The organism is Nocardioides panacis, assembly GCF_019039255.1.
In the GTDB taxonomy this organism is placed as follows: Bacteria; Actinomycetota; Actinomycetes; order Propionibacteriales; family Nocardioidaceae; genus Nocardioides_B; species Nocardioides_B panacis.
On the sequence record NZ_CP077062.1, the window covers coordinates 1,812,046 to 1,923,511 of the forward strand.

At 72.6% G+C, this 111,466-nt stretch carries 109 protein-coding genes, 11 pseudogenes and 1 riboswitch (2 of these 121 running past the window's edge); of the genes and pseudogenes, 47 read left to right on the forward strand and 73 right to left on the reverse strand.

Translation table 11 applies throughout. From position 1 onward, the window contains the following. A pseudogene (locus KRR39_RS08755) lies at positions 1-1,574 on the forward strand (ATP-binding cassette domain-containing protein); it begins 800 nt to the left of the window's first position. A gap of 127 nt (positions 1,575-1,701) precedes the next feature. On the opposite strand, the gene KRR39_RS08760 reads toward KRR39_RS08755, so the two are convergent. Further along, positions 1,702-3,219, reverse strand: a complete 1,518-nt coding sequence (locus KRR39_RS08760; protein WP_367303717.1) for a putative bifunctional diguanylate cyclase/phosphodiesterase — start codon at positions 3,217-3,219, stop codon at positions 1,702-1,704. Positions 3,220-3,318: 99 nt separating this feature from the next. Between KRR39_RS08760 and KRR39_RS08765 the strand changes: the two genes are divergently transcribed. From KRR39_RS08765 to KRR39_RS08790, 5 genes and pseudogenes are all read left to right on the forward strand, one after another. Then, positions 3,319-3,612: a putative quinol monooxygenase gene (locus KRR39_RS08765; protein ID WP_216941651.1), complete on the forward strand. Its 294-nt coding sequence runs from the start codon at positions 3,319-3,321 to the stop codon at positions 3,610-3,612. A 172-nt stretch (positions 3,613-3,784) separates the two neighbouring features. After that, the gene (locus KRR39_RS08770) at positions 3,785-4,198 is read left to right on the forward strand and encodes a hypothetical protein (protein WP_216941652.1); all 414 of its coding nucleotides are present in this window, start codon (positions 3,785-3,787) and stop codon (positions 4,196-4,198) included. 10 nt (positions 4,199-4,208) lie between these two features. Beyond that, positions 4,209-4,415, forward strand: a complete 207-nt coding sequence (locus tag KRR39_RS08775) for a hypothetical protein (protein ID WP_216941653.1) — start codon at positions 4,209-4,211, stop codon at positions 4,413-4,415. A gap of 79 nt (positions 4,416-4,494) precedes the next feature. Next, a pseudogene (locus KRR39_RS08780) lies at positions 4,495-5,366 on the forward strand (alanine racemase); the annotation flags it as partial. 113 nt (positions 5,367-5,479) lie between these two features. After that, positions 5,480-6,148 carry an HAD family hydrolase gene (locus KRR39_RS08790; RefSeq protein ID WP_216941655.1) on the forward strand — a complete coding sequence of 223 codons (669 nt, stop codon included), beginning with the start codon at positions 5,480-5,482 and terminating at the stop codon, positions 6,146-6,148. Here KRR39_RS08790 and KRR39_RS08795 read toward each other — a convergent pair. Together KRR39_RS08795 and KRR39_RS08800 are read right to left on the reverse strand one after the other, a co-directional pair. Beyond that, on the reverse strand, positions 6,145-6,699 hold the full coding sequence (locus KRR39_RS08795; protein WP_254185617.1) for a GNAT family N-acetyltransferase: 555 nt from the start codon (positions 6,697-6,699) through the stop codon (positions 6,145-6,147). The two genes, KRR39_RS08790 and KRR39_RS08795, sit on opposite strands and share 4 nt — an antisense overlap. Then, entirely contained in the window at positions 6,699-7,124 is a 426-nt protein-coding gene (locus KRR39_RS08800) for an OsmC family protein (protein WP_216941656.1), read from the reverse strand. The genes KRR39_RS08795 and KRR39_RS08800 overlap by 1 nt, the downstream gene beginning before the upstream one ends. A 56-nt stretch (positions 7,125-7,180) precedes the next feature. Between KRR39_RS08800 and malQ the strand changes: the two genes are divergently transcribed. Beyond that, positions 7,181-9,295, forward strand: a complete 2,115-nt coding sequence (gene malQ / locus KRR39_RS08805; RefSeq protein ID WP_254185618.1) for a 4-alpha-glucanotransferase — start codon at positions 7,181-7,183, stop codon at positions 9,293-9,295. Between the two features lie 13 nt (positions 9,296-9,308). After that, positions 9,309-9,920: a flavin reductase family protein gene (locus KRR39_RS08810; RefSeq protein ID WP_216941658.1), complete on the forward strand. Its 612-nt coding sequence runs from the start codon at positions 9,309-9,311 to the stop codon at positions 9,918-9,920. Between the two features lie 5 nt (positions 9,921-9,925). On the opposite strand, the gene KRR39_RS08815 is transcribed toward KRR39_RS08810, so the two are convergent. After that, complete coding sequence (locus KRR39_RS08815) at positions 9,926-10,330, reverse strand: SgcJ/EcaC family oxidoreductase (RefSeq protein WP_216941659.1); 405 nt, start codon at positions 10,328-10,330, stop codon at positions 9,926-9,928. Between the two features lie 195 nt (positions 10,331-10,525). Here KRR39_RS08815 and KRR39_RS08820 point away from each other — a divergent pair, with 195 nt between their 5' ends. Further along, positions 10,526-10,921, forward strand: coding sequence for an HNH endonuclease (locus tag KRR39_RS08820; RefSeq protein ID WP_254185619.1), 396 nt, complete (start codon positions 10,526-10,528; stop codon positions 10,919-10,921). 24 nt (positions 10,922-10,945) lie between these two features. On the opposite strand, the gene KRR39_RS08825 is transcribed toward KRR39_RS08820, so the two are convergent. The 3 genes from KRR39_RS08825 to KRR39_RS08835 form a co-directional block, all read right to left on the reverse strand. After that, on the reverse strand, positions 10,946-11,605 hold the full coding sequence (locus KRR39_RS08825; protein ID WP_216941660.1) for a GAP family protein: 660 nt from the start codon (positions 11,603-11,605) through the stop codon (positions 10,946-10,948). Positions 11,606-11,627: 22 nt separating this feature from the next. Beyond that, on the reverse strand, positions 11,628-12,278 hold the full coding sequence (locus tag KRR39_RS08830) for a DUF1345 domain-containing protein (protein WP_216941661.1): 651 nt from the start codon (positions 12,276-12,278) through the stop codon (positions 11,628-11,630). A gap of 66 nt (positions 12,279-12,344) precedes the next feature. Further along, positions 12,345-12,776, reverse strand: a complete 432-nt coding sequence (locus tag KRR39_RS08835; protein WP_216941662.1) for a DUF4389 domain-containing protein — start codon at positions 12,774-12,776, stop codon at positions 12,345-12,347. 32 nt (positions 12,777-12,808) lie between these two features. Here KRR39_RS08835 and KRR39_RS25600 point away from each other — a divergent pair, with 32 nt between their 5' ends. Further along, complete coding sequence (locus KRR39_RS25600) at positions 12,809-12,943, forward strand: hypothetical protein (protein WP_302053569.1); 135 nt, start codon at positions 12,809-12,811, stop codon at positions 12,941-12,943. A gap of 204 nt (positions 12,944-13,147) precedes the next feature. Here KRR39_RS25600 and KRR39_RS08840 read toward each other — a convergent pair whose 3' ends face one another. Beyond that, entirely contained in the window at positions 13,148-13,939 is a 792-nt protein-coding gene (locus KRR39_RS08840; protein ID WP_216941663.1) for a GAF and ANTAR domain-containing protein, read from the reverse strand. After that, the gene (locus KRR39_RS08845) at positions 13,936-14,565 is read right to left on the reverse strand and encodes a GAF and ANTAR domain-containing protein (RefSeq protein WP_216941664.1); all 630 of its coding nucleotides are present in this window, start codon (positions 14,563-14,565) and stop codon (positions 13,936-13,938) included. Before KRR39_RS08845 ends, KRR39_RS08840 begins: the two co-directional genes overlap by 4 nt. A gap of 229 nt (positions 14,566-14,794) precedes the next feature. Here KRR39_RS08845 and KRR39_RS08850 point away from each other — a divergent pair, with 229 nt between their 5' ends. Beyond that, complete coding sequence (locus KRR39_RS08850) at positions 14,795-15,196, forward strand: ATP-binding protein (RefSeq protein ID WP_216941665.1); 402 nt, start codon at positions 14,795-14,797, stop codon at positions 15,194-15,196. Positions 15,197-15,208: 12 nt separating this feature from the next. On the opposite strand, the gene KRR39_RS08855 is transcribed toward KRR39_RS08850, so the two are convergent. The 4 genes from KRR39_RS08855 to KRR39_RS08870 form a co-directional block, all read right to left on the reverse strand. Further along, positions 15,209-15,889 (reverse strand): hypothetical protein, encoded by a 681-nt coding sequence (locus KRR39_RS08855; protein WP_216941666.1) that lies wholly within the window; start codon positions 15,887-15,889, stop codon positions 15,209-15,211. Between the two features lie 18 nt (positions 15,890-15,907). Continuing rightward, on the reverse strand, positions 15,908-16,486 hold the full coding sequence (locus KRR39_RS08860) for a GNAT family N-acetyltransferase (RefSeq protein WP_216941667.1): 579 nt from the start codon (positions 16,484-16,486) through the stop codon (positions 15,908-15,910). A 10-nt stretch (positions 16,487-16,496) separates the two neighbouring features. Beyond that, positions 16,497-17,240 carry a hypothetical protein gene (locus tag KRR39_RS08865; protein WP_216941668.1) on the reverse strand — a complete coding sequence of 248 codons (744 nt, stop codon included), beginning with the start codon at positions 17,238-17,240 and terminating at the stop codon, positions 16,497-16,499. Positions 17,241-17,580: 340 nt separating this feature from the next. Further along, positions 17,581-18,390, reverse strand: a complete 810-nt coding sequence (locus tag KRR39_RS08870) for a phosphatase PAP2 family protein (protein ID WP_216941669.1) — start codon at positions 18,388-18,390, stop codon at positions 17,581-17,583. Between the two features lie 86 nt (positions 18,391-18,476). Here KRR39_RS08870 and KRR39_RS08875 point away from each other — a divergent pair, with 86 nt between their 5' ends. From KRR39_RS08875 to KRR39_RS08890, 5 genes and pseudogenes are all read left to right on the forward strand, one after another. Then, on the forward strand, positions 18,477-19,346 hold the full coding sequence (locus tag KRR39_RS08875; protein ID WP_216941670.1) for a formate dehydrogenase accessory sulfurtransferase FdhD: 870 nt from the start codon (positions 18,477-18,479) through the stop codon (positions 19,344-19,346). Positions 19,347-19,384: 38 nt separating this feature from the next. Continuing rightward, on the forward strand, positions 19,385-20,581 hold the full coding sequence (locus tag KRR39_RS08880) for an exonuclease SbcCD subunit D (protein WP_216941671.1): 1,197 nt from the start codon (positions 19,385-19,387) through the stop codon (positions 20,579-20,581). Further along, positions 20,581-20,757: pseudogene (locus KRR39_RS26010) on the forward strand (AAA family ATPase); the annotation flags it as partial. The gene KRR39_RS08880 and the pseudogene KRR39_RS26010, both read left to right, overlap by 1 nt. 55 nt (positions 20,758-20,812) lie before the next feature. Beyond that, positions 20,813-23,611, forward strand: a complete 2,799-nt coding sequence (locus tag KRR39_RS08885) for an SbcC/MukB-like Walker B domain-containing protein (RefSeq protein ID WP_254185620.1) — start codon at positions 20,813-20,815, stop codon at positions 23,609-23,611. A gap of 54 nt (positions 23,612-23,665) precedes the next feature. After that, positions 23,666-24,151: a phosphatase domain-containing protein gene (locus KRR39_RS08890; RefSeq protein WP_216941673.1), complete on the forward strand. Its 486-nt coding sequence runs from the start codon at positions 23,666-23,668 to the stop codon at positions 24,149-24,151. 4 nt (positions 24,152-24,155) lie between these two features. On the opposite strand, the gene KRR39_RS08895 is transcribed toward KRR39_RS08890, so the two are convergent. Further along, positions 24,156-25,481 carry an ATP-binding protein gene (locus KRR39_RS08895; protein ID WP_216941674.1) on the reverse strand — a complete coding sequence of 442 codons (1,326 nt, stop codon included), beginning with the start codon at positions 25,479-25,481 and terminating at the stop codon, positions 24,156-24,158. Positions 25,482-25,615: 134 nt separating this feature from the next. Between KRR39_RS08895 and KRR39_RS08900 the strand changes: the two genes are divergently transcribed. After that, positions 25,616-27,139: a TldD/PmbA family protein gene (locus KRR39_RS08900; protein ID WP_216941675.1), complete on the forward strand. Its 1,524-nt coding sequence runs from the start codon at positions 25,616-25,618 to the stop codon at positions 27,137-27,139. Between the two features lie 43 nt (positions 27,140-27,182). After that, complete coding sequence (locus KRR39_RS08905; RefSeq protein WP_216941676.1) at positions 27,183-28,571, forward strand: TldD/PmbA family protein; 1,389 nt, start codon at positions 27,183-27,185, stop codon at positions 28,569-28,571. Between the two features lie 142 nt (positions 28,572-28,713). Here KRR39_RS08905 and KRR39_RS08910 read toward each other — a convergent pair whose 3' ends face one another. The 27 genes and pseudogenes from KRR39_RS08910 to KRR39_RS09030 form a co-directional block, all read right to left on the reverse strand. Continuing rightward, entirely contained in the window at positions 28,714-29,133 is a 420-nt protein-coding gene (locus KRR39_RS08910; RefSeq protein ID WP_216941677.1) for a hypothetical protein, read from the reverse strand. Between the two features lie 64 nt (positions 29,134-29,197). Next, positions 29,198-29,779, reverse strand: a complete 582-nt coding sequence (locus KRR39_RS24610; protein ID WP_254185621.1) for a DUF7586 domain-containing protein — start codon at positions 29,777-29,779, stop codon at positions 29,198-29,200. 70 nt (positions 29,780-29,849) lie between these two features. Further along, positions 29,850-30,542: pseudogene (locus KRR39_RS26015) on the reverse strand (serine hydrolase domain-containing protein); the annotation flags it as partial. Then, positions 30,539-33,431 (reverse strand): annotated as a pseudogene (gcvP, locus tag KRR39_RS08920) (aminomethyl-transferring glycine dehydrogenase). The pseudogenes KRR39_RS26015 and gcvP, both read right to left, overlap by 4 nt. 93 nt (positions 33,432-33,524) lie before the next feature. Then, a riboswitch (glycine riboswitch) is annotated at positions 33,525-33,623 on the reverse strand. A 186-nt stretch (positions 33,624-33,809) separates the two neighbouring features. After that, complete coding sequence (locus KRR39_RS08925) at positions 33,810-34,400, reverse strand: MerR family transcriptional regulator (protein ID WP_216942511.1); 591 nt, start codon at positions 34,398-34,400, stop codon at positions 33,810-33,812. A gap of 244 nt (positions 34,401-34,644) precedes the next feature. Then, positions 34,645-35,113 (reverse strand): annotated as a pseudogene (locus KRR39_RS08930) (bifunctional nuclease family protein). A gap of 45 nt (positions 35,114-35,158) precedes the next feature. Continuing rightward, complete coding sequence (gene ftsR, locus KRR39_RS08935; protein WP_216941679.1) at positions 35,159-35,890, reverse strand: transcriptional regulator FtsR; 732 nt, start codon at positions 35,888-35,890, stop codon at positions 35,159-35,161. 2 nt (positions 35,891-35,892) lie between these two features. Next, positions 35,893-36,432, reverse strand: a complete 540-nt coding sequence (locus tag KRR39_RS08940; RefSeq protein WP_216941680.1) for a zinc-ribbon and FHA domain-containing protein — start codon at positions 36,430-36,432, stop codon at positions 35,893-35,895. A gap of 127 nt (positions 36,433-36,559) precedes the next feature. Further along, entirely contained in the window at positions 36,560-36,946 is a 387-nt protein-coding gene (gene gcvH, locus KRR39_RS08945; protein ID WP_216941681.1) for a glycine cleavage system protein GcvH, read from the reverse strand. A 60-nt stretch (positions 36,947-37,006) separates the two neighbouring features. After that, the gene (locus KRR39_RS08950) at positions 37,007-37,786 is read right to left on the reverse strand and encodes a DUF881 domain-containing protein (protein WP_216941682.1); all 780 of its coding nucleotides are present in this window, start codon (positions 37,784-37,786) and stop codon (positions 37,007-37,009) included. 7 nt (positions 37,787-37,793) lie between these two features. Continuing rightward, entirely contained in the window at positions 37,794-38,126 is a 333-nt protein-coding gene (locus KRR39_RS08955) for a small basic family protein (protein ID WP_216941683.1), read from the reverse strand. Further along, positions 38,123-38,953 carry a DUF881 domain-containing protein gene (locus KRR39_RS08960; RefSeq protein WP_216941684.1) on the reverse strand — a complete coding sequence of 277 codons (831 nt, stop codon included), beginning with the start codon at positions 38,951-38,953 and terminating at the stop codon, positions 38,123-38,125. The genes KRR39_RS08955 and KRR39_RS08960 overlap by 4 nt, the downstream gene beginning before the upstream one ends. A gap of 97 nt (positions 38,954-39,050) precedes the next feature. After that, the gene (gene clsA, locus KRR39_RS08965) at positions 39,051-39,665 is read right to left on the reverse strand and encodes a cardiolipin synthase ClsA (RefSeq protein WP_254185623.1); all 615 of its coding nucleotides are present in this window, start codon (positions 39,663-39,665) and stop codon (positions 39,051-39,053) included. A 148-nt stretch (positions 39,666-39,813) separates the two neighbouring features. Beyond that, positions 39,814-39,975: a hypothetical protein gene (locus KRR39_RS08970; protein WP_216941685.1), complete on the reverse strand. Its 162-nt coding sequence runs from the start codon at positions 39,973-39,975 to the stop codon at positions 39,814-39,816. Positions 39,976-40,101: 126 nt separating this feature from the next. After that, on the reverse strand, positions 40,102-40,326 hold the full coding sequence (locus tag KRR39_RS08975; RefSeq protein WP_216941686.1) for a hypothetical protein: 225 nt from the start codon (positions 40,324-40,326) through the stop codon (positions 40,102-40,104). Positions 40,327-40,544: 218 nt separating this feature from the next. Then, complete coding sequence (locus tag KRR39_RS08980) at positions 40,545-41,207, reverse strand: hypothetical protein (RefSeq protein ID WP_216941687.1); 663 nt, start codon at positions 41,205-41,207, stop codon at positions 40,545-40,547. Beyond that, the gene (locus tag KRR39_RS08985; RefSeq protein ID WP_254185624.1) at positions 41,204-42,154 is read right to left on the reverse strand and encodes an Nramp family divalent metal transporter; all 951 of its coding nucleotides are present in this window, start codon (positions 42,152-42,154) and stop codon (positions 41,204-41,206) included. The genes KRR39_RS08980 and KRR39_RS08985 overlap by 4 nt, the downstream gene beginning before the upstream one ends. A gap of 73 nt (positions 42,155-42,227) precedes the next feature. Continuing rightward, positions 42,228-42,512: pseudogene (locus tag KRR39_RS26020) on the reverse strand (Nramp family divalent metal transporter); the annotation flags it as partial. Between the two features lie 3 nt (positions 42,513-42,515). Then, positions 42,516-44,207: a chaperonin GroEL gene (gene groL / locus KRR39_RS08990; protein ID WP_216941688.1), complete on the reverse strand. Its 1,692-nt coding sequence runs from the start codon at positions 44,205-44,207 to the stop codon at positions 42,516-42,518. Positions 44,208-44,256: 49 nt separating this feature from the next. Further along, positions 44,257-45,282 (reverse strand): NAD(P)-dependent alcohol dehydrogenase, encoded by a 1,026-nt coding sequence (locus tag KRR39_RS08995; protein WP_216941689.1) that lies wholly within the window; start codon positions 45,280-45,282, stop codon positions 44,257-44,259. Continuing rightward, positions 45,279-45,995, reverse strand: coding sequence for an iron-sulfur cluster assembly protein (locus KRR39_RS09000; RefSeq protein ID WP_216941690.1), 717 nt, complete (start codon positions 45,993-45,995; stop codon positions 45,279-45,281). Before KRR39_RS09000 ends, KRR39_RS08995 begins: the two co-directional genes overlap by 4 nt. Further along, positions 45,992-46,852 carry an amidohydrolase family protein gene (locus tag KRR39_RS09005; RefSeq protein ID WP_216943012.1) on the reverse strand — a complete coding sequence of 287 codons (861 nt, stop codon included), beginning with the start codon at positions 46,850-46,852 and terminating at the stop codon, positions 45,992-45,994. The genes KRR39_RS09000 and KRR39_RS09005 overlap by 4 nt, the downstream gene beginning before the upstream one ends. A gap of 239 nt (positions 46,853-47,091) precedes the next feature. Further along, positions 47,092-47,460 (reverse strand): propane 2-monooxygenase effector subunit MimD, encoded by a 369-nt coding sequence (mimD, locus tag KRR39_RS09010; protein WP_216941691.1) that lies wholly within the window; start codon positions 47,458-47,460, stop codon positions 47,092-47,094. Then, positions 47,457-48,629, reverse strand: coding sequence for a ferritin family protein (locus KRR39_RS09015; RefSeq protein ID WP_216941692.1), 1,173 nt, complete (start codon positions 48,627-48,629; stop codon positions 47,457-47,459). Before KRR39_RS09015 ends, mimD begins: the two co-directional genes overlap by 4 nt. A gap of 33 nt (positions 48,630-48,662) precedes the next feature. Beyond that, a complete protein-coding gene (locus KRR39_RS09020; protein WP_216941693.1) occupies positions 48,663-49,700 on the reverse strand; it encodes an NADH:ubiquinone reductase (Na(+)-transporting) subunit F in 1,038 nt (345 codons plus the stop codon). A 104-nt stretch (positions 49,701-49,804) separates the two neighbouring features. Next, on the reverse strand, positions 49,805-51,457 hold the full coding sequence (locus KRR39_RS09025) for a ferritin family protein (RefSeq protein WP_216941694.1): 1,653 nt from the start codon (positions 51,455-51,457) through the stop codon (positions 49,805-49,807). 97 nt (positions 51,458-51,554) lie between these two features. Further along, entirely contained in the window at positions 51,555-51,812 is a 258-nt protein-coding gene (locus tag KRR39_RS09030) for a hypothetical protein (RefSeq protein ID WP_216941695.1), read from the reverse strand. A 186-nt stretch (positions 51,813-51,998) separates the two neighbouring features. Between KRR39_RS09030 and KRR39_RS09035 the strand changes: the two genes are divergently transcribed. The 3 genes from KRR39_RS09035 to KRR39_RS09045 all read left to right on the forward strand — a co-directional run bounded on the left by KRR39_RS09035 (position 51,999) and on the right by KRR39_RS09045 (position 55,413). After that, complete coding sequence (locus tag KRR39_RS09035) at positions 51,999-53,819, forward strand: sigma-54-dependent Fis family transcriptional regulator (protein WP_216941696.1); 1,821 nt, start codon at positions 51,999-52,001, stop codon at positions 53,817-53,819. Positions 53,820-53,926: 107 nt separating this feature from the next. After that, on the forward strand, positions 53,927-54,145 hold the full coding sequence (locus tag KRR39_RS09040; RefSeq protein ID WP_216941697.1) for a hypothetical protein: 219 nt from the start codon (positions 53,927-53,929) through the stop codon (positions 54,143-54,145). Between the two features lie 107 nt (positions 54,146-54,252). Next, on the forward strand, positions 54,253-55,413 hold the full coding sequence (locus tag KRR39_RS09045) for an alpha-hydroxy-acid oxidizing protein (protein WP_216941698.1): 1,161 nt from the start codon (positions 54,253-54,255) through the stop codon (positions 55,411-55,413). Positions 55,414-55,421: 8 nt separating this feature from the next. Here the strand turns inward: KRR39_RS09045 and KRR39_RS09050 are convergent, their stop codons facing one another. Continuing rightward, positions 55,422-55,880, reverse strand: coding sequence for an HIT family protein (locus KRR39_RS09050; protein WP_216941699.1), 459 nt, complete (start codon positions 55,878-55,880; stop codon positions 55,422-55,424). A 52-nt stretch (positions 55,881-55,932) separates the two neighbouring features. On the opposite strand from KRR39_RS09050, the gene KRR39_RS09055 reads away from it, so the two are divergent. The 4 genes and pseudogenes from KRR39_RS09055 (at position 55,933) to KRR39_RS24630 (ending at position 58,857) form a co-directional block, all read left to right on the forward strand. Beyond that, positions 55,933-56,658, forward strand: a complete 726-nt coding sequence (locus tag KRR39_RS09055) for a hypothetical protein (protein WP_216941700.1) — start codon at positions 55,933-55,935, stop codon at positions 56,656-56,658. A gap of 105 nt (positions 56,659-56,763) precedes the next feature. Continuing rightward, positions 56,764-57,324 (forward strand): hypothetical protein, encoded by a 561-nt coding sequence (locus tag KRR39_RS09060; protein WP_216941701.1) that lies wholly within the window; start codon positions 56,764-56,766, stop codon positions 57,322-57,324. 23 nt (positions 57,325-57,347) lie between these two features. Continuing rightward, a pseudogene (locus KRR39_RS26025) lies at positions 57,348-58,142 on the forward strand (FAD-dependent oxidoreductase); the annotation flags it as partial. Between the two features lie 88 nt (positions 58,143-58,230). Then, on the forward strand, positions 58,231-58,857 hold the full coding sequence (locus KRR39_RS24630; RefSeq protein WP_254185626.1) for an aromatic-ring hydroxylase C-terminal domain-containing protein: 627 nt from the start codon (positions 58,231-58,233) through the stop codon (positions 58,855-58,857). Here the strand turns inward: KRR39_RS24630 and KRR39_RS09075 are convergent. From KRR39_RS09075 to KRR39_RS09105, 7 genes and pseudogenes are all read right to left on the reverse strand, one after another. Beyond that, the gene (locus tag KRR39_RS09075) at positions 58,854-59,186 is read right to left on the reverse strand and encodes a cupin domain-containing protein (RefSeq protein WP_216941704.1); all 333 of its coding nucleotides are present in this window, start codon (positions 59,184-59,186) and stop codon (positions 58,854-58,856) included. The genes KRR39_RS24630 and KRR39_RS09075 overlap by 4 nt on opposite strands. Then, complete coding sequence (locus tag KRR39_RS09080) at positions 59,168-59,638, reverse strand: hemerythrin domain-containing protein (protein WP_216941705.1); 471 nt, start codon at positions 59,636-59,638, stop codon at positions 59,168-59,170. Before KRR39_RS09080 ends, KRR39_RS09075 begins: the two co-directional genes overlap by 19 nt. Before the next feature lie 49 nt (positions 59,639-59,687). Next, the gene (gene narI, locus KRR39_RS09085; protein WP_216941706.1) at positions 59,688-60,416 is read right to left on the reverse strand and encodes a respiratory nitrate reductase subunit gamma; all 729 of its coding nucleotides are present in this window, start codon (positions 60,414-60,416) and stop codon (positions 59,688-59,690) included. Beyond that, a complete protein-coding gene (gene narJ / locus KRR39_RS09090; protein WP_216941707.1) occupies positions 60,413-61,108 on the reverse strand; it encodes a nitrate reductase molybdenum cofactor assembly chaperone in 696 nt (231 codons plus the stop codon). The genes narI and narJ overlap by 4 nt, the downstream gene beginning before the upstream one ends. After that, the gene (gene narH, locus KRR39_RS09095; protein WP_216941708.1) at positions 61,105-62,754 is read right to left on the reverse strand and encodes a nitrate reductase subunit beta; all 1,650 of its coding nucleotides are present in this window, start codon (positions 62,752-62,754) and stop codon (positions 61,105-61,107) included. Before narH ends, narJ begins: the two co-directional genes overlap by 4 nt. After that, a pseudogene (locus KRR39_RS09100) lies at positions 62,754-66,453 on the reverse strand (nitrate reductase subunit alpha). Before KRR39_RS09100 ends, narH begins: the two are co-directional and overlap by 1 nt. A 26-nt stretch (positions 66,454-66,479) precedes the next feature. Next, positions 66,480-67,721, reverse strand: coding sequence for an MFS transporter (locus KRR39_RS09105; protein WP_216941709.1), 1,242 nt, complete (start codon positions 67,719-67,721; stop codon positions 66,480-66,482). A gap of 168 nt (positions 67,722-67,889) precedes the next feature. Between KRR39_RS09105 and KRR39_RS09110 the strand changes: the two genes are divergently transcribed. Continuing rightward, positions 67,890-68,516 (forward strand): GNAT family N-acetyltransferase, encoded by a 627-nt coding sequence (locus KRR39_RS09110; RefSeq protein WP_216941710.1) that lies wholly within the window; start codon positions 67,890-67,892, stop codon positions 68,514-68,516. Here the strand turns inward: KRR39_RS09110 and KRR39_RS09115 are convergent. Then, on the reverse strand, positions 68,504-69,445 hold the full coding sequence (locus tag KRR39_RS09115) for an aminoglycoside phosphotransferase family protein (RefSeq protein ID WP_216941711.1): 942 nt from the start codon (positions 69,443-69,445) through the stop codon (positions 68,504-68,506). The genes KRR39_RS09110 and KRR39_RS09115 overlap by 13 nt on opposite strands. 171 nt (positions 69,446-69,616) lie before the next feature. Between KRR39_RS09115 and KRR39_RS09120 the strand changes: the two genes are divergently transcribed. Then, entirely contained in the window at positions 69,617-70,132 is a 516-nt protein-coding gene (locus tag KRR39_RS09120) for a putative immunity protein (RefSeq protein ID WP_216941712.1), read from the forward strand. Positions 70,133-70,167: 35 nt separating this feature from the next. On the opposite strand, the pseudogene KRR39_RS26030 reads toward KRR39_RS09120, so the two are convergent. Together KRR39_RS26030 and KRR39_RS09130 are read right to left on the reverse strand one after the other, a co-directional pair. Beyond that, positions 70,168-70,997 (reverse strand): annotated as a pseudogene (locus KRR39_RS26030) (DUF899 family protein). Positions 70,998-71,056: 59 nt separating this feature from the next. Beyond that, positions 71,057-71,440, reverse strand: coding sequence for an antibiotic biosynthesis monooxygenase family protein (locus tag KRR39_RS09130; RefSeq protein ID WP_216941713.1), 384 nt, complete (start codon positions 71,438-71,440; stop codon positions 71,057-71,059). A gap of 142 nt (positions 71,441-71,582) precedes the next feature. Between KRR39_RS09130 and KRR39_RS09135 the strand changes: the two genes are divergently transcribed. Genes KRR39_RS09135 through KRR39_RS09145 form a run of 3 tightly spaced genes read left to right on the forward strand, consistent with a single transcriptional unit; the run spans position 71,583 to position 73,301 of the window. Continuing rightward, entirely contained in the window at positions 71,583-71,975 is a 393-nt protein-coding gene (locus KRR39_RS09135; protein WP_216941714.1) for a VOC family protein, read from the forward strand. A 52-nt stretch (positions 71,976-72,027) separates the two neighbouring features. Further along, positions 72,028-72,513: a MarR family winged helix-turn-helix transcriptional regulator gene (locus KRR39_RS09140; RefSeq protein ID WP_216941715.1), complete on the forward strand. Its 486-nt coding sequence runs from the start codon at positions 72,028-72,030 to the stop codon at positions 72,511-72,513. Positions 72,514-72,560: 47 nt separating this feature from the next. Next, the gene (locus tag KRR39_RS09145; protein WP_254185629.1) at positions 72,561-73,301 is read left to right on the forward strand and encodes a ZIP family metal transporter; all 741 of its coding nucleotides are present in this window, start codon (positions 72,561-72,563) and stop codon (positions 73,299-73,301) included. Here KRR39_RS09145 and KRR39_RS09150 read toward each other — a convergent pair. The 10 genes from KRR39_RS09150 to KRR39_RS09195 form a co-directional block, all read right to left on the reverse strand. Next, the gene (locus tag KRR39_RS09150) at positions 73,238-74,737 is read right to left on the reverse strand and encodes a putative bifunctional diguanylate cyclase/phosphodiesterase (protein WP_216941717.1); all 1,500 of its coding nucleotides are present in this window, start codon (positions 74,735-74,737) and stop codon (positions 73,238-73,240) included. The two genes, KRR39_RS09145 and KRR39_RS09150, sit on opposite strands and share 64 nt — an antisense overlap. After that, entirely contained in the window at positions 74,707-75,540 is an 834-nt protein-coding gene (locus tag KRR39_RS09155) for a hypothetical protein (RefSeq protein ID WP_216941718.1), read from the reverse strand. The genes KRR39_RS09150 and KRR39_RS09155 overlap by 31 nt, the downstream gene beginning before the upstream one ends. Before the next feature lie 283 nt (positions 75,541-75,823). Further along, a complete protein-coding gene (locus KRR39_RS09160) occupies positions 75,824-76,519 on the reverse strand; it encodes a response regulator (protein WP_216941719.1) in 696 nt (231 codons plus the stop codon). Between the two features lie 142 nt (positions 76,520-76,661). Next, a complete protein-coding gene (locus tag KRR39_RS09165; protein WP_216941720.1) occupies positions 76,662-77,906 on the reverse strand; it encodes an RNA polymerase sigma factor in 1,245 nt (414 codons plus the stop codon). A gap of 823 nt (positions 77,907-78,729) precedes the next feature. Then, on the reverse strand, positions 78,730-79,692 hold the full coding sequence (locus KRR39_RS09170; protein ID WP_216941721.1) for an NAD-dependent epimerase/dehydratase family protein: 963 nt from the start codon (positions 79,690-79,692) through the stop codon (positions 78,730-78,732). A 27-nt stretch (positions 79,693-79,719) separates the two neighbouring features. After that, positions 79,720-80,490: a DinB family protein gene (locus tag KRR39_RS09175; RefSeq protein WP_216941722.1), complete on the reverse strand. Its 771-nt coding sequence runs from the start codon at positions 80,488-80,490 to the stop codon at positions 79,720-79,722. Positions 80,491-80,555: 65 nt separating this feature from the next. Beyond that, the gene (locus tag KRR39_RS09180; protein ID WP_216941723.1) at positions 80,556-80,975 is read right to left on the reverse strand and encodes a hypothetical protein; all 420 of its coding nucleotides are present in this window, start codon (positions 80,973-80,975) and stop codon (positions 80,556-80,558) included. A gap of 51 nt (positions 80,976-81,026) precedes the next feature. After that, entirely contained in the window at positions 81,027-81,839 is an 813-nt protein-coding gene (locus KRR39_RS09185) for an ABC transporter permease (RefSeq protein ID WP_254185630.1), read from the reverse strand. Positions 81,840-81,868: 29 nt separating this feature from the next. After that, the gene (locus tag KRR39_RS09190; protein WP_216941724.1) at positions 81,869-82,804 is read right to left on the reverse strand and encodes an ABC transporter ATP-binding protein; all 936 of its coding nucleotides are present in this window, start codon (positions 82,802-82,804) and stop codon (positions 81,869-81,871) included. Further along, positions 82,804-83,895, reverse strand: a complete 1,092-nt coding sequence (locus KRR39_RS09195) for a LolA family protein (protein WP_216941725.1) — start codon at positions 83,893-83,895, stop codon at positions 82,804-82,806. The genes KRR39_RS09190 and KRR39_RS09195 overlap by 1 nt, the downstream gene beginning before the upstream one ends. 80 nt (positions 83,896-83,975) lie before the next feature. Here KRR39_RS09195 and KRR39_RS09200 point away from each other — a divergent pair, with 80 nt between their 5' ends. Both KRR39_RS09200 and KRR39_RS09205 read left to right on the forward strand, forming a co-directional pair. Next, positions 83,976-84,632, forward strand: a complete 657-nt coding sequence (locus KRR39_RS09200; RefSeq protein WP_216941726.1) for a response regulator transcription factor — start codon at positions 83,976-83,978, stop codon at positions 84,630-84,632. Next, the gene (locus tag KRR39_RS09205; RefSeq protein ID WP_216941727.1) at positions 84,629-85,984 is read left to right on the forward strand and encodes a sensor histidine kinase; all 1,356 of its coding nucleotides are present in this window, start codon (positions 84,629-84,631) and stop codon (positions 85,982-85,984) included. Before KRR39_RS09200 ends, KRR39_RS09205 begins: the two co-directional genes overlap by 4 nt. Positions 85,985-86,002: 18 nt before the next feature. On the opposite strand, the gene KRR39_RS09210 is transcribed toward KRR39_RS09205, so the two are convergent. After that, on the reverse strand, positions 86,003-86,509 hold the full coding sequence (locus KRR39_RS09210) for a DUF1269 domain-containing protein (protein ID WP_216941728.1): 507 nt from the start codon (positions 86,507-86,509) through the stop codon (positions 86,003-86,005). 266 nt (positions 86,510-86,775) lie between these two features. On the opposite strand from KRR39_RS09210, the gene KRR39_RS09215 reads away from it, so the two are divergent. The 3 genes and pseudogenes from KRR39_RS09215 to KRR39_RS24650 all read left to right on the forward strand — a co-directional run bounded on the left by KRR39_RS09215 (position 86,776) and on the right by KRR39_RS24650 (position 88,687). Next, positions 86,776-87,231, forward strand: a complete 456-nt coding sequence (locus KRR39_RS09215; protein ID WP_216941729.1) for a DUF6069 family protein — start codon at positions 86,776-86,778, stop codon at positions 87,229-87,231. A 66-nt stretch (positions 87,232-87,297) separates the two neighbouring features. Further along, positions 87,298-88,014 (forward strand): annotated as a pseudogene (locus KRR39_RS26035) (flavin monoamine oxidase family protein); the annotation flags it as partial. Beyond that, positions 87,899-88,687 carry a flavin monoamine oxidase family protein gene (locus tag KRR39_RS24650; RefSeq protein WP_302053570.1) on the forward strand — a complete coding sequence of 263 codons (789 nt, stop codon included), beginning with the start codon at positions 87,899-87,901 and terminating at the stop codon, positions 88,685-88,687. The pseudogene KRR39_RS26035 and the gene KRR39_RS24650, both read left to right, overlap by 116 nt. 27 nt (positions 88,688-88,714) lie before the next feature. Here KRR39_RS24650 and KRR39_RS09225 read toward each other — a convergent pair whose 3' ends face one another. Beyond that, complete coding sequence (locus tag KRR39_RS09225; RefSeq protein WP_216941731.1) at positions 88,715-90,067, reverse strand: MFS transporter; 1,353 nt, start codon at positions 90,065-90,067, stop codon at positions 88,715-88,717. 73 nt (positions 90,068-90,140) lie between these two features. Further along, positions 90,141-90,896, reverse strand: a complete 756-nt coding sequence (locus KRR39_RS09230; RefSeq protein ID WP_216941732.1) for a GAF and ANTAR domain-containing protein — start codon at positions 90,894-90,896, stop codon at positions 90,141-90,143. Between the two features lie 474 nt (positions 90,897-91,370). On the opposite strand from KRR39_RS09230, the gene KRR39_RS09235 reads away from it, so the two are divergent. The 10 genes from KRR39_RS09235 to KRR39_RS09280 all read left to right on the forward strand — a co-directional run bounded on the left by KRR39_RS09235 (position 91,371) and on the right by KRR39_RS09280 (position 102,656). Further along, entirely contained in the window at positions 91,371-92,138 is a 768-nt protein-coding gene (locus KRR39_RS09235) for a sigma-70 family RNA polymerase sigma factor (RefSeq protein ID WP_254185632.1), read from the forward strand. A gap of 9 nt (positions 92,139-92,147) precedes the next feature. Beyond that, entirely contained in the window at positions 92,148-93,620 is a 1,473-nt protein-coding gene (locus KRR39_RS09240; RefSeq protein ID WP_216941733.1) for a sugar porter family MFS transporter, read from the forward strand. A gap of 38 nt (positions 93,621-93,658) precedes the next feature. After that, entirely contained in the window at positions 93,659-95,194 is a 1,536-nt protein-coding gene (locus tag KRR39_RS09245) for a CYTH and CHAD domain-containing protein (protein ID WP_216941734.1), read from the forward strand. 76 nt (positions 95,195-95,270) lie between these two features. Next, the gene (locus tag KRR39_RS09250) at positions 95,271-96,293 is read left to right on the forward strand and encodes a methylenetetrahydrofolate reductase C-terminal domain-containing protein (protein ID WP_216941735.1); all 1,023 of its coding nucleotides are present in this window, start codon (positions 95,271-95,273) and stop codon (positions 96,291-96,293) included. Positions 96,294-96,335: 42 nt separating this feature from the next. Continuing rightward, entirely contained in the window at positions 96,336-97,106 is a 771-nt protein-coding gene (locus tag KRR39_RS09255) for a class I SAM-dependent methyltransferase (RefSeq protein WP_216941736.1), read from the forward strand. 93 nt (positions 97,107-97,199) lie between these two features. Then, positions 97,200-98,261 (forward strand): glycosyltransferase, encoded by a 1,062-nt coding sequence (locus tag KRR39_RS09260; protein WP_254185633.1) that lies wholly within the window; start codon positions 97,200-97,202, stop codon positions 98,259-98,261. Next, complete coding sequence (locus KRR39_RS09265; protein WP_216941737.1) at positions 98,258-99,331, forward strand: glycosyltransferase; 1,074 nt, start codon at positions 98,258-98,260, stop codon at positions 99,329-99,331. Before KRR39_RS09260 ends, KRR39_RS09265 begins: the two co-directional genes overlap by 4 nt. A 633-nt stretch (positions 99,332-99,964) precedes the next feature. Next, positions 99,965-101,215: a glycosyltransferase family 2 protein gene (locus KRR39_RS09270; RefSeq protein ID WP_216941738.1), complete on the forward strand. Its 1,251-nt coding sequence runs from the start codon at positions 99,965-99,967 to the stop codon at positions 101,213-101,215. 56 nt (positions 101,216-101,271) lie between these two features. Then, entirely contained in the window at positions 101,272-101,955 is a 684-nt protein-coding gene (locus KRR39_RS09275; RefSeq protein WP_216941739.1) for a hypothetical protein, read from the forward strand. Then, a complete protein-coding gene (locus tag KRR39_RS09280; RefSeq protein WP_216941740.1) occupies positions 101,952-102,656 on the forward strand; it encodes an alpha/beta fold hydrolase in 705 nt (234 codons plus the stop codon). Before KRR39_RS09275 ends, KRR39_RS09280 begins: the two co-directional genes overlap by 4 nt. Here KRR39_RS09280 and KRR39_RS09285 read toward each other — a convergent pair. Beyond that, positions 102,644-103,087 (reverse strand): EVE domain-containing protein, encoded by a 444-nt coding sequence (locus KRR39_RS09285; protein ID WP_216941741.1) that lies wholly within the window; start codon positions 103,085-103,087, stop codon positions 102,644-102,646. The genes KRR39_RS09280 and KRR39_RS09285 overlap by 13 nt on opposite strands. Before the next feature lie 277 nt (positions 103,088-103,364). Between KRR39_RS09285 and KRR39_RS09290 the strand changes: the two genes are divergently transcribed. Further along, a complete protein-coding gene (locus KRR39_RS09290) occupies positions 103,365-103,634 on the forward strand; it encodes an STAS domain-containing protein (RefSeq protein WP_216941742.1) in 270 nt (89 codons plus the stop codon). Positions 103,635-103,679: 45 nt separating this feature from the next. Here the strand turns inward: KRR39_RS09290 and KRR39_RS09295 are convergent, their stop codons facing one another. The 7 genes from KRR39_RS09295 to arfA form a co-directional block, all read right to left on the reverse strand. Beyond that, positions 103,680-104,327: a hypothetical protein gene (locus KRR39_RS09295; protein ID WP_216941743.1), complete on the reverse strand. Its 648-nt coding sequence runs from the start codon at positions 104,325-104,327 to the stop codon at positions 103,680-103,682. An 8-nt stretch (positions 104,328-104,335) separates the two neighbouring features. Continuing rightward, entirely contained in the window at positions 104,336-104,866 is a 531-nt protein-coding gene (locus tag KRR39_RS09300; RefSeq protein WP_216941744.1) for a hypothetical protein, read from the reverse strand. Between the two features lie 261 nt (positions 104,867-105,127). Next, positions 105,128-106,597, reverse strand: a complete 1,470-nt coding sequence (locus KRR39_RS09305; RefSeq protein ID WP_216941745.1) for a hypothetical protein — start codon at positions 106,595-106,597, stop codon at positions 105,128-105,130. Next, positions 106,594-107,418 carry a carbohydrate ABC transporter permease gene (locus KRR39_RS09310; RefSeq protein ID WP_216941746.1) on the reverse strand — a complete coding sequence of 275 codons (825 nt, stop codon included), beginning with the start codon at positions 107,416-107,418 and terminating at the stop codon, positions 106,594-106,596. Before KRR39_RS09310 ends, KRR39_RS09305 begins: the two co-directional genes overlap by 4 nt. After that, complete coding sequence (locus KRR39_RS09315) at positions 107,415-108,308, reverse strand: carbohydrate ABC transporter permease (RefSeq protein WP_216941747.1); 894 nt, start codon at positions 108,306-108,308, stop codon at positions 107,415-107,417. The genes KRR39_RS09310 and KRR39_RS09315 overlap by 4 nt, the downstream gene beginning before the upstream one ends. Positions 108,309-108,319: 11 nt before the next feature. Beyond that, positions 108,320-109,666 carry an ABC transporter substrate-binding protein gene (locus KRR39_RS09320; RefSeq protein ID WP_216941748.1) on the reverse strand — a complete coding sequence of 449 codons (1,347 nt, stop codon included), beginning with the start codon at positions 109,664-109,666 and terminating at the stop codon, positions 108,320-108,322. Between the two features lie 35 nt (positions 109,667-109,701). After that, positions 109,702-111,237: an arabinosylfuranosidase ArfA gene (gene arfA, locus KRR39_RS09325; RefSeq protein WP_216941749.1), complete on the reverse strand. Its 1,536-nt coding sequence runs from the start codon at positions 111,235-111,237 to the stop codon at positions 109,702-109,704. Positions 111,238-111,326: 89 nt separating this feature from the next. On the opposite strand from arfA, the gene KRR39_RS09330 reads away from it, so the two are divergent. Next, positions 111,327-111,466, forward strand: the 5' end (the start) of a protein-coding gene (locus KRR39_RS09330; protein ID WP_216941750.1) for a LacI family DNA-binding transcriptional regulator. It continues 874 nt past the right edge of the window; the window shows 140 of its 1,014 coding nt (coding positions 1-140); its start codon is at positions 111,327-111,329; the stop codon falls past the right edge of the window.

The following is a 111,466-nucleotide window of genomic DNA, read 5'->3' on the forward strand; positions in this document are numbered from 1 at the left end:
AGTCGATGCTGTCCAAGGACCCCGAGGCGATGCAGCCGCACGTGCGTCGGTTCGTCGAGCGGGCGGTGACCTTCCAGACCTGCCCGGACTGCGGCGGCACCCGGCTGACCCGGGAGGCGCTGTCGTCGAAGGTGAACGGCAGGAACATCGCCGACCTGTGCGCGATGCAGATCAGCGACCTGGCCGACTGGGTCCGCGACCTCGACGAGCCGTCGGTGGCCCCGCTGCTCGTCGGGCTGCAGCACCTGCTCGACTCGTTCACCGAGATCGGCCTGGGCTACCTGTCGCTGGACCGGCCCGCCGGCACGCTGTCCGGCGGCGAGGCGCAGCGCACCAAGATGATCCGGCACCTCGGCTCCTCGCTGACCGACGTCACCTACGTCTTCGACGAGCCCACGATCGGCCTGCACCCGCACGACATCGAGCGGATGAACCGCCTGCTGCTGCAGCTGCGCGACAAGGGCAACACCGTGCTCGTCGTCGAGCACAAGCCGGAGACGATCGCGATCGCGGACCACGTGATCGACCTGGGTCCCGGAGCGGGCACCGGCGGCGGGACGGTCTGCTACGAGGGCTCCCTGGACGGGCTGCGGGGGAGCGGCACGACCACCGGACGGCACCTCGACGACCGGGCGAGGCTCAAGGAGTCGGTGCGCGCGTCGACGGGGACCCTCGAGGTGCGGGGCGCCTCCACGCACAACCTGCGCGACGTCGACGTCGACCTGCCGCTCGGCGTGCTCTGCGTGCTGACCGGTGTGGCCGGCTCCGGCAAGAGCTCGCTGGTGACCGGCTCGGTCCTGGGCCGCGACGGCGTGGTGTCGGTCGACCAGGGCGCCATCCGCGGGTCGCGGCGCAGCAACCCCGCGACGTACACCGGGCTGCTCGAGCCGATCCGCAAGGCGTTCGCCAAGGCCAACGGCGTCAAGCCGGCGCTGTTCAGCTCCAACTCCGAGGGCGCCTGTTCCACCTGCAACGGTGCCGGCGTGATCTTCACCGAGCTCGGGGTGATGGCCACGGTGGAGTCGCCCTGCGAGGAGTGCGAGGGCCGGCGCTTCCAGGCCTCGGTGCTGGAGTACACGCTGGGCGGCCGGGACATCAGCCAGGTGCTGGCCATGTCGGTCACCGAGGCGGCCGGGTTCTTCGCCGACGGCGACGCGCAGGTGCCGGCCGCCCGCAAGATCCTGGACCGGCTCGCCGACGTCGGGCTGGGCTACCTCAGCCTCGGCCAGCCGCTCACCACGCTGTCCGGCGGCGAGCGGCAGCGGCTCAAGCTGGCCACCCAGATGGCCGAGAAGGGCGACGTCTACGTCCTCGACGAGCCGACGACGGGCCTGCACCTCGCCGACGTGGAGCAGCTGCTCGGGCTGCTCGACCGGCTGGTCGAGTCCGGGAAGTCGGTGATCGTCATCGAGCACCACCAGGCCGTGATGGCGCACGCCGACTGGATCATCGACCTCGGGCCCGGCGCCGGCCACGACGGCGGCCGGATCGTCTTCGAGGGCACGCCCACCGACCTCGTCGCCGCGGCCTCGACGCTCACCGGCCAGCACCTCGCGGCGTACGTCGGCGGCTGAGCGCGCGGACCCGCGGCACCCCTTCCGAGCCCCGCTCACGCCTGGTCACTGTTCGCCGATAAGCGACATTATGTCAACTAGCGGAGACGGAAGCGGGGCAGCCCCTCCCCGGTGTCACGACGGCTGCTCAGCCGAACGGCAGCGCGTACGACGCCGGCGCCGCCTGCTGCCGGAGGTACACCGCGGCGTCCTCGGCCGGCAGCGGCCGCTCGAACAGGTAGCCCTGGCCGATGTCGCAGCCGTTGCGCCGCAGCCGGGTGCGCTGCTCCTCGTCCTCGATGCCTTCGCCGTAGACCTCCATGCCGAGCGCCTGGCCGAGGCCGATGACGCCGCGCAGCAGGTCGTCGGCCTTGCTCTCGTCGACGTCGTCGAGGTAGGACCGGTCGACCTTGAGGATGTCGACGGCCAGCGTCTGCAGGTAGGACAGCGCCGAGCGTCCGGTGCCGAAGTCGTCGAGCGCGACCCGGACGCCGATGTCGTGGAGGCCGTCGAAGCGGGCCCGGGCGGTCTCCACCTGCGGCTCGACGGCGGCCTCGGTGACCTCCAGGACGAGCTGCGAGGTGGGCAGGCCGCTGGTCGCCAGGCACTCCTCCACCATCGTCACGAAGCCGGGGTTGGCGAGGTCCACGCCGGAGACGTTGACGTGCGCGGTGAGCGGGATGCCGAAGGTCGAGGACCACTGCTGGATCTGCGCGCTCGCGGTGGACAGCACCATCCGGCCCAGCTCGGAGATCAGGCCGAACTCCTCGGCGACCGGCACGAACCGGGCCGGCGAGACGTGCCCGTGCACCGGGTGGCTCCACCGCACCAGCGCCTCGAACCCGACGACGGAGCCGTGGGTGAGGTCGACGAGCGGCTGGTAGCAGACCCGCAGGCCCTTCTCGTCGAGCGCCTTGCGGAGGTCCTTGCCGATCGCGAGCGTCTCGTCGGCGACCGCGATCAGCTCGGCGGTGCAGACCTCGATGTGGTTGCGGCCGGCCCGGCGCGCCTCGCGCACGGCCAGGCCGGCGCCGCGCAGCAGGTCGTCGGCGGTCGCCCGCAGGCCCATGGCCTCCCAGGTGACCAGGCCGAGGCTCGTGGAGAGCTGGACCTGGCGCTGGCTGGGCAGGATGAACGGGGTGGAGACGGCCGACACGACCCGGTAGGCGAGGTCGAGGGCCGCGGCGGGGCTGGTCAGGCTCGGGAACAGCACGCCGAGCTGGTGGTCGTTCATGCGGGCCAGCACGCCGAGCGAGCCGACCTCGCGGCCGACGCGGCTCGCGACCATCCGCATCAGGTCGCCGGCCGCCGCGTGCTCGTCCATGTCGACGGCCTCGCTCACGCCCTCGAGGTCGATCAGCAGAACCGCCGGCTGGGCGTCGAACGTCCGGGCGGCGATCGCGTTCGCGCACAGCCGCACGAATCCCGGGTAGGTCACCAGGCCGGTGGCCTCGTCACGGGTGTCCTGAACGACCGGCCGCGGGGCCGGTTGGTTCCGTGACTTCTGTCCCCACCGCATGCACTGACCCCCACGGATCCCACGTTGGTTAGGACCGGGCGGGCGTGCGCCGGTCTGAGGAGAAGAGTACGAAGACTGCGGCCTGTTTTGTCCCGATTCACCGGCAGAGGAACCGCACAGGCAGGCTTGATGGCCCATGTGGGCCATATTGCCCACCTGTGCGTCACCTGTGGGCCGTGCGGCGCCGGTCAGTAGCGTGGCAGCACCCGGTCGGCACCGCCGTCCCCCCACAGAAACGAGCACCCCATGACCGATCTCCGCGTCGTCGCCCTCATCCCCGCGAAGAGCGGTTCGGAGGACGTCCTGCGGGCCGCTCTCACCACCCTGGCCGAGGCCAGCCGGGGCCACGCGGGCTGCACCGGCTACGACCTGTTCGAGTCCGGCGCGGCAGCCGGCACGTTCGTGACCGTCGAGTCCTGGTCCAGCCAGGCCGAGCTCGACGCCCACCTGCAGACCGCCGACGTGGCCGCAGCCCTGGCCGCGGCGGACGCCCACCTGGCCGGGGACGTGGTCATCCACCCGCTCCAGCCGGTCGGCTGAGCCGGGTCGTGCACGAGGTCGCGCTGCCCGGTGACCGGGTGCTCCCCGGGCCGACCCGGTCCTGGACCGGCACCTCGACCTGGCCGCCCCGGTCGGGACGGCGTGGCCGTGGCTGGAGCAGCTCGGCAAGGGCCGCGCCGGGTGGTACCTCCCCCGGAGCGTCGAGCGGTTCGTGCCGCCGGGCCGGCGGGCGAGCCGTCGGGTCGAGGACCGCTGGCTCGGTCTCGCGGTCGGTGACACCGTGCCCGACTGGGGCCCGCTCGACCCGGTCTTCGAGGTGCTGGAGATCGAGCCGCCGCACCATCTCGTGTACTGGTCCGAGCGGCCCCGGCGGCCCCGGCGGCCGGGCAGCCGCGGCGTGCCGCGACCCCCGGTCCGGATGACCTGGGCGCTGGCCCTCTCCCCCGGCGCCCCGGGGCGCTCGCACCTGCACCTGCGGCTCCGGCTCGACCTGGGCAAGCCGGCCGGTCCGGTCGCGACGTACGGCGGCGGGGCGGTCGACCTGCTCACGGTGCGGCTGCTGGAGCGCGGCCTGAACGAGCGGCTCCGCGAGTCCCTCGGCACGGCCCGGGAGACCTCCGGCTAGGTTGGCGGGCGTGAGCAACGTGCCCTTCTCCCGCCGGCACGTGCGGCGCGACCTCGTGGTCGCGCTGCCGGCGGTCGGGATGATCCTGGGGGCCGTGCTCGGCGCCGGCCTCGGGCTGCTGAACCCGGACGCCTCGGCGGTGGGCTTCGCCGGCATCGGCATCGTGGTCGGCCTGGTCCTCGGCAACTTCCTGCGGCTGGTGTTCCGGCGTGAGTGACCCGGGGTCCGCGCTCACCGACCGGCCGACCCCGCACCTGGTGGTCGACGCCGACGTGCTGGTCGGCAACGTGGCCGCGATGGCGTCGTACGCCGCGGCGCGGGGCCTGGTGCTGCGACCGCACGCGAAGACCCACAAGAGCGCCGACGTCGCGCGCCTGCAGCTGGAGGCCGGCGCCGCCGGGCTGACGGTGGCGACGGTCTCGGAGGCGGAGGTGTTCGCCGACGCCGGCTGCCCGGACCTGTTCGTCGCCTACCCGCTCTGGGTGGACGCGGCCCGCGGCGCCCGGGTGCGGGCGCTCGCCGAGCGGGTGACGCTCAGCGTCGGCGTCGACTCCGTCGAGGGTGCTCGCGCGCTGGCCGCGCACGCGCCGGGCACCGCCGTGCTCGTCGAGGTGGACTGCGGGCACCACCGCTCCGGCGTGCCGCCGACGCTCGCCGGGGAGACCGCCGAGGGCGCCGCGCGGGCCGGTCTCGACGTGCGCGGCGTGTTCACCTTCCCCGGCCACAGCTACGCGCCGGGCGCCGCCGGTGCCGTCGCCGCCCAGGAGTCCGACGCGCTGCGTACGGCGGCCGCCTCGCTGTCCCAGCACGGGATCGAGCCCGTCGTCGTCAGCGGCGGGTCGACGCCGAGCGTGGCCGACGCCGACGCCGAGGTGCTCACCGAGCTGCGTCCGGGCGTCTACGTGTTCGGCGACGCGCAGCAGTGGGAGCTGGGCGCCGTCGAGCCCCGCGACGTCGCGCTGACCTGCCTCTCCACCGTGGTCAGCCACGCCGGAGGGCGGGTCGTGCTGGACTCCGGCAGCAAGGTGCTCGGCGCCGACCGCCCCGGGTGGGCCACGGGCTACGGCCGGCTGCTCGACCACCCGGCCGCCCGCATCGGCCTGCTCTCGGAGCACCACGCGGTCGTCGACTGGGGCGACCGCGCGCTCCCCCGCTCGGCAGCCGGGTCCGGGTCGTGCCGAACCACGTCTGCACCGCGGTCAACCTCGCCGACGAGCTGGTCGTCGTCCGCGGCGGCACCACCGCCGACGTCTGGCCCGTCACCGCCCGCGGAGCCAACACGTGACCCGGCCGGACCTGGTGGTCTTCGACTGCGACGGCGTGCTCGTCGACACCGAGCGGCTGACGGTCGGGGTCGAGGCCCGCGTGCTCGGCGAGCTCGGCTGGCCGATCTCGCCGGCCGAGGTGGTGGAACGCTGGATGGGCAAGTCCTCGGCGGCCAACCTCGCCGACGTGGCGGCGCGGCTCGGGCCCGAGGGGGCGCGGGAGTTCGACGAGCGGACCACCGCCGAGCTGCACGCGACCTTCGAGCGCGAGCTGACCGCGATCGACGGCGTGGTGGCCCTGCTCGACCACCTCGACGCACGGGAGGTCGCGACCTGCGTCGCGTCGAGCGGCACGCACGAGCGGATCCGCCGCACGCTCGGCATCACCGGCCTGCACCCGCGCTTCGACGGCCGCATCTACAGCGCCACCGAGGTGCGGCACGGCAAGCCCGCCCCCGACCTGTTCCTGCACGCGGCCGCCGCGATGGGCGTGCCGGCCGTCTCGTGCGCGGTGGTCGAGGACAGCGTGTACGGCGTCCGCGCCGGCGTCGCCGCCGGCATGACGGTCTACGGCTTCGCCGGCGGCCTGTCGAGCGCCGAGGCGCTGGCCGCGGAGGGTGCGATCACCTTCGACCGGATGGCCGACCTCCTCGAGGTGCTCGCCCCGGCGCCGGCCCGGTCCTAGGAGCCCTCCCACTCCGAGCGGAGCACGGCGAAGTCGTCCTCGTCGGTCCACTCGCCCTTGAACAGCTCGTTCTGCACGAGGTGCGCCTCGTGCCGCATGCCGATCTTGGTGAGCACGCGAGCGGACGCGACGTTGCGGGCGTCGATGCGGCCGATCACCCGGCGCAGGCCGAGCAGGTCGAACGCGATGTGCAGCATGTGCCGGGCGCCCTCGGTCGCCAGCCCCTGGCCCGCGAAGTCCGGGTGTAGCACGTAGCCCACCTCGCCGCGCAGGTGGTCGACGCTGCGCAGGATCAGCACGAAGTCCCCGACGAGCCGACCGGTCCGCTTGTCGAGCGCCGCCAGCGTCACGCCCTGGCCGTCGGCCTCCACGACCAGGCCCTGGTGCCGCACGAGCGCGGCCCGGGCGGACTCCTCGTCGCGCGGGAACCAAGGCAGGAACCGGGCCACGTCCTCGCGCCGGTGCAGGTCGAGGAACTCCTCGAAGTCGTCGGGCGTGTAGGTGCGCAGCCGCATCCTCTCGGTCTCGGCGGTGTACCCGGTGAAGTCCATCAGCCGATCCTGCTCTCGACGGGCGTGCCCAGCTCGACGGTCCGGCTGACCGTGCAGAGCCGGTCGTGGCTCTGCTGCACGGCCCGCGGGAGGACGTCGTACGCCGCCCGGCCGGCCTCGTCGTCGGGGAACTCGACGTCGAAGGACAGCACCAGGTTCGTCATCCGGTTGCCCTGCTCGTCGCGGATCTTGTCGCCGTGCACCCGCACGTCGAAACGGGTCGGCTCGGACCGCTTGGCGGTGATCAGGTCCACGTCGATGGCGCCGCAGCCGGCGATCGCGACCAGCAGCAGCTCGACGGGGGTGAACGTCTCGTCGGTGCCGCCCTGGCCGACCGCCAGCCGGCCGCCTCGCGGGTTGGTGGCCTCGTAGCGGCCCTTCTCCAGCCGGGTCATCTCGATGCTGCGCAGGGAGTCGTCGCTCATGCCCGCAGCCTAGGACCGGCAGCCGGCGGCCCGTGCCGATGGGACATGATCGGGGCGTGACCACGATCCCCGCGGACCTGCTCGAGCTCGCCCACGCCTACGGAGTCGCCACCGAGTTCCACGACTGGCGCGGCCGCCGGGTCGACGTACCGGAGCAGACCGTGTCGACCGTGCTCGCCGCGATGGACGTCGACGTCGCGGACCCCGCGCGGGCGCTGGCGGCGCGCGAGGAGGCCCGGTGGGCGCGGATGTTGCCGCCGAGCGTCGTGGTGGTCTCCGGCGAGGCGCGGTCCTTCCGGGTGCACGTCACCGACGGCGACCCGGTCGAGGTGAGCGTCGACCTGGAGGCCGGCGGCCGGCGTGACCTCACCCAGGTCGACCGCTGGGTGCCGCCGCGACGGGTCGGCAACCGCTCGGTGGGCGAGGCGACGTTCGCGGTGCCGACCGACCTGCCGCTCGGCTACCACCGGATCCGGGCCTGTTCCGGGCCGGTCACCGCGGAGGCCGTGCTGATCGTGACGCCGGCCTGGCTGGGGCTGCCCGAGTCGGTCCGGCACCGGCGCTCGTGGGGCCTGGCCGCCCAGCTCTACAGCGTCCGCTCGCGCCAGTCCTGGGGCGTCGGGGACCTCGTCGACCTCACCGACCTGGCCGTCTGGTCCGGCGCCGAGCTCGGCGCGGACTACGTGCTGGTCAACCCGCTGCACGCCGCCGAGCCGGTCGCGCCGCTGGAGCCCTCGCCCTACCTCCCCACCTCGCGCCGGTTCTTCAACCCGCTCTACGTCCGGGTCGAGCGGGTCGTGGAGTACGCCGCGCTGCCGGCCGCCGCCCGCGCGACGGTCGAGGCGCTCGCCGCCGACGTGCACGCCCGTCTCGACGACGTCGACGTGATCGACCGGGACACCGCGTGGACCGCGAAGCGCGCCGCCCTGCAGATCGTGCACGCCGCACCCCGCAGCGCCGGGCGCGAGAAGGACCTGGCCGCGTTCCGGGCCCGGCACGGCCAGGCGCTGCGCGACTTCGCCACCTGGTCGGCGATCGCCCAGGAGCACGGCAACGACTACCGCTCCTGGCCGGCCGAGCTGCAGGACGTGGACTCCCCCGCCGTCGCCGCGTACGCCGCCGCCCACGCACGGGAGATCGCCTTCGAGGCCTGGCTGCAGTGGGTCGTGGACGAGCAGCTCCAGCTCGCCCAGGCGAAGGCCGTCGGTGCCGGCATGGCGCTGGGCACCATGCACGACCTCGCGGTGGGCGTGCACCCCGGCGGCGCGGACGCCTGGCGGCTCCGGTCGACGTACGCCTCCCGCATCCAGGTCGGCGCACCGCCGGACCCGTTCAACCAGATCGGCCAGGACTGGAGCCAGCCGCCGTGGCGCCCGGACCGGCTCGAGGAGCTCGGCTACGCGCCGTTCCGCGACCTGATCGCCGCGGTGCTGCGGCACGCCGGCGGCGTCCGCGTCGACCACATCATCGGGCTGTTCCGGCTCTGGTGGATCCCCGAGGGCCGGCCGCCGTCCGAGGGCACCTACGTGCGCTACGACCACGAGGCGATGATCGGGGTGCTGGCGCTCGAGGCGCTGCGCGCCGGTGCGGTCGTGGTCGGCGAGGACCTCGGCGTGGTCGAGCCGTCCGCCCGTGACTACCTCAGGTCCCGCGGCATCCTCGGTACGTCGATCCTGTGGTTCGAGCGCGACGGGGACGGCGAGCCGCTCGCTGCCGAGCGCTGGCGCGAGCTCTGCCTGGCCTCGGTCACCACGCACGACCTGCCGCCGAGCGCGGGGTACCTGGCCGGCGACCACGTCCGGCTGCGCGACCGGCTCGGGCTGCTCGAGCGCAGCGTCGAGGACGAGCTCGCGGCCGACGACGAGGAGCGCGAGTCGTGGCTGGGCGAGGTGCGCCGCCGCGGGCTGCTGCCGGACGGGGCGGACACCGAGGCGACCGTGGAGGCGCTGCACCGCTACCTCACGCTGACCCCGGCGAAGCTGCTGTGCGTCTCGCTGGCCGACGCCGTCGGCGACCGGCGCACCCAGAACCAGCCGGGCACCACCGACGAGTACCCCAACTGGCGGGTGCCGCTGTCCGGCCCGGACTCGGCCCCCCTGCTGCTGGAGGACGTGCTCACCTCGCAGCGGGCCGCCCGGCTGGCCCGGTCGGTCGCCGTGCCGAGGGACTGACAGGATCGACCCCATGAGCTTCGAGACCCGTACGACGTTCCGCCCCGGCGACGAGCACGTGAACGCCTACAAGCTGATGACCGCGATCGTCGTACCCCGGCCGATCGCGTGGGTCACGACGCTGTCGTCCGAGGGCGTGGTCAACCTGGCTCCGCACTCGTTCTACACCGTGGCGTGCGCGCGCCCGCCGATCGTCCAGTTCACCTCGGTCGGCCGCAAGGACACGCTCCGCAACGCCCTGGAGACCGGCGAGTTCGTGGTGAACCTCGCCTACGGGCCGCTGATGGACGCCGTGAACAACAGCTCGGCCGCCTTCGCCGCCGACCAGAGCGAGCCCGCCCAGCTCGGCATCACGATGGCGCCCAGCGAGGTGGTGCGACCGCCGCGCGTTGCCGACTCCCCCGCTGCCATCGAGTGCCGGCTGCACAGCACCCACGAGCTCGGCGACTCCACGATCGTGCTGGGGGACGTGGTGGCCTTCTCGGTCGCCGACGAGGTCCTCGTCGACGGTCACCCGGAGTTCACCCGGCTCGACCCGCTGGCCCGGCTCGGCAAGGACGAGTGGGGCGTGCACACGCAGGTCAGGTCGCTCACCCGGCCGCGCACGCCCGAGGACATCTCCTAGGCCGCTCAGGCCGCGGGCACGGACCCGTGGAACACCCGCAGCCGCCAGTGCCCGTCCTCCTCGACCGCGAGGCAGGTCAGCCGGATCGGGTCCTCGGCGGCGCTGTCCGGGTCACCCTCCAGGGAGACCGTGCCCAGCGCCGCGAAGGTCACCGCGCCCGGCCGGACGTCCAGCACCGAGACGGTGTCCCAGACCCAGCGGACGAAGCCGCGCTGCCCGAAGACCAGCTCCAGGTAGCCGCTCACCGCCTCGCGACCGAAGCTGACGGCGCCGGTGCCGAGCAGCGCCGCGTCCTGCGTGAACAGCTCCAGCGTCCGGTCCCGGTCCTTGGCGCGTACGGCGTCCTGCAGCTCGACCAGGATCCGACGGACCAGGTCGATCGCCTCGTTCTGACGTGCGGGGCCGCTCACCCCTCGATCATCGCCGACCGCGGGGCGCGCGGTCGAGGGCGTGGTGTCCGCTCCGCGGGGGACGTTCGGCTCTGGCGCGGTCCCGGGCGGGCGCACGTCAGCGCGCGGTGGACCGGCACGGCGGAGCGCAGCGACACGACGCCGGCGGGGCCGGGTCCGGGCCGCTTCGCGGGCGGCTCGGCATAGCCTGCTCCCATGGCGGTGGACCGGAGTCGCAGGGCACGAGGTGCCCGCAAGCGCAAGCGCCGCATGGAGCGCGTGGAGCACGACCTCAGCGACGCGCAGTGGACCGCGATCAAGGAGCTGTGGGGCGGTTGCGCCTACTGCGGGGCGACCGACCGGCCGCTCCAGCGCGACTGCGTGCTGGCGATCTCCCGGGGCGGGCGCTACACCCTCGACAACATCGCGCCGGCGTGCGGCTCCTGCAACGCGAGCAAGTGCAACGACGAGGTGACCGGCTGGCTGCGCCGCAAGCGCCTGGACGAGCGGGCCTTCCTGGTGCGCCAGCACGAGATCAACGGCCGGCTGATGCAGAGGTTCCCGGTCGCGTCCGTGGTGGAGGTCGGGCTTCTGGACTCGCAGGCCCGCTGACGGTCCGGGCCGTACGTCGCCCGGTCACGGCCCGCCCCGGCCCGACAGGCCGTCGGCCACCAGCACGACGCCCACCAGGGCGGTCACGCCCGCGACGAGCGTCGGCCCGGCGCGCACGACGCGGGCCCGCAGCTCGGCGAGCCGCGTCCTCGCCTCACCGGGCCGGAGGGCGTAGTAGGCGTAGATCGACCCGACGCCCGCGGTCGACACGACGGCGAACACCACGAACGCGACGGCCGCGACCAGCCGGGCCGACTGGTGCTGCACCACCACGACCGCGGCCGCGGCGGTCAGCGTCCAGGGCTGCTCCAGCACGCCCAGCACGGCCGCCTCCCAGGGGCCGAGGCCCTCGAGCCGTCCCTCCCACCGCTTCGAGCCGCCGCCGGGGTGCGGGCGGTGCCGGCGCCGCCACTGCCGCACCGCCAGCGCGACCAGCACCAGGCCGAGCGCGACCTCGACGGCGTCCACCACGGTCCCGGCCGTGCCCCGGTGCAGCGGGTCGAACGCGCCGAGCTCGTAGCTGGCCACGAACACCACCGTCAGGGAGACGACCCAGCCGACCAGGAACGTGCCGGCGTTGACCCGGGCCCGGGTCGTCTCCAGCAGCAGCAGGAACACCACCAGGGTGCTGGGCGAGAGGCTCGCCAGCAGACCCAGGAGCAGGACCGGGACGATCAGGGCCATCGCACCGGCTCCGGACCCCGCGTCACAGGATGTTCACCGCCCGCGCGACCACCAGCGTGGCGAGGGTCAACGAGATCAGCGACTCGCCGATCATCATCAGCTTGGCCCAGCGCCTGATCGCCGACACGTCCGTGGGCCCGAACGCGGTCGCGGTGTTGAAGGACAGCGTCAGGTAGTCGGCGAACTGCGGGAACCAGTCGGACGTCGTCATCTCGGGGAGCGTCATCTCCGGGAAGACGAAGGCGGGGCACGCGGTGGAGGGTCTCGTCGCCCTCGCCGCCGCTCCCCCGCCGTCGAGGTCCCAGAACCAGAGCGCGAACGTGATCACGTTGATCAGCCAGACGATGGCGCCGGTGGCGAACAGCTGCTGGGCCGACTCGAAGTGCCGCCCGGACAGGATGCCGGCGACCAGGCGAGCCGCGGACACGGCGTTGACGATCGTGATCAGCCCGATCATCAGCCCCGTGGTCACCCGCAGCCAGGAGCGGTCCCGGTCGATCCGTCCCGGGTCGCCGGCCACCAGCACCACGATGAAGAGCACCAGGAACACCGGGTAGATCCAGTGCGGGGCCACCCGGAACGACCCCGGCAGCAGCTCGTGCAGGGCGCCCGCGGCGAGAGCGGCGGTGACCATCGGCCACCGTCGCTCGGCGCGCCGGCCGGCGGTGCTCATCGGCCCTCCGATCGCCTGGCCTCCTGTCGCCGGTGCCGGCCGGACGCCCGGGACCCGACCCCCGCCCTAGCTGAGGGAGAAGGGCGGGTACCGGTCGGTGACGAGGAGGATCGCGTAGGCCTCGACGCGGAGCCACCAACGTCCGACCCCCACCACGAAGTCGAACAGCCCGCGCGGGTAGCGCCCGGTGAACAGGATCGCGAACCAGGCGACGACGACCGCGAAGAAGGCCCCGATGGACAGGAAGAAGAGCACGATGAAGTGCGGGATCGCCAGCAGCCACTTCACCAGCGGCAGCCAGCGGTTCAGGTCGCGCTCGACGTCGGGGTAGTCCAGCTCGAGGTGCACGCTCTGCTCCTCGACCGTGGACGGGTACTGGTCGGTGAGCAGCACGACGTACGCACCGACCCGGGCACCGAACCGGGCCAGCTCGAGGGCGAAGTCGAACCACCAGCGCGGGTAGCGCTGCCGGAACAGGATCATCAGCAGGGTCGCCATGAACAGGCCGGCGGTGATCCCCCCCGCTCGTCGTGCTGACGGTCTGGCCGTTCTCGGTGTACACCGTCTGGCTCGCACCGGCGGTGAGCACCCCGAGGACGATCGCGATCGGGATGACCAGCACGAGCCGGAAGAAGGTCGTCGCCCGGTTCAGCTGGTCCGGGTAGTCGACCTCGAGCCGCGCGGCGTAGGCGGGCGGAGCCGAAGGCACGCTCATGGGCCCTCCAGACTGCTGGACGTGAGCCCTCGGGCGCCAGAGGACCACCGGACTCCTGGGTTCCAGGCTCGCGGCGGCTCGGCAGGGGCGCAATAGTCCGATCCCCCCCCGGTCCCGGTAGTCAACCGGTGCCTCACGGGTCCGGGGGTGGGCGCTACCTCACCCGGTTCCTCCGACCGGCGGCGAGCACCGTCGCCGGGTCCAGCCGTCGCCGCGCCAGCGCCTCGGCGACGATTCCGAGCTTCTGGTTCGAGCCGCGCGCATAGCCGCGCAGCGCCTCGAAGGCGCTGTTCATGTCAAGGCGACCACTCTCGGCGAGGATGCCCTTGGCCTGCTCGATCACCACCCGCGAGTCGAGGGCGGCGTGCATCTGCTCGGCGAGCAACGACGCCCGGTGCAGCGACCGCTGCTGCAGGATGCCGACGGTCGCCACGTCCGCCAGGGCCTGCGCGACCTCGCGCTGGTCGGGGGTCATCGGCGGCTGCTCGGCACCGAACAGGCTGAGCCCACCGATGTTCTCCCCGCGCAGCCGCATCGGCAGCGACTGGACGGAGCGGAAGCCGGCACCCAGCGCGGCGGGGGCGAACCTCGGCCAGCGCTCGTGCTCCCGGGTCAGGTCGGCCGACGCCACGACCCGGCCGCTGCTGACCGACTCCAGGCACGGGCCCTCGGCGCTCTGCAGCTCGAAGAGCCCGAGGACACGGGCGTCCTCGTTCGAGGAGGCCGTCGGGCTGAGGTTGCCGCGCGCGTCCACCAGCACGATGCCGGCCGCGCTGATGTCGAACAGGCCCATGCAGGACGCGACCAGGAAGTCGAGGAAGCCGTCGATGTCGTAGTCGTCGACCAGCGTGTCGGCCAGGGACACGAACGTCTCGGAGAGCACGCTCTCCCGTGCCCGTCCCGGCGGACCGGTCACCGGGTCCTGCGTCGGTCCACCCTCGGTCATCGTCGTTCCTCTCCGAACCTGTAGGTGCGCGCGACCACGTCGGCAGCCAGCTCGCTCACCGAACGACCGTCACGGTAGGCGGTGGCCCGCAACCGGACCAGCGCCTCGTCGATCGTCACGCCGAGCTGCACCATCACCATGCCGGCCGCCTGGTGCACCGTCAGCGGGTACGACGAGTCCGACTGCTCGGGCGGGAGGTCGTCCCAGTCCAGCATGTGCCGGCCCAACGCGCTGACCGTGGACACCGAGCTGGCCAGCTGCTGCGGGCTCAGACCGCCGGGCTCTCCGCGGTAGAGGTCCATCACGCCCAGGGCGACCGCCCCGACCCGCACGGGGAACGCGAACACCGCCCGCACGCCGACCCGACTGACCTCGTCGAGGAACATCGGCCACCGCGCGGCGACCCCTGCGGCCGGGTCGCGCAGGTCCGAGATGAGAACGGGTGCGCCGGACGCGGCCGCCTCCATGCACGGGCCCTCGCCGAGCGTGAACTGCAGCTCCTCGATGCGCGAGGCCACCGGGTCCGTCGCGTGCAACGTCACCGGGATGCCCGACGCGGTCAGCACCGAGACCCCGCACCCGTCCACGGCCGAGTCGTCGACGCAGGTCCGGCAGAGTGTCTCCACCCGCCCGGGCGAGCGGGGGTCAGCCTGTGCGTGCGGCTCCATGCATCACCCGCCACCTGTCGCACGCAGCCTGGCCTCCGGACGACGGCTCACGTGTGTGCATCACCCGGACTCTAGTCCTCATCACGCGGACAGCGCCGTAGAGCGGGCGAACGGTCCGGTAGCGTTGTCCGCGACGTCGCCGACTCGGCCCTGCGGCGCGTCACTACGGGGGAAGGGTGAGCACGACGTGACGAGCGACCGGTCAGGCACCCGGACCTGGACTGCGGACGTCTCCCACATCGCCGAGGCCCGCCGGTTCGTCGCCGGGCACCTGGCCGCGAACGGTCGCGGGGACCTCGCACCGGACGCCCGGCTGATCGTCAGCGAGCTCGCCACGAACGCCCTGATGCACGCCGGCACCCCCTTCACGGTCACCCTCGACGTCGGGGACGACGCGGTGCTGCTGCGGGTGACCGACGGGTCGGCGCAGCTGCCCGTCGTCGGCGAGCCCGGTCTCGACCAGTCCGGCGGCCGCGGGCTCGGCATCGTCGCGGCCCTGGCCGGCGCGTGGGGCGTCACCTCGGAGCCGGGCGGCGGCAAGTCCGTCTGGGCGTCGATCCCCACAGGCGGAGCCGGCGGACCGGCCTGAGCGTGCCCGGCGTCAGCTGCAGCCGGAGAACAGCGAGCCGTCGAACAGCTCGGGCATCTCCTTGCGCAGCAGGGGATCCGCGACGTCCTTCGCGATGACCGCGGTCCGGGGGTGCACCGGCCGCCCGTCGACGAGGTCGTACGACGTCCGGCTCAGGTCCCACGCCAGGACGACGCCCGGGGGCTCGGACGCGGTGCCGGTGACGACGGCCACGCCGCCGTCCTTCGTGCAGGTCGCGGTCATCGGGGCGGCGCCTCCGTCGGTCGCCACGAACGGCACGACCGGCTGCCCGCCGACGGTCACCTCGGTCAGCCCGTCCGGGCCGCCGGCGCCGAACAGGTGCGGCTGGGAGCCGCCGCGCGGGTGCGGCTTCGCGGAGAGCAGCACGAGGTCCGGGGCGCCGGCACCACGCAGGTGCACCACCGTCGCGCCCTTCGTCACCAGGTCCAGCCCGGCGACGTCGTGGCTCGCCCCGCCCGGTGCCAGGAGCCGGTGCGCGCACGGATCGGACCCCTGGCCGGTGAGCCGGACCGTCTCGAGCGACCCGTTCCCGTCCAGGTCGGCGCGGGCGACCGCCGTACCCTTCCCGGCGCAGGCGTCCGTCGCGGGGGCGCCCGTCGTGCCGCCCTGCTGGCCGCAGCCGGAGACGGCCGCGAGCGCGGCGAGGGCGAGGAGTGTTCCGAGGGCTCTCATACGGGTGCGACGCACCGGCTACGCCCCGGGTTCCGTGCGGGCCAGCAGGCCTGCACGCACGACGGGCCACTCGGCGCGCAGGACCGAGAAGTACGCCGTGTCCGCGACCGTCCCGTCGTGCCGGCGGCGGTGCCCGCGCAGCACGCCCTCGGGCTGCGCCCCCAGCCGCCGGATCGCGCCGGCCGACCGGGTGTTGTCGGCGTCGCAGCGCAGCGCCACCCGCTCGCAGGACCAGGTGTCGAACGCGTGCCCGAGCATCAGCAGCTTGGCGTGCGGGTTGGTGTCGCCGCCCCAGAAGTCCCGGCCGTAGTAGGTGTGCCCGATCTCGACCCGCGGCACGGAGGGCACGTGCTCGTAGAACGACGTGATCCCCCGCAGCCCGCCGTCGCTGCTGGACGTCACCGCGAACCCCAGCGTGGTCGTGTCGTCGAGGAGCGCCTCGATGCTCTGCTGGGCGGTGTCGGGGGTCAGCGGCAGCGGCGAGGTGTGCCAGGCGTACGCCGCGGCGTCCCCGAGCCCGGCCAGGGCGGCGGCGTGCGCGGTCGCCAGCGGCACCAGCGTGACCACCGGTCCGGTGAGGTGCAGGTCGTGTTCCACGTCGTCGACCCTAGGGGGGACCCGGGCCCAGCAGCCAGGTCGCGCCGTACGCCGCCGAGCCGGCCGCCAGCACGCCGAGGACCGCCGCCGCCGTGCGGGGGCCGGCCCAGGACAGCCGCAGCGCCACCGGCATCAGCAGCGGGAACGCCGGCAGCAGGTAGCGCGGCTTCGAGCCGAAGTAGCCCGACGTGGTCAGCGCCAGCGCCAGCAGCACCCCGGCGAACACGAGCAGCGGCGCCGGCTGGCCGTCGCGGACTGACAGGACGAGCAGCCCCAGGAGCACGGCGACGCCGAGCACCAGCAGCACGCCCAGCGGCCACTGCGGCCCGGTGAGCAGCTCCCCGGCCCAGGCCGCGAAGGCCCGGCCGCCGTCGAACCCGTTGCCCCAGCCACGGGCGACCCGGAAGTACCCGTCCGGCTCGCCGACCCGCAGCCCGACCCAGCCCACGTACCCCAGCAGCCCGGCAGGAGCGAGCAGCGCCCCGAGCGGCGGACGGGCGCCGCGTTCCCGCAGCACCTGCGCCACCGCCGCCACGACCACCGCGGCCACCACCGCGGTACCCACCGGGCGGGTCAGGCCGGCGAGGGCGGCCAGCAGTCCCGCCAGCAGCCAGCGGCGTCGCAGGCACGCGTGCAGCGCCCACGCCGCGAGCGCGGTGAACAGCGCCTCGCTGTAGGCCATCGACGTGACGACCCCGACCGGCAGCGCCGCCCAGAGCACGGCGAGCACGACACCCGCGCGGACGCCGTGCACCCGGGCGCCGACGGCGTAGATCCCCCGGCTGCGACGACGGTCGCCAGCCCGCTCACGACGAGTCCCACATCGACGTACGCCAGGCCGGTCAGGGTGCGGCCGGCGCGCTCCAGCAGGGGGTAGAGCGGGAAGAACGCGTAGTCGGACAGCTGCCGTCCGTCCGGGTGCAGCACCGTGTGGCCGTAGCCCGAGCGGGCGATGCCGGCGTACCACTGGGAGTCCCACCGCACGAGCCGCGCGTGCGCGCTGCGACCGTCGTGCGCCGCCGCGAGGGCGAGCACGATCAGGCCGAGCAGCCGGACGGCGACCACCAGCAGCACCGCGGTGACGGCCCCCCCGGCTAGGACGCATCGCGGCGCGGGACCACCGGCGGGACGACGGGCGGGACCACGGGCGGGACCACGGGCGGGACCACGGGCGGCTCGGCCGGCGCCCGGTGCAGCCGCCGGCGCGCCGCGCGGAGCAGCTGGCGGGGGCCACCGCTGAGCACCGTGTCGGGCACCGCGGTGTCGATCGCCGCCGTCAGCTGGAGCACCACCCCGCCGATGATCAGCCCGGCGATCAGGTCCGCGAACCAGTGCCAGTTGAGGGTGAGCGACGTCACCACCATGGTCGCCGAGAGCAGCACCACGACCGACCACATCACCCGACGGGTGGTCACGCTCACCGCCCGGTAGCTGCCGAGGAGGTACACCACCAGGCCGTAGACGAGCACGATGTTGGAGGTGTGCCCCGAGGGGTAGGCCATCCCGCCGACGAAGAACGCCGGGTCGGCCGCACCGGGCTGCCCCCGGCCGAGCAGCACCTTGAGGACCAGCACCAGCAGGTTCAGCGAGAACACCGACGCGGCGACGACCCACACCGGGCGCCAGGTCTCCCGGTAGCGGCAGGCCACGAACGTCGCGACGGCCAGGACCGGCAGGCACACCGCCCGCTGCCCGATCCGGTCCAGCACGTGCAGGAACGGCACCCAGCCGTGCGGCGGCGGAGCCAGGTTGAAGTAGGCGTCCAGCGAGATCAGGGGACCCATCGCCAGCAGCGTGAAGCCGACGAAGACCAGGAAGAGGAAGCCGGCCAGCGCGAGCCCGGAGGAGACCTCGCTGGTCCAGTCGTCGTGGGCCGTCGCCTCGGAGCGACGTCTCCAGCCCATCCCGGTCGCCTCCCCGTGCCTGCGCAAGCCACTGACCGCGGGCCGGTCGGCCGGTCGCGGTTTCCTGCAAATATAGGCTGTTGACCATGAGCTTGAAGCGTCGCCCGGGGCCCAGCACACGCGTCCGTGTGCACGAGGTCACCACTGGCCCGGACGGGGCGGTCCGTCGGCACGAGGACCGCCTCGCGACCGAGGAACCGCTGGAGATCCGGCTGGCCTGGCCGGGCCGGGCGGCCGAGCGGGTCGCGGTGACCATGCGCACCCCGGGCCACGACTTCGAGCTGGCCACCGGCTTTCTGTACGCCGAGGGCGTGCTCGCCTCCTCCGAGGACCTCCGGACCGTCGCCTACTGCACCGACGAGGCCCTCGCCCCCGAGCAGGAGTTCAACGTCGTCACCGTCGAGCTCGGCCGGTTGCCCCGCAAGGCGCCCGCCGAGCGGTTCGCCGGGCTGTCCGCCGCCTCGTCGGCCTGCGGGGTCTGCGGCACCGAGAGCATCGACGACGTCCTCGCGATGTGCGACGTGCGGTCGTCCTCGCGCTGGGACGGCCTGGCGGTGCCGTCCGAGGTGCTCCTCGCCCTGCCGGGCCGGCTCCGCGACGCCCAGCGGGTCTTCGACTCCACCGGTGGCCTGCACGCCGCGGGGCTCTTCGACGAGGCCGGCGCTCCCCTGCTGGTCCGCGAGGACATCGGCCGGCACAACGCGGTGGACAAGGTGGTCGGCGCCCGGGTGCTCGCCGGCCTCTCCCCCGCGGTCCCGATGCTCTGCGTGAGCGGCCGGATCGGCTTCGAGATCGTCCAGAAGGCCGTCGTCGCGGACATCGGCGTGCTGGCCGCGGTGGGCGCGCCCTCCAGCCTCGCGGTGGACCTGGCGACCCGCGCCGGGCTGTGCACCGCCGGGTTCGTGCGCGGCGAGCGGTACGTCGTCTACTCGGCGGCCGACCGGCTGGGCGTGTGAGGGACGGTTCTGTCGGCGGGGCCGACTAGCGTCGAACCATGCGAATCCTGCACACCTCGGACTGGCACCTGGGACGGTCGTTCCACAGTGTCGGGATGCTCGGTGCCCAGGCGACGTACGTCGACCACCTGCTCGCGGTCGTCGAGTCCGAGGGCGTCGACCTCGTGGTGCTCTCGGGCGACGTCTACGACCGGGCCCTGCCGCCCGTCGACGCGGTCGAGCTCGCCGACGACACCTTCGCCCGGCTGGCGTCCTCGCGGGCCCAGGTGGTGGTCTCCAGCGGCAACCACGACTCACCGGCCCGGCTGGGCTTCAACGCGCGGCTCGCCGACGCCGCAGGCGTGCACCTGCGGACCCGCTGGCAGGACGTCGGGACACCGGTGCTCCTCGAGGACGAGCACGGCCCGGTCGCCGTCTACGGCATCCCCTACCTCGAGCCCGACGCGGTCCGCACCGCCTGGGAGCTGCCCACCCGCAGCCACGAGGCCGCGCTGACGGCGGCGATGGCCCGCGTCGACGCCGACCTGGCCTCCCGGCCGGGCGCCCGCTCGGTGGTGCTCGCGCACGCCTTCGTGGCCGGCAGCGCCGAGGCGGCCCCGCGGATGGCGTCCGACAGCGAGCGCGACATCTCGGTCGGCGGCATCCAGATCGCCCCGACGAGCCTGTTCGCCGGGGTGGACTACGCCGCCCTGGGGCACCTGCACGGCCGGCAGACCCTGACCGAGTCGATCCGCTACAGCGGCTCCCCGCTGGCCTACTCCTTCTCCGAGGCGGCCCAGACCAAGGGCTCCTGGCTGGTCGACCTCGGCGCCGAGGGCGTCCGGGCCGCCGAGTTCGTCGAGGCGCCGGTGCCGCGGCGGCTGCGCACCCTCCGCGGCCGGATCGACGACCTGCTCGCGGACCCCCGGCACGCGGACGCGGAGGACGCCTGGCTCCAGGTCACGCTCACCGACGCCCGCCGCCCGCTGCACGCCATGGACCGGCTCGCCGCCCGGTTCCCGCACACGCTGATGATCGGCTTCGAGCCGGAGGGCGCCGTCCGCGCCCGGGGCCCGGTCATGCCGCGCGTGGACGGCCGCAGCGACATCGACGTCGCGCTCGGCTTCGTCGCGGAGGTCCGCGCCCTCGAGGCCACCACCGAGGAGGAGCTGCTGCTCCAGCTCGCCTGCGACTCGTGCCGCATCGACGACGACCGGGACGCCGACTTCCGGCTGGGCCACCAGGACGTGGGCTGATGCGGCTGCACCGGCTGACCGTCACCGCGTTCGGCCCGTTCGCCGGCACCGAGACCGTCGACTTCGACGACCTCAACGACGCCGGGCTGTTCCTGCTGACCGGACCGACCGGCGCCGGCAAGAGCAGCCTGCTCGACGCGGTCTGCTTCGCGCTCTACGGGCAGGTGCCCGGCGTGCGCGGCGTGAAGGCGCTCAAGTCGCAGCACGCCCCGGTCGACGTACCCCCCGGAGGTGGTGCTCGACTTCAGCGTGCGCGACCGCCGGTTCGTCGTACGCCGCACGCCGGAGTGGTCGCGACCCAAGAAGCGCGGCGACGGCCTGCTGGCCGAGAAGGCGTCCGCGTCGATCACCGAGACCACCGGCGGCGGCGACCACTTCCTGTCCGCCCGGGCCGCCGAGGTCGGGCTGATGGTCTCCGAGCTGATGGGCATGAACGCCTCCCAGTTCGTCCAGGTGGCGCTGCTGCCGCAGGGCGAGTTCCAGACGTTCCTGCGCGCGTCCTCCCAGGAGCGGCACGCCGTCCTGCAGCACCTGTTCCGCACCGACCGGTTCGCACGCATCGAGGACTGGGTGCACGACCACAGCCGGGAGCTCAAGGGCCGCTCCGGCCGTGACCAGGCCGACGTCCAACGCCTGCTCGACGGCGTGGCCGACCGGGCCGGCGTGCCGACCCCCGACGACCTGGCCGGTGACGACCTCGCCCCGGCGGCCTCGGACGGCCGCGTGCTGGGCTGGGCACTCGACCGGCTCGCCGACGCCCGCGCGGTGCTCGCGACCGCGACGCTCGCCCGCACGGCGACCGGCACCGCCGTCACGGAGGCCGTCGCCCGGCACGCCGCGGCCCTGCAGGCACGCGAGCTGGCAGCCCGGGTCGCCGCTGCGCGCGACGAACTGGCGGCGCTCGACGCGTCCGAGGACGAGGCGGTCGCCGTGCGTGCCACCCTGGACGCCGCCGAGCGGGCCGCGACCTGCCGTCCCCTGCTGGCGTTGCTCGACCAGGCCGAGTCGGCAGCCACCCGCGCCGAGCGGGACCGCGGACGCGCGCTGCTCTCGTTGTCGCAGGTGCTCGCCTCGCCGGGCTGCCCGGTCGACGCCGACGAGACGAGGCTCGGCACGGCCGACGAGCTGGTCGGCCTGGTCCGGGACACCCGGGCCCGGGCCACCCGGCTGGAGACCCTGCTCCCCCGCGAGGCGGCCGGCGCCCTCGCCCGGCGTGACCTGGTGGCCGCCCGCACGCGGCTACGCGAGGCCGGGACCGAGCTCGCCGAGACGTCCGCGCGCGCCGGGGAGCTCCCCGCCGAGCTGGTCGAGCTCCTGCAGCGCCTCCAGGACGCGACCGCCCGGGCTGCGCGCCACGAGGCGCTGACACTGTCGCTCGAGACCGCCCGCCGGCGCCGCACGGCTGCGCGCGGACTGCTCGCCGCCGACGCCGAGGTGCTGACGCTGGCGGACGCGCACCGCGAGGCCCGCGACCAGGCCCTGACCGCCCGCGAGCACCGCCAGGTGCTGCTGGCCCGGCGGCTGGCCGGCATGGCGGCCGAGCTGGCCGGCGCCCTCACGGACGGCGAGGCGTGCCAGGTGTGCGGCAGCCCGGAGCACCCCGCCCCGGCCCTGCCCTCCCACGACGCGGTCACCGAGTCCGACCAGCACGCTGCCGACGCCGAGGTGGCCCGGCTGTCCGCGCGCGTCGACCTCGCGGCCCGGGCGCTCGCCGACGCCGAGCACCGCCGGGCGCAGTGCGTGACGGCCGCCGAGGGCCGCACGCCCGAGGACGCCGCGGACGAGCTCGCCCGGGTCTCCGCCGAGCTCGCGGACGCCGAGCAGGCCCGCGAGGACCAGCGCCGGCTCGCCGCCGCCGTCGACCGCACCCGGGCCGAGCAGGCCTCGGTCGCCTCGCGGCAGGCCGCGGCGTCCGCAGCGATCGCGGGGCTGCAGCAGACCGTCGCCGGCCTGGAGGAGACCGTGCACGAGGTCGACGCCGAGCTGGCCGACGTGCCGAGCGGTTCGCTGCGCGACGCGGTCGAGGACCTGACCCGGCTGGCCGACCAGGTGGAGGCCGTGCGACGCGTCGTGGACGAGGCCGACCGGACGCTCGAGCGGGCGGCGGACCTCCGCAGCCAGACGGCCGACGCCGCCGCCGAGCACGCCTTCGACTCCGTGGCGGCGGTGCGCGCCTCCGTGCTCGACGCCGCCGACCAGCAGCGGTTGCGGACCCTGCTCGAGGAGCGCGAGCGGGTCGCCCACCGGGCCCGGGAGATCCTCGGTGACCAGCACGTCGCCGACCTCGCCGGGGCGGCGCCGGCCCCGGACGTCGACCTGGCCGTCCTGGAGGCCGACCTCGCCGAGACCCGCGCCGCCGAGGTCGCGGCGTCGCGAGCGGTGCACCTCGCCGAGGCGTGCGTGGACGCCGTCACCGCCTTGGTCGCCCGGCTCGAGGCGGCGATCACCGCGTGGGCCCCGCTGCGCGACGAGTCGCTCCGGGCCGAGGCGATGTCCCAGCTGGTGCGCGGCCTCGGCCAGGACAACCAGCTGCAGATGCGGCTCTCCGCCTACGTCCTCGCGACCCGGCTCGACCAGGTCGTCGCCGCAGCCAACGAGCGGCTCGGGCACATGCGCGACCAGCGCTACCTCCTCCAGCGCACCGACCGGGCCGCCCGCAAGGGCTCCCAGGCGGGTCTCGGCCTGGAGGTCGTCGACCAGTGGACCGGGGACGCCCGGGCCCCGAGCACGCTGTCCGGTGGCGAGACGTTCGTGGTCTCGTTGTCGCTGGCGCTCGGACTGGCCGACGTGGTCACCCAGGAGGCAGGCGGCACCGAGATCGAGACGCTGTTCGTCGACGAGGGGTTCGGCACCCTCGACGCCGACACCCTCGACGACGTCATGGACCGCCTCGACGGGCTCCGCGCCGGCGGCCGCACCGTCGGGGTGGTCAGCCACGTCAGCGAGCTGCGCAACCGGATCCCCACCCAGGTGCACGTGCGCAAGGGCCGGTCCGGCTCGTCGATCGACGTGACGACCCTCGTCGGCTGACCGCCACGGGCGGCCGTCGGCCGGGGCGCGGGGCGCGGGCGGCATGATGGGCGGGTGAGCGACAAGCCGATGGTGGCCGTCATCGACATCGACGGCGTCGTCGCCGACCTCCGGCACCGCCTGCACCACGTCACCGAGCACCCCAAGGACTGGCGGAAGTTCTTCGCCGGCGCGGGTGACGACGGGCTGCTGGTGGAGGGCGAGGAGACGGTCCGCGCGCTGGCGGAGGTCTACGACCTGGTCTACCTCTCGGGCCGCCCCGAACGGCTCCGCGCGGTCACCGAGCGCTGGTTCGCCCGGCACGACCTGCCCGACGGCCCGCTGCTGCTGCGTCCCGTCGACGACTACCGGCCCTCGAGCGTCTACAAGGTCGACGTACTGGAGGAGCTGGCGGAGACCAGCACCGTCGTGGTCCTCGTCGACGACGACCCCCGGGTCCTGGACGCGGCGCGTCGCGCCGGGTTCGACGTCCTGCCGGCCACCTGGATGGGCGAGCACAGCGCCCTGCGCGAGGCGCAGGAGCGCGACGGCCGGACCTGACCGCTCAGGTCCCGGTGTGCGGGAGGTCGCGGTCGCGCCACAACGGGTGCTCGTGGTCGAAGCGCAGCGTCTTCACCATGTGCACCAGCGCCCCGGCCCGCGGCTCGCTCTGGAACGCGACGTTGTCGACCAGCGCGCGCATCAGCATCAGGCCGCGTCCGGACTCGGAGTCCAGCGCCGGCGGGCCGGCGACGGCGCTGGCGTCGAAGCCCCGCCCCTGGTCGACCACCGTGATGGCGCAGCGGTCCGCGGCGAGCTCGACCTTCACCTCGTAGGTGTCCGCGTCGTTGGCGTGGTCCACCACGTTCGCGCAGGCCTCGGTGATCGCCAGCTGCACGTCGTCGATGTCCTCACCCAGCACGCCGAACGCGCGCAGCGCCTGCGCCGCGAGCCGGCGCACCACCGGCACGCTGCCGCTCTCGTTGGGCAGGCTCAGGGACAGGTCGAGGTGCGGGGTCGGCTCGTTGCGGGTGGTCGCCACGGTCGGCCACTGGTGGGTCTCCCCGCGGACGTCCTCCTGCGCGGGCTCCAGGCGCACGTGCAGGTGGCAGCCCGGGTCGCCGAGCGACCGGGTCTCGTCGATCAGCACCGTCGCGTGGCCCTGCACGCGCGCCGCGATCTGGCCGGCCAGCCCGGCGGTGACGTGGCACAGCGACGGGGCGTTCACGACCCCCGGACCGAAGGGGCAGGTGGTCATGGACATCTCCAGGACGCCGTCCTCGCTGACCTCGACCTGCGCGTCGCTGCCCAGGGCGGCGTGCAGCTCCTGGATCAGCGCCGCCGCCTCGTGGGCGTCGAGGTCGGTCTCCCGGTCCATGGCCGCCTGCGCCAGGATCGCGCCGGCCAGTCCCGAGGACTGGGGGCCGGACACGGTCGGGTGGGCCTCCCGGGCCGCCACCAGCGCCACCGCCACCGCGGCCGCCCCGTCGCGGCGCGGGTCCACGTCGACCAGGGGGGTGGGTGGCGGTCCGGCCCGGAAGATCTCCTGCACCCGTCGCTCGACGGCCAGGTCGACCGGTCCGACGCCGCCCTCGACCCGGGCGTCGACGGCCGGCCGCTCGCGGACCGGGACGACCGCTCCGTCCGTCGTACCGGCGGGGGCGTCGGCCAGCCGGCCGACCGCCAGCGTGGGCAGCGCGCCCGTCCAGTCCAGGCGCAGGCGCAGCGCGGCGGTCGCGGGGGTCAACGCGGAGGACACCAGCTGCTCGGTCTCGCGCAGCGCCTGCGCCACCGTGCCGGGGTCGGCGGCGTGCCGGCGCAGGTGGTCACCGACCAGGGCGGCGGCACGGCCGGCGACGTCGGGATGCTGTCCGCTGACCAGCCAGTCCATGAGCGCTCCTGTCGAGGGTGGTGGCAGGAGAGATTCCCCCCGACCGCAGGGTGCCCATCCGGCGGGGCCCGAAACAGGAGGGACACACGGGACCCGGGGGGACGTCCCGGCACCGGGCGACATAGCCTCGGGGCATGACCTCGCCGCACGAGATCGACGCGTCGTTCACCGCGCTGCCCTACCGCCGCATGGCGGAGGCTGCGCTCGCCCGGGCCCAGGACTTCCACGTCAGCCACGCCGACTTCCGGTTCGAGCGAATCCGCTCGCAGGACGTCCGGGTGCGCGACGGCCGGCTCCAGGGTGCCTCGGACTCCGAGGACGTGGGCTTCGCCGTCCGCGTCGTGCTCAACGGCGCCTGGGGCTTCGCCTCCGGCGTCGGCCTGGGCCAGACGACCGCCGTCCACGTCACCGAGACCGCGATCCGCACGGCGCAGGTCGCCGCGGCGATGACGTCGCGGCCGATCGAGCTGGCCCCGGAGCCGACGTACCGCGACGTCGAGTGGGTGTCGGCCTACGACATCGACCCGTTGTCGGTGCCGCTCGCCGACAAGGTCGACCTGCTGGCCGGGTGGTCCCGGCAGCTGCTCGACGCGCCCGGCGTGCAGCACGCCTCCGGCACCCTGCAGCAGGTCGTGGAGAACAAGTTCTACACCGACCTGTCCGGCACCACGACCACCCAGCAGCGGGTCCGCCTGCAGCCGATGTTCGAGGCGTTCGGCACCGACGAGAAGTCCGGCGTCTTCGACTCGATGCGCACCATCGCCCCGCCGGTCGGCCGCGGCTGGGAGTACCTCGTCGGCGGAGCCTACGACTGGGCGGGCGAGCTCGAGCAGCTGCCCGGTCTGCTCGCCGAGAAGCTCGTGGCGCCGTCGGTGCAGGCGGGTCGCTACGACCTGGTGATCCACCCGTCGAACCTCTGGCTGACCATCCACGAGTCGATCGGCCACGCCACCGAGCTCGACCGGGCGCTGGGCTACGAGGCCAACTACGCGGGCACCTCGTTCGCGACCATCGACAAGCTGAACACCCTGCAGTACGGGTCGCCGGTCATGAACGTCACCGGGGACCGGACCCAGGAGCACGGCCTGGCCACCGTCGGGTACGACGACGAGGGCGTCCGGACCCAGGAGTGGGACATCGTCAAGGACGGCGTCCTGGTCGGCTACCAGCTCGACCGGTCGATGGCACTGATGCACCCCGAGCTGAACGGCGGCCGCTCCAACGGCTGCGCCTACGCCGACTCCCCCGGCCACATCCCGATCCAGCGGATGGCCAACGTGTCGCTGCAGGCGGCCGCCGACGGGCCGAGCACCGACGAGCTCATCGGGCAGGTCGAGCGCGGCATCTACGTCGTGGGCGACAAGTCCTGGTCGATCGACATGCAGCGCTACAACTTCCAGTTCACCGGTCAGCGGTTCTACCGGATCGAGGACGGACGCCTCGCGGGCCAGCTGCGCGACGTCGCCTACCAGGCCACCACGACGGACTTCTGGGGCTCCATGGAGGCCGTCGGCGGCCCGGAGACCTGGGAGCTCGGCGGCGCGTTCAACTGCGGCAAGGCCCAGCCCGGCCAGGTCGCGTCGGTCTCGCACGGCTGCCCGACGTCGCTGTTCCGCGACGTGAACGTCCTGAACACCACCGCCGAGTCCGGCTCGTGACCCGGCCGGCTCCCTCTCGTCCCGCTAGCGAAGGACCCACCTCATGACTGCAGCCAGTCCGCAGGAGCTCGTTGAGCACGCGCTGAAGGCGACCTCCTCCGACCACTGCGTGGTGATCGTGCACGACTCCACCAGCGCGAACCTGCGCTGGGCCAACAACACCCTGACCACCAACGGCGTGATGCACTCCGTCACGGTCACCGTGGTCGCCTTCCACGGCACCGGCGAGGGTACGGCGTCCGGCTCGGTGTCCGGCAGCGCCGCCTCGACCGAGCAGGTCACCCGCATCGTCGAGCAGGCGGACGCCGCCGCGAAGGCGAGCAGCCCGGCGGAGGACGCTGCCGAGCTGCCGACCGGGGACGCCGACGCCGACTGGTTCGACCCGTCCGGGGAGACGTCCATCGAGGTCTACTCGACGTTCGCGCCGGCCCTCGGTGAGGCGTTCGGCCGGGCCACCGCCGAGGACCGGATCCTCTACGGCTTCGTGGACCACGACGTCACGACGACGTACCTCGGCAGCAGCACCGGGCTGCGGCTGCGGCACGTCCAGCCCACCGGGCACTACGGCTGCACCGCCAAGCCGACCGACCTGTCCACGAGCGCCTGGGTCGGCGGCGCGACCCGCGACTTCAGCGACGTCGACGCGCACGCGATGGACGCCGAGCTGGTCCAGCGGCTCGGCTGGGCGTCGCGCCGGGTGGAGCTGGCGGCCGGCCGCTACGACACCGTGCTGCCGCCGACCGCGGTCGCGGACCTGATGATCTACGCCTACTGGACCGCCGCGGCCCGCGAGGCCCACGACGGCCAGACCGTGTTCTCCAAGCGCGGCGGTGGCACGAGGATCGGCGAGCGGCTCTCCGACAAGCCGCTGCAGATGTTCTCCGACCCGACGTACCCCCGGCTCGAGGCCACGCCCTTCGTCAGCGCGTCGTCCAGCAACGCGATCGAGAGCGTCTTCGACAACGGACTGCCGCTGTCGCGCACCAGCTGGATCACGGACGGCACGCTCACCGCGCTGCTGCAGAACCGGTACTCCGCCAAGCTGACCGGCCAGCCCGTCACGCCCTACATCGACAACCTCGTGGTGCAGGTCGACGGCGCCACCGGCAGCACCCAGGACCTGGTCGCCGGCGTGGAGCGCGGCCTGCTGGTCACCTGCCTGTGGTACATCCGGGAGGTGGACCCGCAGTCGCTGCTGCTCACCGGGCTGACCCGGGACGGCGTCTACCTCGTCGAGAACGGCGAGGTCACCGGGGCGGTCAACAACTTCCGGTTCAACGAGAGCCCGGTCGACCTGCTGCGCCGGTTCTCGCACGCGTCGGCGACCGCGCCGAGCTTCTCGCGCGAGTGGGGCGACTACTTCCCGCGCACCGCGACCCCCGCCCTGCGGGTCCCGGACTTCAACATGTCCACGGTCTCCCAGGCCAACTGACCCGACCCGGCGACTCTGGCGCCCCAGCCCCCGCCCACCCGGCGACTCTGGCGCCCCAGCCCCCGCCCACCCGGCGACTCTGGCGGCGCCCGCCCGCCAGACGCGCCGGGTCGGCGGCGTTCCGGCCGCCGGACGCGCCGGGTCAGCAGGCGGAGGAGGTGGCCTTCGAGAGGTCGTCGACACCGGTGGTCAGGGCCCGCATCGAGGTCCGGGCGGCGTTCACGTGGTGCGGCGTGGGCTGGTCGACCGCCGCCTTCACGCTCGCGTCCAGCGCGGTGACCCCGGCCTGCACCGCCGCCACCTCGCCGGGGAACTGGGAGCCGGCGGTGTCGACGAGGTTCTTCGCGGCCGCGTCGATCTGGTCGAGCGAGTCCTGGACGGCGGCCACCGACGACTTGGTCAGCGGCGACTGGTTGATCTGGGTCACCGCCGAGTCCAGGCCGGCCACGGACTTGCAGAAGTCCGAGGGCGCCTTCTCCGCGGAACCGCACGACACCAGGGCGGGCGCGAGCACGGCGACCCACAGGGCCAGGGCGGGTGCCGGGACGCGAGAGCTCCTCATCCGGCCACCGTGGACCGGCCAGGAGCGCACCGCATCGTCCCGGGCAGACGAGACCACCAGGACGTCAGCCGGGGTGACCGCCGGGGATCGGCGCGGCCGGGTCGTACGGCGTCCGGGTGTAGACGAACGTCTCGCACACCAGGTGGTTGATGCTGCCGTCGTCGTTGCGCACGACGTGCAGCCGCTCGCCGTTGTGGTAGCCCCGCGTCCCCAGGAAGGTGCCGCCCTCCTCGGGCACGAAGCGGTGCGACTCGGCGCGCCGGACCGGGTTGGACACCACCAACCACTTCTCGTCCCACGCGAAGCTGAGCGCCGTGTTGCCCCAGTGCCACACGCCCAGGATCTCCAGCACCGACTCCGGTACGTCGCGGCTCGGCCGCCACGGCACCGGGACCGTGCCCTCGCACTGCTCGAGCGTATCGAGCAGGTCCACCACGAGACCCTCGCAGCGCATGCCCACCGTGGCGTTCGCCATCACCACCGCAGCCGTACGACGGACGGGGTCGGCGAAGCACCCGGCGAGGAAGCCCGGCATCGACCCCGTGTGCCCGACGAGGAAGCCGGAGCCACCGCGGGCCAGCGCGATGCCCAGGCCGTGGCTGTTCGTCAGGGCGCTCGCCCGGGACCCCGACTGGGGGATGCACATCTCCGCGATCGTCGCGGGGGGCGATCACCCGCTCGTCACCCACCGCCAGGAACCACGCGTAGCGCGTGAGGTCCTCGAGCGTGCTCCACACCTGGCCGGCCGGCGCCATCGCACCGGCGTCGAAGGACGGCTCGCAGGTCAGCGTGCCGGCGTAGTGGTGCACGCTGAAGCCCGCCGCGTGCGGCGCCTGCGGGAGGTACGTCGTCCGGGTCATGCCGAGCGGTGCGAGGATCCGCTCCCGGACCACGTCGAACCAGGGGGCGCCGCGGTGCCGGCTGACCACCTCGCCGAGCAGCGCGAACGCGACGTTCGTGTAGTGGAAGGTCGCGCCCGACGCGAACGGCGCGTCGACCTCGGACAGGCCGGCCGCGAGCTCGTCGAACGTGCCGCCGGGCGAGCGCTCCCACCAGGAGCCGGCCGGTTCGGAGTGCATGCCGGTGTCGTGGGAGAGCAGGCCGCGCAGCGTCCGGTCGCCGTACCGGACGCCCGGCAGGTGCACGTCGAGCCGGTCGTTGAGGTCGAGCACGCCCTCGTCGCGCAGCTGCAGGACCGTCACCGCCACCAGGGTCTTGGTGATCGAGCCGATGCGGTACTGCACGTCGGGCCCGGGCGCGACCCCGTCCACGCCGCCGACCGCGCCGGTCCACACGAGCTCGCCGTCGCGGACGACGCCCCCGACCACCGACGGCAGCCGGCCGTCGTGCTGCTCGCGCGCCAGGAGCACGTCGAGCCGCCGGGCGGTGAGGTCGCTGACCGCGCTCATGCGTCCACGTGCGAGTTCTCGAAGGCCTCGGGGGACGGGCAGGAGCAGACCAGGTTGCGGTCGCCGTAGGCCTGGTCGATGCGGCCGACCGGCGGCCAGTACTTGTCCGGGTCGAAGCCGGTCGGGAACACCGCGACCTCGCGCGAGTAGGCGCGGTCCCACTCACCGGTCAGTGCGCGCGAGGTGTGCGGGGCACCGCGCAGCGGCGAGCTCTCGGGGGGTCCACTCCCCCGCGCCGACCCGGTCGATCTCGCCGCGGATCGCGATCATCGCCTCGCAGAACCGGTCGATCTCACCGAGGTCCTCGGACTCGGTCGGCTCGACCATCAGCGTGCCCGCGACCGGGAAGCTCATCGTCGGGGAGTGGAACCCGTAGTCCACGAGGCGCTTGGCCACGTCGTCGACGGTGACGCCGGTCTGCTTGGTCAGGTCGCGCAGGTCCAGGATGCACTCGTGCGCGACCAGGTCGCCGTGGCCCTTGTAGAGCACCGGGAAGTGCTCGCCGAGCCGCTTGGCGATGTAGTTCGCGGACAGCACCGCCACCGCCGTCGCGGCGGTCAGGCCCTCGCCGCCCATCATCCGCACGTAGGCCCAGGAGATCGGCAGGATCCCCGCCGAGCCGTACGGCGCCGCGCTGACCGGCCCGATGCCCGCCCGTCGCGCGGGGTCGGGGTGTCCCGGGTGCGAGGGCAGGTACGGCGCCAGGTGCTCGCGCACGCCGACCGGTCCCACGCCCGGGCCGCCGCCGCCGTGCGGGATGCAGAACGTCTTGTGCAGGTTGAGGTGCGAGACGTCGCCGCCGAACTCGCCGGGCCTGGCGTAGCCGAGGAGCGCGTTGAGGTTGGCCCCGTCGACGTACACCTGGCCGCCGTGCGCGTGCACGGTCGCGCACAGGTCGCCGATGCCGTCCTCGTAGGCGCCGTGGGTCGAGGGGTAGGTCACCATGATCGCGGCGAGGTCGTCGGCGTGCTTCTCGCACTGCGCGCGCAGGTCGTCCATGTCGACGCGGCCGTCGCTCGCTGCCTTGACCACGACGACCCGCATCCCGGCCATCACCGCGGAGGCCGCGTTGGTGCCGTGTGCGGACGCCGGGATCAGGCAGACGTCGCGAGCCGTGTCTCCGTTCGCCACGTGGTAGGCGCGGATCGCCAGCAGCCCGGCGAGCTCGCCCTGCGACCCGGCGTTCGGCTGGATCGAGACCCGGTCGTAGCCGGTGACCTCGGCCAACCAGGACTCCAGCTCCTCGATCAGGTGGGCGTAGCCCTCCGCGTCGGCGGCCGGCGCGAACGGGTGCAGGTCGGCGAAGCCGGGCAGGCTGACCGGCTCCATCTCGGTGGTCGCGTTGAGCTTCATGGTGCACGACCCGAGCGGGATCATCCCGCGGTCCAGGGCGTAGTCGCGGGCCGAGAGCCGGCGCAGGTAGCGCAGCATCGACGTCTCGGAGCGGTGCGTGTTGAACACCTCGTGGGTGAGGTACCCGGTCTCGCGCACCAGCGCGGCCGGCAGCTCGTCGCCGGTGCGGGCGTCGACGTCGTCGAGGTCCACGTCCGTGACGCCGAAGGCCTCCAGCACCGCGACGAGGTGCTCGCGGGCGGTGGTCTCGGAGGTGGAGATGCCGACGGTGTCGTCGTCGGCGAGCCGCAGGTGCACGCCGCGCTCGCGGGCGGCCTCCACGACGGCCGTCGCTCCCCCGGGCACCCGGACGGTCACGGTGTCGAAGAACTGCTCGTGCACGACGTCCGCGCCGGCGCCGCGCAGCGCGGTGGCCAGCACCGCGGCGTACCGGTGGGTGCGCCGCGCGATCGCCCGCAGCCCCGCAGGGCCGTGGTAGACGGCGTACATCGAGGCGACCACGGCGAGCAGCACCTGCGCGGTGCAGATGTTGGAGGTGGCCTTGTCGCGGCGGATGTGCTGCTCGCGGGTCTGCAGCGCGAGCCGGTAGGCCGGGCGGCCCTCGGAGTCGACCGAGACGCCGACCAGCCGGCCGGGCAGGTGCCGCTCGAGGCCGGCGCGCACGGACATGAAGCCGGCGTGCGGGCCGCCGTAGAACAGCGGGACGCCGAAACGCTGGGAGGAGCCGACCACGACGTCGGCGCCCATCGCGCCCGGGGACTCCAGGAGGGTGAGCGCGAGCAGGTCGGCGGCCACCACGGCCATCCCGCCGGCGGCGTGCACCGCCTCGACCAGCGGCCGCGGGTCGAGTACGGCGCCGTCGGCGCCGGGGTACTGCACCAGCACCCCGCACGGGTCGGCGACGTCGGCGGGCAGGCCGCCGGTCAGGTCGGCGACGACCACCGGGATGCCCATCGCGTGCGCCCGGGTCTCCACGACGGCGATGGTCTGCGGCAGCGCGTTGGCGTCGACGACGAACGGGCCGGTGGCCTTCTTGTTCCCGCGCCGCACCAGCGTCATCGCCTCGGCGACGGCGGTGCCCTCGTCGAGCAGCGAGGCGTTGGCGGTCGGCAGCCCGGTCAGGTCGCCGACGAGCGTCTGGAAGTTGAGCAGCGCCTCGAGGCGGCCCTGGGAGATCTCCGGCTGGTACGGCGTGTAGGCGGTGTACCAGGACGGGTCCTCCAGCACGTTGCGCCGTACGACGGGCGGGGTGATCGTGCCGTGGTAGCCCAGCCCGATCATCGGCTCGCGGGGCGTGTTGCGGGCCGCCACCGCGCGCAGTTCACGGGCCGCCTGTGCCTCGGTGGCGGCCGGCGGCAGGCCGAGCTCGCTCGCGGCACGGATGCCGCCGGGGACGGCAGCGTCCATCAGGGCGTCGAGGGACTCGAAGCCGAGGGCGGCCAGCATGGTGGCGCGTTCCTCGGTCCCCGGGCCGATGTGCCGGTCGACGAACGCTCCGGCGGTGTCGAGGTCGGCGAGGCTGGGGTGGTCGGACACAGAGGCTCCTGGTGACGTCGCGGTCAGGTCGCCTCCCCCTCTGTCAGCGACGGCCCGCACCTCGTCGTGGGGGCATCCGTCCTTCAGAGTTGCCTGTCCCGCACGGTCCTGGCGCCTGAGAGGTTCCGGGGAGGATTTGCCCCTTCGGCGCTCCGACGGGGAAGAAGACGGAGACTCTCCCGCGCGGTGTCAGCAGCACCACCACCTTACCCAACCGCTGGGCCGGTCGCTGCCAACAGCCCCGCCGACCCGGCGCCTCTGGCGGTCGACGCGGTCCGCGCCGCCGGACGCGCCGGGTCGGCGCGGTCCGGAAACGCCGCGAGGCGCCGCGTCCGGTGACCGGTGGTCACTGGGCGCGACGCCTCGCAGCAGGAAACGTCAGCCGGCGGCGCGGGCCCGACGACGGGCGGAGAGCTCGTCACCGGTGTGCCCGGCGGAGTCGTCGGTGGCCCGCTCGCTGGGCAGCGCGGCGAGCGACCCCTCGATCTCGCGCCAGACGCCGCCGATGGCGATGCCGAAGACACCCTGACCGCCCTGGAGCAGGTCGATGACCTCGTCGTTGCTCGTGCACTCGTAGACGCTGGCCCCGTCGCTCATCAGCGTGACCCGGGTCAGGTCGTCGGTGCCCCGCTTGCGCAGGTGCTGCACCGCGGTGCGGATCTGCTGCAGCGAGATGCCGGCGTCCAGGAGCCGCTTGATCACCTTGAGCAGCAGGATGTCGCGGAAGGAGTAGAGCCGCTGGGTGCCGGAGCCGGTGGCCCCGCGCACGGTGGGCTCCACGAGCCCGGTGCGGGCCCAGTAGTCCAGCTGGCGGTAGGTGATGCCGGCGGCGTTGCAGGCGGTGGGCCCGCGGTAGCCGGTGTCACTGGGGAGCGTCGACACATCGTCGTCGAAGAGCAGACCCTGCTCGTCGGCCACCTCGGCCGCCTCGTGCGCCGCCGTCTGGTCGGTCGTGTTGCGCGCCGCCACGTCGTCGTTGCCTGTCACCGTTGACCTCGTCTCATCTGCTTCGCTCTGCGTGTCGCTCCCTAGGGGGAAGCCGTCCGTCCTCGGGGCGGGCGGCACAGAGGCCGACCAAGAGAACAACGGTGGAGTTACAGCGAAGACACTCCCCCAAGGTAAGGCTCGGGTTGAGGGTGGTCAACGAGGCTGGGCCGTTTCGGCCCGCGTGTCGTAACCCTCAACTAGAGGTTGAGGGTTGAGGTCGAGGCCCTCAGCGGGATTCGAAGTCCTCCGGGGAGACGTGGTCGAGGAACTCGCGGAACTTCTCCACCTCGTCCTCCTGCTCGTCGGGCACCTCGAGGCCGGCCTCGTCGAGGACGTCCTCGGCGCAGACGATCTTGCTGCCGGTGCGCAGCGCGAGCGCGATCGAGTCGGAGGGGCGGGCGCTGACCTCGACGCCGGACTCGAAGACCAGCACGGCGTAGAAGATGCCGTCCTTCATCTCGGTGATCCGGACCTCGGTGAGGTCGTTGCCGGTGGCGCTCAGCAGGTCCTTGATCAGGTCGTGCGTCAGCGGTCGCGGCGGGACGACCCCCCTGCTGGGCGAAGGCGATCGCCGTCGCCTCGACGGCCCCGATCCAGATGGGCAGGTAGCGGTCCCCCGCCACCTCCCTCAGGAGGACGATGGGTTGGTTGGAGGGCATCTCCACCCGGACACCGATCACGTCGACTTCGCGCACGGAACAACCCTACTCCCGGCGCGAAGCGCCCGCAGGTGCGGGCGTTCAGGTGCGCAGACCGGCCTTGACCAGCGTCGCGTGCAGCCGTACGGACAGGGCGGCGATCTGCGAGATGGCCTCCTCGGCGCGCGCCGACGCGCTGGCGTCCCGGCCGCGGCGCATCGTGGAGACGACCTGCTCGATCAGGCCCACCTCGCGGTCCGCGGCGGTCCGGAAGGCCCGCAGGTGTCGCGGCTCGAACCCGAACGCGGCGAGCTCGCCGGCGGTCTTCGCGACCACCAGCGCGTCCCCGTCGTACGGCGTGGAGCCCTGCCGCGGGCGGACCAGGCCGAAGTTCTCGAGCTGGTCGAGGAGCTCGTCCTCGATCTCGGCCGACGCCAGCAGCTCGCCGCGGGACAGCCGCAGCTCGGAGGCGTCGGAGGAGAACGAGTCCGGGGACGGGTAGCCGTCGCCGGCGAGCACCACCCGCGGCACCTGCGGCCCGGAGGACCCGTTGAGCGCCGGCGGCTCCAGCCCGCGGTCGATCGCGTCGAGGTGCTCGCGGATCACCTTGAGCGGGAGGTAGTGCTCGCGCTGGCAGGTCAGGACGTAGCGCAGCCGCTCCACGTCCTGGTGGGAGAACTTCCGGTAGCCCGACGGCGTGCGCTCGGGCTCGATGAGCCCCTCCGCCTCCAGGAACCGGATCTTGGAGATGTTCAGGCCCGGGAAGTCGCCGCGCAGCTGCCCGAGCACCTCCCCGATGCTGAGCCGCGCCCGCGACGAGGCGGACTGTCGCATGGCTACTGACCCGCTCCGGCGCGGCCCGCGGCCGTGTGGCTGGTGAAGTAGACCAGGCGGTACTTCCCGATCTGCACCTCGTCGCCGCCCGCGAGGGCGACCTCGTCGATGCGGTCCCGGTTCACGTAGGTGCCGTTGAGGCTGCCCACGTCCGCGACGGTGAAGCCGTCCGGCGTACGGCGGAACTCCGCGTGCCGGCGGGACACGGTCACGTCGTCGAGGAAGATCTCGCTCTCCGGGTGCCGGCCGGCGGCCACCACGTCGGTGTCGAGGAGGAACCGGCTGCCCGCGCTCGGGCCGCGCTGCACGACCAGCAGGGCGCTGCCCGGAGGCAGGGCGTCCACGGCCGCCGCGTCGGCGTCGCCGAGGGCGCGCTCCTCGCGGTGCTCGGCCTCCTTGACGGGACCCCCGAAGGTGATCGTCGCGGTCGTCTCGCTCGGCGACTCGCCCGCGGGGGCGGCCACCTCGAGACGGCTCCCGCACTGCGAGCAGAAGCGCGCGCCGTCGGGGTTCTGGTGTCCGCACTGAGTGCAGAACGGCATGGTCGGCCTCCCGGTGCCTGTGGACCAGTCGCTGCTGGCGCAAACCCTCAACCGTCAGTCGAGGTTCACGGTTGTGTGGAGCGAACCTATCAGTGAACGCAGGGCGATCAAGCGAGAAGGTGCGGGCTCAGGACTCGATGCTGGTCTGGTACGTCGCAGCGTCCATCAGGCCGTCCACGGCGGCCGCGTCGGACGGCACGATCTCGAACAGCCAGCCCTCGCCGTACGGGTCGGAGTTGACCAGCTCGGGGGTGGCGTCCAGCGCCTCGTTGCGGGCGCTGACGGTGCCGCCGAGCGGGGCGAATACGTCGCTGACCGACTTGGTCGACTCGAGCTCGCCGACCGCGGTGCCGTTCTCCAGCTCGACGCCGACCTCCGGCAGGGAGACGTAGACGATGTCGCCGAGCGCCTCCTGGGCGTAGTCGGTGATGCCGACCCGCACCGAGCCCTCGGTCTCGCCGGGGCTGCGGACCCACTCGTGCTCACTGGTGTACTTGAGGTCCTCGGGGTACACGGCGCTCCCTGTCGGTGGCTGGTGGCTGGTCGGTGGCTGGTCGAAGCTGGAGACGGCAGGCTATCCCGTCTTCCCGGGCTGGGTGAACCGCGGTGTCGCGGGCGGCACGACCGTGGAGATCTTCACGCCGTCGGAGGCGTCGACCTCGACCACGTCGACCGTGCCGTCCACGCTGGGCCGCTGCACCTCGTCGGTGAAGCCGCCCTTGAAGTCCAGCGCGGTGGCCAGGCTCGGGGCGTTGCCGATCGCCTCGATCACGAACGGCGACCGCAGCAGCGTGCCGTCGACGAGGACTCCCCCGCTGGTGTCCTTCAGCGAGGTCTGGGCCACCACCCGGACCTTGTCGTTGAGCTCGATGGCCTCGGCGCCGGCGTCGCGCAGCTCCTCGAGCCCCTCGAGCAGCTGGTTGCTGCCCACGCCACCCTTGTCGTCGGTGACCGTGACCCGCACGCCCGGCCCGACGACCGGCACCGTGCCGGCCAGGATGCCGAGCGTGGTGGCCTGCTGCTGGGCGCGGTCCAGCGCCGTACGGCGGGCACGGGTGTCGCTGCGCAGCGCGTCCCGGGTGCGCTGGAGCCGGGAGATCTCGCCCGCCGCGCGCTGCGAGGCGAGCGAGAGGTTGTTGATGTACTGGATCAGGTCGCCCTGCCGGGCGCCGACGTACCGGTCGTCCTGCTCGTTGGCCTTCACCTGGGTGACGGCGGCGAAGCCCAGCAGCGCGAGCAGCACCGCGACCGTCACCTGGCCGCGCGAGCCGCGACGGCGCAGCGCCGCGAACAGCCGGGTCCGGCCGTCCTGCTCCGGCTCGGGCCGCTCGTCGTCGGGAGGGGTCTGGGTCATGGCCGGCTCACGCGTGGAAGATGTGCCGGCGGATCGCGGCGACGTTGGAGAAGATCCGGATGCCGAGGACGACGATGACGCCGGTCGACAGCTGGCCGCCCACCCCGAGCTTGTCGCCGAGGTAGACGATCAGCCCGGCGATCAGCACGTTGGAGACGAACGAGACGACGAAGACCTTGTCGTCGAAGATCCCGTCGAGGAACGCCCGCAGCGCGCCGAACACGGCGTCCAGGGCGGCGACGACGGCGATCGGGAGGTAGGGCTCGAGCCAGATCGGCACGTCGGGCTGCAGGACCAGCCCGAGGAGCACGCCCAGGAGCAGGCCGATCGCGGCGATCATCGGAGCCGCTCCGGCTGTCGGGCGTGCAGCAGGGTCGTCCGCGAGCTGGCGGGCAGGGTCATGGAGTCCTCGGAGTTGACGTCGAAGCGCAGGCCGAACCCGCTCCGCAGGGCCAGCCAGGTGCGGCCGCCCTCGGTGTCGAGCAGCTGGGCGGCCATCTGGTTCTTGTTGCCGATCGCCGAGACGGTGTAGGGCCCGCCCAGCGACTTGAAGTTCACGGTGATCGCCCCGCCCGCCTCCCGGATCGCGGACAGGTTGGTGAGCCGCTGGCCGTTGACGGAGATCGCCTCGGCGCCGATCAGCCAGAGCGAGTTGACCAGCTTCTGCAGGTCCTGGTCCAGCACCAGCTGGTTGTCCTGGGTCGCCCCGGGCGCGTCGTCGACGACCACCCGGATGCCCGGCCCGGTGGCGGCGACGGCCCCGGTCTGCACCCCGAGCCGGTCCAGGCGGGCCCGGACCGCCCGGCCCTGGGTGGTGGCGGCGAGGTTGTTGTCCTGCAGCGCGGCGACCGAGCGGGTGAGGCTGGCCACCGAGGCGCGCTGGGCGGCGAGCTGCGCCTTGCGCGCGTTGACCTGGCCGACCAGCGACTGCCGCGAGCTGGCCGACTCGTCGGCGTTGCGCGCGGTCTGCACCCCGGCGGTGGCCACCAGCACCCCGAACAGGGCGAGGACCAGCATGGCGGCGGTGCCCGGACCGCGCGTGCGGCCCTCGGGGGTGTCGCCGGAGCGCCGGCGCCGGCGGGAGACGTGCGCGTAGTCCTCGTCGAGCGAGGTGGCGGTGATGTAGTTGAGCAGCCCCATCACGGCCTGCGGCGGGGGGTCGTTCACCGGGCGGGGCGGTCGCGGCTCGCGGGGCGTGGCGGCACGACCGTCCGCGACGGGCGGGTGGTCGTCCGTCGTACGCCTGCCGCGCCGGGTGCGCTGGTCAGCCGCCATCGAGCGCCGGCGCCCTTCGGTCGTGGTCGGCGAGCAGCTTGCGGACCTGCCAGGCGTAGAGCAGCCCGGCCCACCAGTACAGCCCGGTGCCCCAGATCGCGAACGCCCAGCCGAAGACCTTGGCCAGCGTCGCCAGCACGCCGGTGCCGTCCCCGAGCAGCAGCAGCGGGAAGGCGTAGAGCAGGTTGGCGGTCGCCGCCTTGCCGAGGAAGTGCACCGGCAGGGAGCTGTAGCCCCGGGTCCGCAGGAACGGCACCAGGCACCACAGGAAGGCGTCGCGCGCGGGCAGCAGCACCGCCAGCCACCAGGGGATGATGTCGCGCATCCCGAGACCGATCACGGTCGAGAGGATGTAGAGCCGGTCGGCGACCGGGTCGAGGATCGCGCCGAGCTTCGAGGTCTGGTGGAGCTTGCGGGCGAGGTAGCCGTCCAGCCAGTCGGTCAGGCCGGACACGAACAGCACGGCCAGCGCCCACGCGTCGGCCTCGGGCACCAGGACCAGCCAGAGGAACAGCGGGACGCCCGCGAGCCGGATGATCGAGATGATGTTGGGGATCGTGAGGACCCGGTGGCTGACTGCCACCTCGTCGTCCTGCTGCTCCACCAGGTATCCCTCGCTCGCCGAGCGCTGCCGCGTCGTGCCGGCGCGGACTCCCGCGTCGGCTGGTCGTTGAGTACCTTAGCCCGTCACCGGGCGCGGGCTGCGACGACTCGACCCGGGCCCGCCGACCTCGGCGGACGCGGCCGGAGGGTCAGTCCTGGTGGATCGAACGACCGCAGCGCGGGCAGTGCGCACGGGCGCACATGTCGAGCTGCTGGCCGCAGTGGCAGTCGGTGGTCCGGCTGCAGCGTGCGCGGGTGCTGGTCTTCGTCGAGCGGTTCTCGACAACGGTCATCTTCTCAGTGCGGTTCACGAGTCTCATCTCCCAGGGTTCTCGTCTACCTAGGAAACCGTCGGACCCGCCGAACATGACGCAGAAACTCCGGGTATGGCCCGAACGGACCATGACATTGGCCCGAAGGGACGACCGGGAGCCGGCTCAGAGCTTGTTGAGCTTGGCGAAGGGGCGCATCAGGCGCACCTGCAGGTTGTTGCCGAAGTCGACCACCACCGCCTGGTCGGTCTCCACCGAGACCACCCGGCCCATGCCGTACTTGTCGTGGGTGACGCGCTCGTCCAACTCGTACGTCGCGACGGTGACCGTCGCGGGCGGCTGGAAGGGGCTGCTGGCCAGGTGTCGCCGGGAACCGGCATGAGGCTTCATCACCTCCAGTATGCGTCCCCGAGGAGCATTTGGCGCCATGCGGCCCCGAATCGGTCCAGACCCGGCCCGGATCCGGCCGGCTCCCCCACCCGCCGACCCGGGGCGTCTGGCGACGATCCACCCGCCGACCCGGCGCGTCTGGCGACGTAGAAGCGCCAGAGTCGCCGGGTCGGCGGGGATGGGAACGCCAGAGTCGCCGGGTCGGCGGGTCGGCGGGCTCAGGCCTCCGGCGGGGCTTCGGCGGCGGGCGGGCGGGCGGCCCGCCACTGCGCGAGGCCGTCGAGGGTCGCGGCGTCCAGCGCGGCGACCTCGGTGAACACCTCGCCCTGGCGGCCGGCGATCCGACCGTCCACCACCTCGCTGAGCGCGAACGCGATCGTGCCGGCGCTGCGGACCGTGACCTCGTCGAGGGCCGGGCGGGACGCGGAGGTCAGCGCGATCCCCGCCGCCGACCCGTCCTCGGCGCGCGCCACGCTGACCGAGACCGACTCGCGGGGGTTCACCGACGGGCTGGCGTAGTGCTTGCGCAGCCGCATCAGCGCGCGGTGCCACTCCCGCACCTCCTTGTTGTCCGGGTGCGCGGTGACCACGTCCTCCTCGGTGAGCGGGATGCCCTCGCCGGCCGCGTCGAAGCACCGGGCGTACGACGTCAGCGCGACCGTCCAGAGCGCCTCGACGAGGAGGACCGCCTCGGGGAACCCGGCCGCCGCGCGCCCGAGCTCCGGGAGGAGCCCCTCGCAGCAGCGCAGCACCGTCTGCAGGTCCTCGAACCGCTCGGCCTCCGCCGCCAGTGCCCGCGCCGTCGGCGTCTCGAGCCGCCAGAGGTCCACGAAGTCCTCGCCGCCCGTGCCGGGCCCGGTCTGCTCCTTGGTATCGGTCATGTCGCCACCACTCTCCAGATCAGGTACACGTTGAGCGCGCTGATGGCCACGGTCACCAACCACATCGCGCAGGTGGTGGAGCGCCGGTTGACCAGCGCCCCCATCACGTCCCGCCGGCTCGTCACGATCGCCAGCGGGACGAGCGCGAAGGGGATCCCGAACGACAGCACGACCTGGGAGACCACCAGGCTCGCGGTCACCGGCAGTCCGGTCGCCAGGATCAGCAGCGCCGGCAGCATCGTCACCGCGCGGCGCAGGAACAGCGGGATGCGGCGCCGGATGAAGCCCTGCATCACGACCTGGCCGGCGTAGGTGCCGACGCTGGAGGAGGACAGGCCCGACGCGAGCAGCGCCACCGCGAACGCGAGGGCCGCTCCCCCGCCGACCATCTGCCCCAGCTCACGGTGCGCGCCGACGATGCCGTCGCGGTCCAGCAGGTCGGTGCCCGCGAACACCGACGCCGCGATGAACACCATCGTCAGGTTCACCAGGCCGGCGATGCTGAGCGCCACCACCACGTCGATCTTGTGGTAGCGCATCAGCCGCTGCCGGGAGGCGTCGTCGTGGCAGCGGTTGCGCGACTTGGTCAGCGCGGAGTGCAGGTAGATCACGTGCGGCATCACCGTCGCGCCCACGATGCCGGCGGCGAGCACCACCGACTCCTGGCCGGCGAACGACGGCACCAGGCCGCCGGCGATGCCGGCCGGGTCCGCACCGACCGTGAGCAGGTCGTAGCCGAGGCCGAGCACCACGATGGCCAGCAGTCCGACGATCGCCAGCTCGAAGGGCCGGTGCCCGCGCTGGGACAGCTCGAGGATGCCGAACGCGACGACCGCGGTGATCAGCCCGGCCGGGAACAGCGGGATCCCGAACAGCAGGTTCAGGCCGACGGCGGCGCCGACGAACTCGGCCACGTCGGTGGCCATGGTGACCAGCTCGGCCTGCACCCACAGCCCTCGCGAGACCGCGCGGGGGGAACCTTTCCCGGCAGATCTCGGGGAGGTCCCGCCCGCTGGCCACCCCGAGCTTGGCGGACTCGTACTGCACCAGCATCGCCACCAGGTTGGCCAGCACCACGACCCACACCAGGGCGTAGCCGAACTTCGCACCCGCCGAGAAGTTCGTCGCGAAGTTGCCGGGGTCGATGTAGGCGACGGCCGCCACGAACGCGGGACCCAGCAGCGCGACCAGCTTGCGCACCTGGCCGCGCCGGGTGGGCGGCGCGTCCCTGGCCCCGTCCCTGCCGATCTGCAGCGGCAGCGGCGGGGGACGGGTCCGGGCCCGTCCGGGGACGACCTGGTGCACGGCTCAGCCGACCGAGGGGCCCAGGCCGAGCGACTGCGGCGTGCTCGAGTCCGGTGAGGGCTGGTGCAGCCCTTCGTCCAGCTCGCCGAACTCGGTCATCAGCGCGCGGCTGCCGCCCCACGGGGTCTGCTCCTCGGCGATCAGGGTGTTGGTGGTGAGCAGCAGGCCGGCGACGGACGCACCGTTCTCCAGGGCCGAGCGGCACACCCGCAGCGGGTCGATGATGCCCATCTCGATCATGTCGCCGTAGCGGCCCTCGAGGGCGTCGAAGCCGTCGTCGACTCCCATCTCCGAGACCTTGGCGACCACCTCGTGGCCGGGGTACCCGGCGTTGGTGGCGATCAGGTACATCGGCTCGCTCAGCGCCCGGCGCACGATGTCGACGCCGATCGCGTAGTCGTCGTTGACCTGCAGGTCGTCGAGCACCGGGGCGGCGTGCACCAGTGCCGAGCCGCCGCCGGCGACGATGCCCTCGGCCATCGCGGCCCGGGTCGCGGACAGCGCGTCCTCGACCCGGTGCTGCAGCTCGGCGAGCTCAGCGTTCGTGGGTGCACCGACCCGGATCACGGCCACCTTGCCGGACAGCGAGCCGATCCGCTCGGTGAGCACGTCCTCGTCGATGCCGAAGGTGGCCCGGTCCATCTCCGAGCGCAGCTGCGCCAGCCGGAACTCGATCGCGTCCTGGGAGCCGGCACCGCCGATGATCGTGGTGCGGTCCGCGGTGACCCGGACCTGCCGGGCGCGGCCCATCTGCGCCAGGGTCATGTTCTCCAGGCTGAAGCCGGAGTGCTTGCTGAACACCTCGCCGCCGGTGATCGTGGCGATGTCCTCCAGCTTGCGCAGCCGGCGGTCGCCGAAGCCGGGCGCCTTGGTGGCCACGCAGCGGAAGACGCCGTTGACGTGGTTGTGCACCAGCATGCTCAGGGCCGAGCCGTCGACTGTCTCGGCGATGACGACCAGTGGCCGCGGCTCGCGCATCACCTTGTCCAGCAGCGGCATCAGCTGCTGGACCTTCGAGATCTTCTCGCTGCACAGCAGGATGTAGGGGTCGTCGAGCACCGCCTCCAGGCTGGCCGGGTGCGTGACGAGGTACGGCGAGAGGTAGCCGTTGTCGTACTCGAAGCCCTCGACGAAGTCCACGCTCATGCCGTTCACCGGGGACTCGGTCACCGTGACGATGCCGCGGTCGCCGACGGTGTGCAGCGCGTGCGCCAGCACCGCACCGACCACGTCGTCGTCGTTCGCGGAGATCGCGGCCACCCGCTTGTAGTCCTCCTCGCTGACCACCGGGTGCGCGACCTTGGCGAGCTGCTCGACCAGCCGGGAGACGGCGAGGTCGACGCCGCGCTTGACGAGCACCGGGTTGCCACCGCGGGCGATGGCGCTGATGCCTTCGCGGATGATCGCGTGGGCGATCACGGTCGCGGTCGTCGTACCGTCGCCGACGATGTCGTTGGTCTTGATCGCGGCTTCCTTGACCAGCTGGGCGCCCATGTTCTCGAACGGGTCGCCGAGGTGCACCTCGCGGGCGATCGTCACACCGTCGTTGGTCACCACCGGCGACCCCGTGATCCGTTCGAGCACCACGTTGCGCCCCTTCGGCCCGAGGGTCGACTTCACCGCCTCCGCCAGCTGTTCGACGCCCGAGAGCAGAAGCGCCCGTGCGTCCTCACCGAATCGAAGCTCCTTGGCCATGGGTTCCTCCTGCGGTCGTGATGCGGTTGAGAGGTGCGTCGGTGGGGAGTCAGGGAACGAGGATCGCCCGGCCCCGGACAAGGCCGGCGTCGAGGTCGCGCAAGGCGTCCTGGGCCTGGGCGAGCGGGTACGTCCGGGTGTGCAGGGTGACCTTCCCGGACTGGGCGAGCACCATCAGCTCGGCGAGCTCGTTGTAGGTGCCGACGATGTTCCCGACGATGTTGCGCTCGGTGGAGATGATGTCGAGCGTGGGGACGGTGAGGGTGCCGCCGTACCCGATCACGAAGTAGGAGCCACCGGGGCGGGTCATCGCGAAGCCCGCCTGCTCGGCGCCCTGCTCGGCGACGAAGTCGAGCACCACCTCGGCGCCCTCCCCGTCGGTCAGGTCCTTGACGGTGTCCACCGAGGACTCACCGGCCAGGACGGTCTCGTGCGCGCCCAGCTGCTCGGCCAGCTTGAGGGCGTCGGGGTTGGCGTCCACGACGACGACCCGCGTGGAGGTCAGCGCCAGCAGGCACTGGATCCCGATGTGGCCCAGGCCGCCGGCGCCGATCAACACGCAGGTCGTGCCGGGGTAGAGCAGCGGCACCGCCTTGCGGACCGCGTGGTAGGCGGTGATCCCGGCGTCGGCGAGGGCGGCGACGTCCTCGGGACGGGTGGTGGCGTCGAGCTTCACGCAGGCCCGGGCCGAGGTGAGGAGGTACTCCGCCATCCCGCCGTCGGTGTTCAGCCCGGGGAAGGTGCTCTGGCTGCAGTGCATGTCCTGCCCGGCGCGGCAGGCGCGGCACAGCCCGCAGGTGGGCGTCGGGTGCAGGATCACGGTGTCACCGACCGCGACGTTCGTGACGGCGGAGCCGACCTCGTGGACCCAGCCGGCGTTCTCGTGGCCGAGCGTGTAGGGCAGGCCGACGCCCATGGCGGCGGCCCACTGCCCCTCCATCACGTGCAGGTCGGTGCGGCACACGCCGGCTCCCCCGACCTTGATCACGACGTCCAACGGACCGGAGACGACCGGGTCCGGGACCTCCTCCACGACGGGCATCTGGTGGTACGCGTGCAGCCGGACAGCCTTCATAGCTCCTCCTCCGCGCCGCCACCGACGGACGCGAGACGTGAACCGGCGCCGTACCGCTCCTGCAGCAGGCCCCGGCAGATACTCGAGTTGGCACCCACGCTGACCCCGGTCACCCGGGCCTTGCGCAGGTGCAGCGGCAGTGCCTCGACCCCGACGGCCTCACCGGTCACCACGTCGACGAGCAGCGCCGACGTGTCGTCGGCGGGCAGCCCGAGGTCGCGGCGGCGGGACCGCAGCCGGTCCACCTCGCGCGAGAGCCCGACGTCGCCGAGGGTCATCACCGCGAGCTCCTCGGGCGTGCGGCCCGCGGCCACCAGCGGCCGGCAGACCAGGTCGGTGCCGGCGAGCACCGCCTTGCGGAGGAAGTCGCGGCGCAGCCCCTCGAGCTCGTCGACGGCCTCGCCGTCGAACGACGCCACGAAGCCGGCCCGGGCCGCCACGCCCCCGTTGATCGCGTCGGACGCGAAGTGGTCCTCGAGCACCACGGTGGTACGCCGGACGCCCTCGACACGGTTCACCGCGTCGAAGGCGTCCGCGACCATCAAGTACGCGAAGTTGGGGGCGCAGAAGTACGTCGGCAGCCGCAGCCGTACGTCGACCTCGTCGCCCGTGACGGTGCAGGAGGACACGAACCCCAGCACCGTCACGGACTCGTCGAGCTCCGGGTCCCGGACGGTCCCCAGGGCCTCCAGCACCTGACCCCGGTCGATCACACCACGGCTCCGACGTCGGAGACGCCGACCGCGGACTCCTGGGCGGCCGGCGTGCCCGCGCCGGCACCGAGCTGGAGCTCGGCCGGGACCTCGATGCCGTAGAGCTTCGCGGCGTTCAGACCGAGGATCTTCTTCTTGGTGTCGGTCGTGACCCGGGGGTAGTCGGAGAACTCGTCGCTGGGGTAGTCCCAGTCCACGAAGCCTTCGATCTGCCACTTCGGCTCCCAGATGCCGTAGTCGCTGCCGAAGGTCATCTTGTCCTCGCCGACCCAGAACAGCAGCTCCCCCATCACCTTGGCGAAGAACCGGGGACGCGCGTGCATCAGGCCGCCGATGACGACCGACAGACCGGCGTACACGTTCGGCTCCTGGGTCGCCATGAAGCAGAAGTCCTCGATGCGGGGCAGGCCCACGTGCTCCACGATGAAGTTGAGGTCGGGGAAGTCCGTGGCGGCGTGGTCCACGTCGGAGACGTCGAACGCGTCCTTGTCCAGGGGCCAGATCGTCGGGCCCTTGTGGATGTGGATGTTCTTGATCCCGAGCTCCTGGGACTTCTCCAGGAAGCGGTAGGCCTCGGGGTCCTTGAGCGTCCAGCCGCGGGAGCCCTCCCGCCACTCGGCGGTGTACAGCTTGACCCCCGTCGAGCCCCAGCGCTTGACGTTCTCCTCGAGCTCCCGCAGCCCGGCGTCACCCTCCCGCGGGTCCCACCGGGTGTTCACGACGAACTTGCCCGGGTGCTTCTCGGACAGGGCGCCGTTGCGCTCGGTGGTGTTGAAGCCCTCGGTGTACCACTCCTTGAGGTAGGTCGGCTGGAACACCGCCACGTCGACGTACCCGTCCTCGAAGACGTCCTTCATCAGGTCGTCCTCGGAGTACTTCTGGAAGTGCTCGATGGACCAGTGCGTCTCCGGGGGGCCCGAGTCCCTGGTAGGCGTGGAAGCACTCGATCCAGCCCTTGGCGTAGTTCTCGTGGCCGGCCACCCAGTTCTCCGGGCTCGCGTCCCAGTAGTGCATGTGGCTGTCGACGACGAAGTACTTCTCGCCGTTCTTCTCGTACATAGGTCCTCCTCGGGCGTACGTCGCTGGTGCGGTCGGCTCAGTGGGCGGTCAGGTCGAAGCCGATGTAGTCCGCGGCGTCCTCGGGGTTGGCGAACATGATCGTGCGGTCGTCGAGGTGGATCATCCGGCCGTAGTGGGTCGACATGTTCTCCTCGAACTCCGCCGAGTCGAAGTACCCCTCGTCCTCGCCGAGCGCCTCCGACAGCTCGTCGTAGACGAAGTCCATCCGGTTGACCGCGTCGACGCGGATCATCGAGGGCAGCGGGGTCACGGTCACCCCGTCCTTGGTGGCCATCACCTCCGCGACCACCGCCCCGACCTGGTTGTTCATCAACGTCACGCCGCACATGTTCGAGGGGGTGCTGTCGGACTTGAACGGGCTCTCGGCCGTCTTGAACGTGCTCACTGGGTCAGCTCCTTCGGGGTGGTGAGGGACAGCTCGTCGAGGATCCCGCTGAAGCGGGCCTTCGCGCGGTCGAGGGCGTCCTCGAAGCGCGGCGGCTTGGAGTCGGGCAGCGACCAGATCGGCTGGAGCTCGCGAGCGGCGGCGATGCAGCGCGGGGTCCAGGTGGACAGCCACTCGTCCATCAGCGCCGTGTTGTGCTCGGCGAACTCCTTGTCGGTCGCCAGCGGCTCGAACATCACCTTGGTGTAGCGGAGGTCGCGCTCCGCGTAGTCGTGCTCGCCGGCACCCATCACCGTCGGGGTCACGAAGTCACCGTTGCGCGGGGAGGCCTGCTGCACCAGCCCGCTGCGGAACAGCTCCCCGACGAGCGGCTCGAAGATGACGTTGGCGACGAAGACCGCCTCGGCCCAGTCGTCGATGGCGGTCATCTGCTCGGCCACCCGGCGCACGCCCTGCCACACCGGGTCGTTGTTCCAGGCGTCGAGGTGGGCGGCGCCGTCGAAGCCCTCGATCTCCTCGGTGAGGGTGAGGTTGTACAGCGCGAGGTCCTGGGCGAAGCGGATCCGGTGCATGCTGTTCACGGCGATGGCGTTGTTGTGCATGTTGGTGGGCGCCCGACGGTTCGCGTTGGCGAACAGGTAGAGGCCGAGGCCCTGCTCGACGTGCATCCAGGCGCCGACGTGCCGCTCGACGAACTGCACCCAGTTGGGGTTCCACTGCTCGAAGGCCTTGGACTCCCGGGCGGTGTCGATGTTCTGGTTGATCTGCCGCACCACGTTGGAGTTGTAGCGGTAGAACGTCAGCTCCCACTCCTCATTGGGGTCCCGGAACTCGTGCCAGCCGTGGGCCGGCCACTCGTAGCCGGCGCCGCCGGAGCCGGGGAACCGCTCGGGGACCGGCCGGTCGGAGCCCCAGGCCTTGAGCTTGGTCCAGGTCAGCGGGTAGCCGCCCTGGCCGTCCGCGAAGCCGTAGAGCCAGCCCTGGGCGAGGTAGTGCCGGGGGTCCGGCTGGACCTCGACGGTGACGTCCTCGTAGTGGGACTGCTTGCGCTTCTTGGGCGTGAAGTAGTTGTAGTTGCGCGCGGTGGAGTCGGGGAACACCTTGGCGCCGGCCTCGGCGTCGGTGAACACGGGCTTCGGCAGGCTGCGCTCTTCGGTCGTGGTGGTCATCTCTCGTCCGCCTCGCTCTCGCTCATGGTGCGATCAGGAACCTTCGGTGGTGGTGAACTTGTCGTAGTAGATGTTCTTGGTGGGTGCGCCGAGGCCCTCGAGCGTGGCCATCGCCGCCTCCACCATCGGGGGCGGTCCGCAGACGTAGGAGTCCGAGCCGGACAGGTCCTGCTCGTGCTTCTTCACCACGTCCGTGACCAGCCCCACCTCTCCGTCCCAGGGCGCGTCGTCCGGCTCCGAGAGAGCCGGGATGAAGCGGAAGTCGGGCAGGTCCTGCTCGAGCTGGAGCAGCTCCTTCTCGAAGCACAGGTCCTGTCGGCGACGCGCCCCGTAGTAGAAGCGGGTCTTGCGGGGGCTGCCCTTCTCGGCCAGGGCCCGCAGCACCGAGAGGATCGGGGCCATGCCCGCTCCCCCGCCGACGAAGACCAGGTCGCTGGACCGGCCGTCACGCAGCGTGAAGGTGCCGAAGGGTCCGCTCAGGTCGAGCTGGTCACCGATCGACAGCTCGCCGTCGAGGTGGCCGGAGAACAGGCCTCCGGGGTAGATCTTGATGACGAACTCGAGGAGGTCGCCCGTCGGTGAGGGGGTGTTGGCCATCGAGAACGAGCGGGTCTCCTCCGTGCCGGGGACCGTGAAGTCGACGTACTGTCCGGGGAAGAACTGCAGGGGCGCGTCCCCGAGGACGCGCAGGGTGACGTGCCGCATGTCGCCGGTGACCGGCTCGATGCCCACGACCTCGGCCTTGACGTCCTGGATCGGGAAGCCCGACCGGATCATGTCCTCGTCGTAGTTCAGCAGCTCGATCGTGACGTCCTCATAGACGTGCGCCCGGCACAGGAGGGTGTACCCCTCCTCCTTCTCGAAGTCCGGCAGGGCGAACGTGGAGTACTTGTCGAGCTCGATGTCCTCCCCGTCCAGCACGAAGGACTTGCAGGCCGAGCACTGGCCCTCCTTGCAGCCGTGCATGAGCATCAGCCCCTGCTCGGCGGCGGCCCGGAGGACCGTCTTCTCCTCGTCGACCTCGATCTCGATGCCGACGGGTTCGAAGCGTACGACGTGGTTGGTGCCCATCTGGCGCTCCTTTCCGGCAGCAGGGACGTGAACTGGGGGTGGGACGAGGGGGAGGACCCGGCCGCGGGTCGGGTCCTCCCCGTGTCGCCCGGTGGTCGTGTGTGTCAGACCGCCGCGGGAGCGGGCCGGCCAGCCGGACCGCCCTTGATGTAGTCGGCGTGGAACGCCTTCTGCTGCTCCGGCGTCATCTCGTTGAGGAGCACGTTGGGGCTCTGCAGCGGGGGCATCCGGCGCAGGTGGTCCAGCGTCCACATCTTCTTCGGGTCGAGGTCCAGGTGCGGCTGGGCGACGAGCGTCTTGCCGTCGTCCCGCACGTAGCCCATGTCGGAGACGACGTCGGCCCAGTTCCAGCCGTGGTAGAGCGTCTCCCACTCCCGCTTGCCGATGAGCCGGCCCATGTTGGGCGTCTCGCGGCCCTGGTACGTCGGCCGGAAGGCCTCCATGTCGGTCCAGCGGCAGGCCTCGTGGCAGTAGGTGCGCACCTGCCCGTCGACCTCGCCCATCACCATGTCCTCACGGACCAGGCAGGGGACCATGCACGTCCAGCAGCGGTGCGGGTAGGCGTAGTCGACGTCCTCGGCGACGATCGGGTGGTGCCCGTTCGGCATCGAGAGCCGGTTGTAGTTCTCCCACCAGGCGCCGTACTTGTCGTACCAACCCGGGTACTTGTACTCGAACCACTCGAAGTCCTTGTCCGTCATCGGGTCCATCCGCCAGTAGTTGGCGACCCACCCGGTGCAGAAGAACTGGGCGACCTCGTGCACGTAGCCCTTGTTCCAGATCTGGTTCCAGGACTCCTCGATCAGGTCGTGCGGGATGACCAGGCCGTACTTCTCCAGGGGCACGAGGTAGCTGCGGTAGTAGTCGTCGTAGATCCACCGACGCCACATCTCCGCGTAGCTCTCCCGGTCCTTGCGACGGTCCTTGGTGCCGTACTCGATGAACGTGCCGATGGCCGCGTCCACCACCCGGTGGTTGTTCCACCAGGCGTACCGCAGGTCCCGCTCGAGCAGGGCGTGGTTGCCCTCGTCGGCCAGCGCCATCAGCAGCGTGGCGTACCCGTTGCTGATGTGCCGGGACTCGTCGGACTGGACGGAGTGGAAGACCGTCGGCAGCAGGTAGTCGCCGTTGGCGGCTGCCTCGGCCGGCATCGCCACGAAGAGGGTGTTGGTGAAGGCCGTCTCGGCGACGATCGTGAGGTAGATGCTCGCCGCGGTGATGGCGTCACCGGTGATGAAGCCTTCCGCGAACTGCCGGCCGATCGTGCCGCAGTAGTCGTTCTGGAAGTTGCGCAGGCTGCTGTTGAAGCCGGCCGGGTCGATGTAGTTGTTCATGTACAGGCGCTTGAGGTTCTGCTGGATCGTCGAGTGCCGCACCTCGTCGATCATCTGGATCGCCTGCCCGTTGTGGAGCTCGGGGTTGGGGACCGTGCGGAACAGCAGGGGCATCGCCCGGGCCGCCGAGATCTCCGGCAGCGGGATGATGCTCAGGAACAGCTTCTGCCACTCCAGCCACCGGGGCTGGACCTGGCGGAACATGTTGCCGCGGATCGCTCCGTCGGCGGCGCCGTAGACGCGGTGGTCCTTCTCCTCCTGCATGGGGAAGTACGACCGCAGGACCTGCTTGAGCGGGTCCTTCTTCTGCGCCTTGGTGAACGTGTAGTCGGTGCCGTACTGGGAGACCGGATCGTGGTACAGGGGTTCCCACGCCAGCTCCTGGATCTTCTCGTGCGCTTTCGCGACGCTCTGACGACTCATGTGCCTCTCCTTGCCTGGGCTGCCCGTCGTGACGATCAGACGTCACCGACGGAACTTCTCGCGTATCACTGTGAGACGGACCTCACACGTCCGGACCTCACGAAGGCTCGGTGGAGCCCGGCTCCTCGAACATCACCGCGCGGATCTCGGCCAGGTGCGCCCGCACCGCCCGCACGACCTCCCGGTTGCCCTCCGCAGCCGGCTCGATCCTCAGGGCCCGGAGCAGCCCCGCGGCGTGCTCGGCCGGATCCCCGCCCTCCCCCAGCGTGGGATGCAGTCCGTGCTCGCTGAGGTGCTCGAACACCAGGTGCACGATGCTCCACGGGTTGAACGTCTCGGGTCCCTCGTCGTCCATGAGAAACCCTCCTTCCGGGTCTGACCAGGTCGGTGTGCGCGGCGTACGTTGACGGTCTACGCCCGGGACCCAGGCGCGGGTCGTCTCAATGTGAGACGACTGACGAGTGACGAGCGCGACTTACTGGGAGTGGTTGACCATCCGGCCACCACGGTGGGCGGAAGTCGGGCGTGACGGAGTGATTGCATGGCTGGACAACTTGTGTCCCCGGGGGAAGCAGCGGGCGAGACCGCCGACCAGAAGGCGCTCGCCCGTAGCCGCATCCTCTTCCTGACGTCGCACTCCCTGGAGTCCGGCGCGGTCCGCACGCCGATCCTGGCGTCGTGGCGCCGGTCGCGGGACATGCGCGTCGCAGCCAACCAGGTGAACCCGATCCTCGAGGTGAACCCGGACCTGGACACCTTCCTGTCCCGGGCGGCCGCCCCCGTGCTGAACGGCCTGCTGTCGGTGATGGCCGAGCAGCCGGTCAGCATCGTGCTCACCGACCGGCACGGCCTGGTCCTGACCCGGCTCACCGGCGACAACTCCCTGGAACGGCGGCTGGACGCGGTCGGCCTGGCCCCCGGCTTCAACTACGCGGAGAACTCGGTCGGCACCAACGGCATCGGTACGGCGCTCGAGGTGGGCGCACCCACGCACGTGTTCGGGCACGAGCACTACGCCGAGCGCCTCGAGGACCTCGCCTGCGCCGGCGTGCCGATCAAGCACCCACTCACCGGACGCACCGTCGGCGTCGTCGACCTGACCTGCTGGCGCCGGGACGCCGGGACGCTGCTGCTGGCCCTGGCCAAGACCACCGCCCAGCAGGTCCAGACCGCGCTGCTGAACGCGAGCGGCATCCACGAGCGGGAGCTGCTCGACGAGTACCTCCGGGTCTGCCGCCGGTCCTCGGGGATCGTGCTGGCCGTGAGTCCCGAGGTCGGGATGCTCAACGAGCACGCCCGCACCGTGCTGTCCGCCGCCGAGCAGTCGAGCCTGCTGACCCACGCCAGCGAGGCCCTGGCCACGGGACGCCTCGGCACCCACGAGGTCGACCTGCCCGGCGGCGGGACGGCCCGGATGCACATGCACGCGGTCGGCGACCCGAACCACCCGTCCGGGCTGGTGGTGCGGGTGGTCCGCCACGCGATGCGGTTGCCCGACCAGCACGCCTCGGCGGCCGGCGGTCCGCGCCCGCTCCCGGGCCTGGTCGGCACCGTCCCGGTCTGGACCCACGCCTGCCACGAGGTCGAGCAGCACTTCCTGTCCCGCGAGTGGCTCGCGGTGGTCGGCGAGCGTGGCGTCGGCAAGCTCGCGCTCCTGCAGGCCGTCCAGCTGCGCCGGCAGCCGGTCCCCCACATCGCGGTGCTGGACGCAGCGGTCGGTGACGACCCCTCGTGGACCTCCCTGCTCCGGCAGACCGTGACCCGCGGCGCCGACAGCGTGGTGCTGCACCACGTCGACCGGCTGGGCCCCGCCCGCCTGCGGGCCACCTGCGCCGTCCTCCAGGAGTGCCGCAGCGAGGACTCCCCCGCCCACCCGTGGGTGGTCGTGACCCTGAACAACCCGGCCGACCGCACCGACCTCAGCGAGCTGCTGCGGCTGTTCCCCGGCACGGTCTACGTGCCGCCGCTGCGGCTGCACGCCGAGGACATCCCGGCCCTGGTCGCGCACTTCACCCGCCGCTCCGGCGAGGGTGGTGCCCCGCTCGTCTGGTCCTCCGAGGCGTTGCAGATCCTCAGCCGCTCCGCCTGGCCGGGCAACATCGAGCAGCTCCACCACGTGGTGCGGTGGGTGATGGCCCGCCGGCGGGCGGGAGTCGTGGAGCCCGAGCACCTGCCGCCCGAGGTGCGCTCGGTGTCCCGCCGGGCGCTGAACACGATGGAGTCCCTCGAGCGGGACGCCATCGTGGAGGCGCTGCGCGACTGCGGGGGCGACAAGGAGCTCGCGGCCGCGTCCCTGGGGATGTCGCGGGCCACGATCTACCGACGGATCCGGGCCTACGGGATCGTGGAGACGCCGTCCTGAGCGCGCGGCGGCGCGGCTCTCAGATTGAGACGAGCGGCACACGGTCCCGTCGATAGCGTGCCGGAACGATCGGGTCCAGCAGCACCGAGCAGGAAGAGGAGGCAGGGATGGACACCACGTCGGACACCGCGATGCTGCTGATCCAGGCGGGCGTCGTCATCGGGGTATTCCTCCTGGCCCACGCCTACGTCACCCGGCACCTGCCCGCGGACGCGGTCCCCTCCTTCCTGGACTCGCGGATCGCCTGGACCTGTCGGGTCCGCCCGCTGCTGCTCGCGTGCGCCGGGCTCGCGGTGCTGAGCGGCCTGCTGCTGCAGGTCACCTGACCCGCGCCCTGCTCCCCCGCCGACCCGTCACTCGTGCAGCGACACGCCCCGCGTGTCGCTGCACGAGTGACGGGTCGGCGGGGGTGGGTGGTCAGTAGCATCGCCGGATGGTGAACTTCGGAGACCTGCAGACCGAGATCTACCTGGCCGGCCTGTCCGGAGTCGTGCCCTCGCTGCCGATGTCGTTCGCCGACCTGGAGCGGCGCGCGGAGCAGGCCCTGCCGCCCGGCACGTGGTCGTACGTCGCCGGTGGCGCCGGCGACGAGCACACCCAGCGCAGCAACCGCACCGCGTTCGACCACTGGGGCCTGGTCCCCCGGATGCTGCGGGCCCGGACCGACCGGGACCTCTCGGTCGAGCTGTTCGGCACCACGTTCCCGACCCCGGTCTTCCTCGCCCCGATCGGGGTGATCGGGATCTGCACCCAGGACGGGCACGGCGACCTCGCCACCGCCCGCGCGTCCGCAGCGACCGGCGTGCCGATGGTGGCCTCGACGCTGAGCCAGGACCCGCTGGAGGACGTCGCCTCCGAGCTCGGCGAGACCCCGGGCTTCTTCCAGCTCTACTGCCCCACTGACCCCGAGGTGGCCGCCAGCCTGGTGCAGCGCGCGGAGGCGGCCGGCTACCGCGGGATCGTGGTCACCCTGGACACCTGGGTCACCGGCTGGCGGCCTCGTGACCTGGCCACCTCGAACTTCCCGCAGCTGCGGGGACGCTGCCTGGCGACGTACTTCTCGGACCCGGTGTTCCGGAGCCGGCTGGAGAAGTCGCCCGAGGACGACCCGGGCACCGCGATCCTGACCTGGGCGACGATGTTCGGGCGGCCGCTGGTCTGGGACGACCTGGCCTGGCTGCGCTCGCTGACCACCCTGCCGATGGTCGTCAAGGGCGTCTGCCACCCCGACGACGCCCGGCGGGCCGTGGACGAGGGCATCGACGGCATCTACGTGTCCACGCACGGTGGCCGCCAGGCCAACGGCGGGCTGGCCGCGATCGACTGCCTGGCCGAGGTGGCCGCCGCCGTGCCGGACGTGCCGGTGCTGTTCGACTCCGGCGTCCGGTCCGGTTCCGACGTGGTCAAGGCCCTGGCGCTCGGCGCGACCGCCGTCGGGATCGGCCGCCCCTACGCGTACGGCGCCGCGCTGGCCGGCACCGCGGGGGTCGTGCACGTGCTCAGGACGATCCTGGCCGAGGCCGACCTGCTGATGGCCGTCGACGGCTACCCGACGATCGCCGACCTCGGGCCGGACGCGATCCGTCGTACCTGACCGGCGACCTAGGCCAGCGCGGCGCGCACGGACAGCGCGAGGCTGTCCCGCTCGCTCTCGGGCAGCCACGCGGCCTCGTCGTCGACCAGGTAGGTGAACACCCGCGGGCCGCGGGCGTCCTGGGGGTGGTCGGCCATCCGCGGCACCAGGTGGAGGTGCAGGTGGGAGAACCCGTCGGCCTCCGAGAACTGCATCAGGTAGGTCTTCACGCAGCCGGTGACCGTCTCCAGGGCGGTGCCGAGCCGACGCACCAGACCGCCGAGCTCGTCCGCAGCCTCCGCGGTCAGCTCGGTGAACGAGGCGACGTGCCGGGTCGGCAGCACGACGAGCCACCCGGGGAGCGTGCTGTTGAACGCGTGGACCACCCGCCAGTGGTCGGTGTGCAGCACGTCCTCGCGGGGTGGCAGCGAGGGCGACGCCTGCTGGTCGCAGCAGTAGCAGCCGGGCACGAGGTCGTCGTTCGTCATCCCGGCACTGTAGCCACGGGCGGCCGGGGTCCCGGCCGTCTACCCTCGGTGGATGCGCTCGGAGGACGACGCCCGGAACGGTCGTTTCGACGCGCTCTTCGCCGAGGCGGCACCCCTGGTGTCGGCCCAGCGGGGCCGCCGCGACAGCTCGCCCCGCCCCCGGGGTCGGTGGCCGGCGTCCGTCATGTGTCGTCCGCCGGCCGCCACCGCGGAGGTCCTGGAGTCCTGGATGTGGCAGGCGCTCGACCGGGCCGGCGCCGGCCACTACCGGACCGGCCTGGCCGGCTGCTCGCACCTGACGGTCCGGGCCCTTGAGCCCCGGTGCGAGGGACGCACCGGGTCCGACCCGGTGGCACTCGGCTGGCGTCGGGCCCTGTCCCGGGCCGCCGCCACCACGGCTCCCCTGCGCTTCGAGCTCACCGGCGTGACCCTGGCGGCCGGGTCCGTCATGGCGCAGCTGGAGCCGGTCGACGCCGCCCCGTGGCTGTTCATGGCCGAGCTCGCGCAGGCCCTCGGCCCGCTCGCGTCCCACGAGCACGGTCGGGACATCTGGTACGTCAACCTGGTCCACTTCACCGGACCGATCGCCGACCCCGGGGGGCTCGTCGAGTGGGTGGCCGGCCACCGGAGCGTCCCGCCGGTCCGGTTCGCGGTTCCCGACGTCGAGCTCGTGACGTTCGACCTCGCCCCGGACGGGGTCCCGGCGATCGTGCCGCAGACGCTGGCACGGGAGGTCTTCGGCGCGGCTGCCCGGCCGGCGCGACCGTCGTGCTCGTGACGCAATGTTCCTGCCCTTCGTGCGGAGGGAGGACCTTCGTCACTTCGTGCCGGCCGGGCACCCGTCCCAGAATGAAGGGGCCGACGGAGTCTGGAGGAGGACGCGATGAGCCGGGGCCCACTACCCAGGACCACCGCGTGGCGCGGGGTAGCCCGCTGCGTCGTCACCAGCCTGGCGATGCTGGGGCGGCGGGAGGTCCACCAGCCCCTCGGGAACGTCGGTCGGGTGGTCTGGTTCGCCGACGGCACCGCCGGCCGGGTCTACCGCGAGACTGCAGTGGACCGGGCACCGGAGTCCCCGTGCTTCCTGGTCGTCTCGTTCCGGCTCCGGTGGGTGCACGGACGCGGCCACGAGTGGTTCAGGCGGGAGAGCATCCTCAACACCCCGCTCTTCGTGGGGTTCCCCGGGTTCGTCTCCAAGCTGTGGCTCGCGCACGACAGCCACGGCACCTACCGCGGTCTCTACGACTGGGACGGCTCGGAGCGGGCCGAGCGGTACGTCCGGTCCCTGTGGCGGGTGCTGGAGCTGGTCAGCGTGCCGGGATCCATCGACTACCGGGTGCTCCCAGGGCTCCGGCGTGACCGGGTGCTCGCGGACCTGGACGGGCTCGACCGCTACGCACCGGCAGAGACCGAGGCGTGGTGGCGCGTGGTCGCCGCGGCGTGACCAACCGGCCGGACGTGCTGGTCGTGGGCGCCGGGCCCACGGGGCTGACCACCGCCCTCCAGGCCCACGACCACGGCGCGACGGTGCGCGTCGTCGAGCGCCGGCCGGAGGCGTTCCGCCCGTCCCGGGCGATGATCATGCATCCGCGGACCCTGGAGAGCCTGCGCCCGCTGGGTGTGACGGACCGCCTGCTCGACCGGGCCGACCGGGCGCCGCTGGCCGAGCTGCACATCGGCCGCCGACAGGTCCTGGCGCAGCTCGGCGAGGTCGGACTGCACGACACCGCCTTCCCGCACCTCACCCTGCTCCCCCAGGCGTACGTCGAGGAGGTGCTCGCCGACGCGCTCGCCCACCGCGGGGTCCGCATCGAGCGGGGGGTCGAGGTCGTCGACGCCTCCGCGGACGACGACGCGGCGCACGCGACCCTGCGGAGCGCGGACCGGGTCGAGGAGACCGCCTGCCGGTTCCTGGCGGGCTGCGACGGCCCGGCGAGCGCCGTACGCACGGAGGCGGGGATCGCCTGGCGAGGTGCCGGGTACACCGAGGAGGTCGTGCTCGCCGACCTCGAGCTGGACGGGCACCTGGCGCCGGGGGTGCTGCACGTGGGGGTCGGCCGGGCCGGGCTGGTGTTCCTGTTCGCCCTGGGCGAGTGCGCGACCTGGCGGCTCCTGGCCACCCGTCCCGCGCACGACGACGGCGGGGCGTTCGGGCAGCCGGGTGCGGAGGTGCCGGTGGCAGACGTGCAGGACGTCCTGGACGCGACGGCGCTCGACGTCACGGTCGGCGAGCTGCGCTGGTCCGCGCGGGTGCGGCTCCAGCACCGGCTCGCCGACACCTTCCGACGCGGACGGCTCTTCCTGGCCGGCGACGCCGCGCACGCGCACTCCCCCCGCCGCGGCGCAGGGCATGAACGCCGGGATCCTGGACGCCGTGAACCTGGGGTGGAAGCTGGCCTTCGCCGGTCCGAGCGGCCCGTGCAACGACCTGCTGGCCTCCTACGGCGCGGAGCGCCGACCGGTGGCGCGCCAGGTGCTCGCCCTGACTCACCTGGTGTTCTTCGCCGAGGCGTCGGCGAACCCGCTGTCGGCGTACCTGCGGGGCACGCTGCTGCCCCTGGCCGCTCCTGTCCTGCCGGCGCTCGTGCGCCAACGGCGGCTGATGGCCCAGGTGGTCCGGCTGCTGTCCCAGGGATGGGTGCACTACCGCAGCAGCCCGCTGTCGGTCACCGGCACCCCGCCCGGCGACGGGCCACGCCCGGGTGACCGGCTCCCCGACCAGGAGGTGACCCACGACCTGGGGAAGCTGCGCCTGCACGAGCTGACCGCCCGGCCCGGCGTGCACGTGCTGCTCCAGCGGGACGCGCTGCCGGTGGACCGTCTGCGCCTGGGTGCCCTCGTGTCGGTCCACCGGATCAGCAGCTGGCCGGGGCGGGGTCTCCTGGCCGTGCGCCCGGACGGTCACGTCGGCTACCGGTGCGGCGACGCCGACCCAGAGCAGCTGCGTGCCTGGCTGCGGCTGCTGCGGCCCCGCTAGCGCGCCTTGCCGACCGTCAGCAGGACCACGGAGTCCTCGACCGCCTCGAGGGAGTGCGGGGAGGGCGGGATGAACATCAGGTCCCCGGGGGACCCGTTCCACCGGTTCTCTGCGACCACGAGGGTGACCCGGCCGTGGAGCACCTGCAGGGTGGCCTCGCCCGGGCTCTCGTGCTCGTCGAGGTTGCTGCCGGCCCGGAGCGCGATCAGGGTCTGACGCAGGACGTGCTCGTGCCCGCCGTACAGCGTGTGGGCGCTGCGGCCGCTGGACGCCGTCATCGCCTTCTCCAGGTGCTGGCGGACCAGGGCGGTCAGGGACTCCTTCTGCATGTGCTCTCCTCCTCGTGGAGTGGCGCCGGTTCCTCCGCTGGATCGAGCAGGAAGCTCGGGGACGCGCTGTGTGCCTCGTCGACCAGGGCCCAACCGCTCGCCCCGAGGGTGATCACGGAGACCGGGAAGATCCCGAGGTCCTCGCGCTCGACGTGGACTGCCAGGTCGTCGAGCAGCCGGAACACCTGCGCCTCGAAGTCTGCGGAGCCGGTCTCGAGGCCGGCGATCACCGCCGCGAAGTCGCGGTGCTCGCCCTCGAGCGCCTCCACCTCGTCGACGAACTCGCCGGCCGCGCGCATCGCCCGGAACACCCCGTCCTCCTCCCGCCGCACGTGCCGTTCGAGGTGCGCGACGAGCCCGGCCAGGCGCGCCATCGCGTCCGCGGGCTTCCCGACGCCCACGTCCTGGCGCACGTGGTCGGCCTGGTCGACGAGGGCGGAGTGCTCGTCCATCAGCTCGGCGATCGCCGGCACCCCTCGACAGCCGCAGTACTCACACACCTCAGCCCACCCGGTCCCAGCCACGACGGGGCCGATGGCTGCCGAGCTGGACGTCGTCGCGGCTGCGGTAGACGATGTAGGGCCGCGTCAGGTAGCCCACCGGCGCGCTGAACACGTGCACAAGACGGGTGAACGGCCAGACCGCGAAGAGCCCGAAGGCGACCAGCGCGTGCAGCTGGAAGCCCAGCGGCGCGTCCGCCATCAGCGACGCGTCCGGCTGGAACGCGAGGAACGAGCGGAACCAGACCGAGACGCCCTCGCGGTAGTCGTACTCACCGCCGACCGTCAGGATCGAGCCCATGACGGTGTTCCACATGCCCAGCACGATCACCACCGCCAGAAAGGCGTACATCACCTTGTCCATCACGGTGGTCGCCGAGAACACCGGGCCGACCGTGCGGCGGCGGTAGAGCAGGATGACCATCCCGACGACCGCCATCGCGCCCGCCGGGAGACCGCCCGCCACGGCCAGCACGTGGTAGGTGTGCTCGCTGATGCCGACCGCGTCGGTCCACGACTCCGGCACCAGCAGGCCGATGACGTGGCCGCCCACGACGCCGAGCATCCCGAAGTGGAACAGGGGGCTGCCGATGCGCAGCAACCGGTTCTCGTAGAGCTGGCTGGACCGGGTGGTCCAGCCGAACTTGTCGTAGCGGTAGCGCCACACGTGCCCAACGACGAAGGTGGTCAGGCAGACGTAGGGAACCACGACGAAGAGGAACTCGGTCATCGGCGGGCTCCCGGGAAGGACGGCGTCGGCAGGAGGGTCGTCCCCGAGGCGGACCCGGGGCTGAACTGCGGGGCCGCGAACGGCGCCAGTCCCACCTCCTCCTCGGGCGGACCCTCGGCGGCGAGACGGCGTACGGCGTCCCGCTCGTCGCCGCGCAGGGGAGGCAGGGTCGAGGTGACGGCGTCGATCAGGCCCGCCCAGGGAGAGGACAGGTCGGCGAGCGAGACACGCAGCAGCTCGAGCCCGGCCCGATGGTCGAGCATCAGGCTGCGGCCCCGCTCCTGGTCGACGGTGGCAGCGAACTCCAGCACCACGCACAGGTGGTCGGGCAGCTCCGAGTCGTCGAGCTCGTAGCCGACGCCGAGGTAGGTCTGCTTGAACCGCAGCAGGGCCATCCCCCGTTTGCGGGTGTCCCCGTGCGCGAAGTAAGTCAGGAACAGGTTGCACCGGCGCCGGTTGTCGAACGTCTCGACGTACTCGGCCTGCAGCGCCGGAAGGGACGCCTGCTCCAGGTGGTCCGCGAAGCCGCGGATCTTGTCCCCGATCGGCACCGGCAGCTGCTGCGACGCGGCCCGGATGACGTCGAGGCGCGCCAGCATCTCGGCGTCGGGGTAGTCGAGCAGCAGCGACACCGACTGCCAGGCGATCGTCAGCTGGTGCGGCGCGAGGCCGGCCCTGGGTCGTCGGCTCACGGCTCCGTCCCCTTCGGCGGGAACAGTCCTGGGGGTGAGCCCTTGCCGTCCCAGTTGAGGAGGTTGACCCGCGCGCTCTTGTCGGCGGGCGAGACGAGCGTGTCGGCCGTCTGCCGGTCCTGGAGCATCTGGAAGTTCTCGACCGCGATAGGGGTCGGCACACCGGAGCCCTCGCCGAACAGGTCGTGCTGCCCGCCGCCGTAGTCCGAGACGGCACACTCGGTCGCCAGCTCCTCCAGGGCGTGGGCCTGCTCGGCGTGGGCCGGCGGGATCACGTAGCGCTCGTCGTACTTGGCGATGGCGAGCAGGCGGTACATGTCGTACATGTCCTCCTCGCTCATCCCGACCGCCGCCGGGATCGAGCCGTCGGGCTCGCGGCCCAGGTTGATGTCGCGCATGTAGCAACGCATGGCGGCGAGCTTCTTGAGCACGGCGTCGACCGGCGCCACGTCGCCCGCGGTGAACAGCTGGGCGAGGTACTCGACCGGGATCCGCAGCGCGTCGATCGCGGCGAACAGGTTGCCCTTGTCCTCGGCATCCTCCCCCGTCTCCTGCACCACGTCGACCACGGGCGAGAGCGGCGGGATGTACCAGACCATCGGCATCGTGCGGTACTCCGGGTGCAGCGGCAGAGCCACCTTGTAGGTGTTGATCAGCGCGTAGATCGGGGAGCGCTGCGCGGCCTCGACCCAGTCCCGGGCAATGCCCGCCCTCTCGGCCTCGCGCACGACGTCGGGGTCGAACGGGTCCAGGAAGACGTCCCGCTGCGCCTCGTACAGGCCCTGGTCGTCCTCCGTCGACGCCGCCTCGAGCACCTTGTCCGCGTCGTACAGCATCAGGCCGATGTAGCGCAGCCGCCCCACGCAGGTCTCCGAGCAGACCGTCGGCAGGCCGACCTCGATCCGCGGGAAGCAGAACGTGCACTTCTCGGCCTTGCCGGTCTTGTGGTTGAAGTAGATCTTCTTGTACGGGCAGCCCGACACGCACATCCGCCAGCCGCGGCACTTGTCCTGGTCGACCAGGACGATGCCGTCCTCCTCGCGCTTGTAGATCGCACCACTAGGGCAGGACGCCGCGCACGACGGGTTCAGGCAGTGCTCGCAGATCCGCGGCAGGTAGAACATGAAGGTCTGCTCGAACTCGAACTGCACCCTGTCGCCGATCTTCTTCAGCATCGGGTCGAGGTGCGCGGTGGCGGTGGACCCGCCGAGGTCGTCGTCCCAGTTGGCCGACCACTCGATCTTCAGGTCCTTGCCCGAGATCAGCGACTTCGGACGGGCGACCGGCGTGTGCTCCTGGGCCGGGGCGTCGGTGAGCGTGGCGTAGTCGTAGGTCCATGGCTCGTAGTACTCCGCGATCGAGGGCAGCTTGGGGTTGGAGAAGATCGTGAGGAGCTTCTTGAACCGCCCGCCGCCCTTGAGGGTCAGCCGGCCGCGGTGGTTCAGCTCCCAGCCGCCCTTCCACTTCTCCTGGTCCTCGTAGGTCCGGGGGTAGCCGAGTCCGGGCCTGGTCTCGACGTTGTTGAACCAGATGTACTCGGTGCCCGTGCGGTTGGTCCACGCCTGCTTGCAGGTCACCGAGCAGGTGTGGCACCCGATGCACTTGTCGAGGTTCATGACCATCGCCATCTGTGCCATGACCCTCATCAGTACGTCACGTCCTGGCTGCGCTTGCGGATGACGGTGACCTCGTCGCGCTGGTTCCCGGTCGGGCCGAGGTAGTTGAACGCGTAGGTCAGCTGGGCGTACCCGCCGATCAGGTGCGAGGGCTTCACCAGCAGCCGGGTCAACGAGTTGTGGATGCCGCCCCGCTTCCCCGAGGTCTCGGCGATCGGTACGTCGATCAGCCGGTCCTGGGCGTGGTACATGTACACCGTCCCCTCGGGCATCCGGTGGGACACGATGGCCCGCGCGACCACGACGCCGTTGCGGTTGACCGCCTCGATCCAGTCGTTGTCGACGATGCCGACCTTCGCGGCGTCCCGGTCGCTCATCCAGATGTTCTGACCACCGCGCGAGAGCGACAGCATGAAGAGGTTGTCCTGGTACTCCGAGTGGATGGACCACTTGTTGTGCGGGGTCAGGTAGCGCACCGTCAGGCCCTCGACCTGGCCGGCCGTGCCGTCCGAGACGTTGCCCAGGGCGGGCTCGGCGAAGAGCGCCGCCATGTTGAGCGGTGGCCGGTAGACCGGCAGCCCCTCGCCGAGCTCGGTCATCCAGTCGTGGTCGAGGTAGAAGTGCATCCGGCCGGTCAGGGTGTGCCAGGGCTTCCTGCGCTCCACGTTGATGGTGAACGGCGAGTAGCGCCGGCCACCGGTCTCGGATCCCGACCACTCCGGCGAGGTGATGACCGGGACGGGCGGCCCCTGGGTGTCGGCGAAGGTGATCTGCTTGCCCTGGTGCTCCTCGGCCAGGTCGGCCAGCCGGACGCCGGTGCGCTTCTCCAGGGTCTTGAAGCCCTGGGTGGCCAGGTGCCCGTTGGTGGTCCCGGACATCGCCAGGATCGCCTCGCAGACGTCGACGTCCCGCTTCAGCGACGGACGGCCGTCGGCCACGCCGCCGCGCACGGCGCCGTTCTTGGCGCGCAGGTAGTCGACCTGCGCGCCAAGCTCGAAGGTGACCCCCTTGGTCGTCGCGCCGAGAGAGTCCAGCAGCGGGCCGAGCGCGTTCATCTTCTCGGCCACCGCGCCGTAGTCGCGCTCGACCTCGACCAGCTTGGGCATGGTGACCCCCGGGACGGGCTCGCACTCGCCCTGCTTCCAGTCGCGCACCACACCGTGCGGGTTGGCCATCGCGTCCGCGGTGTCGTGCGTGAGCGGCACCGCGACGACGTCGGTGCGGACACCGAGGTGGGTCGCGGCCAGCTCGCTGAACTTCTCCGCGATCGTCTGCCAGGCGTCCCAGTCGGTGCGGGTCTGCCAGGGCGGCGCGATGGCGGGGTTGAACGAGTGCACGAACGGGTGCATGTCTGTGGTGTTCAGGTCGTGCTTCTCGTACCAGGTCGCGGCCGGCAGGACGACGTCCGAGAAGATCGTGGTGCTGGTCTGCCGGAAGTCGATCGTCATCAGCAGGTCGAGCTTCCCCTCGGGCGCCCGGTCGTGCCACCTCACGTCGCGCGGCCGGCTGCCTTCCGGTGTCTCGGTGGCGCGCAGGGACGAGTCGGTGCCCAGCAGGTGCTTGAGGAAGTACTCGTTGCCCTTGCCCGAGGAGCCCAGCAGGTTGGCCCGCCAGATCGACAGGATGCGCGGGTAGTTGTTCGAGGCGTCCGGGTCCTCTCCGGCGAAGCCGAGGTCGCCGGACTTCAGCTGCTCGACGACGTACTCCCCCACCGGCTTGCCGGCCGCAGCCGCGTCGTCGCTCAGGTCGAGCGGGTTGCGGTCGAAGGTGGGGTACGACGGCATCCACCCCATGCGCGCGCTCTGGGCGATCACGTCGGCGGTGGACTTGCCGGCCAGCTGCCCGCTGCCGGTGGTCGCCGACAGGGTGTCCGCCCCGAACTGGTCGTAGCGGAACTGGTCGGTGTGGAGGTACCAGAACGCGGTCTGGATCATGTTGCGCGGCGGCCGGTTCCAGTCCAGCGCGTTGGCGACCTGGGTGTAGCCGGTGAGCGGTCGCACCTTCTCCTGGCCGACGTAGTGCGCCCAGCCGCCGCCGTTGACGCCCTGGCAGCCGGTGAGGTTCGTGAGGGTGAGGAACGCCCGGTAGATCGTGTCGGAGTGGAACCAGTGGTTGGTGCCGGCCCCCATCACGATCATCGAGCGCCCCCGCGACTCCTCGGCGTTGCGGGCGAACTCGCGGCCCACCCGGGCGGCCGTCGCGGCCGGCACACCGGTGATGGCCTCTTGCCAGGCCGGCGTGTACGGCGACTCCGCGTCGTCGTAGCCGGTCGCCCAGGCACCCGGCAGCCCGGGCCGGGCGACGCCGTACTGCGCCATCAGGAGGTCGAAGACGGTGGTGACCAGGTGGCCGCCGACCCGACGCACGGGGACGCCGCGGGGCAGGTCGGCGGCGGCGCCGTCCGGCGTGTCGAAGCGCGGCATCCGGACGACGACCGACTCGGTCGCGGTGTCGAGCAGGGACAGCACCGGGTCGACGTCGCCGAGCTCGAGGTTCCACTTCCCGACGCCCGCCTCGCCGTACCGATGACCCAGTGAGCCGTTGGGGACGACCGGGTCACCGGTGACCGAGTCGACGAGCACGGTCTTGAACGCGGCGTTCTCGTCGTCGGCGTGGTCGACGAGGTCGGCGGCGGTGAGGAACTTGCCGGCGGTGAAGGTGCCCTCCCCCGCCTCCTCGAGCCGGACCAGGTGGGGCAGGTCGGTGTAGCTCTTCACGTAGTCGGTGAAGTAGGGGGTCGACCGGTCGACGAAGAACTCCTTGAGCACGACGTGCCCCATCGCCATCGCCAGCGCGGCATCCGTTCCCGGCCGGGCCGGCAGCCACTCGTCGGCGAACTTCACGTTGTCGGCGTAGTCGGGGGGCGACCGCGATCACCTTCTGGCCGCGGTAGCGCGCCTCGGTCATCCAGTGCGCGTCGGGCGTGCGGGTGACGGGGAGGTTGGAGCCCCACATGATGAGGTACCCCGCGTTCCACCAGTCACCGGACTCGGGGACGTCGGTCTGGTCGCCGAACACCTGGGGCGAGGCAACCGGCAGGTCGGCGTACCAGTCGTAGAAGCTCAGCATCGAGCCGCCGACCAGGTTCACGAACCGGGCACCGGAGGCGTGCGAGACCATCGACATCGCCGGGATGGGCGAGAAACCGGCCACCCGGTCGGGGCCGTACTTCTTGATCGTGTGGACGTGTGCCGCCGCGACGATCTCGCTGGCCTCCTCCCACGAGGCGCGGACCAGGCCGCCCTTGCCGCGGGCGGACTTGTAGGCCCGGGCGCGTTGCGGGTTCTCGACGATGTGCTCCCAGGCCCGGACCGGGTCACCGCCGTGCTGCGACTTGGCCTCGCGGAACATCTGGAGCAGGACGCCGCGCACGTAGGGATAGCGGACCCGCGTCGGGGAGTAGGTGTACCAGGAGAACGCCGCGCCCCGGGGACAGCCGCGGGGCTCGTACTCCGGGGAGTCCGGCCCGACGGACGGGTAGTCGGTCTGCTGGGTCTCCCAGGTGATGATCCCGTCCTTGACGTAGACCTTCCACGAGCACGAGCCGGTGCAGTTGACGCCGTGCGTGGAGCGGACCACCTTGTCGTGGCTCCAGCGATCGCGGTAGAAGTCGTCCGCCCCCCGACCACCGGCGTGCGAGAGCGTCCTCAGGTCCGCCGAGACGGTCCCCCGGGTGAAGAAGCGCCGGCTGCGCACCAGGGCGTCCGCGAGGGCGCCGTCCAGGCCGATGTCACGAGGAGGTCGTGCGGGGGCGGTCACGAGGCTTCCTGCCCCTGGGCCGCGGTACGCCGCACGACGGTCACGGTCAGCACCAGTGCCAGAGCAGCGGTGAGGGACAGCAACCACAGCCCGATCGCGTAGGAGTCGGTCCGCCCGTAGACGTAGCCCATGACCAGCGGCGGCACGAATCCGCCGAGTCCGCCGGCCGCCCCCACGAGACCGGTCACCCCACCGACCCGGCTCGGCTCGGTGACCTGGGCGATGAGGGCGAACGTGGCACCGCTGCCGGAGCCGAGGGCGGCGGCCATCGCGAGGAACGCGACGGTGCCGACCCCGTGCAGGGGAGGCGTCCCCGCGGAGATCGCGGCCCCGACCACCACGACCCCGAAGCCGGTGGCGAGCACCGGGACAGCACCCAGCCGGTCGGAGAGCCATCCCCCGACCGGTCGCATGACGACCGCGATCACCACGAAGCCGGCCATCCGGTTGGCAGCGTCCGCCGGGGTGAGCCCGTGGGCCGTCTTGAGGTACGCAGGCAGGTAGACCGAGAAGGCGACGTACCCTCCGAACGCGACCGCGTAGAGCAGGCAGGCCTGCCAGGTGATCGATAGCTGTGCGTTGGCCGCGAGCCGTGCGAGGAGCGACGAGGTGGGCGGCACCCGACCCGGTGCGTCCCGGAGCACGAACCAGGCGGCGACGGCGTAGACGGCCAGGACTGCGGCGGTGAGCAGGAAGGGCGCCTGCGCGTCGACGCCCGTGGTGAGCTTCACCGTGGTCAGCGCGCTGATCGCGGTCCCGCCCATCCCGGCGCCGAAGATGCCGATCGCGAGACCGCGTCGTTCGGGCGGGAACCACGCGTTGACGAAGGGCACGCCGACGGCGAACGCCGTGCCCGCGATGCCCAGGAAGAAGCCGCCGACCAGCAGCAGCGCGTAGGAGTCGAGCGCGAAGAGGTCGATGAACAGGATCGGCAGGATCGTGACGCCCGTGACGAGCGGGAACATCACCCGCCCGCCGTACACGTCGGTCAGCCCGCCGACCAGGATCCGCCCGAGCGAGCCGACGACCACCGGCACGGCGACGAGCAGCGCCACGTCGGACTCGGTGAGCGTCCCGAGTGCACCGGTGTCACGGAAGAGCGGGCCCAGCGGGCTGATCAGCGCCCACGCCCAGAAGTTGACGGCGAAGCCGACGGTGGCCATGGCGAGCATCAGCCACGGCGAGCGGGTCGCTTCCGTCGACGATCCGGTGACCCCGGGGACGGACGTCGTCGCCATGCGGTCTCCTGACTGGCCCGGCCCATGAGGGCCGGTGCGCACCCACTCAAGTGGAAACCGGGAGGAATGGGCAGGGCCAAAGGTCCCGGAGACAGGTGTGGACACCCAGGGTACCTGCGCGTGACAATCCTGCGGCAGGCTGGCTCACCACCGCGGGGGTGCACGCGCATGACGGACAGGACCCTGGACTCCGCCTACACGACCCGAGCGCTGACCGCCGAGACCTGGGGCGACTTCGCCGGGCTGGTGGAGGCCAACAACGGGGTCTGGGGCGGGTGCTGGTGCATGGGCTTCCACCCCGAGGGGGTCGGCGAGGGCCGCACCGTGACCGGGAACCGGGACGCCAAGCTCGCGCACGTGCGCGAGGGAACGGTCCACCAGATCCTCGTCTACGACGGCGAGGAGTGTGTCGGCTGGTGCCAGTACGGCCCCCCGGCGGAGCTCCCCACGATCAAGAACCCGAAGGCGTACGACGCCGGGCTGACCGACCTGCCGGACTGGCGGATCGGCTGCATGTTCACGGGCAAGGGCCACCGGCGCGCGGGGGTCGCGCGAGCCGCGGTGACCGCCGCGCTGGGCGCGATCGAGGCAGCCGGCGGCGGGGTCGTCGAGGCCTACCCCGAGCAGGTCGAGGGCCGCGGACCGCAGCGCGGCAGCTACCTGCACACCGGCCCGGAGAGCCTGTTCGAGGAGCTCGGCTTCGAGCGGGACCGACGCATCGCCAAGTGGCGCTGGGTGATGCGGCGACGGATCCAGCCCGGCGCCGTCCCGGTCGGCACGGGTCAGACCGGGTAGCCGGCGTCGGCCAGGACGTTGCGCCCCACGGCCAGGCACCGGGCCCGTCGCTCCGGCATCGTCGACCAGTAGTACCAGATCATCAGGGTGATGGAGAGGGCCCACGCCCGGCCGCGCAGCCAGGACGCGTCGTCGACGCCGAGCTGTCGCCGGAACAGCTCGCGGGCAGCAGGGTCCAGGACCTCCCAGGCGACGACCAGGTCAACGGTCGGGTCGCCCACCGACAAGCCGCCGAAGTCCAGGACCGCGCTGAGCGCCCCGTCGCGCACCAGCAGGTTCTCGGCGGCCAGGTCGCCGTGGTACCAGCACGGCGTCGGACGGCCCGCCTCGGGGAGCCGCATCGCCTCGAGCCACACCTGCTCGACGGCGTCGAGGTCGAGGTCGAAGCCGTCCAAGGACCGGCACCGCTCGATGTTCTCCCGCGTGGCGCGGTCCATCGTCGCGAGCGGGTCGCCCCGGTAGGACCACACGTGCGGGTCGTCGACCGCCCGCGGGGGGACCTCCACCCGGCGCAGCGCCTCCAGGAACGTGGCGAGGTCCGTGGCCAGGACCTCGCGTCGTGGGTCGACGGCCGTGCCCGGACCGACCACCTCGGGGTGGGTCCCCTCGATCCAGCGGACCACCGACCAGCGCTCGGGGTAGCCGCAGTCCGGGTCCAGCACGGCCACCACCTCGGGCACCGCGACCGGCAGCGACGGCCCCAGCAGCGGGAGCCAGGCTGCCTCCTTCGAGATGGTCTGCGAGCCTCCGGGCTGGCGCGGCAGCCGGACCAGCAGCTCGCTGCCGAGACGGAACAGCACGTTGGTGGAGCCACTCGACGGCAACCGACGGACCGGTGCGTCGGCGTAGGCGGGCAGCGCCCGGCCCACCAGACGGCGGACCAGCTCGCTGTCGATCGGGAGCTCGTCGGCATGGAGGGCAGGGGGCACGCCGTGGACCCAACCCCAGAACCGGGTCGCAGAGCAACCGGATTCCGCTTGTAACGCGGGGTTACGGACGCTGAACCCGAGGTACGCCGCGTGCGAACCGTCCGGATCGCGTGCGGACCAGCCGCTCGACTACGCTCGCCCCGTCAGCCACGTCGGACGGACACCAGTGCCATGATCCTGTCGAAGGTCCGGGACCTCCGCCTCGTCACGATCCGCCGGGGTGGGACCCTCACCGACTCGGACCACCGTCTCCTCGCGCTGTGGGCCGCCTCCTGCGCCGAGCACGTCCTCGGCCTCTTCGAGGCGGCTCGGCCCGAGGACCCGCGACCCCGTCAGGCGATCGAGCAGGCCCGCGCCTGGGTGCGCGGCGAGGTCCCGATGATGCAGGCCCGCGCGGCAGGCGGCCACGCCATGGGCGCGGCCCGGGACCTGCGCGGGGCGGCTCGGCACGCGGCGTACGCCGCCGGTCAGGCCGCGGCCGTCGCCCACGTCGCGGCCCACGAGCTCGGTGCGGCCGCCTACGCGATCAAGGCCGCCCGTGCTGCCGCCCCGGACGGCCGGACCGACGCGGCCGGCCGACGCGAGTGCCGGTGGCAGCGCGAGCAGCTGCCGGACCCGATCCGCGAGCTCGTCCTCGACGACCAGCGGCTGCGGAACGACCTCTGCTGGTCGGTGTTCGACTGCTGAGCGTGCCGCGCGGCCGGCAGGGCACGAAAGAGAGGCTAGTGGCGGTGCGGGGTGGCCCCGACGGTGGTGGAGCCCAGGTCGTCGGAGCGACCGGCCGCCAGGCGGGACCACTGCGGGATCGGCCGGCCGTCGAGACTGAACTGCCGCGACATCGGTCGGCCGCTCCCGAACGGCTGCGGCCACCCCTCGGGAGAGTCCTCCCACGGCTCCTGACGGCCGTAGGCGGTCATGTCGAGCATCCCGTAGCTGCCGCTCATCGCCTCACACCCGCGGGCGGTGGTCCAGTACGTCTCGAACACGCGGCCGCCCTCACGCAGGTAGCAGGCCTTCATCCCGAAGTCGTGCCACGGCGGGCTCTGCAGGGCAAGACGGTCGTAGGACTCCTCGGGCACCGAGTACCACGGCATGTCCCACCCCATGAACTCGCGTAGCGGTTGCTCTCGGCGTACGGGCCGCCGCAGAAGACCGCGAAGGTGACGTCCCGGGAGTGCAGGTAGGACAGCTCGAGCGCCTGGCCGGTGTTGAACGTGCAGCCCTCGCACTGGTCGGCGGCCGGGAGACCGGTGTGCCACATGTGGTACGACGCGAACAGCTGCGCGCGGCCCTCGAACGTGTCGAGCAGCGGCACGGTGCCGGCCGCTCCGACCAGAGGCGTGGCGGGGTCGACCTCGACCATCGGGAGGCGGCGCCGGGCGGCCGCGATGGCGTCACCCTCGCGGGTGTGCGCCTTCTCGCGCGCCCTTAGCGCCTCCAGCTGCTCCTGCCAGGTCTCGCGGTCGACGATCGGCGGCGTGGCGGTCATGCTCGTCCCCTTCGTTGCGTCGGGTGGTCCTGGATACGGACCACCGGACCACCGCGAACTCATCGGAGCACGGCCGGGTGGCGGGCTGACGCGGACGGCCGGCGCGCACCCGGGTGGGCTCGCTAGGAGTCCCCGCCCGCGGACCCGCCGGCGATCTCGTACGACCAGAGCTCGCTGTGGACGCCCACCGGCCCGGCGCCGTGGTGCCCGCCACTGGGGCTGCCTTCCGGGCCGCCCTCGCCGCCGGCCGCGGACGACGTCGAGCCGACCGCCGAGCGATGCCCGTGGGCGAACGCCGGCGACGTGACCCAGGCGTCGAAGGCCTCCTCGTCGCGCCAGCGGGTGACGACGAGCCACGTGGTGCGCTCGTCGGTCGGCTTGAGCAGCTCGAAGCCCTCGAACCCGTCCTGGTCGTCCACCGCGCCGGCCCGCGCACCGAAGCGTCGGGCCAGCTCGTCGCCGCTGTCCGCCGGGACGGTGATGGCGTTGATCTTGATGACAGTCATGCACCCATCGTGGCACCGGCGGCCCCGAGCGCCGCTCCCCTGTGCCACCCGGTGGACCGGGGATACGATGCTCGCCCGGTGGGGACGGCGCTGGGCGGACGCCCCGCGCGCCCCGCGGGACTGCCTGACGAGGAGGGCGACGATGCCGGTGCTCGGAGTGGGCGGGATCTTCTTCCGTGCCCAGGACCCCGACGCGCTCACCGCCTGGTACCGCGAGCACCTCGGCATCGATGCCGGCTGTGCTGCCGAGGACACCGGGCCGCCCGACGAGTGGTCGTGGAAGGTGCAGGGCGGCCCGCTCGTGTTCGCGCCGTTCGACACGGGGACCGACTACTGGGCCGCGGACAAGCAGTTCATGCTCAACCTGCGGGTCAGCGACCTCGACACCCTGCTCGAGCAGCTGACCGCCGGCGGGGTCCCCGTGGTCGTCAAGCCCGAGTGGGACTCCCCTGAGACCGGTCGCTTCGCCCGGGTCCACGATCCCGAGGGCAACGCGATCGAGCTGTGGGAGCCGCCGCCGGAGCCGGACAAGTAGTTGCTTCTCAGCATGTATGCTTCCTAGCAACGACTTGCCAGGAGGCCTCGAGGTGTCACGCACGAGCCGGACGTCCCCGGCGAACAGCGGCGAGCTGGCGGACGCATTCCTCACCGCGAGCCGCGCGCTGGCGGGGTTGGCCGTGCGGTCGCTCAACGCCGCGCCGGTGGAGGTCACGCTCCCCCAGCACCGACTGCTGGTGCTGCTGTCGACGGGCGGTGAGCAGACCGTCGGTGCGCTCGCGCAGCAGTTCGAGGTCAACCCGTCCAACGCCAGTCGCCTGTGCGACCGCCTGCAGAGGCTGGGGCTGGTCTCCCGCGACCGGTCCGCTCGGGACGGCCGGGCGGTGGACGTCGCGCTGACCGCCGCGGGGCGGGAGCTGTTGGAGACCGTTCGGGCGCACCGCCGACACGAGATCCAGCGGGTGCTGGACGGTATGTCGCACGTCGACGTCGGCGCAGCGGTGCAGGCGCTCACCGCGTTCGGCGACGCCGCGCACGAGCTCGGGGAGGCGCAGTGGACCGTCCACGCCTCGTGACGTCGCTGCTCGTCGGCGAGAGAGTCGGCTAGCCGGTGGCGGTATGGATGCAGGCCGGACTCTGGGGTCTGGCCGCCGGAGGCGCCCTGGTCCTCGGGGCGCTCGTCGCCTGGTTCGTCCAGGTCCCGCAACGGGTCGTCGCGTCGGTCATGGCCTTCGGCGCAGGCGTGCTCATCTCGGCCCTGGCCTTCGACCTCGTCGACGAGGCCGAGACCTCGGGCGGCCTGACCGCCACCGTGCTCGGGTTCCTGGTCGGCGCCGTCGTCTACGTGCTCGCCAACGTCGCGCTCGCGAAGCGAGGCGCGCGGCACCGCAAGCGCTCCGGTGACCAACAGCCCAGCGAGGACGAGCAGGTGGGCAGCGGCTCGGCCATCGCCGTCGGCGCGCTCCTCGACGGGATCCCCGAGTCGGTGGTGCTCGGCCTCTCGCTCCTCGGCGGTCACGGCGTCGGGGTGCCGGTGCTGGCGGCGATCTTCATCTCCAACCTGCCCGAGGGACTGTCCAGCGCGGCGGGGATGAAACGCAGCGGGCGCTCGGCACGGTACGTCTTCGGCGTCTGGATCGGCGTCGCCGTCGCCAGCGGAGCGGCCGGACTCCTGGGCTGCCTGCTGCTCCAGGGGGCGTCCGCGCAGCTCATCGCCGCGATCACCGCCCTGGCCGCGGGGGCGATCCTGACGATGGTCGCCGACACGATGATCCCCGAGGCGTTCGAGCGCACCCACCTCTACGCCGGGCTGATCGCGACGCTGGGGTTCCTCACCGCGTTCACCATCGGACGCGCGGGCTGAGCTGCCCCACTCACGGACGCGCACGAGGCGCCTCGCCGACGAGCAGTCAGGCCGTGACGGTCGACGTCGCGCTCCGGGCGACGCGCTCGTCGAGATCGGCGGGCGGCAGGGCCGGCGAGAAGAGGTAGCCCTGGCACAGCGTGGAAGCCCAGCGCGATCAGTGCGTCGCGCTGCCCGCGTGTCTCGACGCCCTCCGCGACCACGTCCAGGGACAGCGCGGCGGCGAGCTGGACGACCGCTGCCGGGATCGCGCCGGCGTCCGGCGCCTCCCCCAGCTCGCTGGTGAACGACCGGTCCAGCTTCAGGCGATCCACCGGGAAGCGTCTGAGGTAGGTCAGGGACGACCAGCCGGTGCCGAAGTCGTCGAGGGCGATCCGGATGCCGTGCGACCGCAGGCGTTGCAGCCGGACTCCGACGTCGTCGTCCTCGATCTGGACCCCCTCGGTGATCTCCAGGACCAGGCTTCCGGAGGGCACGCCGGCGATCCGGACCTCCTCGAGGATCTCGTCCTCGATGCCGGGTTGACGGAGCGTCCGCCCGGACAGGTTGACGGCCAGGTGCAGGCCCGCCGCGCCGTACCGGCGGCGCCAGTCCCCGAGCTGGTCCAGCGCGGCGCGCAGGACGGCGCGGTCGACGACGGTGATGAGGTCGGAGTCCTCGGCGAGCGGCAGCCACCGGCCTGACGGGACGGGCTGCTGCCCGTCGGGCATCCACCGGGCCAGGGCCTCGAAGCCGTGGAGCGTCCCCGTGGTCAGGTCGACGACCGGTTGGAACCACGGGATGACCTCACCGGCCGCCAGGCCGATCGCCAGCCGTTCACGCAGCGAGACGGCCTCACACAGCTGCTCGGACATCCGTGGTTCGTACGGCGTCCAGGAGCGGCGCGACCGCTTCGACTCGTACATCGCGATGTCCACGCGCCGGAGCAGCTCGGCGCTCGGCATACCGCAGTGACCGGATGCCGACCCGATGCTCACCGACAGCGCCAGGTCCCGGCCGCCCAGGTGCGCCGGCCGCTCCAACGATCGGAGCACTCGACTCACGACGGCGTCGACGTCGTCCTGCGGCACCAGCATCGCGAACTCGTCGCCACCGAACCGGGCGATCGAGCGGTTCCCGGGCTCGGCGGACCGCAGCCGCCGGGCGACATCGACGAGCAGGAGGTCGCCTACCTCGTGCCCCTGGGTGTCGTTGACGGTCTTGAAGTCGTCCAGGTCCAGGAAGAGGACCGAGACGGGGGACGACTCGGTCGCTTCCTCGAGCCCGGCCGCGAGCAGCCGGAGGAACCCGTCCCGGCTCGCCAAGCCGGTCAGGGAGTCGTGGTCCACCTTGACCTGCAGCTCGGCGGCGCGCCGGTTCGCGAGCCAGATGAGCCCGCTCCCCCGGAGAGCCGCGAGCACCAGGGTCACCACGACGGCGGTGGTGGCGATCGCCACGCCCTCGACGTCCGGCCCCGCAGCACCGGTGAGCAGCAGCTGGAGAGCATGCCCGGCCCCACCATCGCCGGCACGAGCAGGAGCGGGATGCGCCATCGCCCGAGGGGGTGGGAGCTCGGCTCGAGCGACACGTCGATCGACCGCCCGAGGGACGGGTGCAGGGCCGCCGCGCCCACCAGGACGTAGCTGACCAGCCACCCGAGGTCGAGCGCCCCGCCGTCGACGTAGCCGGCTCCGAGAAAGTCCCCCAGGAAGCACACGTCGGCGACCAGCTGGGCCACCAAGCCGGAAGCAAGCAGGAGGTAGGCGACGTTCTCCAGGATCACTCCGGTGAGGGTCCGCACCACGAGCAGGAGGAGCACGAGGTCCATCACCGGGTAGGCGACGGAGGTGAACCAGTCGATCCCGACCCGGGTCGGGAGGGCCGCGCCCTCCAGGACGAGCTCCCACAGCACGATCCCCGCGCCGACCGTCCAGATGGCGGCGTCCGGCCAGGCCGCCGCCCTGCCCAGCTTCCGGATCCTCATGAGGATCACGAGGGCGGCCGTCACCAGCGGGTAGTAGGCCAGGTACGCCAGGTCGGACGCCCAGGCCAGCACGCCGGGTGCCTGCGAGAGGTCGACGTAGGACAGCGCGTCCCCCACGACGTAGCAGGCGTAGGCGGCCGCGATCAGGTACCAGGGGGTCGTCGGTCGGGGGCCGTGGCGCCGGATGCCGTGGAGGACCGCGACCACCACGCTCGCGCCGGTGGCGAGGTAGACGCATTCGTGGATGCCGGCCGGGAAGAACGGGTAGGGAACCACCGCACAGACGAGCCAGGCGACCGACGGCCACCACCAGGCCCGACCCGGCCGTCGTGACCGTCCGACCGCGCGCTTCCCCGGACCCGCGTCCGTGGCGCCGGTGGGCGCCGGTGGGGCGGGATCAGGCGGCACCGATCGCAACGGGGACTCCGTCCAGCGCAGGTCGGGACCACGGATCGTCCCACCGAAGGAGCCGCAAGCGCAGCAGAGCGCCACAAATCACCCCGGACCCGGGGTGCCCCCCACGTGCTCCGGGACCGGGTCCCGGCGCCAGGGGTCCGTGTCAGCGGTCAGGGACGTCGAAGAGCTTCTCGCGCACGGCGTACATCACGGCGTCCATGCGCGAGTGGAGCTGGAGCTTCTCCAGGATGTTGCGCACGTGGTTCTTCACGGTGTTCTCGGAGATGAACAGCCGCGAGCCGATCTGCCGGTTGTTCAGGCCCTGCGCGACGAGCTTGAGCACCTCGAGCTCCCGCGCGGTCACCCGCGGGGTCGCGAGCTGGTCCCGGTCGGAGCGGGACAGCTGCTTGAACTCGTCGAGGAGCTTGATCGCCATCGAGGGACTGATCAGCGACTGCCCGTCCGCCACCACGCGCACGGCCTGCACGACCGCGTCGATGGAGGAGTCCTTGAGCAGGTAGCCGGCCGCGCCGTTCTTGACCGCGTCGTAGAGGTCGGCCTCCTCGTCGCTGACCGTCAGCATGATGATCCTGACGGAGGGCGCGACCTCCTTGATGCTCGCGCACGCCTCGATGCCCGACCTCTTCGGCATGCGGACGTCCATCAAGATGACGTCCGGCGCGGTGGCTGCGGCCAGCTCGGTCGCGGCGACGCCGTCACCGGCCTCCCCCACCACCTCGATGCCGTCCTCCAGGCTGAGCAGCATCGTCAGCCCTCGACGAAACAGCTCCTCGTTGTCGACCACCGCCAACCGGACGGGTTCACCGCTGCCCCTGGGACGCTGCTCGGCGTCGTTCATCCAGCGATCATGGCACGTTTCGCGCCCCGAGCACCCGCACGGAAGCTGATGGGCGCCGGATCGGCGTCCGCGGGGCCCTGAGCCGGGCCGACATCGACCGGGTCCTGACCACCTCGGTCCACGGCCACGCGCGCCCGCAGGCTCAGGCCGACGTGGGTCCGAGCTGGTCACGCCGCCGGGTGAGGTAGGCGACCTCGGCGGTGTTGCCGGCGAGCTCGATGGCCCGGTCGTACGCAGCGCGGGCCTCCCCCGAGCGGCCGAGCCGGCGCAGCAGGTCCGCGCGGGTGGCGTGGAAGGCGTGGTAGCCGCCGAGGTCCAGCCCGTCGACCAGGTGCAGCGCCACCTCGGGCCCGTCCAGCTCGGCGATCGCGACGGCGCGGTTGAGCGCCACGACCGGTGACGGGTCGATGCGGGTGAGCTGGTCGTAGAGGGCGGCGACCTGGGACCAGTCGGTGTCGCGTACGTCGCCCACGGAGGTGTGCACCGCGTTGATGGCGGCCAGGATCTGGTAGCGCCCGGCGGATCCCTGACCGGCGGAGACAGCGGCGATCCGCTCCCGGACCAGCGCGTGCCCCTCGGCGATCAGCGCGCGATCCCAGGCACCGCGGTCCTGCTCCCCGAGCGTGACCAGCTCGCCGGAGGGCGACACCCGTGCCGGCCGGCGGGCCTCGATGAGCAGCATCAGCGCCAGCAGCCCGGCCGCCTCGCCGTCGGACGGCATGAGCGTGTGCACCAGCCGGGTCAGCCGGATCGCCTCGAGGGTGAGGTCGCTGCGCACGGCCTCCTTCTCGGGGTCCGAGGTGAGGTACCCCTCGTTGAAGACCAGGAAGAGGACCGCCAGCACGCCGGAGACCCGGGCGGGGAGGTCCTCGGCGGACGGCACCCGGTAGGGGATCCTCGCCGCCTTGATCTTGCCCTTCGCGCGGGTGATCCGCTGCCCGACGGTGGTCTCCTGCACCAGGAAGGCGTGCGCGATCTCGGGCACGGTGAGCCCGCCGACCATGCGCAGCGTCAACGCGATCCGGGCCTCCATCGCCAGGGCCGGGTGGCAGCAGGTGAACAGCAGCCGGAGCCGGTCGTCCTCGATCGCGCCGGTTGGTGCGGGCGGCGTGTCGTCGTACAGCATCTGGGCCTCCTTCTGCTTGTCGTCCCGACGGGACTCCCGCCGCAGCCGGTCGATCGCTCGCCGGTTCGCGGTGGTGGTGATCCAGGCGCCGGGATTGGGAGGTACGCCGTCGGCGGGCCACCGCTCGACGGCCACCGCGAACGCCTCGGCTGCCATCTCCTCGGCGATGTCCAGGTCACCGAAGCGCCGGGTCAGCGAGGCGACCACCCGGGCCCACTCCTCGCGGTGGACCCGGGTGATCGCGTCGGCGACGACCGTCACGCGACCGCGAGCGGACGGATCCGGACCTGGCCCCCGCAGGCCTTCGTGCAGACCCGCATCACGTGGCGCATCATCTCTGTCTCCTCCGGTCTGGTGGGCCCGTCCGGCCCGCCCCTCACCCCTGCTACGAACGTCCCGGGGCCGATCCGACACCCGGAGGACGATCTTCCCGCGGCGTACGTCGGAGCGCCCGGGAGCTTCGCCACCAAGATATGCCGGTGGCTCGGGCCACCGCCGGAGCAGCGCGGTCAGGTCGCACGTCCGTGCGCGCGCGCCCGGATGGCACCCACGAACGGCCCCATGCGGGCTACAGACAGCGGCCCACCCGGGGTGGACCATGGTCTCTTCAGGTTGGCCCGGACCCCGCCGACGGCACAGACGTTGGAACGAGGGGTCTCCGTGAGCATCGACTCTTGCCCGCCATCTGAACCGGCCCCTCTGCCGACCACCGCTACCGCCGACCGGGCCGTCACAGGTCACGAGTCCTGCTGAGCGCTTTCTCGAGAACCGACCGTGGCTCCCCTCCCACCCGAGCCACGTCGGGACACCTGGCCCCACCCCACGCGGGCCAGGTGGGTCGGAGCGGTCCCAGCCTCTCGGGCCGGGACCGCTTCCGATCTTCTCGAGTGAAGCGACCGGAGCGTGCAGGAGATCCCTGACCTGGCGGCGGACCCTTCGGGGTCGCCGAGGGGGCGTGACAAAGCGGCGAACTCTGCCCTGTCTTCCCAAGGCGGAGATCGTCACTACCCCTGTCCGGTCAACGTACGCCCGCAGCGGGACCAGACGGGGGAAAGGACCTCTTTCGTGGGAGATGTCCAGACAGCTACCGGTCTGTGGCTGATCCCCCGTGCCGGGGTCCTCGACGCTGTTCGACCGCTGGCTCAGCCCGGCCCGGATCCGGGTCGGCCAGCACGTCGCGCCAGGAGTGCCGCGGGGCGTAGCCGAGGAGCTCGCGAGCCTTGTCGATGGCGTAGAAGGTCTCGTCGCGGCCCATCTCCCGCCGCACCTCCACCGTGTCGTAGAACCGGTCCCGGACCTCCTGGGTCGTCGCCGCCACGGACATGTCGGCGTTGGCCACGTTGAAGACCTCGTAGCCCAGCCCGTCGGTGTCCAGGCAGCGCTGCACCATCTGCCCGAGGTCGCGGGCGTCGATGTAGGCGAACAGGTTGCGGCGCCGCAGCGTCGGGTCCGCGAGGAAGGGCGGGAACATCTCGGCGTACTCGTGCGGCTCGATGACGTTGTTGATCCGCAGGCCGTAGACGTCCCCGCCGGTGCGGGCCTGGAACGAGCGCGCGGTCACCTCACCGGCCACCTTGGACATCGCGTAGGCATCCTCGGGGACCGTCGGGTGCTCCTCGTCGACCGGGACGTAGAGCGGACGTCGCTCGCCCTGGCCGAAGCAGACGCCGTACGTCGTCTCCGAGGACGCGAACACGACCTTGCGCACCCCCAACCGGGTCGCGGCCTCGAGCACGTTGTAGGTGCTCAGCACGTTCGTCGCGTACGTCGCCGCGTCCGACGCCAGCAGGATCCGCGGCACCGCGGCGAAGTGCACGACGGCGTCGTAGGACGGCTTCTCCGGCAGGTCCAGCTCCTCGAAGCTCGCCAGACCGGCCAACGCCGAGTAGGTCTCACCGGCATCGGTGAGGTCGACCCGCAGGTCGGCCACCCCCGGGTGCCCCAGCGGGACGAGGTCGGCGTTGGTGACGTGGTGGCCCTGCTCGGCGAGGTAGGGCGCGACGTGCCGGCCGGCCTTGCCGCTGCCGCCGGTGAAGAAGATGCGCATCACCCTCCTTACCCGTGATCCCGGTGGTCAGTCCTGCCGCACCGACCCGCCGGCACGGCCCAGGACGTCCAGGTCGCGCACCGCGTAGCGGTGGTGCTCCCACTCCTCCTCGAGGATCGTGTGCAGGCAGGAGAGGACCGTCTCCTGGTGTGCGGGGTCGTGCGGGTTCGGACGTCCGGACCCCAGCAGCTCGGGCGACACCGTCGCGAGGAAGTCCCGCACCATGGCGACGCGTCCCGCCCGGGCCTCGAGCACCTCGCCGTACGACGGGTCGACCGTCGTGCCGGTCGACCGGTCGACACCGTCCTCGTCGGTGGCGGCGTCGAGCAGGCCGAGGGGGTGGAACGGCTGCTCGATCGCCAGGATCGCCCGACCCAGCCACATGTCCGTGGCAAGGACGAGGTGCCGGAGGGTCTGCGCGAACGACCATTCCCCACCGACCGAGACGTCGACGGCGCCGGCCGGCAGGGCCGCGACGCGCTCGAGCGTGGCCGTCCAGGTGCGCTCCAGGGCGACCCAGGCCTCACGCAGCCCCTCCGGATCGCCGGAGCGCCGGTCGGCGCGCCCGGGAAAGCGGCGATTGAGCTCGGCCTCGACGAATGGGATCACGTCGACGCCGTTGACGTGCAGGGACCCCTCGCCGTCGAACAGCCACGGCGCGTCGACCTCCAGCTCCTGCACCTCGACCCCGCGCATCACGACGCCGGACAGGTCTGCCCCGACGAACCGGGCGCCCCGCAGGTCCGTGTCGACGAACTCTGCGCCCCGCAGCTCGTCGGACCGAGTGAAGGTTGCCATGTCTCTCCTCCTTGTCCAGCGCCTACGCGCCTCACCGTCGGTTGTCGGGTGTCGGCCCTGACTGCTCAGTCCACGGCGAGCAGCACGCAGCAGACCGCCAGGAGGGCCGTGACGACGCCGGCTCCCCAACGCTCGAGTGGATGGCGACCACGTGCGTTGCCGAGCGTGTTCAGCGCGAAGAGGACGGCCATGCCCCACAGGACGGCCGTCAGCACGTCGACGGTGACCGGCCCCCGACCGACGACCGCGACGGACGCGAGCACGACCCAGGAGGCGGCGAGCAGCACCAGCACCGCGACGCCGCTGCCGAGCCGGTAGCCCGTCGGCAGCGCGCCGTGGGAGACCACCCGCCCGCCGTACGCCGCCGCGCCCCACGGCGCTCCGACGGCGAGTCCCAGCTGGAAGGCTGCAGCCAGCGCCAGCAGCGCCACGGCGAGCAGGGCGATCACCTCGATGTCCACGGACAGGATGCTGTCACGTGGCACGCGCCGAGGGCCCGCGACGCGACGGCCCCGCCCCGGCGTGCCGCCGTCGGCTCAGCTGGTGACGTCCTTGGCGGCGAAGCGTGCCCACGCGGCGAGCCAGAACACGATCGTGTATGCGGCGGCGACGTACAGGCCCTGCTGGACTCCGCCCAGGGCGACCGGGTCCCGGAAGAGGTCGCCGAACGCCAGCCAGTGGTGGGTGATCAGGAAGGGGTGGATCCAGGCGATCTGCGGGATCGTGTCCAGGATGAAGCTGGCGGTGCTGAAGATGACGACCGCGATCATCGCGCCGATCGGCTGCTCGGTCAGGGTGGAGACGAACAGCCCCACCGCCCCCAGGGACGCGAAGCACAGGCCGAGGTAGACCGACGCCAGCAGCACCCTGAGCAGGCCGTCGGCGAACCCGATCTGCGACCCCGACAGCAGCGTCATGCTGCCGCCGCCGAACAGCGCCAGCCCCAGCAGCACCCCGGTCAGCGTCACCGTCAGGGTCGCCGCCAGGGCGAAGACCACGATCGCGAGGTACTTCACGGCCAGCAGGCGGGCGCGCTGGACCGGCACCGTCAGCAGGTAGCGGAGGGTGCCGATGTTGGCCTCGCCGGCCACCGAGTCACCCGAGATCGCGGCCACGGCCAGGGGCAGGAACAGCCCGAGCTCGATGGTGAGGGAGGCCAGTGCCACGAACAGGCCGTTCTCGGTGATGGAGCTGAAGAAGTCGGGTCCCCCGCCGTCGTTCCCGGGCGAGGAGACCTTCACCGCGACCGAGATCAGCACCGGCACCGCGGCGAGCACCAGCAGGCCTGCCTGGTTGCGGCGCCGCAGGAAGATCAGCCTGAGCTCGGAGCGCAGGAACCGGGTCGACACCCCCCGGGGACCGACGTACGTCGACCACGTCAGCTGCTGACATCGAAGCCCTCCCCCGTCAACGACACGAACACGTCCTCCAAGGAGGGGCTGGCGACCCGGAACCCGACGACCGGCACGCCCTGGTGGACACAGGCGACGACGATCTTCTCCGGTGCGATCCGTCCGAGCGTCCCGGTGGCCGAAGCGTGGTGGGTGCGGACGTCGGTGAGCCCCAGCTCCCGCATGATGCGCGCAGCCTCCTGCGGCTGGTCGGTGTCCACGACCGCCTCGGGCTCGGCGCCGGTCCGCAGCTCCGCGGCCGTGCCCTGCGCCACCAGCTTCCCGACGTGCATGACCCCGATGTGCGTGCACATCTGCTCGACCTCGGACAGCAGGTGGCTGGACACGAGCACGGTCGTGCCCTCGTCGGAGAGCGACCCGACCAGGGACCTCACCTCCCGCGTGCCCTGGGGGTCGAGGCCGTTGGTCGGCTCGTCGAGCACGAGGAGGTCACGACGGCGCAGCAGGGCACTGGCGATGGCGAGCCGCTGACGCATGCCGAGCGAGTACGCGCGGTAGCGCTTGCCGGCCGCGGCCAGCAGGCCCACCCGGTCCAGGGCGGCGTCGATCCGCGCGCGCGCCGTCCGGGCGTCGGTCGTGCGGTCGGCGGCGTCGAGCCGGGCGAGGTTCTCCCGTCCCGACAGGTACGGGTGGAACGCCGGGCCCTCGACCAGGGCGCCGACGCGGCTCAGCACCTCCGAGGCCCGGGCCGGGATCGGTTGCCCGAGGAGCTCGACCTCACCGGCGGTGGGGGTGACCAGACCGAGGAGCATCCGGATGGTGGTGGTCTTGCCCGAACCGTTCGGCCCCAGGAACCCGTAGACCGCCCCCGCCGGGACGAGCAGGTCGAGGGAGTCCACCGCCACCTGGTGCTTGAACCGCTTGGTCAGCCCGGAGGTGGCGACGGCCGCCGCGCCGCCCATCAACGACCCAGCGCCGAGTACAGGGCCTCCGGCGCGACCGCGCCGACCACCACCCGGCCGTCGTCGGTCAGGAGGGCCGAGAACAGCGTCCCCTTCAGGAGGTGCCCCGATCCCCACGACCCGCTGACGGTGGGCAGCGCCTGGAGCACCCCCTGCATCGAGCCGGACCCCGAGGTGGCTCCCGCGGGCACCCGGGCGACGACCACGGAGGTCCAGCCGGTCCCCACCACCCGGGGTCGGGCGCCGGCGGCGAGCGAGGGGGAGGCGGGGTTCTTGCCCGACGGGGTGCCCTGCGCGCTGCCGGACTCGGTGACCTTGGTGCCCGGCGGCGGGTTGAACCGGAACACCGAGGCGGCCGGCGTCGTCGGGTCGAAGGAGGTGAAGCCCACCTCGAAGGCCGGCTTGAAGACGTTCTTGGCGAACACCTGCACGCGGGTCGGGACGTGCGTCCTGCCGTCGATGGCGATGCGCACCGAGTCGACGAGCGTGCCGGTGTCCCGTGGCTGGAGCACGAGCTCGTACGCCGACCGGCCGGCCACCACCGCCGTACCGTCGGTGCTGACCCGGGTGGACGGCGAGATCGCCTTCAGGGCGGTGTCGGCCGCCTGCTGCGGCGTGACCGGCGACCCCGAGCCGACGGTGCCGGGCGCGTCGGTCGTGGACGGTTCGACCGTGCGGTGGGTGGCGCTCTTGTCGGCGCTCGACCAGGACCACAGGTCGGGACCGCTGCGGACCAGGTCCGACTCCCCCAGCGACCCCAGCAGCGCCAGCCGGATCCGGTTCGGTCCGGCGTACCACAGGCGCAAGGTGTGCGATCCGGCGACGAGCGAGGTCAGGTCCGAGCTGCCGCTGCCGCCGACCCCGGGGAGGCTGGGGAGGCCGAGGTTGCTGTTCTGCACGACGGTGCCGGACAGCCCGTCGAGCCGCGCGCTCTGGACGTCGACGAGGAGCTGCGAGGCGCTGCGGTGCGGGAGTCCGTCCCGGGCGCTGGCGGTGATTGCTCCGACCAGGGAGCCGCCGGTGGCGAGGAGGACGGCGGCCACGACGGGCGCGGTCCAGCGCAGGGTGGGGCGGTGCTCGAACAGGCTCATGGGCACAGCCTGCCGCAGGCTCGCTGTGAGATCGCTGAGAACCTGTGCGCCCGCTCAGCAGGGCGTGCCACGCTGGGGCCATGCGGCTCCTGGTGGTCGAGGACGAGGTGCGGCTGACCCGCGCGCTTCGCCGCGGCCTGGAGGCGGACGGCTTCGTGGTGGAGGTGGCGTTCGACGGAGCGTCCGGGCTCGAGACCGCCCGGCACGGTGACTTCGACGCGGTCGTGCTCGACGTGATGCTGCCGCACCTGTCCGGGTACGACGTGGTGCGCACGCTCCGCGCGGAGGACAACTGGGTGCCGGTGCTGATGCTCTCGGCCAAGAAGGGCGAGCACGACCAGGCCGACGGTCTCGACTGCGGCGCCGACGACTACCTGACCAAGCCGTTCTCCTACGTCGTGCTCCTCGCGCGGCTCCGCGCCCTGCTGCGCCGGTCCCACGAACCGCGGCCGGTCGTCCTCAGCGCCGGAGACGTGCGGCTGGACCCGGCGACCCGGCACGTCAGCGTGGCGGACGAGCACGTGGCGCTGACCCCGCGTGAGTACGGCCTCCTCGAGTACCTGCTCCGCCGTCCGGGTCGGGTCGTCACCAAGGTCGAAATCCTCGACCACGTCTGGGACGCCGCCGCGGACGTGAACCCGAACGCGGTGGAGGTCTACGTCGGCTACCTGCGCCGCAAGCTCGGCCGACGCCTCGTCGAGACGGTGCGCGGCGTCGGGTACCGCTTGGAACAATGACGGCCGCGTGGCAACGGCTCGGGCTGCGTGCGCGCCTGCTGCTCGTCGGCGTCCTCGGTGTGGCACTCGCCCTCGCCATCGGCAGCGTCGCGCTGTACACCGTGCTCACCCTCGTCAGCTTCCGGACCCTGGACGACTCCGGGAGGGCGACCGCCGCGGACGTCGCGACGCTCGTCGAGCAGGGGCGGCTGCCCGATCCCCTCCCCGTCACCGGCAACCAGATCGTCCAGGTCGTCGACGGCAGGGACCGGGTGGTCAGCGCGTCCGTGAACGCCGACCGGCTGACGGCGCTGCTCCAGCCCGGAGAGCTCGACCGGGCCCTGGCCGGGCAGCGGATCGACGTACCGGGGTCGCGGGTGGGCCTGGACTCACCGCTGCGGGTGCTCGCGGTCCCGGCCGGGTCGGGTACGACGCGGAGCACCGTCGTGGTCGCCCAGCAGTTCGACGCGATCGAGCACAGCCAGCACATCCTCAGGCTCACGCTGCTCGCGACCTACCCCGTCCTGCTGGCCACGCTGGCGCTGATCGCCTGGCGGATCATGGACGCTGCGCTGCGCCCCGTCGAGGTCCTGCGCTCCACGGCCGACCGGATCTCGGGGACCGGGGAGGATCTCCGGCTGCCCGTCCCGGTCGCCCGCGACGAGATCCAGGCGCTGGCCACCACCTTGAACTCCATGCTGGACCGGCTCTCGGCGTCCAGGGCCCGCCAGCGATCGTTCGTCGCCGACGCCGCGCACGAGCTGCGCAGCCCGCTCACCTCGATGCGGGCCCAGCTCGAGATCGCCGACCGCCTGGGCGAGGGCACCGGGTCCACGCCCGACCTGCAGGCGGAGGTCCTCCGGATGACGGCCCTCGTGGAGGACCTGCTCACCCTCGCCCGGTTCGACGCCGGGACGTCCCCGCCCGATCCGACGGACAGCGCCGATCTCCGGCCGATCGTGACCGACGCCGTCCGCCGGTACGACGGGGCACGGGTGCCGGTCGTCGCGGAGCTGACGAGCTCGCACCCCGTGCGAGGTCGTCCCCAGGATCTCCACCGGGTGCTCACGAACCTGCTGGACAACGCGGTCCGGCACGCCGCCTCGGTCGTCGAGGTCTCCGTCGCGACGGACGCGGGCCACGTCGTGCTCACCGTGTCGGACGACGGACCCGGAATCCCGGAGCAGGACCGTGAGCGCGCCTTCGAGCGGTTCACCCGCTTCGACACCGCACGGGACCGGGAAGGTGGCGGAAGCGGGCTCGGGCTCGCCATCGTCCGGGAGCTCGTCGAGGGCCTCGGCGGGCAGGTGCACCTCGGGCGGTCCAGGACGGGCGGCCTCGCGGCGTGCGTCCGCCTTCCCCTGCCGGACTAGCGCCGGCCTGCCGTGGAGTCAGCTCGCGGTGGCGGCGGACTTCACTTCCTCGGCACTGCCCGGATCCACCTTCTGCTTGGTGACGTTGTCGGCCCGGGCCAGGCTCTTCTCCACCTCCGTCACCCAGATCTCCTCGAACATCGCCACGATGCCCGAGCTGTTGAGCGGCAGCGTGTCCTCGATGTCCGCCCGGATCGCCGCCTTCTCGCCGTGGGACAGCAGCCCGCCGGCTCCGAGCCCGAGACCGGCGCCGACCGCGGTGCTGGCCAGCAGGCTGGGCGGGAAGATGAGGCCGACGACCGCGCCGCCGACCGCTCCCCAGGCGGCGCCCTTCGCGGCCGTGTGGAAGTCGTCGTCGACGTGGATCTTGCCGTTGCGGCGGCGGCTGACCAGGACGAGCCCGTCGACCTTGATCACGTCGTCGGCCGCGAGCAGCTTGAGGGCGTCCCAGTCCGCCCGCGCCGCGTCCGGGTCCTCGTAGGCGGCGATGTAGAGGTCGACGGGGGCTTCGTTGCCAGATGCCATGAACTTCTCCTTTGTCTGCGGCCTGCTTCGGGCGCTGCCTCGCGCGCAGACAGCCGGATGAGCATCAGCGATCGAGATCACTCTCGATCAGCGCCGGCGCTCGCGAATCCCCCACGACGGATGGCGTGCGGGAGCGAGCCGCTGCGTCCTCGGCACCGTCCCGAGCAACCAGGTCCTCCCGGACGTGTCGAAACCGTGCCCGCCCGTTCGTCGAAGGGGTAGGAGCGGGTCACACCGGGTGGCCCGCCGAGGAGACGGAGCTCGAGATGTCCACCAGCACGCAGACCCCCACCCGCACCACCTCCGACGCCCCGACGCCGCCCGCCGAGCGGCGGCCGGTGTGGAAGCACGGAGTCGCCGCCGCCGTCGCGGCCGCGGCCGCCACGACCGTGCTCGCGGCCATCGCCTCGGCCGCCGGCGTCTCGTTCGCGGACAGCACGGGAGCGAGCATCCCGATCGCCGGCTTCACGCAGCTGACGTTGCTGTTCTCGCTCGTCGGCGTCGGCCTGGCCGCCGTCCTGGCCCGCAAGGCGCGCCGGCCGCGGGCCACGTTCGTGCGGACGGCGGTCGCCCTGACCGCACTGTCCTTCGTCCCGGACCTCACGTTCGGGTTCGACGCCGCCTCCGCGGCCACGCTGATCGCGCTGCACACCGTCGCAGCGGCGATCGTGGTGCCGACCTTGGCCGGCCGGCTCGCCCGCGGCCCTCGTACCCGGGTGTGACCCCGCTGGTCGCCGTCCGGGCGGGTGGAGCTGCCTAGAATCGCAGAACACCCACCGGACGGCGCGATGGCAACCTGGTTCGACGACGGATCACCTGAGATCCCGGGAGGGGTCGTCGGGTCCGTGGAGCGCGTGCTCGTGGTCGGTGCCGGCATCGCCGGGCTCACGGTCGCCAACGCGTTGGCCCACGCTGCAGTGGACTGCGTGGTGCTCGAGGCCCGGCGACGGGTCGGCGGGCGGTTGCACACGGCGGACCTGGCCGGCTCACGGGTGGACCTCGGCGGCTCGTGGATCCACCACCCGGTCGGCAACCCGCTGCGCCGCTTCGCCGAGTCCGTCGGCCTCGGGTGCAGGCCCGCCGACCCGCTCCCGAGCCTGTCCGGGTTCGACTGCCCGACCGAACGCCGGCTGTCGCGCGCGGAGGTCGAGGCGGGCATGATCGCCGAGCTCGACGGCTTCACCGAGGCGCTCGACGGGCTGCGCGCGCGGCTGGGACCGGCCGCCTCGGCTGCCGACGGCATCGAGGCCTACCTCGCCGCGACCGGCCTCACGGCCGAGCCGCTGCGACGGGCCCGGCAAGGGCTCCGCGCGAGTGTCGAGGCGGACGCGGCTGGCGCCGCCGAGCACCAGTCGCTGGAGTGGCTCTGGACGCAGGAGGAGTACGGCGGTGACTACTTCGGGGACGTGCCCGAGGACGGGTACGGCGCCGTGGTCGACGCCATGGCGGCCGGGCTGGACGTGCGCCACGACTGGCCGGTGGCCCGGGTGGACCTCACGGAGGGAGGCGTGGCCGTCACGTCGGAGTCGGGGACGACGGAGGCCGGCTCGCACGTCGTGGTCACGGTCCCCCCTGGGTGCGCTGAAGAACGACGTGCCGAGGTTCGTGCCACCGCTTCCGCCCGAGCGGACCGGGGCCGTGCACCGGCTGGGCTTCGGGCGGTACGAGAAGGTCGCGCTCGCGTTCGACGAGGCCTTCTGGCGCCGGGCCGGGTGGTCCCACCTGGTGCTGTTCCCGCCCGAGGCGACCGAGCCCGCTGCGTGGGTGTTCGACCTCGACGCGTTCGGTGCGGGGCCGGTGCTGGTGTGCCACACGTTCCACTCCGCCACCGGTCACCTGGCCGGGGCCCCGCCCGCCGCCGCGGCCAGCCGGGTGACGGACATGCTGTCGGCGGCGCTGGGCGCACCGTGCCCCGAGCCGGTCGCGGTCGCGGTGACCGGCTGGGCGGAGGACCCCTACACGTCAGGTGCCTACACCCACGTGCCCCCCGGCTCCTCCAACGCCGACCCGGACCTGCTCGGGACACCCGTCGCGGGCCGCCTGCTCTTCGCGGGCGAGCACACGCAGAGCGCGCGTCTCGGCTATGCCGACGGTGCCATGACGAGCGGAGTCCGCGAGGCCAAGCGGCTGCTGGGCACCTCGACGGTGGCGCTGGGCCGGCTCACCGACCGCGCCTGAGCCCCGCTGGCCCCGGGCTCCGAGCGGTCAGGTGCGCGCGTACGTCGCGTCGTCGGTGATGTCCGAGCGGCTGTAGTCCGTGATCGCCGCACATGCCGCGAGCGTGATCACCGCTGCGACCGCGATGTAGGCCGCCACGGCGTACCCGGTGCCGAACTGGTGGATCAGGAACGTCGCGATGAGGGCAGCAGGGCCCCCGGCCACCACCGAGGCCAGCTGGTAGCCCAGACCGGCCCCGCCGTAGCGCAGCGACGTCGGGAAGCTCTCCGCGATCAGCGCACCCTGAGGTCCGTACTGCATGGCGTGCGGGACGAGGCCGAGGGCCAGCGCCAGGAAGACCACCCATCCGACACCGCTGTCGAGCATGGCGAAGTACACGAACCCCCACACCCCCATGATCGCCGCACCGGTCATGTAGACGCGCTTGCGGCCGACCACGTCGGACAGGTGGCCGAAGAAGGGCAGCAGCACGAACTCGATCGCCGCCGCGACCAAGGTCCCGACGAGGACGAAGTCGTTGCTGTACCCGTGCTGGTCGTCGGTCAGGTAGGCCAGCACGAACGCGGTCACCACGTAGAACGGCATCTGCTCCGACATGCGGAGCAGGGCCGAGAGGACGATCTCCTTCGGGTGCCTCTTGATGACCTCGAGGACGGGCGCCTTCTGGACCGCCTTCTCCTCGACGAGCTTGGCGAACATCGGCGTCTCCAGGATCTGGAGCCTGATGTAGAGGCCGACCGCCACCAGCACGAGGCTGCACAGGAACGGGATCCGCCAGCCCCAGGACACGAAGGCGGTCTCGCTCGTGCCCGTGCTGACCAGGGTCAGGAAGCCGGTGCCGAGGATCAGCCCGCTGGCGACGCCCAGCTGCGGCCAGCTGCCCATCAGGCCGCGTCGCCTCTGGTCGCCCCACTCCATCGAGAGCAGCACCGAGCCGCTCCACTCCCCTCCGACCGCGATCCCCTGCACCACTCGCAGCAGGACGAGCACCAGCGGCGCGGCGACGCCCCACGTGGCGGCCCCGGGAAGGAAGCCGATCAGCGTGGTCGACAGCCCCATGAGCACCAGGGTGATGATCAGCGTCGCCTTGCGTCCGATCCGATCGCCCCAGTGACCGAAGATCGCGGCGCCGATCGGTCGGGCCGCGAAACCGACGAAGTAGGTGGCGAAGGACTCCAGCGTGCCGACGTAGTGCGACGAGCTCGGGAAGAACACCTCGGGGAACACCAGCGCCGCCGCCGTGCCGTAGAGGAAGTAGTCGTACCACTCGATGGTGGTGCCGACGGTGCTGGCCAGCGCGGCCTTGCGGACCTGACGTCCGCGCTCCGCGGTCTGTGCCGCGTCCTGGGCTCCGGCGGCCTGGTTCGGGTCGAGGGTCATCTCAGCCTCCCGCGTCCGAGGTACGTGTAGTCCCCACCGATACGGCCCACGTACCCAGGACGTGTGACCTCAATCACCCGTCGGGCGCCGCGTCGTCCTCGCTTCGGACGAGGCCGTGGGGGTGACCGGGACCGGCACGCCGAGCGGCTCCGCGGTTCTCGGTGTCCTCGACGAGCTGCTGCGCGACGAGCCGGAGCTTGACGTTCTCCGTGGACGACGCCCTGCGCAGGTAGGCGAACGCCCGGTCCTCCGTGACGCCGAAGCGCTCCATCACGATCCCGATGGCCTGACCGATCACCTTCCGCGTCCTCAGCGCCTGGTTCAGGTTGTCTATCTCGCGCACCTTGCCGAGCGCGATCGCGGCATGCGTGGCGAACAGCTCGGCGGTGTCCACGGTGTCCTCGTCCAAGGTGTCCCGCGTGGTGGAGTACATGTTGAGACCCGCCAGCGTCCGGTCGTCGAAGTACAGCTGGAGTGCGAGCTGCGAGCGAAGCCCGCGTGTCACCGCCTCCTGGATGAAGCGCGGCCACCGTTGCTCGTGGCGGGCGTGCTCCACCAGCGTCGTCTGCTCGTGCGTCATGGAGTAGAGACACGGCCCCTCCCCGAGGTCGTACTGGAGCTGGTCCAGCTCCCAGACGAACTCGTCCGTCGCCGCGCGCGTCTCGACCTTGCCGTCCCGGTGGGCGACCGAGATCCCCACGTGGTCGATCCCCTCGAGGGACAGGCGCGCGGTGTGCACGATCGACTCCAGCGTGTCGTCGACACCGTCCTGCGAGCTGATCGCCACAGCCGCCTCGGCCAGCGAGCCGGCGACGTCGCGGTCGGGCATCGTGTGCCTCATTTCGGTCGCCCGTGGCCCCACACGCGTCGCACGTGGACCGCGAGGCATCCGGTGTCGCCGAGGCGGGATCTCGGGCCCCGGATCGCCGTCCAGCCTACGCTTAGCGTCCTCCCGCAGCACCGGTCCGAACGGTTGAGTTCGGCTCGCCGGGGAGTAGGTTCGACAGCGTCAGGACCCGGTCCCCCGGGCTCGCGGCGTCCACGCTGAAGAAGCCGGCGCGACGCCTCCCACTCTTGCTGCAACCTCCCGGCAAGACCATGAGCGGTCGACATCCCGACCGCGTGCCACACGGCGTGGTGGTCTCCATCGTGACCCAGCAGACGGTTCCCCCGGCCGCACGTCCCTCCCCCCTCGGACGACGGGCACGCGTGCGCGCGCCGCCTCCGCGACGCACGCACCCAGGCACTCCTCGAGCGGGCCGCCGGGGCCCGGCCCGGGCGACGCCGGCAGCTGCTGGAGCAGGTGGTCCTCCTCAACCAGGAGGTCGCCCGTGCCGTCGCGGGTCGGTACCGGTCCAGGGGCGTCTCCGACGACGACCTCTGCCAGGTGGCGTGCCTGGCCCTGGTCAAGGCCGCGCACAGGTTCGACCCGTTCGCCGGCCACGACTTCCTCTCGTTCGCCGTGCCCACGATGCGCGGCGAGGTGCAGCACTACTTCCGTGACCACGGCTGGATGGTCCGGCCGAGCCGTCGCATCCAGGAGCTCCAGTCCCGGATCAACGCGGCCGAGGACGAGCTGACCTCCGCCCTCGGCCGCTCGCCGCGGCCGTCGGACATCGCCCGCCACCTCGGTGAGGACGTCCGGGCCGTCCAGGAGGCGCTCGCCCCCGACGGCTGCTTCACCCCGACGTCGCTCGACCGCCCGATCGACCGCGAGCACGGCACCGGGAGCCTGAGCGAGCTGGTCGCCCAGCAGGACTCGAGCACCGACGCGGCCGAGGCCCGCGTCATGCTCGCCCCCGCGGTCCGACGGCTCAGCGAGCGGGACCGCCGGATCCTGATGCTGCGGTTCTTCCGCGGGTGGACGCAGGAAGAGATCGGGCAGGAGCTCGGGGTCACCCAGATGCAGGTCTCCCGGCTGCTCAGCGGCATCCTGTCCGACCTGCGCGGGCAGCTGGGGGTGGGACCCGGAGGTGACCCCCGCGACCGGGACGACAGCGATCGTGCACCTCGTTTGTCGGTCCTGCCATCGGGTACGTCGGCCGAGGAACGACCTGGGGAAGGCTCCTAGGAGGTAGGCATGTCGGACACAAGCCACGCCGCGAGCGGCGACGAGAGCGTCCTGGACGGTCTGGACGCCTCGGCCATGAGCTCCCTGTACTGGTACCTCGCCGTGCTCGCCTGCATCGGGGGGTTCCTCTTCGGCTACGACACCGCGGTCATCGGGTCGGTCCTGGACTTCATCCCCTACCAGCTCTCCCCGTTCTGGACCGGGTACCTCGTCGCGGGTGCCTCCCTCGGGGCCGGGGTCGGAGCCCTGGCCGCCGGCCCACTGACGGACCGGTTCGGCCGCAAGTCCCTGCTGATGGCCGACGCCTCCGTCTACGCGATCGGCGCGCTGCTGTCCGCATTCACCGTGAGCGCGGCGATGCTGATCGCCTCCCGCACCCTGATCGGGCTGGCGGTGGGAGCCGACTCCGCCATCGCCACCGCCTACATCGCGGAGTTCGCCCCGAAGGGACGCCGCGGCCAGCTGTCGATCATCCAGCAGTGGATGATCACCGTCGGCATCCTGGTGTCCTACCTCCTGGCCCTGCTGGTCTTCGTGCTCGCCCCGGGCTCGGCGAAGAACGTGGACTGGAGGGTGATCCTCGGCATCGGGGCGATCCCTGCGATCGTGGCGGTCCTCCTGCGGGCGCGGATGCCGGAGTCCCCGCGCTGGCTCATCCACCAAGGGCGGTACGCCGACACCAGCGCCGCGCTGGGCAAGCTCGGGGTGGACGTCTCCGAGGACGAGGTACGACGGACCGCTGATCGCATCAAGGCGGCCGACGAGGACCGGCCCGGCGGGAGTCGTCACGTGTGGACCCCGGGGGTCAAGCGGGCCCTCGTCATCGTGTCGGTCTTCTTCGTCTTCCAGCAGATCACCGGCATCAACGTGCCCTTCTACTACGGGCCGCAGCTCCTCGGCGGGCTGTTCAAGAACCCCGGGGACACGGCGGTGCACGCGGCCGTCGCGGGCCTGGTCTCCGCCGCGATCCTCGGCCTGGTGAACGTGATCGCCACCTACCTCGGGTTCCGCTTCATCGACCGCGCCGGCCGGCGCGCGCTCGCCCTGCTGGGCTACGCGGGCATGGCGGTGTTCATGCTCGTCGCAGCAGCGGGCGTCGCCTGGCTGACCGGCACCCCGAAGATCGTGGTGGTCATGGTCGGGTTCTCGATCTTCATCGCCTCGTTCGCGATGGGCGTGGGCGGCACCGGCTGGCTGCTGCAGGGCGAGGTCTTCCCGACCGCCGTGCGCGGGCGGGCGGCCGCGAACTGTGCCGCGGTGAACTGGATCGCGAACTTCGCGATCATCCAGGCCTTCCCCTCGCTGCAGGCCGCGTTCGGGCTGCCCTCGGTGATGGTGCTGCTCGCGGTGCTGAGCGTCCTGGCCTTCGCGTTCGTCTTCCGGTTCCTCCCGGAGACGAAGGGTCTGTCGGTGGAGGAGGTCGTCGCGCTGTTCGACGAGCAGGCGAAGGGCGCACCGGCGCGACCGGCCCCGGCGGGGTGACCATTCCCCCGTCCCCGCGGGAAGGGGGAGAATGAGTCATGGCAGCCGGGCGGTGGGACGAGGTCGAGCGCAAGCTGGACGTGGACGAGGCGACGATGCTGCCCACCCTGACCGGCGTCGGAGGCGTGGCGACGACCGGTCAGCCCGTCGAGGTCCGGCTGGAGGCGACGTACTTCGACACCGCCGACCTGGACCTGACCCGCCACGGCGTGACGCTGCGCAGACGGATGGGTGGCGACGACGCCGGCTGGCACCTCAAGCTCCCGCAGGGCGAGGACACCCGCACCGAGGTCACCCGGCCCCTCGGCCGCGCCACCCGGACGGTGCCGAGGGACCTGGTGACCCCGGTGCGGGCGCTGGTCCGGGACCACCCGCTCCGGCCGGTGGCGCGGGTGAGCACCCGCCGCCGGGAGCAGGCCCTGCGCGACGAGGACGGCGTCGAGCTCGCCCAGGTGTGCGACGACCACGTGCACGCCGAACGGCTGCACGGCCAGCCGCTGGTGCAGGACTGGCGGGAGTGGGAGGTGGAGCTCGTCCACGGCGACCGCGCCCTGCTCGACGCCGTCGCCGAGCGCCTTCTCGCGGCGGGTGCCGCTCCGGCGTCCACGTCCTCGAAGCTCGCCCGGAGCCTCGGCGACGCGGTTCCGTCCACCCCTCGGCCGCCCACGCGCAAGCAGCTCGCCCGCGGCAGCGCCGCCCAGGTGCTGCTCGCCCACCTCGCCGAGCACGTCGCCGAGCTGCAACGCCAGGACCTCAGGCTGCGGGCGGACGAGCCCGGCTCGGTCCACCGGCTCCGCATCGCCGCCCGGCGGCTGCGCTCGGCGCTCAAGACCTACGGGCCGCTGTTCGAGCCCGGTGCGGTCGACCCGCTCGGTGAGGAGCTGCGCTGGCTGGGGCAGGCGTTGAGCGCGGCCCGCGACGCGCAGGTGCTGCGCGAACGTCTGCACCTCCTGGTGGCGGCCGAGCCCCCGGAGCTGGTCCTCGGTCCGGTGATGAACCGCATCGACGACGAGCTGCGGATCGCCGAGCGCGCCGGGCGCGAGCAGGCGCTCCGCGCCCTGGACGGCGAACGGTACTTCCGGCTGCTGGACTCCCTCGACGAGCTGCTGCGGGTCCCACCCCTGGCTCCGGGGGCGGACGCAGCCGCCCGGAAGGTGCTCCCCCGGCTGCTGCAACGGGACGCCCGCCGCCTGCGTCGCGCCGTCCGTGAGATCGACCGCACCGAGGACCCCGTGCGGCACGACGCCGCCCTCCACGAGGCCCGCAAGAAGGCCAAGCGCCTGCGGTACGCCGCCGAGTCGACCGTGCCCGTCTTCGGGAGGCGGGCCAAGAAGCTGGCCGCCTCGGCCAAGGAGGTCCAGCAGGCGCTGGGCGAGCACCAGGACACCGTGATGGCCCGTCGCACGCTCCGCGAGCACGCCGTGCGGGCGCACGCCAACGGGGAGAACGGGTTCACCTTCGGCCGGCTCCACGCCCTGGAGCAGGCGCGGGCCGCCGAGGCCGAGCGCGAGTTCGAGGACGCCTGGCGCGGCTTCCCCACCAAGAACCTGCGCCGATGGATCCGGGCGGGGTGAGCGACCCGCCTGCGCGCACCGCACCTCGGTGGGTGCCGCCCTGCCGCCGGCTCCGGTGACCGGGCATGATCCGGGGGTGGCCGACCAGGTGGAGCGCGACTGCCCCAAGCGCATGGTGTTCGGCCCCTGCGGCGGGGTGCGCGCTGACCATTCGTGCGAGGTGGACAGCCGACGCTGCCCCTTCACCGACCTGCAGGAGGCGCCGCCGTGGCGGGGACGGCGACCGGACGTCGACCCGCGCCCGGACGGCCACCTCCTCGGCGTCATCCGTGCCGGGCGACCGGCCGTGCTCACCGACCTCAGCCTGCCGCCGTACGACGCGGCGGCCGTGGCCCACCTGGCCGGCGCCCTGGCCGGTTCGTGCGACGCGGTGCTCGTCGGCGATCACCAGGACCAGCCGGACTTCTCCCCCGCCCTGCTGGCCGGCCTGCTGGGCTCCCTGGGGGTGGCCGCCTGGATCACCCTCACGTGCCGGGACCGCAACCGGGTGGTCCTCGAGCAGGAGCTGTCCAGCCTGCGGCACGTGGGCGTCGACGGAGTCCTCTGCGTCACCGGGGACGCGAGGGCGGCCGGGGTGCGGCCGGAGGTGACCCAGGTGTTCGACCTGGACGGGACCCGGCTGGCCGGCCTCGCGAGCGAGCACGGCCTGGCGGTGGCGGTCCCGGAGACCCCGACGGCCGCGCCGACCGCGCTGCGTCCCGGGCGGCTGGTCGAGAAGCAGCGGGCCGGTGCCCAGGTCGTCGTGCTCAACCACGTCCGGAGCGCCGCCGAGGTCGGCGACTTCGTGCGCCGCTCGCGTGAGCTCGGGCTGAGCATCCCGGTGCTGGCGGCGGTGACGGTGTACACCGACCCGACGTCCGCCCAGGCGCTGCGGGGCCTGCCGGGCCTCGAGCTCGACGAGCGTCGGATCCGCGCGGTGCTGGACGCGCCCGACCCGGAGGAGACCGGGATCGCCACCGCGGTCGAGGAGGCGGCGCAGCTGCTGGCCACGGGCCACGTGGCCGGCGTGAACATCTCGGGGCTCGGGTCGGGCCGGGGACTGCGACGGGCCGCCGAGGTCAAGGCGGAGGTGGGCCGCCGCGTGCGGGCCTCCGGCTAGGCCCCAGCAGCATGACGAGCGACGCAGTGGGCAGTTGAGGGCATGGAGCAGATGGTGCCGGACGGACCCATGGACGACGAGTTCTCGACCCTCCCTCGGTGGACCGCCGACGCGGTGGAGGCGCTCGGGCCCGAGCACGCGGTCCCCGCGGCATGTCGCGGCAGCGGCACGCCCGAGGCACTGCGGTGGCTGTGCCGGACCATGGCGTTGCGTGCAGGAGCCCGGCTGCTCGACTCGGGTGCCGGCGAGGGCGGCCCCGCCGAGCTGGCCGCCCGGGAGGTCGGCGTCTCGCCCACCCTCGTCGACCCGATGCCCGGGGCCTGCGCCGCGGCCCGGCGGATGTTCCACCGCCCCACCCTGGTCGCCGACGGCGGACGGCTGCCCTTCCGTGACGATGCGTTCGACGCGGCCTGGTCCATCGGCGTCCTGTGCACCGTGCCTGACAAGGGCCTCGTCCTCAGCGAGCTGCACCGCGTCGTCCGTCCCCGCGGCGCGGTCGGTCTGCTGGTCTTCGTGCGGACCGTCGACGTGCTCCCCGAGGTGCCCGAGGGCAACGACTTCCCCGACCGGGGCGAGCTCCGGAAGCTGGCGGAGGGTGCCCGGCTCAGCACCCTCGAGGAGGCCGCGCTCGCCGACTTCCCGGACCCGGACCCGGGCTGGCAGCAGCACGCCGACGCCGTCGAGGCCGCCATCGAGGCGGCGCACCACGACGACGACCGCTTCCGCGCGGCGCAGGAGCAGCAGCGGATCATCGGTCGCCTGCTCGCTGAAGGTCTCGTCGAGGGCCGGTTGCTGGTGGCCCGTGCGACCTGACCGTTGTGCCGCGTGCATAGATCGCCGTACGTCGGGTACGCCCCGGTGACGCTGAAGCAGCCTGGTGTCCCCGTCTCTGAAGGGATGCCCGCGTTGCCGATCCGTGTTCTCTCGGTGCCGTCGAAGCACGTGTACGTCACCCACCTCGCCGACGGCGACCCCGAGCTCGACGAGGTCACCCGTCTCCCCGACCCGGTGCTCCCGGGCCGCACCGAGGCCGCCCCGTGGTGGCCGCCGCTGGCGCTCGAGGCGGACTGGGTGCTCGAGCACGCCGACGAGTTCGACGTCTTCCACGTGCACTTCGGGTTCGACGCCCGCACGCCGCAGCAGCTGCGCGACCTCGTCGCCGCGTTGCGCCGCACGGGCAAGCCCCTCGTCTACACCGTCCACGACCTGCGCAACCCCCACCACGAGGAGCCCGGCGCCCACGACGAGCACCTCGACGTGCTGGTCCCCGCCGCGGACGCGCTGATCACGCTGACCCCCGGCGCCGCCGCGGTCCTCGCGGAGCGGTGGGGCCGGCAGGCGACCGTGCTGCCGCACCCGCACGTCGTCGACGAGCCGGACCTGTCCCGGCCGCGGCCCGTGCGCGAGGAGTACGTCGTCGGGGTGCACCTCAAGAGCCTGCGCGCGAGCATGGACCCGCTCCCCGTCGTCGAGGTCCTCGCCAAGGTCCTCCCGCAGCTGCCCGGTGCCCGCCTCCGGGTCGACGCGCACACCGACGTGATGACGCCGGGCTTCGCGCGGCACGACGCCGGGGTGGCGTTCCGGCTGCAGTCGTTGCGGGACGCGGGGCTGGTGGACCTGCACGTCCACGACTTCTTCTCCGACGCCGAGCTGTGGGACTACTTCCAGGGCCTCGACCTGTCCGTGCTGCCCTACCGGTTCGGCACGCACTCCGGGTGGCTGGAGGCGTGCTACGACCTCGGGACCCCGGTGCTGGTCAGCGACTGCGGCTTCTACGCCGAGCAGCGTCCGTGCCTGACCTACCGGCTCGGGCCCGAGGGCCTCGACGTCGACGGGCTCGAGGCGGCCGTCCGGACGGCGTACGAGCAGCGCCCGGACTGGCGCGCCGACCCCGCCGCCCGGCGCGCGGAGCGGACGACGCTGGCAGCCGCCCACCGGGCGATCTACCGACAGGTGCTGTCCCGATGAGCCGGCCTCTGCACGTGGTGGAGATCGCCGACTCCCGGTTCCCCATCAGCGAGCCGTTCGCCGGCGGCATGCAGGCGCTGACGTGGCACCTGATCGAGGGCCTGCGCACGCGTGGCGTCGCCCTGAGCGTCTTCGCCGGGCCCGGCTCGGACCCGCGTCTCGGCGCCCGGCTGATCACCAGCCGGCCCGCCGAGCTGAGCGCCGCAGCCCGGCAGGACGTCTCGATGGGGCCGGAGGAGTGGCTGGAGCAGCACCACGCCTACCTGCAGCTGATGCTCGGGCTGGCCCGGCGTCGGGACATCGACGTGGTGCACAACAACAGCCTGCACCACCTGCCGATCGCGATGGCCGAGATGGTGGGCGTGCCGGTCCTGACCACGTTGCACACGCCGCCCACGCCCTGGCTCGAGCCGGCGGTCCGGCTGGCCGACCCGGGCAGTGCCCGGTACGCCGCCGTGAGCCGGCACACCGCCGCGTCGTGGGCGCACGTGGCCGACCCGGTGGTCGTGCCGAACGGGGTCGACGCTCGGCGCTGGACGTACGGCGAGGGCGGGCCGGACCTCGTCTGGAGCGGCCGCATCGCCCCCGAGAAGGCGCCGCACCTCGCCATCGACATCGCCCGGGCGGCGGGGCGCCGGATCCGGCTGGCCGGACCGGTCACCGACCCGGTCTACTGGGAGACCCGGATCAGGCCGCGGCTCGGTGACGACGTGGAGCACGTCGGACACCTGCACCAGCGGGAGCTCGCCACCCTGCTCGGCGCGAGCGCCCTGTGCCTGGTGACCCCCAGCTGGGACGAGCCCTACGGGCTGGTCGCGGCCGAGGCACTGGCCTGCGGCACCCCGGTGCTCGCGTTCGCCCGGGGCGGGATCCCGGAGGTCGTCGGGGAGAGCTGCGCGCGCCTGGTCGACGCGGACGACGTACCCGCCGCTGCCGCCCTGGTCACCGAGGCCGCGGCCCTCGACCGGCGGGCCGCGCGCGACCACGCGGTCCGGCACTGCTCGGTCGACGTGATGGTGGACGCCTACCTGGCGCTCCTCGACGGCGCCCGGATGGCGTCGGCCGCGTGATCGGCTACTACGTGCACCACCAGGGCGCGGGACACCTGCGGCGGATGGAGTCGATCACCGCGCACAGCCAGCAGGACGTCACGGTGCTCAGCTCTCTGCCGCGCCCGGCGTCGTACCAGGGCGACTGGGTGCGGCTGGCACCCGACGACCAGGACCCCCGGCCGCGCGACGTCACCGCCGGCGGGACCCTGCACTGGGCGCCACGCCACGACCCCGGCCTCGCCCGGCGCAGCGCGCAGATCCTCGCGTGGCTGGCGGACGCCCGGCCCGCCCTGGTCGTCGTCGACGTGTCGGTCGAGGTGTCGCTGCTGGTGCGCCTGGCGGGTGTACCGGTCGTCGTCGCGGCGATGCGCGGCGATCGGTCCGACCGGCCGCACGTCACCGCCTACGACCTCGCGGACGCCCTGCTGGCTCCCTGGTCCGACGAGACGCCCGCGCCGTGGCCGCGGCGCTGGCTGGACAAGACCCTCCACGTCGGGGCGCTGTCCCGGTTCGACGGCTGGCAGCGCCCCGCGCACCGCGTCGCGGGCGGCCGACCCACGGCGCTGCTCCTGTGGGGGGGACGGTGGCGGGGGCCCGACGGACGAGCAGATCTCCGCTCTGCGGGTCGCGACCCCGGAGTGGGACTGGCAGTTGGCCCACCCCGGAAGCCGCCTGGACCCGCAGCAGCTCTGGGCGGCGCTGTGCAGTGCCGACGTCGTGGTCACCCACGGGGGCCAGAACGCCGTCGCGGAGGTCGCTGCCGCCCGGGCACCGGCCGTGGTCGTCGCCGGCCCGCGCCCCTTCGACGAGCAGCACCACACCGTCGCGGCCCTGCGCGACGCCGGTCTCGCGGTCGGCCTCGACGCCTGGCCGGACCCGGAGCACTGGCCGCGGCTGCTCGGTCAGGCGGTGCGGATCGGGGGGCCACGGCTGGCGGCGCTGGTCGCACGGCGACGGGGGCGCGCGCGCCGCGCGCTTCCTCGACGTCCTGGCCGCACGCCACCGTCCCGCGGACCTGCCGGTGCTGGGCGCGTGACAAGGGTCGCGGTCGTCACGGTCGTGCACGGTCGGCACGGCCACCTCGCCTGCCAGCACGACTCCCTGCACGCGGGACGCCGGCAGCCCGACGGCCTCGTCGTGGTGGCCATGGGCGACCCGCAGGTCGCGGACGTCGTGGCCGCCGGCCCGCTCGCCGACCGGAGCCACGTCGTCGACCTCCCGACCGGTCCGCGCCTCCCCCTCGCCGCCGCCCGCAACCGTGGGGCGTGCCACGCCTTCGAGGAGCTCGGCGCCGAGCTCGTCGTGCTCCTGGACGTCGACTGCCTCGCCGGCCCGGGTCTGCTGGACGGCTACCTCGACGGGTGGCGGCGGACGGGGCCGGGGCCGCGGCTGCTCAGCGGGACGGTGAGCTACCTCGACCCGCCCGGCGCCGGCGGTTACCACCCCTCGGACCTGGACGCGGCCCGGCCGCACGCCGCCCGCCCCGCGCCGCTCCCCGGCGAGCTGCTCCTGGCCGACGACCTGCGGCTGTTCTGGTCCCTGTCGTTCGCGGCGGACGCGGCGACCTGGTCGGCCGTCGGCGGGTTCGACGAGGGGTACGAAGGCTACGGCGGCGAGGACACCGACTTCGGCCAGCGGGCCGTGTCGGCCGGCGCCTCGCTGTGGTGGCTGGGCGACGCGCCGGCGTACCACCAGTGGCATCCCGTGTCCGCGCCGCCGGTGGAGCACGTCGCCGACATCGTGCGCAACGCGAACCGCTTCCACGACCGCTGGGGCTGGTTCCCCATGCAGGGCTGGCTCGACGCCTTCGCGGCCCGCGGGCTGGCGCGTCCGGATCCCGCCGACGGGACGTGGCAGGTGGTGGCCGGGGGGCCGGACGCCGGCCGCCCGGCGTCGTCCTGATGCAGCCGTCCCGGCCCGCGACGATCGACCGTCCACTTCCTGGGTACCGCACCGGCATGCTCACTCCCGCCGCCCGCGCCGTCACGTCCGCTGCGGGCCAGGTCCTGCGTGCCGCCACCCGGCTGGTCGCCGCCCGGCCGGCCGCGAAGCCCCTGCACCCGCGCGGCGGCACCGTGCCTGGCACCCTCCACCGGTTCGGTGCCGAGGACCGGAGCGGCGCGGAGTGGCTCGACCTGCCGGGGGACGACCGGGTGCTGGTCCGGCAGTCCCGGGCGGTGGGCCTGCCGGCGCCGGCCCCGGACGTCCACGGCCTGGCGCTGCGCGTGCCGACCGGCGACGGTGGCTACGGCGACCTGCTGTTCGCGTCGACCGGGCTCGGACGGCTCAGCCGCTTCCTGCTGACCTGCGCACGGTCGCCGTACGCGAGGCCGCTGACGACGCTGCTGCCCTACCGGACGCCTGCCGGGCCGGTGCTGCTGTCCTCGGTGTTCCACGACGAGACGACGGTCCTGCTGTCCTGGGCCGTCGGGGTCGGTCCCTGGCACCCGTTCGCCGAGCTGCGGCTCGACGTCGACCCCGCCGACGAGCCGGACACCACGCTCTCCTTCGACCCCGTCCGCAGCACCCTCCCCGGCCTGGCGACCTACGACTGGGTACGGCGGCTCCGGGCACCCGCCTACGCCACCGCCCGGCGTTCGCGCCGACCCGCGCCCTGCTCGGGCCGGAGGACCGACGCGTGACGCGTGTCCTGCTGGTGCCGGGACTCGGGCTGGGCGCCGAGTGCTTCGCCCCGATGCTGGCTGCCTCGCGCGAGGCCGGTGCGCCGGCCGGCGCGCCGACGACCACGGCGCTGGTCGGCGGATACGGCCGGCGCGGCGGACGGGACACCTCGCTGGCGCCTGCTGTCCTGGCTCGACAGGTGCTCGACCGGGGCGATCTCGGGCCGGCCTCCCTGGTCGTCGCCCTGTCGGCCGGGTGCCAGGTCGCCGCCCACCTGGCGCTCCTGGCTCCCGGCCGGGTCACGGGTCTCGTGCTGATCGGACCGACCACGGACCCGCGAGCCGCCACCTGGCCACGGCTGGTGCGCCGCTGGGTGCGGACCGCCAGGGCCGAGCCGCTGCACCAGGTCCCCGCGCTGCTGCGGCAGTACCGCCGTACGGGCCTCACGGCGATGGCCCGGGCCATGGACGTGGCACGTCACGACCGCATCGAGGAGACCCTCGCCCGGGTGGACTGCCCGGTCCTGGTCCTCCGCGGCGCGCACGACCACATCTCACCGGAGGACTGGACCCGGTCCCTCGCGCAGCTCCCCGGGACGCCCGACGCAGTGGCGTCCACGAGGCGCAGCGTCACCCTCGGTGGCGGCGCGCACATGGTCCCGTACACCCACGGACCCGCAGTCGCCGGTCACGTCGATGCTTTCGCGGCTCAGCTCCGGTGAGCTGCGCCGAGCAGGGGCTCGATGTCGGCCCACTGCTGCCGGGACACCCACGAGGGGTTGGACCCGGCGGGCATGCGCTGCACCTCGAGGTCGTCGATGCCCGCGACCCGCAGGTCCGCGTCGGCCAGGGCCGAGGGGAACAGGGGGATGTCCACCGGGACCGCGGGCCGGTCGGCCGTCTGGTCGACGACCCCGGTGACCCGGCCGAGACCCCAGATCCCCCGGGCCATCCGGCGCCCGTCGCCGGACACCCACAGCAGGACCCGGTCGCCCTCCTGCATCATGGCCGCTCGATATCCCGGTACGACGCACCGGGAGGTGACCCGCACGACCCCGGTGCCGGCGGTCGTGAGGAGCTCGGGGTTCACGCGCGGGTCGCACTTGAGCAGCCACGCCCCGAGGTCGCCTTCGGTCACCGCCCGCGCTGCCATGGCGAGTTCTTACCACGGGACGCTCCGCTCCCGACCTCCCGGCTCCGGCCGGGGGTAAACTCGGGCTCTCGGCAGTTCCGCGACGCTCGTCCGAGGGTCGGCGCTGCCGGCCTAATCGACGCTCCTGGGGTGAAGAAGCCCGTTTCGGCATCGTCAGAGACCAGGTTCACCTCGTGCTCGCCCAGTCGTTCCTCAGTGCCACGACCTTCTGTTCCCAGCCCGCTGACGAGGTCGGGGGGCGCCGACGCGTCCCTGGGAGCGGACGCCCCCCCTCGTCGTGCACGCCGCGGGCGAGCTGGACCTCAAGACGGTCGAACCCTTCCGGGTCATGGTCACCAAGGCGGTGAACAGCGCCTGCGCGGCTCGCGTCGTCGTCGACCTGCGTGACGTCACCTTCATCGACTCGACGGCGCTCGGGGTGCTGGTCCGTGCCCACAACCGGCTGACGACGCAGAAGCGTCACCTGACCGTGCGGACGAAGCACCCGCTCGTCCTGCACCTGTTCGAGATCACCGGGTTGACGGATCTGCTCGACATCCAGGACTGACTCCCACGGTCCAGCGCGTCCTTGACCGCTGGACCGTGGCCGGAGTCAGCTGTCCTTGCGCTCCTGCTTCTTGGCCTCGGCGAGGTCGCTGAGTCGCTTCGCGTCGGCTCGCGCGTCGGCGGCGGCCTGCTTGGTCTCGCGGGCCTCGTCGAGCTGGGTCTTCGCGGTGCGCTGCGCCGCTCGCTTCTTCGTCGTGGCGGCCGAGTCGGCACGCTGCTTGCGCTCCTGGATGGTCGCGGCACGGCTCTTGGCCCGGCGGTCAGCCGCCGCCTTCTTCGCCGCGGCCGCCTTCTTCGCCGCGGCCTCGGCCTCTCGCTTGCCGCGAGCCTCTGCTGCCTCGGCCTCGTCGAGCCCGGCGGCGGCACGGCTCTGGGCGGCCCGTCGCTTCTGAGCGGCCTTGCGCGCACCGGCAGCTGCCGTCTCACGCGCCTGCTCGCGCTGGGATTCGGCCTCCTGCTCGAGCCGCGCCGCCGTCACGAGCGCGTCGGACCGCTCGATGCGGGCGGCGCCGCGCTCCGCGATGCCGGGGTTGCCGAACAGGGAACCCGCGAGCTGGTCGGCCGAGCCGATGGCCCGGTTCAGGCTCACGCGGACACCCGAGGTCTCGGGAAGCCGGTCGGCCAGGCCGTTGTCGACCACGACGAAGGGAAGTCGCGCGATCTCGTAGGGAAGGCTGATGAGGGTGCTGATCATGGTGGTCCTCACTTCTCGGTCCGGGCGCGCAGCTGCGCGGCCTGCTGGTCGGTGGCGGCGGCCTCGCGCTCGAGACGGAGCTTCTCGGCGCTCGCCCGCTGCTCGGTGGCGGCCGCGTCGGCCGCGATGGCCTCGGCCTCGGTCAGCCGGGACTCGGCGAGCTCCTCGGCGCGCCGCTCGGCGGCTTGCTTGTCCGCCGCCTCCTGCTGCGCGGCGGCGTCGACCGCGACCTCGCGCTCCGTCGCCCGCTGACGGTCGACGACGGCCTGCTCCCGCTGCGCCGCCGCGTCCGCCGCGGCCTGCTGACCGGCGGCCTCACGGTCCGTCTCGCGGATCCGCTGCGTCGCCTCCTCCCGCTTGGCGTCGGCGACGGCCTCGTCGGCGACGGCAGCCCTGCGGTTGCGTGCCTCCGCCTGCTGCAGCTGGCCCTCCTCGACGAGCTCGTCCTTGCCCGCCAGGGCGCCGGCCACTTCCTTCGCCTTGCCCGCGACCCCGTCGAACAGGCCTTCGCGGGCCTCTGCTGCCTTGTCGTTGCTCATGACGTGCGGTGCCCACGTCGGCGGGGATGACACCGCCGTACCGCTGTGACCTGTGCCGCAGCCGGCCGAGTGACGGAGGGCACGTCCGGGCACGGCATGCGACGCCGGGGCCGGGGCACCTGACCGCGTGTTCCTCTTCTTCAGCAACCGCCTCGGCTGTGCCGGCTCCCTCCTGCTCTCGGCAGCCGTGACTGTCGTCCTGGTCCTCGTGCTGAGCCGCTGAACCCGTTCCGGGGCGGCAGGACCGCGCACCGGGACCCGTCAGTCGTCGCGTGAGCCCAGGACGACCACGTCACCGTGGCCGCCATACCCCATCACGTCCTCGGCGTACTGCGTGCCGTCGAAGGTCACCATGAGCCACCCGCCCCCCAGCTCCTCGGCTCGCTGCACCAGCTGCGGATGGGGGATGTTCGTGGGGTACGGCGCGTCGAGCCGGCCGACCCGGCGCATCTGCAGGTCGAAGACCGGGTAGTGGCGGGCCTCCCCGTCGCTGGCCAGGAACCACCACCGGTCCCCCACGCGCGCGAGGACGGGACCCTCGGTCTGGTGGAGGTCGTCGGCGGCGCCGACCCGCTCGAGCCCCTCGAACGGTGAGCCGGCCGAGGTCTGGGCGAGTGCCGGGTGGAAGTCGAAGGGGTCCTGGGACGGGCTCTCGACGAACCCGACCCGCCAGCGGTCACCGATGCGCGTGAACCCGGGGTCCCAGCAGCCGACGTCGGTCGGCAGCTCCGTCCGGGTGGTCTCCAGCAGGTGCACCCCCGCGAGCAGGTCGTCGGTCGTGGTCAGGTGCCGCACGTGCACCCCCGAGCCGTCGAAGTCACCCCACGACGAGGTCGCGACCAGCCAGCGGTCACCGTCGCGCACGAGCTGGCCCGCGTGGTCGCCGAGCAGCAGCCCGTCACGACGGGAGTAGAGCTGGGCCACCTGCTCGAGCCGGGTGGGGTCGGCCAGGTCCAGGGTGAACACCGCCCAGTGCGCCGCGGTGAAGAACCCCAGTCCGGCGCAGGTCCAGGTCAGGTAGAGCTTGCCGTCCCGCACGAGCGGGCGGCCGTCGGCGTGCTGGACCACGTGCGGGTCACGCAGCCCGGTCATCCCGAACAGCCCGGCGCGGACGTCGCCCAGCACCGCACTCCCCGAGCGGACGCCCCACGTGTAGGTGTACGACGCCAGGGTGGCCGGGTCGCGCAGGTCGACCAGTGCGGAGACCTTGTCCCGCTCGGTCAGCACCGGCCGCCACGCCGCGTCGGGGGTCCGGACCAGCACCGTGGCCTGGTTCTCGCACAGCACGAAGCCGAGGGTCGATCCGGGCGGCAGCTCGGTCCGGGCGCGCCGCAGCACGCGGGTCACCCCACCCGCGCGCACCTCGAGCGCCGCGGTCCGGGTCCCGGCGTTCCAGGTCGCGAACACCCGGTCCCCCGCCGCGGTCGACAGCCCCGCGACCAGCACGCCTCCGGGCCGGACCACGTCGACCTCCACCGCGGCGAAGGGCGCCTGCGGGGAACGGTCACCGCGGGTCACCGCACCGGTCTCGTCCTCGCCCTCGCGGCCGTCCTGGACGAACCCGGGGGCGACGACGTGGAAGGGGCGGTAGCGGTGCCGCTCGGTCAGCGAGAGGTCGAAGATGGTCTGCTCCTTCTCGGAGGGAGGGGTGGTCGCGGTGCAGGCGGAGACGAGCAGGCCGGCGGCGCCCGCGAGCACGGTCCGCCTGCTCAGGAGCGGCTGGTCGCTCACCCCTTGAGGCCGGACCGGGACACACCTTCGATCACGAACCGCTGCGAGAGCGCGTACAGGATCAGCACCGGGACGCTGGCGATGACGGCACCGGCCATCAGCAGGTCGTAGCGCACGTTGTTCGCCGACTGCAGCGTCGAGAGCCCCGCCTGCAGGGTCTGGTTCTCCGGGCTGAACAGGACGTACACCGGCCACAGGAAGTCGTTCCAGTTGGTCAGGAACGCCAGCAGGGTCAAGGTGGCGAGCGCCGGGCGCGACAGGGGCACGACGATCTTGCTGAACACCTGCCAGGTGTTGGCGCCGTCGAGGTAGGCGGACTCCTCGAGCTCGGTGGGCAGCGAGATGAAGAACTGCCGGAGGAAGAAGACCCCGAACGCGTTGGCCGCCGTCGGCACGATGACGGCCAGCAGCGTGTCCAACCAGAACAGCCGGCCGACGATCTCGTAGTTCGGGATGACCAGGATGACCGGAGGCACGAACAGGGTCGCCACGATCAGCCCGAAGACCACCTTCTTGCCCTTGAAGTCCATCCGGGCCAGGGCGTACGCCGCCAGGGAGGACGTCACCACGACGAGGAGCGCGTTGGACGTCGCCGCGATGATCGAGTTCGCGAACCACCGGAACACCGGGGTGTCGGTGGCGGACAGGATGGTCCGGTAGGCGTCCAGGGTCGGCGCCTGGGGGAACCAGGTCGGCGGCGTCTGCGCCGACTCCTGGCGCGACTTGAACGACGTCGAGACCATGAACAGCAACGGGCTGACGAAGGCCAGCGCGAGCAGGCTCAGGACGACGTACCGCAGGGTGCTGGTGGAGGACCTCATGCGCGCGCCCCCTTCCGCTCGCGGAACACCGCGAACACGACCACCGACAGCAGCATGAGCGCCAGGGTCAGGATCCAGCTCCCGGCGGCCGCGGAGCCCATCTGGAAGTTCTGCAGGCCGGTCTCGGCGATGTAGTAGATCGCGGTGCGGGTCTCCTGGCCCGGCGCGCCCTTCGTCATGATGAAGGACTGCCCGAACATGTTCGCCGACGCGATGATCGTCACCATCGTGACGAACATCGTCACCGGCCGGAGGCTCGGGAGCGTGACGTGCCGGAACCGTCCCCAGGCACCGGCGCCGTCCACGCGGGCCGCCTCGTAGAGCTCGCCGGGGACGTCCTGCAGCCCGGCCAGGAAGATCACCGCGTTGAAGCCGAGCGTCCACCAGATCGTGACCCCGACCAGGCTGACCCAGGCGGCCGGCACCGAGCTCAGCCAGGCCGTGTCGCCCGACAGCCCGATCGCCCCGAGCAGGGCGTTCACCACCCCGATGTTGGCGTCGAGCAGGAAGCGCCACAGCAGGCCGACGACGGCCACGCCCAGCACGTAGGGCGCGAAGAAGATCGTCCGGAACGCGTTGCGGCCGCGGAAGCCCTGGTTCATCACCAGCGCCACCGCGAGCGGGACCACGAGCAGGAGCGGCACCGCGCACACCGTGAAGATCCCGGTGGCCCGCATCGCGTTCCAGAACGGTGCGAACGTCACCGAGCTCGGGTCGAAGAGGTCCGCGTAGTTCCCCAGCCCCACGAACGGCTTGCCGGGCAGCGTGAAGTCCCAGTCGTGGAGGCTGATCCAGAGCCCCAGCAGGACCGGGGCGATCACGAAGGCGGTGAAGAGCGCGAGGTAGGGAGCCAGGAACGCCCAGGGCGTCCACGCCCGGCGGCTGGCCATCGTCGCCATCCTCAGGCCCCGAACTTCTTCAGGTTCGCCTCCATGAGCTTGGTCGCGTTGGCCGCCGACTTCGACAGCGCCGCGTCGACCGACGTCTTCTGCAGGACCGCCTCGTTGACCGCGACCTCGAGGGTCTGCGGCTGCACGTCACCGAGCCCCGGGACCGGCGGCAGGAAGTGCAGGTTCTCCAGGTAGTCCTTGAGGACGTACTGCTTGGAGTCGGTGAAGGCCGCCTCCTCCCGCGCGCTGTTGCGGGCCGGGATCATGCCGGCCTTGGACCAGGCGGCCGACTGCTTGCTCATCCAGCCGATGAACGACTTCGAGGCGTTGGCGCGGTTCGTGTCCTTGGCGGCCAGCTCGGTCAGGAAGAAGTGGTGCGAGTTCGCCCAGGACGCGGGCTGGTCGCCGATCGTCGGCAGCGGCGCCATGGCCCAGTTCAGGCCGGACGCGTCGAGGTCGTTGATCTGCCAGATGCCGTCCCACGTGATCGACGTCTTGCCGTTCTTGAACGCGAGGTACTGGGCGTCGGCGTCCACGTTCGTCGGGCTGTAGCCCTTCTTGATCTGGTCGACCATCCAGGTCAGACCCTTGACCCCGGCCTCGTCGTCGTACGTCGCGGCGGAGCCGTCCTCGGCGTACGGCGCGCCGCCGTTCTGCCACAGCAGGCTCAGGAACATCAGGTGGGCCGGCCACTTGTTCGGCACCCAGAAGGGCGTCTCGAAGCCCGCCTTCTGGAGCTTCTGGCAGGCCGCGTCGAAGCTGGCCGCGTCCGTCGGCGCCTCGGTGATCCCGGCCTTGTCGAAGTGGTCCTGGTTGTAGTACATCGCCAGGCAGTGCACGTCGAGGGGGATCCCGTAGCGCTTGCCCTGGTAGATCCCGGGGCCCCACACGGCGCCGGTGAAGTCCGACTCCGCGAGCCCGAGCGAGTCCGCGAGGTCGTCGAGCGGCACGATCACCTTGCGGGCGGCGTTGCTGGCGAGCTGGTCGAGGTGCATGGCCCCGACGTCCGGGCCCTTGCCGGCCTTGGTCGCGGCCGGGAGCCGCTGGTAGAAGTCCGCCCACTCGATGGTGTTCGGCTTGATGGTGATCTTGTCCTCGGAGGCGTTGAACTTCTTCACCAGCGCGGTCATCGCCGGCCCGTCGCCGCCGGTGAACCCGTTCCAGTAGGCGAGGTCCAGGTCCGGGCCCTTGTAGGCCCCGCCGGTGAAGCCGCCGACGCCCTGAGCGCCGGTGTCGCCGACCCCCTTACCGCCGCCGCAGCCCGCCAGCAGCCCCAGAGTGCCGACGGCACCCAGGGTCAGGAAGCCACGACGGCTCATCGGGCTCGGCAGCGACTGGTGCCCGAGTGTGGGGTTCATGTGCGGTGCTCCTCTGTGGTGGGGGTGGCGGCTGGTCAGGACTGGTGGGGGGACGAAGCAGGACCCGCGGCGGTGAACCTCAGGACCGCCCAGGACACCGCGGGCAGCACGGCCGAGATCCGGCCGTCCTGCACCTCGACACCCTCGAGGGGCCGCGGGCGCACCGCGTCGGGTGCGGCCTCGGTGTTGGTCGTGGTCGGGTCGTCGGCGGTCAGGACGGTGGCCTCGAGCAGCCGCAGCCCGGTGAACGAGCGGGCGTCCGCCTCGAACCGCACCTGCTCCTGCTGGTCGCGGTTCACGCACAGCACGGTGAGCGCCCCGGCCTGCTCGTCCCAGGTGGCCACCGCGTCCAGGACGGGTACGTCGTCGTGGTCGGCGGTCGAGTGCCGGCGCACGCGCGGCTCCACGCGAAGCACCTCACCGCGCGCGTAGCGGCTGGCCTGCGCGAACGGGTGGAAGATCGTCTGCCGCCAGGCACCGCCGTCGGCACGGGTCATGATCGGCGCGATGACGTTGACGAGCTGGGCCTGGCAGGCGATGCCGACCCGGTCACAGTGCCGCAGCAGGGTGATCAGCAGCGAGCCGACCACCACCGCGTCGGTGACGTCGTAGACGTCCTCGATCAGGGCCGGGTCCTCGTCGTCGTACGCCAGTCCGTCCTGCCCGGCGAAGCGGGACTGGTGCCACACGTTCCACTCGTCGACGGACAGCCGCAGCCGCCGCTGGGAGCGGACCCGGGCCCCGACGTGGTCGGCGGTGGCGACCACGGTGCGGATCATGTGCTCGAGGTCGAGCGAGCTGGCCAGGAAGCTGGCGCGGTCGGTGACGTGCGGGTCGTAGTAGGTGTGCAGGGACACGTAGTCGACGAGGTCGTAGCACTCCTCCAGCATCGTGGCCTCCCACGCGCCGAAGGTCGGCATCGCGCTGTTGGAGCTGCCGCAGGCGACCAGCTCGATGCGCGGGTCGACCATCCGCATGGCCCGAGCCGTCTCGGCGGCGAGCCGACCGTACTCGTGGGCGGTCTTGTGACCCACCTGCCAGGGGCCGTCGAGCTCGTTGCCCAGGCACCAGGTCCGGACGTCGTGGGGTTCCTTGGTGCCGTTGGCCCGACGCAGGTCCGACAGCTCGGTGCCTCCGGGGTGGTTGCAGTACTCCAGCAGGTCCACCGCCTCCTGCACCCCGCGGGTGCCGAGGTTCACCGCGAGGATCGGCTCCAGGCCGACCCGCTCCGCCCAGCGGGCGAACTCGTCGACGCCGACCTCGTTCGTCTCGACCCGGCGCCAGGCGAGGTCGAGGCGGCGCGGCCGCTCCGCGACCGGACCGATCCCGTCCTCCCAGCGGTAGCCGGAGACGAAGTTGCCGCCCGGGTAGCGCGCCGCGGTCGGGCCGAGCTCGCGCACCAGGTCGGCCACGTCCGAGCGGAACCCGTCGGCGTCGGCGGTGGGGTGGGACGGCTCGTAGATGCCGGTGTAGACGCTGCGGCCCATGTGCTCCACGAACGTGCCGTAGAGCCGGGGGTCCACGGTGCCGATTCGGAAGGAAGCGTCAATTGTGACGGAGGCCACATGCATCCCATATTTGTAGCGTAGGTTTACATCGTTGTAAACCCACGGCCCACTACCGTGGGCCCGTCCACCCCTCTCGATGCCCTGGGAGCCACATGCGGGTCCGGCTGCGCGACGTCGCGGAGCACGCCGGTGTCTCGGTCAAGACGGTCAGCAACGTCGTCAACGGGTACGTGCACGTCTCCCCCGCCATGCGGGAGAAGGTCCAGGCCGCGCTCGAGGAGCTCAACTACCG

Bases quoted from the DNA above. Each gene is read 5' to 3' on its own strand.
- KRR39_RS08760 (WP_367303717.1), bottom strand. From the start codon at position 3,219: ATGGCCCACATGGGCCATCAAGCCTGCCTGTGCGGTTCCTCTGCCGGT.
- KRR39_RS08765 (WP_216941651.1), top strand. From the start codon at position 3,319: ATGACCGATCTCCGCGTCGTCGCCCTCATCCCCGCGAAGAGCGGTTCG.
- KRR39_RS08795 (WP_254185617.1), bottom strand. From the start codon at position 6,699: ATGGACTTCACCGGGTACACCGCCGAGACCGAGAGGATGCGGCTGCGC.
- KRR39_RS08800 (WP_216941656.1), bottom strand. From the start codon at position 7,124: ATGAGCGACGACTCCCTGCGCAGCATCGAGATGACCCGGCTGGAGAAG.
- KRR39_RS08810 (WP_216941658.1), top strand. From the start codon at position 9,309: ATGAGCTTCGAGACCCGTACGACGTTCCGCCCCGGCGACGAGCACGTG.
- KRR39_RS08820 (WP_254185619.1), top strand. From the start codon at position 10,526: ATGGCGGTGGACCGGAGTCGCAGGGCACGAGGTGCCCGCAAGCGCAAG.
- KRR39_RS08825 (WP_216941660.1), bottom strand. From the start codon at position 11,605: ATGGCCCTGATCGTCCCGGTCCTGCTCCTGGGTCTGCTGGCGAGCCTC.
- KRR39_RS08830 (WP_216941661.1), bottom strand. From the start codon at position 12,278: ATGAGCACCGCCGGCCGGCGCGCCGAGCGACGGTGGCCGATGGTCACC.
- KRR39_RS08835 (WP_216941662.1), bottom strand. From the start codon at position 12,776: ATGGCGACCCTGCTGATGATCCTGTTCCGGCAGCGCTACCCGCGCTGG.
- KRR39_RS08840 (WP_216941663.1), bottom strand. From the start codon at position 13,939: ATGACCGAGGGTGGACCGACGCAGGACCCGGTGACCGGTCCGCCGGGA.
- KRR39_RS08855 (WP_216941666.1), bottom strand. From the start codon at position 15,889: ATGAGAGCCCTCGGAACACTCCTCGCCCTCGCCGCGCTCGCGGCCGTC.
- KRR39_RS08870 (WP_216941669.1), bottom strand. From the start codon at position 18,390: ATGGGCTGGAGACGTCGCTCCGAGGCGACGGCCCACGACGACTGGACC.
- KRR39_RS08875 (WP_216941670.1), top strand. From the start codon at position 18,477: ATGAGCTTGAAGCGTCGCCCGGGGCCCAGCACACGCGTCCGTGTGCAC.
- KRR39_RS08880 (WP_216941671.1), top strand. From the start codon at position 19,385: ATGCGAATCCTGCACACCTCGGACTGGCACCTGGGACGGTCGTTCCAC.
- KRR39_RS08895 (WP_216941674.1), bottom strand. From the start codon at position 25,481: ATGGACTGGCTGGTCAGCGGACAGCATCCCGACGTCGCCGGCCGTGCC.
- KRR39_RS08900 (WP_216941675.1), top strand. From the start codon at position 25,616: ATGACCTCGCCGCACGAGATCGACGCGTCGTTCACCGCGCTGCCCTAC.
- KRR39_RS08905 (WP_216941676.1), top strand. From the start codon at position 27,183: ATGACTGCAGCCAGTCCGCAGGAGCTCGTTGAGCACGCGCTGAAGGCG.
- KRR39_RS08910 (WP_216941677.1), bottom strand. From the start codon at position 29,133: ATGAGGAGCTCTCGCGTCCCGGCACCCGCCCTGGCCCTGTGGGTCGCC.
- KRR39_RS24610 (WP_254185621.1), bottom strand. From the start codon at position 29,779: ATGTGCATCCCCCAGTCGGGGTCCCGGGCGAGCGCCCTGACGAACAGC.
- ftsR (WP_216941679.1), bottom strand. From the start codon at position 35,890: ATGCGACAGTCCGCCTCGTCGCGGGCGCGGCTCAGCATCGGGGAGGTG.
- KRR39_RS08940 (WP_216941680.1), bottom strand. From the start codon at position 36,432: ATGCCGTTCTGCACTCAGTGCGGACACCAGAACCCCGACGGCGCGCGC.
- KRR39_RS08950 (WP_216941682.1), bottom strand. From the start codon at position 37,786: ATGACCCAGACCCCTCCCGACGACGAGCGGCCCGAGCCGGAGCAGGAC.
- KRR39_RS08955 (WP_216941683.1), bottom strand. From the start codon at position 38,126: ATGATCGCCGCGATCGGCCTGCTCCTGGGCGTGCTCCTCGGGCTGGTC.
- KRR39_RS08975 (WP_216941686.1), bottom strand. From the start codon at position 40,326: ATGAAGCCTCATGCCGGTTCCCGGCGACACCTGGCCAGCAGCCCCTTC.
- KRR39_RS08980 (WP_216941687.1), bottom strand. From the start codon at position 41,207: ATGACCGATACCAAGGAGCAGACCGGGCCCGGCACGGGCGGCGAGGAC.
- groL (WP_216941688.1), bottom strand. From the start codon at position 44,207: ATGGCCAAGGAGCTTCGATTCGGTGAGGACGCACGGGCGCTTCTGCTC.
- KRR39_RS08995 (WP_216941689.1), bottom strand. From the start codon at position 45,282: ATGAAGGCTGTCCGGCTGCACGCGTACCACCAGATGCCCGTCGTGGAG.
- KRR39_RS09005 (WP_216943012.1), bottom strand. From the start codon at position 46,852: ATGAAGGACGTCTTCGAGGACGGGTACGTCGACGTGGCGGTGTTCCAG.
- KRR39_RS09015 (WP_216941692.1), bottom strand. From the start codon at position 48,629: ATGACCACCACGACCGAAGAGCGCAGCCTGCCGAAGCCCGTGTTCACC.
- KRR39_RS09020 (WP_216941693.1), bottom strand. From the start codon at position 49,700: ATGGGCACCAACCACGTCGTACGCTTCGAACCCGTCGGCATCGAGATC.
- KRR39_RS09025 (WP_216941694.1), bottom strand. From the start codon at position 51,457: ATGAGTCGTCAGAGCGTCGCGAAAGCGCACGAGAAGATCCAGGAGCTG.
- KRR39_RS09030 (WP_216941695.1), bottom strand. From the start codon at position 51,812: ATGGACGACGAGGGACCCGAGACGTTCAACCCGTGGAGCATCGTGCAC.
- KRR39_RS09035 (WP_216941696.1), top strand. From the start codon at position 51,999: ATGGCTGGACAACTTGTGTCCCCGGGGGAAGCAGCGGGCGAGACCGCC.
- KRR39_RS09040 (WP_216941697.1), top strand. From the start codon at position 53,927: ATGGACACCACGTCGGACACCGCGATGCTGCTGATCCAGGCGGGCGTC.
- KRR39_RS09045 (WP_216941698.1), top strand. From the start codon at position 54,253: ATGGTGAACTTCGGAGACCTGCAGACCGAGATCTACCTGGCCGGCCTG.
- KRR39_RS09050 (WP_216941699.1), bottom strand. From the start codon at position 55,880: ATGACGAACGACGACCTCGTGCCCGGCTGCTACTGCTGCGACCAGCAG.
- KRR39_RS09055 (WP_216941700.1), top strand. From the start codon at position 55,933: ATGCGCTCGGAGGACGACGCCCGGAACGGTCGTTTCGACGCGCTCTTC.
- KRR39_RS09060 (WP_216941701.1), top strand. From the start codon at position 56,764: ATGAGCCGGGGCCCACTACCCAGGACCACCGCGTGGCGCGGGGTAGCC.
- KRR39_RS24630 (WP_254185626.1), top strand. From the start codon at position 58,231: ATGAACGCCGGGATCCTGGACGCCGTGAACCTGGGGTGGAAGCTGGCC.
- KRR39_RS09075 (WP_216941704.1), bottom strand. From the start codon at position 59,186: ATGCAGAAGGAGTCCCTGACCGCCCTGGTCCGCCAGCACCTGGAGAAG.
- KRR39_RS09080 (WP_216941705.1), bottom strand. From the start codon at position 59,638: ATGGACGAGCACTCCGCCCTCGTCGACCAGGCCGACCACGTGCGCCAG.
- narI (WP_216941706.1), bottom strand. From the start codon at position 60,416: ATGACCGAGTTCCTCTTCGTCGTGGTTCCCTACGTCTGCCTGACCACC.
- narH (WP_216941708.1), bottom strand. From the start codon at position 62,754: ATGAGGGTCATGGCACAGATGGCGATGGTCATGAACCTCGACAAGTGC.
- KRR39_RS09105 (WP_216941709.1), bottom strand. From the start codon at position 67,721: ATGGCGACGACGTCCGTCCCCGGGGTCACCGGATCGTCGACGGAAGCG.
- KRR39_RS09110 (WP_216941710.1), top strand. From the start codon at position 67,890: ATGACGGACAGGACCCTGGACTCCGCCTACACGACCCGAGCGCTGACC.
- KRR39_RS09120 (WP_216941712.1), top strand. From the start codon at position 69,617: ATGATCCTGTCGAAGGTCCGGGACCTCCGCCTCGTCACGATCCGCCGG.
- KRR39_RS09130 (WP_216941713.1), bottom strand. From the start codon at position 71,440: ATGACTGTCATCAAGATCAACGCCATCACCGTCCCGGCGGACAGCGGC.
- KRR39_RS09135 (WP_216941714.1), top strand. From the start codon at position 71,583: ATGCCGGTGCTCGGAGTGGGCGGGATCTTCTTCCGTGCCCAGGACCCC.
- KRR39_RS09145 (WP_254185629.1), top strand. From the start codon at position 72,561: ATGCAGGCCGGACTCTGGGGTCTGGCCGCCGGAGGCGCCCTGGTCCTC.
- KRR39_RS09160 (WP_216941719.1), bottom strand. From the start codon at position 76,519: ATGAACGACGCCGAGCAGCGTCCCAGGGGCAGCGGTGAACCCGTCCGG.
- KRR39_RS09170 (WP_216941721.1), bottom strand. From the start codon at position 79,692: ATGCGCATCTTCTTCACCGGCGGCAGCGGCAAGGCCGGCCGGCACGTC.
- KRR39_RS09175 (WP_216941722.1), bottom strand. From the start codon at position 80,490: ATGGCAACCTTCACTCGGTCCGACGAGCTGCGGGGCGCAGAGTTCGTC.
- KRR39_RS09190 (WP_216941724.1), bottom strand. From the start codon at position 82,804: ATGGGCGGCGCGGCGGCCGTCGCCACCTCCGGGCTGACCAAGCGGTTC.
- KRR39_RS09195 (WP_216941725.1), bottom strand. From the start codon at position 83,895: ATGAGCCTGTTCGAGCACCGCCCCACCCTGCGCTGGACCGCGCCCGTC.
- KRR39_RS09200 (WP_216941726.1), top strand. From the start codon at position 83,976: ATGCGGCTCCTGGTGGTCGAGGACGAGGTGCGGCTGACCCGCGCGCTT.
- KRR39_RS09205 (WP_216941727.1), top strand. From the start codon at position 84,629: ATGACGGCCGCGTGGCAACGGCTCGGGCTGCGTGCGCGCCTGCTGCTC.
- KRR39_RS09210 (WP_216941728.1), bottom strand. From the start codon at position 86,509: ATGGCATCTGGCAACGAAGCCCCCGTCGACCTCTACATCGCCGCCTAC.
- KRR39_RS09215 (WP_216941729.1), top strand. From the start codon at position 86,776: ATGTCCACCAGCACGCAGACCCCCACCCGCACCACCTCCGACGCCCCG.
- KRR39_RS09225 (WP_216941731.1), bottom strand. From the start codon at position 90,067: ATGACCCTCGACCCGAACCAGGCCGCCGGAGCCCAGGACGCGGCACAG.
- KRR39_RS09230 (WP_216941732.1), bottom strand. From the start codon at position 90,896: ATGCCCGACCGCGACGTCGCCGGCTCGCTGGCCGAGGCGGCTGTGGCG.
- KRR39_RS09240 (WP_216941733.1), top strand. From the start codon at position 92,148: ATGTCGGACACAAGCCACGCCGCGAGCGGCGACGAGAGCGTCCTGGAC.
- KRR39_RS09245 (WP_216941734.1), top strand. From the start codon at position 93,659: ATGGCAGCCGGGCGGTGGGACGAGGTCGAGCGCAAGCTGGACGTGGAC.
- KRR39_RS09255 (WP_216941736.1), top strand. From the start codon at position 96,336: ATGGAGCAGATGGTGCCGGACGGACCCATGGACGACGAGTTCTCGACC.
- KRR39_RS09265 (WP_216941737.1), top strand. From the start codon at position 98,258: ATGAGCCGGCCTCTGCACGTGGTGGAGATCGCCGACTCCCGGTTCCCC.
- KRR39_RS09275 (WP_216941739.1), top strand. From the start codon at position 101,272: ATGCTCACTCCCGCCGCCCGCGCCGTCACGTCCGCTGCGGGCCAGGTC.
- KRR39_RS09285 (WP_216941741.1), bottom strand. From the start codon at position 103,087: ATGGCAGCGCGGGCGGTGACCGAAGGCGACCTCGGGGCGTGGCTGCTC.
- KRR39_RS09295 (WP_216941743.1), bottom strand. From the start codon at position 104,327: ATGATCAGCACCCTCATCAGCCTTCCCTACGAGATCGCGCGACTTCCC.
- KRR39_RS09300 (WP_216941744.1), bottom strand. From the start codon at position 104,866: ATGAGCAACGACAAGGCAGCAGAGGCCCGCGAAGGCCTGTTCGACGGG.
- KRR39_RS09310 (WP_216941746.1), bottom strand. From the start codon at position 107,418: ATGAGGTCCTCCACCAGCACCCTGCGGTACGTCGTCCTGAGCCTGCTC.
- KRR39_RS09315 (WP_216941747.1), bottom strand. From the start codon at position 108,308: ATGGCCAGCCGCCGGGCGTGGACGCCCTGGGCGTTCCTGGCTCCCTAC.
- KRR39_RS09320 (WP_216941748.1), bottom strand. From the start codon at position 109,666: ATGAACCCCACACTCGGGCACCAGTCGCTGCCGAGCCCGATGAGCCGT.
- arfA (WP_216941749.1), bottom strand. From the start codon at position 111,237: ATGCATGTGGCCTCCGTCACAATTGACGCTTCCTTCCGAATCGGCACC.